The organism is Streptomyces sp. NPDC005492 (assembly GCF_040605995.1).
Classification (GTDB): Bacteria; Actinomycetota; Actinomycetes; order Streptomycetales; family Streptomycetaceae; genus Streptomyces.
On sequence record NZ_JBEXDX010000001.1, the window covers coordinates 447,577 to 561,766 of the forward strand.

Here is a 114,190-nt window from a genome sequence, read left to right on the forward strand (position 1 = left end):
CCCCGCCCGAAGACGGCGAAGGTGGGCGGGAAGCCGTTGGTCGGGCGGGAGTTGCTGGGGTGGGTGGGGGAGTTCCTGGCGTCGATCCTGGGGTCGTGACGGGAAGGTACGTCCGGAGCGGTTGCCACGGGCTCGCCTGTCAGTTGCGCCATGGAGAGCCGCGGCAGACCGGGAAGCCGAGGCGCGGCGTCAGCAGGAGCGTGAGCCTGAGGGCGATTCAGGGCCGGAGGATGGGGGCCGCTGTGCTGGAGAGGTCGGAGGGTCAGGCGGAGGAGGCAGAGAAGGCGGAGAGTCTGTGACCGACGGCCTCTCAACAAACTCCGGAAGGGCCGGCCTCGTCGTGGTCGTCTCCGGCGTCCGGTGTTCAGCGCGGGCCCGGGGCGCAGCTGTGCGTGGGCCGGATACCGAGGGTGAAGTCGGACTGGTACCTCGGCCCTCAGACAAGAGCGACACCTGCGGCCTGTGCCTGGGCGGTGGTTGGAGGGAACGAGGTGACTCGGAGACCGGGGCCGGCGCCGAGGGCGCCCACCCACTCGATGACGTGTCGGATGTGTCCGGAGTCGAGACCGAGGCCGTGATCGGCATAGCGGGCGGCTGCGGTACCTGAGGTGAGGGCGCCCGCGAAGCCGGTTGCGACTCTGAACTCGGAGGCGGCGGCGTCGACGGGACCGACGAGTCCGCAGACGGAGTCGGTGTGCGTAGCGTCGACGGCTGAGACACGGATGGGCGCGAGTCCGGCGGCAGTTCGTGCGCCGCCTGCTCCTGCTGGCTCTGCGACGGCGTCTTCGCTGTGCGCAACCTCGGACTCGCGTCCGGCTGCCGTGATGAGGACGGGTGCGGTTCTGCGTGTGGTGGAGTCGGCGCTGCTCCTGCGCGTGGTGGTGGGAAATGACCTTGTCCTGCGCGTGACGATGAAGAGGGATTCGGCGTCACTGACGGACGGGACGAGGCCCCGGTTTGGTGCGGACCGGGTCGCGGAGCCGATTCACGAGTCGGCGTCGATGCGGAATTCCGACGCCGCCTTGGGCCCTGATTCGAGCCGGGCGTCGCGGGTGCGGCAGGGAACGCTTCCACGTCCGAGGGCGCACGGCCGTGCGAAGCCGACGCCGAATGCGTGGAGTGCGGCGCACCCGAAGGCGAGGCATCCGCCCGCGGCCGACCAGGAACCCGACGCCGTCCCGGGGTCGAGTCCGTGTTCGAGTCCAGGCGGGGACCGGAGCTCGGAGCCGAATACGACGGGTCGACCTGCGACATCGGCACAGAATGTACAAGTGTCCCCGGGAGGGCGACTGTTGAAGACGCCTCAGGATCAGCGGTCGCAGCAAAGGGCGGGATCGAGGCCGTGTCACCCCCGCCTGAACAGCCACGAAGGGCACTGGCGAGCAGCTTGATGATCATCATGATCACCGAGAGCGGGGATACCACGATCAACACGAAGGTGACCGCGAACAACCCGCAGCGGGCCAGCACCCCTTCCCGTGTGTCAAGACGATCGCGGACGCTTTGAAGACCCGCGGCAAGCCAGTGCCCATGAGCTGCCGCCATGAAGATCAACGACAGATCCGCGACGGCTTTCAGGGACTGCGGGACCATGTACACCAGCGGCCCTTGACCAGTTATCTGAAACCTGACGTCAGGGGTCTCGGGTTTCTGCTCTTCGTGCCGCATCAGCGCCTCCAGGTGGCACGCACGCGCTCGATACGACTGTCCTCCCGGACCGTCACCCGCACAACCGCGGTCCACCAGGCGCTTCGGACGTGTGCACTTCCCCAGTCCCTCGCGTCGCGGAAGCCCCACTCCCCTGAGCCCCCTCACTCCGCCGCGCGGAACAACATCGCCGCCAGCCCCCGAAACACCTCCTCCGGATCCCGCTCACCCACCGCGCCGTCCAGATTGTGGCCGAGCAGCAGCGTCGCGAAGCCATGCGCCAGGGACCACGCGGCGACGCCGGCGAGGCGGGCGTCCGGGCCGCGACCCTCCGGCGGTACGGCCGAGACGGCGTGGCGCAGGGCGTCGGTGGCGAGGGCGCGGGCCGTGGTGAGTTCGAGGTCGCCCTCGCGCAGCAGCTCGGGCGCGAACATCACCTGGAAGTGCGCCGGATGCTCGCGCGCGAAGCGCACATACCGCACGCCGGCGTCCTTCAGATCCGCCGCCTCCCCGACCGCCCCCGCCAGCAGCCCGAACCCCTCCGCCGCGATCGCCGTCAACAGCCCGGTGCGGTCCTTGAAGTGATGGGCAGGCGCCGCGTGCGAGACACCGGCGCGGCGGGCGAGGTCACGCAGGCTCAGTGCGGAGGGGCCGTCGGCGGCGATGACGTCGAGCGCGGCGGTGAGGACGGCGCGGCGCAGATCACCGTGGTGGTAGGGGCTCTTGGTGGACTTGGTCGTACTCATGCCCAGCAGCCTACGCGGAATCTAGGCATTGACAAGTTGGAGTCGGTCGGGCAATCTTGTCAGTGTCAAGTTGTGCAACGGCCGGGATGCGAACGGGAGTCTGCTCATGTCGGAAAAGGTTCGTGGAGTCGGGACGCCGATCGAAGCGGGGGCGATCGAACCGGGGGAAGCAATGGAGCTGAGCCGCGTGCGCCAGCTCTGGCATCTGCTGGAACCCCTGCACGCGCTGCTGTATTACGCGCCGGAGGTCTTCGAGGAGGCCGCCGCACTCGGATACGGCACCGAGGACCGCTGGCCGAGCTACTTCCCGCTGCGCGCCGCTCCGTTGGGCCCGGTCGGCGCCGAGCGTGTGACCTCCGCGTTCTACAGCTTCAGTCCCCGCATGGTCGCCGAGCACATCGACCCGGCGTGGAGTATCGCGAGCCCGGACGCCGTGCTGAAGGCGAGGCTGCGCGGAATGGACCGGGCCTACCGCGCGATATTCGGCGACCGCGTCGACAGTCCCGAGCTGGCGGAGGCCGCCGCCCTCGCCCGCCGCGCCGCCGAGGCGGCCACTACCGCGGGCCGCCCCCTCGCCGCGGCCAACGCCGAGTTGGACTGGCCCGCGGAGCCCCACCTCCAGTTGTGGCAGGCGGCGACGATCCTGCGCGAACACCGCGGGGACGGCCACCTCGCAGCCCTTCTCGTCGCCGGCCTCGACCCCGTCGAGACCCTGGTCTCCTTCGCTGCGATCGGCGCCGCCTCGGTCCAGCGCTTCGAGAGCCGGGGCTGGAGCCCGGCGGAGTGGACGGCGGCACGCCGACGCCTCGTCGTCAGGGGAGTGATAGACGACACCGGCACAGCGACCAGGGTGGGCCGCGCCCTGCGCCAGGAGGTCGAGCGCCACACCGACCAACTTGCCGCCGCGCCCTGGCAGTTGCTCGGCAAGACCGGCACCGACCGACTCGCCGACCTGCTGGGCGAGTTCTGGGTCGCCGCGCTCGGGTCCGGGCTGCTGCCCTCGGAGTCGACACTGGGCATCGGGAAAGTCTGACGAGGAGTCCGGGGGAGTCCGAGGGGAGGAGCGGGGGAGAAGGGGGGCGCGGAGAGGAGGTGTCTCCCCCGGCCCGGCAGCGAGGATGCGCCCCGGTTGCATGTCATGCGCCCTATAGGCCCCATATGGTCATGACATCTCCGTCGCTAACGTGGGCACCAGGTCACTGTCCGCCCGCGCAGGGGCGGGGCCGGGTGAGCAAGGGGAGGGGCGCACGTGACGCGTCTGAGGGGTGCGGCGGCCATAGCCGCTTTGGTCATGTTGTCCGTCGCCGGATGCAAGCAGGACACCACGGGAAGCTCCGGTCCCGAGGCGCCGGCCACCACAGGATCCGGCGGGGGCGCGGCCCTGACCGCCGCCGAGTCGCTGACCGTGAAGGGCCGGGCGCCGAAGACCGGTTACTCCCGCGAGCGGTTCGGCACCGCCTGGGCGGACACGGACTCCAACAGTTGCGACACCAGGGACGACATCCTCAAACGGGACCTGAAGCAGGTGAAGTTCACCGACGGCGACTGCAAGGTGTCGTACGGCGTCCTCCAGTCCGACCCGTACTCCGGCAAGGAGGTCACCTACCGCCGCGGCCGCAGCCTCGTGGACATCGACCACCTCGTCGCCCTCTCCGACGCCTGGCAGAAGGGCGCCAAGTACTGGGACGCCAGCAAGCGGATAGCCCTCGCCAACGACCCCCTCAACCTCCTCACCGTCGACGCGAGTGCCAACCGCAGCAAGGGGGACGGCGACACGGCGACCTGGGTGCCGCCCAACAAGGCGTACCGGTGCACCTATGTCGCCGCGCAGGTCGCCGTGAAGAAGAAGTACGGGCTGTGGGTCACCTCGGCGGAGAAGGCCGCGATGGTGAAGGTGCTCTCCACCTGCTCCAAGCAGGCACTCCCGACCGGCGGCAACCCGACGAACGCGCCGGCGAGGTTCCACGCGGGGTGATCGCCCGGCGAGTCCCGGTGAATACCACGTACGGGATGTGAAGTTCTTCCCTGCCCAAGTCGATGTGTCAGCAAAGGAATACACAAGCGGCAAACGGATATGTGCGGCAACTCGGGTGGGTTTACCGGGTAGTGGTCAAGATCGAACCATGATCGCTCCTTGGGTCTGTTCGATCTCTGTGCGTGATGGGCAAGATCTGTGCGTTTCTGTGACTCCTCTGTCAGGGCCTGGTCAAACGGCAACTGACGGCGAGGTCCGCCCAGTTGTGCCCTCGCCCACCGACCGTTGGAGTCCCCGCCGTGCGCATTCGGCCTGCTCGCCGTGTCCGCTCACCCCGTCGTGCACGGCGCGCCCGTCGCGGTGTCGCCGTGCTGGTGCTGACCGCGCTCGCCCTGATGCTGACCACGCAGCAGGCGCTGGCCGCGGGGGTCGAACTGCACGCCGTGGACATCTCGTTGCCGAGCCTGTCCTCGGTCACGGCCTGGCTGAAGGACCCGCACTGGGGCAGGCTGCCAGGGGAGAAGTCGGGCACGGCGGCGGGGAAGCGGCACCATGTCCCCGCCTCGGTCACCGAGGCGCACCAGGGCGCGGGCCGTAAACCCGGAAAGGGCAAGGGCGAACTCGCCGCGTACCACGCGCACCAGGCGTCGGTGAAGCGGGGGAAGAGCGCCGCGGGAGGCGCCGGTTTCAACGCGAAGACGAGCAAGCGGGACGCGGGCAAGTCCTCGCGGACGGACACCGTGTTCGACAACGCCGACGGCTCCGTCACCAGACAGATCTCGCCGACGCCTGTCAACTACCAGGTGGGCAAGGGCAAGTGGGCGCCCATCGACGTGGAGGTGCGGGCCGGACCCGACGGGCGCTGGCAGGAGAAGGCCAACTCCGTCGACGTCGACTTCGCCGCCAAGGCCGACGACTCCACGCTTGTCTCGCTCGCCCCGGACGCACAGCACTCCGTCTCCTACGCGCTGAAGGGCGCCCAGGCCGTCAAGGGCACCGCCGACGGTTCGCGCCTCACCTACGCCGGCGTCCTCACCGGCACCGATCTCCAGGTCGCCCCCACCGCCACCGGCGTGAAGGAAGCGGTCGTCCTGCACTCCGCGGACGCCGGTAACTCCTGGACCTTTCCGCTCCACCTCAAGGGACTCACCCCCGTCCAGAACGAGGACGGCTCGATCGTCCTGCGCGACGCCGCGGGCAAGACCGTAGAGCGCATCCCTTCGTCGTACGCCTACGACTCGAAGGTCGATCCGCGCTCCGGTGACCCGACCACCACGCACGACGTCACGACGACCCTCGTGCGGGACGGCGGCGACTACGCGCTCAGGATCACGCTCGACGACGCCTGGCTGAAGGACGCGCACCGCGTCTTCCCGGTGACCGTCGACCCGACCGTCACCGACGGCTGGACCACCACCTACGCCGAGTCGGGCTCGGACGCGACGGGCGACCACTCCTACGAGCAGACGGTCAAGGTCGGTTCGTACGACTCGGGCACGCACTCCGCGGTGAGCTACGTCAACCACTGGGACACCGCCTGGGACGACAGCGGTGTGACGGTCACCGCGGCGAAGCTGGAGCTGTTCGACACCTGGGCCGCGACCTGCACCGCCGAGCGTTTCGACGTCGCCCTCATCACCCATGACTGGACGCCCGAGGGCGTCACCAGCTACCCCGGACCGACCTACGGTTCCTCCATCGGCAACCTGACCCCGAGCGTGCCGACCGCCTGCGCGAACACCGCCGCCGACCGGACCGTGGGCGACACGGTGGACGTGACGCTGTCGACCTCGGCGATCCAGGGCTGGTTCAGCGGGACGACGGCCGACTACGGCCTCGCGCTCTACGCGTCCACCACCGACGCCCTGCACTGGAAGCAGTTCGGCTCCTTCAACGACCCCTCGCGGGGCCCGAAGCTCATCGTCACCTACACCGGCAACACCGCCCCGCAGCTCTACGAGCAGTTCCCCGCCGACAACGCGGTCGTCGGTACGACGACTCCGGAACTCACCGCGTGGGCGGGCGGCGCCAACTCCACGAGCGGCAGCACGAACAAGTACCAGTTCAAGGTCTACGACGCGAACAACGCCCTCGTCGCCGACTCGGGCCTGGTCGCCACCGGCGACTGGACCGTGCCGGCCGGGAAGCTCGCCTGGGGCAAGAGCTACAACTGGGAAGTACAGGCGTACGACGCGACGACCGGGCTCTATTCGCCCGCCGATCCCTACGAGTTGTCCGTCCAGGTCCCCCAACCCGCCATCACCTCGGGGCTGTCGCAGAACAGCAGCGACCACGGCTTCGACGCGTCCATCGGCAACTACACGACCTCCGACACGGACGCCTCGATCTCGACCGTCGGCCCGTCCCTGGACGTCGAGCGCGACTACAACTCCCGTGACCCGCGCTGGAGTGGAGCCTTCGGCGCCGGCTGGTCGTCCATCTTCGACGCGCGCGCCACCGAGCAGTACAGCGCGTCCGGCGCGGTCACCAGCGTCAACGTCACCTATCCGGACGGCTCGCAGGTCGGCTACGGCAAGAACAGCGACGGCACGTTCGCGCCGGGGACCGGCCGCTGGGCCACGTTCGCCACGGTCAGCGGCGGCGGTTACAGGCTGACCGACAAGGACGACACGGTCTACGTCTTCACCACGCTGTTGAGTACGGGCAGTTACGGCCTCACCTCCGTCACGGACGCCAACGGGCGTGCCGTCACGCTCACTTGGACCAGCGGCCACGTCACGAAGATGCAGTCCGCCGTCTCCCAGCGCTCCCTGAACCTCACCTGGTCCACCCCGAGCGGCGCCCTCGCCGCGCACGTCGCGACCGTCACCACCGACGCGGTCACCAAGGGCGACTCCACGACCGTACTGACCTGGAACTACGGTTACACGGGCGACCAGTTGACGACCGTGTGCGCCCCGCTGTCGACGACGAAGTGCACGACATACGGCTACACGACCGGCTCGCAGTACCAGAACGCCTCCCTCGACCTCGACCCGAGCGAGGTGTGGCCGCTGAACGAGAGCTCGGGCACCACCGCGAAGGACGCGGTCCTCGCCAACGAGGGCACCAAGAACGCCACGTACGAGAACGTGACGCTCGGCGCGGCCGGCCCGCTCACCGGCTCCTCCTCCACCGCGGCCTCCTTCAACGGCACCACCTCCGACGTCGCCCTGCCGAAGAACACCGGCAACGACACCGACTCGGGCGCACTGTCCCTGTGGTTCAAGACCTCGGCCGGACCCGGCGTGCTCTACTCCTACGCCTCCCAGCCGATCGGCTCGGGCAAGGCCGCTGGCTTCTATACCCCGTCGGTCTACGTCGGTACGGACGGCAAGCTGAACGCCGAGTTCTGGTACAGCGGCGGCATCAACCCCATCGTGTCCTCGGCGTCCGTCGCCGACGGCAAGTGGCACCACGTGGTGCTGAGCGCGGCCGGCAACTCGCAGACCCTGTTCCTGGACAACGCGAAGGTCGGCTCGCGCACCGGCACCGTCTCCATCAAGAGCGCGGTGGCCTTCGGCAAGAACCAGGTCTTCAACTACCTCGGCACCGGCTTCCTCGGCGGCAGTTGGCCCGACGAGGCGCACAGCAGCACCACCGACGCCACCGGGTACGCGACGTACTTCAACGGCTCGATCGCCGACGCGGCCTGGTACGGACGGCCGTTGGTCGCCGCCGACGTCAACTCCCTCTACCAGTACGGCACTCACGCCACGAGCCTGCTCACCTCGGTCAAGCGCCCGTCGGGCAAGTCCTTCGCCACGATGACGTACGACCCGGCCACCACCACGCTGACCCAGCTCACCGACGAGAACGGCGGCGTCTGGAAGCTCGCCGCGCCCACCGTCGCCGGCTCCAGCCAGACCTACCGGGGCGCGGTGCTCGGGGCCGCCCCGGCCGGCTACTACCGGCTCGGCGAGGCGGCGGGCGCGACCGCGGCCCTCAACGAGGTGCACGGCGGCAACGGCACGTACAGCGCGGTGACGCTCGGGGCGACCGGTCCGTTCAGCGACGCCAAGGCGACGACGTTCAACGGCAGCACCTCGTACGTCGAAGTGCCCGCCTCCGTGCTGCACGGCACCAACGACCGCAGCTACGAGATGTGGTTCAAGACCGCCGCCCAGGGCGTCATCCTCGGCGACCAGTCGGTGGCGATCTCCGGAGCGACGGCCGCCTCCGGCAGTTGGACCCCCCTCCTCTACGTCGGCACCGACAACAAACTGCACGGCCACTTCTGGGCCGGCAGCGGAAGCGGCTCCGCCGCGTTCGGCTCCACCGGCACGGTCACCGACAACGCCTGGCACCATGTGGCGCTCAGCGTCTCCGGATCCACCCAGACCCTGTACGTCGACGGTGTCTCCCAGGGCACCTACTCCGGTGCCCCCAACGACCAGTCGAACAGCCACCTCTACCTCGGCGCCGGCTTCGCCAAGAGCTGGCTCGACTCCCCGGCGGACGTCAGCCACTTCACCGGTTCGATCGCCGACGCGGCCTTCTACCACTCGGCGCTCACCGCGGCCGACGTGGCCGCACACGTCGAGGCCGCCAAGAACTCCAGCGGCCTGCTCCCGGTCGAGACGGTCAAGGTGACCTCGCCGACGACGTCCACGCTGACCTACACCTACGACGTCACCAACGGCGACCGCGCGCTGACCGAGACCGACGGCCTCGGCAACAAGACCAGCTTCGGCTACGACACGGCCGGCTTCGAGCACACGGTCACCGACCCCAACGGCGCGGTCACCACCACCGGCCACGACGTCCGCGGCAACATCGTCTCCTCCACGTCCTGCCAGGACCAGGTCGCGAACAAGTGCGACACCGAGTACTACACGTACTACCCGGACGACACGACCGCCCAGTTGACCACCGCGGACCCGCGCAACGACCAGCTCCTGACGGAGCGCGACGGCCGCTCGGCGTCCGCGACCGACAGCACCTATCTGACGTCGTACACCTACGACTCGGCAGGCAACCAGACCGTCGTCACCGGCCCGGCCGTGCCCGGCTCACCGGGCGGCCGCGCCACGACCACCGTGTACAGCGACGGCACGAGCACCTATCCGTCCGCCGACGGCGGGGTCGTGCCCAAGGGCCTGCCGGTGAAGACGGTCAGCCCGGGCGGCGCGGTCAACTCCGTGTCCTACTTCGCCAACGGCGACGTCGCCTCCACCACGGACGCCATCGGCCTCGTCACGTCGTACACCTACGACGGTGTGGGCCAGGTCCTGAGCCAGAACGTGGTCTCCGACACCTACCCGGACGGCCTGACCACCTCCTACACGTACGACAAGAACGGCCAGGTCGTCACCGAGCGGGATCCGCGGATCACCGACCGCGTGCACGGCGCCGACCACGCCGCCGTCTCCAGCACGGTCTACGACGACGACGGCGACGTCCTCTCCCAGACCGTCGCCGACGCGCAGGGCGGCGACGCCTCCCGCACCGAGACGCAGACCTACGACGCCTACGACCGGCTGTTCACCGAGTCCGACGCCAACGTCGCGGCGGGCACGTCGTACGGCAACACGACGACGTACACCTACGACACCTCCGGCAACAAGACGAAGGAGGTGACGAGCGCCGGCAACGAGACCGACTACACCTACGACGACAACGGCAACCTGCTCACCCAGGGCCTGATGTACATCGGTGACCCGGTCGCCCCGCAGACGGCCGCGCTCCTCGTCGAGTCCTCACGGGCCTACGACCCGGCCGGACGGCTGGCCTCGATCACGGACGCGATGGGCAACAAGACGTCGTACACCTACACCGACGACGGCCTCACCGCGACGGTGAAGAAGACCAGCTCGGACGCCACCAGCACCTACGTCCTGGAGTCGGACACCTACGACGCGGCCGGCAATCTGCTGACGCAGACCACCGACAACGGCGAGAACGTCACGCAGTACACGGTCGACGCCTCTGACCGCACCACGTCGACGACCGTCGACCCGACCGGTGTCGACCGCGTGTCGACCGTGTCGTACACCCCGGACGACCAGGTCGCGTCGGAGAACGATCACGACGCGACCGGTTACGACCGCACCACCACCGACACGTACGACGACATGGGCAACCTGCTCAGCGAGACCCTGTACGGCGACGCCTCCGGGCACCCGGCCGGCTGGTGGAAGCTGAACCAGACCTCCGGCCGGTCGGTCACCGACTCCTCCGGCACCGGCAACACGGCCACCGCGGGCAGCGGTGTGACCTGGTCGGACGACGCGGCCCAGTTCAACGGCGACACCTCCGGCAACGGCGACATCGTCGCCACCAACGGCCCGGTCCTGGACACCAGCGCCTCCTACTCCGTCTCGGCGTGGGTGAAGCTGTCCGACACCTCCACCTTCCGCACCTTCGTCGCCCAGGGCGGCACCAACCGGTCCTCCTTCTACCTCCAATACGCCTCCTCCCAGGGCGTCTTCCGCCTCATCTCACCCAACTCGGACGCCTCCGGGACCCCGACGTACGCCAACGCCTACGCGTCCAGCGCCCCGGCGCTGAACACCTGGACCCACCTGGTCGGTGTCTTCGACGCGTCCACCGGCACCATGAACCTGTACGTCAACGGCGCCCTCGCGGGCACCGCCAACAACCCCTCCCCGTGGACCGGTTCGGGTCCGCTGTCCATCGGCGGCGCGAAGACCGCGGGCGGTGCCGTCAGTAACGTCGTCAACGGAGCGACCGGCGACGTCCAGACCTACCAGCGGGCCCTGTCCTCCTCCGAGGTGTCCTCGCTCTACGGCAAGGGCCGCACCGGCGGCACGGTCGGCTCCTCGGACCAGCAGACCACGAAGTACACATACGACAAGCGCGGCCTGCCCACGTCCATGACGGACCCGGAGCAGAACACCACCAACTACGAGTACGACCAGGCCGGCAACCTCGCGGTCACCACGGCACCGGCGGTCCAGGCCGAGCAGGACGGCATCGCCGCCGACGCGACGACCGTCCGCCCGGCCACCACCAGCGGCTTCAACACCTTCGGCGAGTCCGTCGGGGAGAAGGACCCGACCGGCCTGGTCACCGACACGGCCTACGACGCGGTCGGCAACAAGGTCAGCGAGACCCTGCCGTCGTACACCCCGGCGGGAGCCTCAACTCCCAACGCGGGCACGACAGTCTGGACGTACGACAGCGAGGGCAACCAGACCAGCGAGACCACACCCGGCGGCAAGACGACGTCGTACCTCTACGACCAGACCGGCGACCTGGCCCAGATCACCGAGCCAGACGGCACCAAGACCCACGCCACGTACGACACGAACGGCGAGCAGCGCACGGCCACGGACGGCACGGGCGCGCAAACCCAGGCGACGTACGACTACTTGGGCCGCCAGGCCACGTCGACGACGCTGGAGCGCTACCCGTCCACCCGCACCCTGACGACGCAGTACCTCTACGACGTCACGAGCGGCAACCCGTACGGCGCGCACGTGTCTTCGGTGAAGACCCCGGGCGGTGTTTCGAACTCGTACGCCTACAACCGCGCGGGCGACGTCACCTCCACGACCGACGGCGCGGGCAACTCCACGTCCTACGCCTACGACTTCGCGGACAACAACACCAAGACGACGCTGTCGGACGGCAGTTACACCACCACCGACTACGACGCGAACGACAACCCGACGGCGACCCGCAGCTACGACCCCATCGGCACGTACCTGTACGGCACTTCGCAGCAGTACGACGGCAACGGCAACCTGACCTCGGCCACCGACGCCAACCAGCACACGACGCGCTGGACCTACGACGCGGCGGGCACGATCACCCAGCAGGTGGAGCCGGTCGACGCGACGACGTCGATCACCACGTCCTTCGGCTACGACGCGGCGGGCAACCGCACCCGCTTCACGGACGGCCGCGGCAACTCCTGGCGCTACGGCTACACGCCCTGGGGCCAGCAGGAGAAGGTGATCGAGCCGACCACGTCCCAGTACACGTCGGCCGCCGACTCGACGACGACCTTCGCCTACGACGCCGACGGCAACGTCACCTCGGCCACCGCGCCCGGCGGTGTCACGACGTCGATGACGTACGACGACAACGGCCAGTTGAAGACGATGTCCGGCACGGGCGCGGAAGCGGCCACGGCGAAACACAGCTTCAACTACGACGCCGACGGCCGCGTCACCTCGGCGGACACGGACGAAGCGGGTACCGCGGGCGCCGTCGACCACCAGGCCTCCACCCACGACGCGTTCACCTACGACGACCGCGGCGACGTCCTGACCGCCTCGGGTTCGGCGGGCTCGTCCAACTTCACCTACAACGACGACGGTTCGATGCTGAGCCGCACGGACGCGGCGGGCACCCAGTCGTACGGCTACGACACGGCGGGCCGCCTGTCCTCCCTGGACGACGCGGGAAGCGGCACGCATCTCACGTACACCTACGACCAGTTGAACGACATCAAGACCATCAAGTACGGCAGCACCGGCCAGACCCGCACGTTCAGCTACAACAGCGCCCACGAGCTGTCGAACGACGTCCTGGCACAGGGCACCTCGACCCTGTCGAGCTTCGCCTACGGCTACGACAACAACGGCAACCTGACGTCGAAGACGACGACGGGCGTGACGGGCGCGTCCGCGAACACATACGCGTACGACTGGTCGGACCGCCTCACCTCGTGGAACAACGGCACCACCACGACGGCGTACGCCTACGACGCCTCGGGCAACCGGGTGCGGTCCGGAGCGGACGTCTACACGTACGACGCCCGGGACCAGTTGACCTCGGACGGCACGAACTCGTACACATACTCGGCGCGGGGCACGATGACCCAGGAGTCATCGACGTCCGGCGCGGGTGCCTTCAAGGCGGACGCGTTCGGCGACCAGATCGTGGCGGGCACCCAGTCGTACACGCTGGACGCGCTGGGCCGGAACATCACGGACACGGACACCGGCACGACGTCGACCCGTACGTTCGCCTACTCGGGCGCGGACAACACGATCGCGACGGACGGGGACGCGGCGTACACGTACGACCCGGGCGGCGGCCTGGTGGGCATCAAACAAACGGGCTCGTCGTCGGGTGCCTTGGCCCTGACGGACCTGCACGACGACGTGGTGGGAACCTTCACGTCCGGCGCGACCTCGCTCTCGGGCTCGGCGACGTACGACCCCCTGGGCAAGGTGACGGCGATCGCGTCGTTGATCGGCCACCTGGGCTTCCAGTCGGGCTGGACGGAACCGGGCACGGGCGACGTCGGCACGGCATCCCGCTGGTACAACCCGGACACGGGCCAATTCCTGAACAAGGACAGCTCCTCGCAGGACGCGACTCCGGACTCGGTGGCGGCGAACCCCTTCGCCTACGTCGACGACAACCCGCTGGTGGGCAACGACCCGTCGGGCCACTGCTCCTGGTGGACCGGTTCGTGCGAGGCGAAGGCCGTCAAGCATGTGGCCAAGAAGGTCAAGCACGCGGTCCACAAGGTCTACCACGCGGCCAAGAAGGTGGCCCGCAAGGTCGTCCACGCGGTGAAGCACGCGGCCCACAAGGTCGTGCACCAGGTGCACGACGTGTACCGGGCGACGGTGCGAGTAACGAGGCGGGTCTACCACTACACGGTCAGACACGTAAAACGCGTCTATCACGCGGCAGTTCATGCGGTGCATACGGCGTACCACAAGGTCTCGAAGGTGGCGCACCGCGTGGTCCACGCGGTGAAGAAGGCGGCCCACAAGGTCGCCCACACAGTGAAGAAGGCAGCAAAGGCGGTCGCTCATGCGACCCGAACCGCCTACCACGCAACGGTGAAGGCGGTGAAGACCACCGCGAAGTTCGTGAAGAACCACGCGGCGGCGATCACGTCGATCGTGGTGTCGACGGCGGTCTTCGCAGGCTGCGAGGCGGCAACGTGGGGCGTAGGCACGATCGGCTGCGCGGCACTGGCGGGCGCGGCCGGCTCCTTGGTGGAGCAGGGCTTCAAGTGCGCCCAGAACGGCGGCGGGGACTGCAGCGCGGGGGCGTTCGCGGGCTCGGCGGTCGAGGGTGCGGTCACTGGCGCCCTGGGCGGTGCGCTCGGTTCGCTGGGCGGCAAGCTGCTGGCGAAGGCTGCTCCGAAGGCGATGGAGGTCGTCGGGGGGCTGTTCGGCAAGGGGGCGACCGAGGCTGGGGAGTCCGGGGCGGCGGATGCTACGGATGAGGCGGCTTCTGCGGCGGAGTCTGAGGGGGCGGGGTCACATTCCCAGTCCCAGTCGGAGGAGGCCGGCGAGAGCGAGTCGGGGTCGTCCTGCAAGATCGGCAAGCCCCGGACACACAGTTTCACCGGCTCGACGAGAGTGCTGATGGCTGACGGTTCGACGAAGGCGATCGACCAGGTGCGGGTGGGCGACACGATCGCCAACTCGGTGCCGGGGGTTACCGGTACGGAGGCGCACGCGGTCACCGCGGTGATCGTGACGCACACGGACCACGACTTCGTGGACTTGACGATCAAGGCAACGGCTGAGGCAGCCGCGAAGCAGGGAGTGAAGGCGAGCGCGAAGGCGGGGACGAAGTCCCTGGCCAAGAAGGCCGTCCGCAAGGCGGCGTTCGGGCTGGCGGCCTCGGCGGCGGTGCTGGGCGCGCTGGGAGCGAGCCACGGTCACGGTTCCGACCCGGCGCCGGTGGCCAAGACGGTCGCGGCGGTCTCCTCGGCGGTAGCCGGACAGGATGCCAAGGCGACTGCTGGGGACCCGCAGGGCGCACACCTGACGACGACCTTCCACCACCCCTTCTACGACGAGACCCAGTCGGCCTTCGTCGAGGGCAAGGACCTGAAGGCCGGCGACGTCCTCCAGACCCCGACCGGCACGGCCGAGGTCACCGGGGTTCGGCTGTTCCACGCGAACACCACTACCTACGACCTGACCATTGGCACACTCCACACCTACTATGTGCAGGCTGGCACCACATCGGTCCTCGTTCACAACATTGATTGTGGGCAGGTCGACTACGGCTCGACCAAGTTGAGTCAGGCTGTCCAAAGGGCGCGAGTTACTCAAGGAAACACAGGGAATAATTATGCCGCCGCCCAACTGACTCACCCGGAAACCGGCGAAGATATGGGAATTGTCGTAGCGCGATCCGTGGGTAAGACTCACGCGGAACAGGGAATAGTGCAGGCGCTCCGAGGTGGTATGCTCCCCGGAATTGATGAGAGCTACATAACGGAGATGTACTCAGAATTTAAACCCTGCGCATCTCGGTGCTCTAAGATTCTCGATGGTTTGCCGAATCTTCAGGGAAGGTCATGGAGTTGGGACTGGGATAAGTCCGGAACGCCATTGGGCATAGCTTCAACCGCAGCCAGGGATGCGGCCGTAAGAGATCTTTTCAGATGAGGACACGTGGATATGGTCGAGACGATTCGATGGGATGAAGATCGAGCGCAGGCAGTCACGAACAGTGAAGTCAGGTCATATCTCATGAATCAGGGTCTCCCTGTGGAGACCCTGCTATTCGAGGCTGACTTGGCGGGAGCGGAACCATTCGTGACTAATTCCGGCCAGAGTCTGATTTTGATCGGTGCGTTCGATGAAGATTTCCACTTCTTCGTTGATATCGACACGGGATCGGTGTTTTTTGGGCTTGATTCTGACGAGAATCCAGTTTTTTCGAACGAGGGTCTAGGGTCTTTTTCCGCCTGCATCTTGCGGGTTCAGGAGAGGTATCCATTCTATTATTTTGATGACACGCTTGAGGTGAAGCGTCAAGCTGGCCAGGCGCTTGCCGATTCAATCAGGAGGATCGATCCCGTATGTCTAGATTTCCCGGACGGATTCTGGCCCTCATTCATTCATGATGTGTCGATTGGCGACTACTACGAAGGGTCGCTATAGGCTACCTGGGTATGGGCAAGAGAGTTGTGGGCGTGGGTGATATCGAGGAGGCAGTCGAGCGCGCAATGCGTCTCGAAGAGGACGGTCGTGTGAAGGTAGGTGCGCTCCTTCTAGTGCGGTACTGCGGGTTCCATCAGGACCACAGGTTCTCTCCGTGGTTCGAGAGCGAGCGGGTTGTTCTTGCTCGGGTGACACAGGCCGGTGCGGAACTCTTGCGTGGGAGTGGTGCTGCAACCAACCTCTCGGAACTGAGGATCGCCATCCGCGAGGTACTTGAAGAGAATGACCCTGACGGTCCGCCGTTTGGTGCCGAGGTCTCTGATCATCTGGTTTTTGCGGATGAGGTCTTGGATTTCATTGGCTCGCCTGACGACCTCGATCTACTTAGTTGTGCTTTTGAGCGTGCTGAGGAGTTGGCGGAAGGTCATGAAGAGACGGGGAGAGATGACTGGCCCATGGGTGACTGGGAACCTGTGGAGTTCGCGCGGCTGGAAGCCGAAGCTCGTGACCTGGACGTGCAGGGCGGCCTGGACTATTCAGCCGCGTTGCTCAGGAGTGAGGAGTTCAGTCGCCTGTACGCGAATTTCATCGCGGGCTACTACAGAGATGACGACGCGGGAGTAGCCCCTGATTTGTAGTTCAGTAGATGCTTGCCCAGCGTTCAGGAGAGTCGTCAGTAGGCTTTCTCAACTGCGCATCGCTGGCGCTGGCCTGAGTCTGGGCGAGTCACTGCGGCCGGAGACCGGTTCTATATCACGCATCCCAGTCCGCGTAGTCCCCGATCGCCACGTCGTCACAGAAGGTGTCCCAGAACCCGTTGTGCACGAGAGCCGTGTCATCGATGCTGGCTACGAGATCGCGCAGTTCTTCCGCCGCTTCCTCGTACCTTCCCTCGTCGCCCTCCGCATAGAACGGGAAGCGTGCAATCACGGCCGCGACGCATCGGTTGAAGGAGGCGAGGTCCCTGTTCACGTGGCTGGCCGTCGGTGACTCGACCTTGGGTATCTGCACTACGTGACCACGGGCCACGTTGATGGCGATGCGTCCGAACAGGCCACTCGTCGCAATGGCGATCAGTCCCTGCTCACCGATCCACCCGAAGTACGTCGGCTCGCTCAGCGGTCGGTACTCGTATCCGATCAACCCGCCTGGGATGCCTGTTCTCTCAAGGTCGACAGCGATCTGGGTGGATGCCTCGGGCGGCGCCTCGACGGGGATCAACAGGAACTCGGGCTTTGGCAACTGCGGCAGGGGCTGACTCACGAGAGGATTCTTTCCCTACGTCACCCAGTGAGGTTTAGCAGCCCCAGGAGACGTGGCGGCAATCGCTTCGGAACGACTCTTCGACACCTGCCCAGTCCTCCACCCACTCGTCTGTCGACGCGAACATATCGGCCCGCGTCCTTGCCCGAGGCGATGCGTCCTGCGATCCCGTAGTAGCGCGTTGCATCGGCATGCGCGGCGATGATCTCTGAGCGGTCCTGAGTCGCTGTCACTCGTAGTTCACTCGATGAGTCTGTGGAGGCGAGTTCAACCCGGACTTGGCTCCCGAACAGGTCGATCACACCCCTGGCTTTTTGTGAGGGGATCTCGATTCCTGTGATCGTCGCCCGGAACGTTGCGAACGGGCCGTCGGTGATGACGACAGAGGATCCGATGGCGAAGCCCGCGTTCGGCATGACGGTGTGTCTCCTGTCGTCTCGGGTTGAGCGGCTCGCCTACATCGCAGTGCGCCGCTGTTCTGAGTCTGTTTTGAGGGTCACGATGAAGGCGCCGAACGCTCCGCTCGGAAAGCTGAGCATGGCCCCGGCCGGCGCCTTCGAGTCGCGTATGGATACGCGTGCGTGTGCGGGGGAGTTCGCGATCTCCACGCAGTTGTTGCCGTCGTCCGGGCCCGAGTAGGACGACTTCCTCCAGTTGTTCATGAGGTGCCTCACAGCTCTTTCGCCAGTCGGTTGATGAAGTCGCGCGACCGTTCGGGGTCGAGTGACGCGGCTTCCACCTTACGGAAGCGTGTTCGAAAGGCGCTGAGCTGTGCTTCGGAGTCGATGAGGGCCGAGCCATGGGGTACGTCGCGCACCACGGTGTCCAGTTTGGGAACAGGACCCCCGACGTACGTCATGCTGCTGGCGGCTCGGGCGAAGTCGTCCAGGTCGAACGGGATGACGCGGACGGTGATGGTGTCCGCTTCGGAGAGTTCGACGAGCTTGGTGAGTTGGGCGCGGGAAGCGGCGCGGTCGCTGACTCTGATGCGTAGGGCCGACTCGTGGATCACCAACTCGTACGGGATTCCGATCTGTTGGCGCCTCATTCGGTGCCGGACGCGCAACTCAAGCTCTTCGGAGGTGAGTTCGGGGACTCTGGCGGAGAAGACGGCGCGGGCGTAGCCCTCTGTCTGGAGCAGGCCCGGTACGTACAGGATCGAGACCTCGTGCAGGAACGCGGCGTGGTGGTCCAGTTCGGCGAGGTCCAGGAACGATGTCGGCAACAGGCCCCGGTACTCCTCCCACCACCCCCGTGTCCGGTCCGTGGCCATCCCGACCAAGGCGTCGATGAACTCATCGTCCGTGCAGGCGTAGTGGGATGCGAGACGGCGTACTCGTTCCTCGCTCACGCCCACGAGCCCCGCTTCGATGTGGCTCATCTGGACGCGGTTGGCCCCCAGCAGTGCCGCTGCGTCGACAGCGGTGAGTCCTGCCGCCTCGCGGAGCCTGCGGAGTTCGGTGCCCAGGCGCATTTGTCGTGCGGTTGGTTCGCGCCTCTGGACCATCACTTGCTCCTCGTTCGGGGGTGATTACGAGATCGGCTTGCGCGGGGTTACATGTTACCCCTACCGTCAGTGATGCACCGTACACGCAGCGGAAGTGCACCACTCCGTCACCCCGTGACGGCAGAGGCAGAGCCACCGCGCGAACTCCCCTTCACCTGAACGGAGTTGACCTATGTCCGAAACCGCAGAACCCCCCGCCCCCTGGGAGTACTCCCTCTCCATCCCCAACGACCCCCGAGCCGTCACCGTAAGTCGCCGCACCCTCCGCCTCGTCCTCACCCTGCACGGACTCATCGGTCTGGTCGACAACGCCGAACTCATCGCGGCCGAGCTGGTCTCCAACGCCGTACGGCATACCGAGGGACCCGCCGTCCTCCGCGTGAGCTGGTCGGCGGGTGTGGTGCGGATCGGAGTGTGGGACGCCGACCCCGAACCTCCGCCCCCGTCACGGCCGTTGCTTCAGATCGCGGAGTCCGAGGACGGGCGCGGGCTCGCGTTGGTCCGGGCATGCTCCGACCTCTGGGGCTGGCAACCCTTGGCCAGGAACGGCGTGCGCGGCAAGTACGTCTGGTGTGAACTCGCCGCCGAGATGCCCGGCCCCGCCCCCGCCCCTGCACAGGTCCCGCCCCCTCGCCTCACCGCGTAACCGGCAACGCCCCCACAAACCGCGGCCCATCCCCCCGATGCTGCACCGGAAACGTCACCTTCAGCCCCTGCTCCTGCCCCGCCACAGACAACCGCGTCGTGAACTGCAGCCCCAGGAACGCCTTCTTCGAACCGCCCGCCGAGACATACGGACGCGGCAGGTTCAGCATCAACTTGCCCGGTCTGCCACCCCGGTTACCGTCGAAGAACAGCACTCTCTGGTCGGTCAGGGCTATGTACATGGGCCGTGGAGTGACCGTGGCCATCACCGTGCCGGCGCTGAGGACGCCGACCACGGCCGCCGTCAGGGCCTGCTTGCGGACGGAGACCGAGCCGATCGCGGCCAGGGAAGTGAACTCGACCCGCTCGCCCTGGAGGAGCAACGGGGCCGCTGCTTCGAGGAGTTGGCGGCTGCGACGGGCGTTCAGGGACATGAGGGGCACTCCAAGGGGGCGCGCGTAGAGGAGACGTACGGAAAAGCGGAGACGCTATGAGGTTCCGGTGAACGGGAGTTGGACGGAAGGTCCGCCGACAGTCAAGCCCAGGTATCGCTCACCCCATGCCTGACCTGCACATCCCTCACTCCTGGCGATTTCACAGCTCTCGCCTATGATCCGCCGCATGTCACCCGACCCCAACCCGAATCCCACCCCCTATCCCGAGCCCGACTTCGAACTCGCCTCCGCCCACCCGGAGGTCACCTGGCTGCGCCAGACCGCCGCCGTGGCGGACTGGGCCGCGATTCGGCAGTACCTCGACAGCTTCCCGCCCGGCAGCGACCGGGCCTTCGTCGTACGGGTGTTGGCCGAGGTCGACGGTGTCGAGCACGCGCTGCGGCAGCAGGTGGATGCCGTACCGCACGACGTTCTCGCGCTCACCGTGTTCGGGGCCAGGCTTGTCCAGATCGGGTGGGGGATACGGACCTCGGCGCGGGCCAAGGACGTCAGCAGGGAGCAATTCACCGCATTCCACGCGCACTTGAGGGACGCGGAGCAACTGCTCATCCGGGCCACGGCCATCGACCCGTCGTACGACGCCGCCTGGGCCGAACGGCTCAACACCGCCCGCGGGTTGTCGCTCGGCAAGAACGAGGCCCGGCGGCGCTATGACCGGCTCGCCCGCTACCACCCGCATCACTTCACCGGGCAGGCCCGGCTCCTCCAGAAGCTCTGCCCAAAATGGAGCGGCACTTGGGAAGAGGCCCACGGCTTCGCCCGCGAGTGTCTACTGGCCGCCTCCGAGGGGTCGTTGAGCGGTGGGCTGGTCGCCGAGGCGCACATGGAGCACTGGCTCGACCTCGGCGCCGACGACAAGCGTGCCGAGTACCTGCGCCAGCCGCACGTCCACGCCGAACTCGTCGAGGCCGCCCAACGGTCGGTGTTCCACCCGGAGTTCAGGCGGCCGTACGGCTGGGTCACCGTGCAGGGCAGTTTCGCCGCGCTGTTCTCCCTGATCGGCGACACCGCCCAGGCCGCCGCGCACTTCCGCGCCCTCGGCAACCTCGCCTCCGAATATCCGTGGGGTTACCTGGGCGATCCCGCCGAGATGTACGTCCAGCACCGCGACACCGCCCTGAGAGGCCGAAGATGAATCCCCAGGACGGTCAGTCCCACTTCACCGCCGCCGCGCCCACCATCCACCTCACCGAAGTCGCCGGCATACCCACCCTCTTCGCACCCGCCCCCGGCCAGACGCGTGCCGGACTCGTCTTCCGTGTCGGCACCGCCGACGAGACCCTCGCCCGGTCCGGTGTCACGCATCTCGTCGAGCATCTCGCCCTCTTCCGCCACGGCCTCGCCGACTACCACTACAACGGTGCGACCAAGGCCGCCTTCACCCACTTCCACGTGGAGGGCGCCGAACACGAGATCGTCGCCTACCTCCACGGCGTGTGCGCCTCCCTCGCCGACCTCCCCATGGAGCGCCTGGAGACGGAGAAGGAGATCCTGCGCACCGAGGAGTCCCGCCGCGAACCCGGCCAACTCCCGCTCTGGCGCTACGGCGCCCAGGGCTACGGCCTGGTCAGTTACCCGGAGTGGGGTGTCCGGGGCCTGCGCCCGGAGGACGTACGGCAGTGGGCGCAGACCTGGTTCACGGCCGGCAACGTGGTGTTGTGGATCGCTGGTGAGCACATACCGGCCGGGCTCGCGCCCAAGCTGCCCCAGGGGCACCGCCACCCGCTCCCGGCCGTCACCTCCGCCCTCCCCGCCACGCCCGCCCACTTCTCCGACGGCCAGGGCGGTGTCCTGCTCGACGCCGTCGTCACCGACACGACCGCCGCGCGGCTGTACGCGGGGGTCCTGGAGCGCGAACTCTCCCGCGCCCTGCGCCAGGAGGGCGGCTACTCCTACACCGCCGCCACCGACTACACCTCCCGCCGCGACGGCCACGGCCTGCTCACCGCCTTCGCCGACGCCCTGCCCGCCAAGCAGGACGCGGTGCTCGGCGGCTTCGTCGACGTCCTCGCCGCGCTCCAGGCCGGCCACATCGAGCAGGCCGGTCTGGACGCCGTACGCGCGCGTGCCGACGCGGGACTCACGGCGGCCGACGCTGCCGTACGACGGCTGCCGGGCGCGGCGGAGGACCTGCTCGCGGGGCGGATGCCCAGCAGTTTCGACGAGTTGCGCCACGAGCTGTGGTCGGTGACGCCCCGCCATCTGCACGCGGTGGCCCTGGAGGCCGCCGGTACCGCGCTGCTCCAGGTGCCCGCGGGGCACAGCGCCGACTGGGCCGGGTACGCGGAGGCGCCGACCCGGTCGACGTACGCCGTCACCGGGCGGCGCTTCGAGGCGGTGACCAAGGACGGGTCCGCACTGGTGGTGGGCGACGACGGGGTCAGCGTGACGGCACGCGGACGGGACGGCGGCGACCTCGCGGTGACCGTGCCGTACCGCGCCTGCGCCGCGGTGCTGAGCTGGCCCGACGGCGGCCGCCGGCTCATCGGCACCGACGGGCTCGCCGTCGCCGTGGAACCGGGGCTCTACGGAGTCGACGCGCACACCATGGCGATGCTCGACGCGGCCGTACCGCCGCACGCGCGCGTGGAGTTGCCGCCCCGGCAGAGCACCCCGCGCGCGGACGCGCCGACGGCTCCCGTCGCCCAGGGCGGCGGCACCGCGCCCGCCCGGCGCACCGGCGGGCAGACCGCCGGGCTGGTCGTACTCGGCCTCTTCGGTGCGCTGTTCGCCTTCTGCGCGCTCGCGGTGACCGTCTTCGGCGGCAGCGACCCCGAGACCAGTACCGGCGAATGGATCGGCCTCTCGGGCTTCCTGTGGGCCGTCACCGGGCTGCTGGTCTGGCCCGCGGTGCGGATCGTGCGGCGCACCCGGCGGGCGTGATCCACCTCTACCGCAGGTACGGGTTTCCCTGCGGCTGCGGTTGCGCGGGGAACGGCATGGCGCCGTAGCGCGGCTGCTTCGGGGTCGGGCGGTCGAACAGCGCGAACAGCAGCAGTCCGGCGGCCACGAGCATGGTCAGTGCGACGGTCAGGCCCAGGAGAGGGTCGCCGTCCCCGTCGCTGGTGACGATCGCCCACGGCAGGCTGATGCACTCGTAGAGCGCGAAGGCGGCGAAGGCGCCCCAGTCGGAGCCCCGGCGGCGGCGGATCGCCACGTACAGGAAGGGCACCCATATCAGCATCCCGAACGATCCCACGGCGAGGACCGTCCAGGCGATCCGCTGCCACCAGCCGGCTTCCAGCCGTCTTTCCATGTCGACCCCCAAAGTCGGGGCAAGGCTAGGGCAACGGCCGCCGCGTGGGGGAGCCATGCGGAATCCCGGGCGGCCGGCCGTCGTGCCCGGGTACGGCGTTCGGCCGGTCCGCGTTCCCCGGGGCAGGAGTTTTTGCCGTGCCATGAGGGAATCTTGTGGCGTTCGAGGGACTGTGTTTCCCGGACGCCAAGACGCCGTCGGTTACGGTGCGATGCGATCAGGGCGCCCAAGTCCCGCGCGCGCACGAACAGTTCCGTCAGTTTCATAGAAAAACGGACAGTTCGGAAGAAGGTCGTACGGCGAGATTCCGTACGGCGTCGCCGCGCCGGATCCGCGCCGCTCCAAGGGGGCCTTCGGGGCTCGGCAACTTCCGGCGGACGTCGTTGACGTCCGCTTGTCATGAACAGGGGTGGGGATGTCAGACCATCGGCAGTCGAAGAAGCGCAGATACATCGCGTGGGGCGTGGCCGGCGCGGCCGTCGTCGCGGGCGGCGGGATCTTCGCGACGAACTCGATGGCGGCCACGACCTGGCCCGCGCAGAAGACCTACACCGGTCGCGCCTTCGACACGTGTGCCGCACCCTCCCTCGCCGCGATGAAGGCCTGGCACACCGACGGGGCCTACGGCGCCGCCGCCGTCTACATCGGCGGCAAGAACCGCGGCTGCAGCCAGCCCAACCTCACCGCGTCCTGGGTCAAGTCCCTCAGCACGGTGGGCTGGAAGTTCATCCCGCTCTACGTCGGCTCGCAGCCGTCCTGCGGTTCCGGCGGCTCGGTGAAGATCAGCGCCTCCACCGCCGCGGCCGTCGGCAAGAGCGAGGCGGACGACGCGGTGGCCAAGGCCTCGGCGCTCGGCATGAAGGCCGGCAGTCCGATCTACCTGGACATGGAGTCGTACGACATCACGAACACGGCCTGCAACAACGCCGTGCTCACGTATGTCCGCGCCTTCGACAAGGAACTGCACGTCAAGATCTACCGCACCGGCTACTACGGCTTCAGCAGCTCCAGCGCCAAGGCGATCGCCACGGCGACCGACAAGACGGATCTGCCGGGCAACCTCTGGTACGCGCTGTGGGACAAGGTCTACACGACGACCTCGGACTGGCCGTGGGGCTCCACCCAGTTCACCAACCACAGCCGCGCGCACCAGTACATGGTCAACAGCAAGGAGACCCGCGGCGGTTACACGATCACCGTGGACCGTGACACGTGGGACGCGCCTGTCGCCATCACGGGCTGAGCGGTATCGGGACCTGCCGGGGGACTGTTCCACGGGAGTTCCGGCGGACTGTTTCACGGGAGTCGAGGGGTGAGGGCGATGAAGACGCTGCGGCGGCTGTTGAGGGTGTCCGCCACACCGGCGCTGCGGCTGCCCGCCGTACGGGCGGGGTTCGCCGTCCTGCCCCTCGTCACCCTGGGGTTGCTGTGCCCCGTCCCCTCCCTGGTCCTCGCCCTGCGTCGCCGCACCCGCGCCGACTGGCTGGTCTTCGCCGGTTTCAGCGCGGTCCTGGTGGCCTGGATCACCGAGCTCGCGCTGACGCCGGACGACACGCACGGTGTGCTGTTCGGGACGGACCTGCTGCTGATCGCGCTGTCGATGGCGGGCGCCTCCGCGCACGCGTGGGCGGCATGGCCCCGGCCGGCGGGGCGCCGCGAGTGGCGGTGGATCGGCGCACGGTCCGGGGGCGGGGGCCTCGCGGTCGGGCGGGCGGCGGAGCGGTCGGGGGACCTGGTGACCGATGAGACGGGCGACCCGGTGGTCGAGCGGGCGGAGGAGTAGCAGTACATGGTCAAGCAGGTCCGGCAGGTCACGCGGACACGTCCGGTCCGGGCCGAGGGCGAGGGGCGGCTCACCGCTGTGGGACGCGCCGCGGTGACCGGGCTGCGTTCGCTCGGCGGACGCACCCTCGCCATGATCGCGGGGGCGGCCGCCGTGTCCCTCGCGCTGATCGTGACCGGGATCGTCCTCTCCCGGCACGACACCAGCCGTCCGCCGATCCCCGCCACCCGGGCCCGGCACTACACGGAGACCGACGCCTGTCTGCTCACCGACCGGCACGGCATCACCGGCAGGACCACCGCCGCCACGGTGTGGCAGGGAATGCAGGATGCCTCCCTCACGACGCACGCGCGCGTGACGTACACCTCCGTGGTCGGCGAGCAGAGCACGGCGGGTGCCCGCCCCTTCCTCAATGCCATGCTCCAGGGCTCCTGCGAGATCGTCCTCGCGGTGGGCGGCCCCGAGGTGACGGCGGCGCGGGAGGCGACGGGGAGCCACGCGAAACTGGGGTTCGTGCTCGTGGGCGACGGCAGCGCGTCCAAGGCCGCCACGAACGTGGCCTGGGTGCCGGTCGGCGACGGACTGCGCGCGGGTGTCGCCGCCGCGGTGAAGCGGGCGGTGGACGCGCAGGGCTGAGCCCGGGGGAGCCGGCCGAGCCGCACGCGTGCGTGCCGGTGCCCGAAGTCCCGGTGAATCGTTGGTCGAATGGGTTGGCCACAGCCGACCCACTGCCTAACATCGATCACCGCAAGACTTTGTGCGCCCGCCCGTCGCCCGACCACCGCCCCTGGGGGAGGCGCTGCGCGCCGCACCTGTTATTGCAATCTCCAACGGGAGGCTCCCTTGCACCGCCGCCGTCGCACCGCGCTCGTCCTCACCGCCGTGATCGCCGCCGCGGCCCCCGCCCTGACCGCCTGCGGCAACGACGCGCACCCTGGCGCCGCGGCCGTCGTCGGCGGGCAGCGCATCACCGTCGCGCAACTGCAGAGCAGGGTCAACGAGGTGCGCACGGCCCAGCGGGGGGCCGTACAGAACGAGGCGCAGTACGAGCGGGCCATCGCCACCACCGGCGGTCTGACCCGCGAGACGCTCTACGGCATGGTCTTCGACCGGGTCGTGCACCGCGCCGCGCAGGACGCCGGAGTCACGGTCACCCGCAAGGACATCCAGGACCTGCGGGCCGGCCTCGCCCAGCAGGCGGGCGGCTCCAAGGCGCTGGAGGCGACCTGGCTGGCGCAGTACGGCGTCCCGCCGAAGCGCCTCGACGACAACCTCCGGCTCCAGGTCGAGGGCCGCAAACTCGCCGCCGAACTGGGCACCGACACCACTCAGCCCGCCTTCTGGAAGGCCCTCTCGCAGGCGTCGAAGGAACTCCACGTCGACCTCAACCCGCGCTACGGCACCTGGGACGTGGAGAAGAGCAGCCGGGTCGACGCCAAGACACCGTGGGTGCGCGAGGTCACCGCGACGCAGACCCAGCAGTCGGCGTAACGGTACGGCGCCCGCACCTGGGCGGCCGGCCTGTGGATAACTCGCGGGGCTGTCGGTGCCGTGAGTTACGTTCGGAGGGTGAACGCACCCAGCTCCGTCCCCAGCTCCAGCTCTGAGGACGCACCCGCCCCCGGCCGCATCGTCCTGCTCACCACCAGCCACCGCGTCGCCCCCGGCCTGCTGTCCTGGCCCGCCTGGGAGGCGCTGCGCACCGCCGACCGCGTGCTGTGCGCGGACGGTACGCATCCGCAGGTGCCGTATCTGAGCGAGGCCGGGATTCGGGTGGACGAGGCAGCCCCGACTGCCGAGGAACTGGTCGCCGCCTGCGCCGGTGGACACACCGTGGTCGTGATCGCGTCCGGCGAGGGCGAACCGACGCTGACCGACGGCCTGGCCCGCCTCGCCGGCTCCGGCCGCGTCCGGATGCCCGAGTTGGAACTGCTCCCCGCCTCCTACGACCTCCCGGGCGCCCGCCTCCTCGACCTCGTCCAGGTCATGGACCGCATCCGCGCCGAGTGCCCGTGGTCCTCCCAGCAGACCCACCAGGGCCTGGCGAAGTACGGCATCGAGGAGGCGTACGAACTCGTCGAGGCGATCGAGGAGGGCGACCGCGACGAACTGCGCGAGGAGTTGGGGGACGTCCTGCTCCAGGTCGTCTTCCACGCCCGTATCGCCGAGGAGGACCCCGACACCCCCTTCTCCATCGACGACGTGGCCGGCGGCATCGTCACCAAGCTGATCCACCGCCACCCGCACGTCTTCGGCGACGAGACGGCATCGACACCGGAGGAGGTCAAGGAACACTGGCTGCGCACCAAGGCGATAGAGAAACAGCGCACCTCGGTCACCGAGGGCATCCCGATGGGCCAGCCCGGCCTGGCCCTTGCCGCGAAACTGGCATCACGCGTGCGCACGGCGGGACTTGAGGTACCGCTGCCGAAGGGGGACGACGGCATCGGCTACGAGCTCTTGGCATTGGCCGTGCGGGCCGAGGCGGAGGGCGTGGATCCGGAGGCGGCGTTGCGGGCGGCGGGGCGGGCTTATCGGGATGCGATCAGGGGGGTGGAGGGAGGAGCGGGCTGATCCTGGGCCGAGGGGCGGAAGTGGGGGCGTGGGCTCAGTACCGTTGGGGCAGGGACGGTTTCGGGTGTGGGGGAGCGCGTGGACGACGGGGAGTTGCAGCGGCTGGCCGACGAGGCGGCCGAGACCTTGGCGGCGGGGATGAGCTCGGACAACTGGGGGGCGGTGCGAGAGGATTTCCTGGCCTGGTTGGGTCGGCACGCAGCGGGTGATAGCGGCCGTGCGCTCGCCATTCTGGCCGCGGGGTCGTGGTCGCCCAACGACGAGGCACTGACGCCGCATTGGCGTCACCAGTTGCGGGACGGTCTGCTGAGGAATCCGAGCCCGGAGGCGGCCGACGAACTCCGCGCCCTCGTCGACAGGTGGGGGGAGCCCCCGATACGCCTGCCCAAGGACGCAGACCTCTTCGACTTCCGTAGCTCCACCTTCAACGGTCAGGTCATCGGCGTCCAGAACGTACGCAACTCCTACGGCACTCGCCCCAACGACGCCCAACAGAGCCCCGCTGACTGGCCGTTGGCGAAGGACATCGAACCGCTCACGCACGGGGTGCGGCCGACCCGGCGGACCAAGGGGCTGCCCGCACTGCCGCCGTATGTGCGACGGGACCAAGGCGACGCGGTCAACTCGGCGGTGGGACAGGCCCGTTCGGAAGGCGGCCTGGCACTCGTCCTCGGCGAACCGTACGCCGGGAAATCGCGCACGGCGCTGGCCGCACTTGCCGACGTCCTCCCCGACCACCGGGTGTTCGCCCCAGCCCGGCACGAGGATCTGCGGGAGCTGCCCGCGCTGCTGCGAGGCCGGTCGGAGCGCTGTGCCGTCTGGCTCGACGATCTCGACGGCCATCTCGGCGACCGGGGGCTTGAGCCACGGCTGCTGGCCCAACTGACCGGGCTGGAGGCGGTCGTGCTCGCCACCATGCGCGAGGACTCCTACGACGAGTACCGGCTGACCTCACACGGACGGCTTCTCGATCTGGCCCACGTGGTCGAACTGTCCTCGGAGTGGAGCGACGCCGAACGGGAGCGCGCGCGGGAGACCGGCGACCCCCGCCTGCGGGAGGCCGCCGCGACGCCCCGCACCGACAGTGCCGGGGCCTATCTCGCCGTAGGGCCATCGCTCTGGGAGGAGTGGCAGCGGGCCCGGCGGGCCGACCGGCACCCTCGCGGGCACGCGCTGGTGCGGGCGGCGATCGACCTGGCACGGTGCGGGCTCACCGGGCCGCTCCCGCTGGACCTGCTCGTCTCGGTCCACGAGAGCTACGGCGTGCCCGGTGTCGAGCGCGAGTCCGTGGACGCGGCGCTGGAGTGGGCGGTAGAGAAGCGGTACGGGGTGCTGCCGATGCTGAGCGGGGGCGGGGCGGGGGCGTGGGAGGTGTCGCCGTATCTCCTCAACACGGCCATCGGGGACAGCAGTTACCCGGAGGTGGACCGTCAGCTCTGGAACCAGGTGCTGCTACTGGCGAAGGAGGACCCGGCTTACGACTTCGGGGCCGTCGCCGCCGAGGCGCGGATCGCGTTCCAGCGGGCGGCTGGGAAGGGGCAGTCCTGGGTCATGCACGACCTGGGTCTGCTCGCCGAAGAGTTGGAGGAGTGGACGGACGCCGAGACCTGGTTCCGCCGGGCGGCCGAGGCGGGGCAGACCGAGTCCGCCGGGCGTCTAGGGCGACTCCTCGTCAAGCGCGGTGACACCAGGGGTGCCGAGCCCTATTTGGAGACGGCTGCTGAGGCCGGGGATGCCGGGGCCGCCACCCTGCTGGGCACGCTGCTCAGGGAGCGGGCGGCCAAGTGGTTCACTGCGGCGGCCCGGGTGGGCAATCCGGAGGCGCAGCATCGGCTGGGGGATCTACTGCTCGCCGACGGTGATTTTGAGGGGGCAGGCGACTGGTATGTGGAGGCGGAGCGGAGCGGATACGCCGAAGTCGCCAGGAGTACTGGAGTGCTCCACCTCCTGGCGAACGAGACGGGAACGGCTCGCGTGTGGTTGACCCGAGCCGCAGAGGCGGGCGATGAGCCGGCCGGCACGCTCTTGGCGTACATGCGGAACGATCCGCCGACCTCCAAGGCGGTCGGGGAGTATTTCGCGCCCGCCGCCGCCTACCCCTTGGACAACGCCCACCACGGCGTCCTGATGGAAGAGGAGGGACACGCGCAGGAGGCCCGTAAGGACTACGAGAAGGGCTACGAGGCAGGCGACTCCTACGCCGCCTACCGCCTCGCCCTCCTCCTCGAAAAACAGGGCAACTCCGAAGAAGCCAAGTCCTGGTACCGCAAGGCAGCCGACATGAGGCACCCCGCCACCCCAGATACCGTCAAGGAGTGACAGACCAGCAGCCCCCCACCCCCCACCCCGCCCCCGAACTCTTCACCTGGGAGTTCGCCACCAATCCCTACCCCGCCTACGCCTGGCTCCGCGAGCACGCCCCCGTGCACCGGACGCGGCTTCCCAGCGGAGTGGAAGCCTGGCTGGTCACCCGTTACGTCGATGCCAAGCAGGCCCTCGCCGAGCCGCGGCTCTCCAAGAATCCCGCGCATCATGACGAACCGGCCCACGCCAAGGGCAAGACCGGTATCCCGGGTGAGCGCAAGGCCGAGTTGATGACGCATCTGCTCAACATCGACCCGCCGGACCACACCCGCCTGCGCCGACTGGTCAGCAAGGCGTTCACCCCGCGCCGAGTGGCCGAATTCGCGCCCCGGGTGCAGGAGTTGACGGACCAACTCATCGACAGGTTCGCGCGGAGCGGCTCCGCCGACCTCATCCACGACTTCGCCTTCCCGCTCCCCATCTACGCCATCTGCGACCTGCTCGGCGTCCCCCGCGAGGACCAGGACGACTTCCGCGACTGGGCGGGCATGATGATTCGGCACGGGGGAGGCCCGAGGGGCGGAGTCGCCCGGTCCGTCAAGAAGATGCGCGGTTATCTCGCCGACCTCATCCACCGCAAGCGCGAGGCCCTCCCCGACACCCCGGACCCCCTCCCCGGCGAGGACCTCATCTCCGGCCTCATTCGCGCCTCCGACCACGGCGAGCACCTCACCGAGAACGAGGCCGCGGCGATGGCCTTCATCCTGTTGTTCGCCGGCTTCGAGACGACCGTGAACCTCATCGGCAACGGCACCTACGCCCTCCTCACCCACCCCGACCAGCGCACCCGCCTGGAGAAGTCCCTGGCCGCGGGCGAACACGGGCTCCTCGAAACCGGCGTCGAGGAACTCCTGCGCTACGACGGTCCGGTGGAGCTGGCTACCTGGCGCTTCGCCACCGGGCCCCTCACCCTCGGCGGGCAGGACATCGCGGCAGGCGACCCCGTGCTCGTCGTCCTGGCCGCCGCGGACCGCGATCCGGAACGGTTCGCCGATCCCGACGTCCTCGATCTCGGACGGCGTGACAATCAACACCTCGGTTACGGCCACGGCATTCATTACTGCCTTGGTGCCCCGCTCGCCCGCCTGGAGGGCCAGACCGCGCTGGCCACCCTCCTCACCCGCCTCCCGGACCTGCAACTCGCGGCGGACCCCGCCGACTTGCGCTGGCGCGGCGGGCTCATCATGCGCGGACTGCGCACCCTGCCCGTGGAGTTCACCCCGGAACGGGTGATTCGGGCCGCCAAACCCGAAGATGACACTTCTTCAACTCTGTGATCTTCACGTGATCTGCGTGGCATTAACTTGTGACAAGTGATCGACTGCGGCTACGTTCACGTACCAGCGCGGCGCCCCGCACCACCCGCCGCGCGCTCCCCCGCTGTCACGCGAAAGGCCTCCGCATGCTCTCCGGGAACGGTCGTCACCGTCGCCCCCGTCAGGCTCCGGCTCTGCTCGTCGCGGCCGGGGTGACCGGCTCCGCCATCGCCATCCCGCTCCTCGGCGCCGCCGCCGCGAACGCCGCCGACGGCACCACCTGGGACAAGGTGGCCGAGTGCGAGAGCGGCGGCTCCTGGAGCGAGAACAGCGGCAACGGCTACTACGGCGGGCTCCAGATCACCCAGGACGACTGGGACAAGTACGGGGGTCTCGAGTACGCCCCGAGCGCCGACCTGGCCAGCCGCTCCCAGCAGATAGCCGTCGCCGAGAAGATCCTCGACGCCAAGGGCACCTCCGCGTGGACCACCTGCGCGCTGCTCTCCGGCCTCACCACGACCTCGGGTTCGACGAACGTCGACACGGGCGTCGCGAGCGACTCGCCGTCGGCCGACGCGACGGACTCCTCGGGCTCCACCGACTCCTCCGGTACATCGGGCTCGTCCGGCCTGTCCGACTCCGGCAGTACGGACTCGAATTCATCGGATTCGTCCGACTCCTCCGCCGCCGACCCGTCGAGCAGCCCCTCGTCCTCCGCGACGCACAACTCCACCAAGTCCGACAAGTCCACCACTCCTTCGGCGAGTGGCGCCTCGGCCTCCGCATCTCCGAAACTCGACGAATCGGACAACTCGGAGCAGGCGGTGGGGAAGTGGAGCCTCGTCGACACCGGTGCGCTCGGTGATGCGACCGATGAGGGAAGCAGCGACCAGGGAAGCACCGGAAAGCATCGCGGGGCGAGCGCCGAGGAGAGTGTGACGGCGAAGACGTACACCGTCCGTGCCGGCGACTCCCTCGCGTCGATCGCCGACTCCCTTGGCTTCGACGGCGGATGGCGCGCGCTGTACGCCGAGAATAAAAAGGTGATAGGCGCCGATCCGACCCGGATCGCCGCCGGTCAGACCTTGGACGTGAGCGCTGAAACGGGCGGAAAGTAGCAGGAAAACAGCGGGAGTTCACGTCACGCTTCGCGCTGAATGTCCGGTTTGGTGAAAGTGTGGGATGAGTCTCAGAAGCCCTGATCGTCTTTGAAATTCCGCCGATTCCCTGTCTACGGTCAAGGCCGCTCGTCACCACGAGCCCCGGCTGCCGCACACGCCGAGTCCTGCCAGCGGCTTCCGGGAACAGTCGTCGCGTCAAGCGCCGTAGGCAGGAGCGGGGGACCCAAGGTAAGTGCTGGGCCCGGCAGTTGAGGCTGCTGGATCCGGCTTGGGGTTAAGTCGCGCACCGCGAGGTGCGCGGCCGGGCAACTCACACGGCCCGAACCCGACAGCTCACCTCGCAGGCGTCGGTGAGGGGATCTTCCATGCTGTTTTCCGGCAAGGGCAAGCACCGCCGTCCGTCCAAGGCCACCCGCGTCGCCACGCTCGCCAGCGTGACCGGTGTCGCCATCGCCGCCCCGCTCATGGCGGCCGGCAACGCCTCCGCCGCCACCGCCTCTGAGTGGGACACGGTCGCCCAGTGCGAGTCCGGCGGCAACTGGTCCATCAACACCGGCAACGGCTACTACGGCGGTCTCCAGTTCTCCGCCTCGACGTGGGCCGCGTACGGCGGCACCGCCTACGCCTCCACCGCGAACCAGGCCTCCAAGGCCCAGCAGATCGCCGTGGCGGAGAAGGTTCTCGCCGCCCAGGGCAAGGGTGCCTGGCCCGTCTGCGGCACCGGCCTGTCGAGCGCCACCTACTCCGGCGGCAGCTCCAGCTCCTCCAGCAGCAGCTCGTCGAGCAGCAGCACCAGCGAGCGCTCCACCTCCGACACGACGGCCTCCCGCTCCGCCGAGCGCCCGGCCGCCAAGAAGACCGTCACCACCCCGACCGGCAAGAAGGTCAAGAAGGGGGACGGCGAGTACAAGGTCGTCAAGGGTGACACCCTCAGCTCCATCGCCGAGAAGCACAAGGTGAAGGGCGGCTGGCAGAAGCTGTTCAAGCTGAACAAGGACATCATCGACGACGCCGACTTCATCTACCCGGGTCAGCAGCTCCACCTTAAGTAGTACTCAGCTGAACCACAGCGCCCTCACATCCGTGGACTGCACCATGGAGACCTCGTGAGGGTCACCCCCGTCCCCCACGGGCTCCCCGCTCCGGTGCGTGTTCCCCCGTACGCACCGGGGCGGGGCTTTTTTGCGCACGCTTCCGGAGCGGTTTTTGTTCCGTTCGGAAACAATTTACTCTCGGTTCTGCTCAAGGGATGGTCGACAGACTGGCCGATCGCCCGGAGCCGGTTAGGCTCGTCTCGCAGAGCCCACCGCGGTACTGCGTAGCCGCGTCACATTGAAGAAGGAGATGCTCGTGCCGTCCATCGACGTCGTCGTAGCCCGGGAAATCCTGGACTCCCGAGGCAACCCCACGGTCGAGGTCGAGGTCGGCCTCGACGACGGCAGCACGGGTCGTGCCGCCGTTCCGTCCGGCGCCTCCACGGGTGCCTTCGAGGCCATCGAGCTGCGTGACGGTGACCCCAACCGCTACGGCGGCAAGGGTGTCGAGAAGGCCGTCCTCGCCGTCATCGAGCAGATCGGCCCGGAGCTCGTCGGCTACGACGCCACCGAGCAGCGCCTGATCGACCAGGCGATGTTCGACCTGGACGCCACCGACAACAAGGGCTCGCTCGGCGCCAACGCCATCCTCGGCGTCTCCCTCGCCGTCGCCCACGCCGCGTCCGAGGCCAGCGACCTCCCGCTCTTCCGCTACCTGGGCGGCCCGAACGCGCACCTGCTGCCCGTCCCGATGATGAACATCCTGAACGGCGGCTCGCACGCCGACTCGAACGTGGACATCCAGGAGTTCATGATCGCCCCGATCGGCGCGGAGTCCTTCTCCGAGGCGCTGCGCTGGGGCGCCGAGGTCTACCACACCCTCAAGAAGGTGCTGAAGACCAAGGGCCTGTCCACCGGCCTCGGCGACGAGGGCGGCTTCGCCCCGAACCTGGAGTCCAACCGCGCCGCCCTCGACCTCATCATCGAGGCCATCAAGCAGGCCGGTTACATCCCCGGCGAGCAGATTGCCCTGGCGCTTGATGTAGCCGCCTCCGAGTTCTACAAGGACGGCAAGTACGAGTTCGAGGGCAAGTCCCGCTCGGCCGCCGAGATGACCGAGTACTACGAGGAGCTGGTCTCCGCGTACCCGCTCGTCTCCATCGAGGACCCGCTGTTCGAGGACGACTGGGCCGGCTGGAAGGTCATCACCGACAAGCTGGGCGAGAAGGTCCAGATCGTCGGCGACGACCTCTTCGTCACCAACCCCGAGCGCCTCGCCCGCGGCATCGAGGAGGGCATCGCCAACGCCCTGCTCGTCAAGGTGAACCAGATCGGCTCGCTGACCGAGACCCTGGACGCCGTCGAGATGGCCCAGCGCAACGGCTTCAAGTGCATGATGTCCCACCGCTCCGGCGAGACCGAGGACGTCACCATCGCCGACCTCGCCGTCGCGGTGAACTGCGGCCAGATCAAGACCGGCGCCCCGGCCCGCTCGGACCGCGTCGCCAAGTACAACCAGCTCCTGCGCATCGAGGAGATCCTCGACGACGCGGCGGAGTACGCGGGCCGTTCGGCCTTCCCTCGCTTCAAGGGCTGACTGACCCCACCAGGGTCAATCCTTAGCCAGTCGTACGTACGTCCCCGTACCGGTCCCGTACCGTGTGCGGGGACGTACGCGCGTGTGAACGGGAGGCGGGGAAGATGGCCGTGAAGGACCGGGACCGGTTCTCCACCGCGACCAGGCTGAAGCTGCTCGGCGAGCAGACGGCGGCCCGGGTCTACCGCTCCCAGACCAAGCGGCAGGCCCGCCGCTCCCGGCTCACCGGCCGGGCGGCCCTTCTCGCCCTGGTGCTGTGCTCGCTGATCGTGGCGCTCGCGTACCCGATAAGGCAGTACGTCTCCCAGCGCGCCGAGGTCTCCGACCTTCAGCGGCAGCAGGCGCAGGCGCGGCAGCGCGTCGAGCAACTGCGCGACCTCAAGGCACGCTGGCAGGACGACTCGTACGCGGAACAGCAGATCAGGCAGCGGCTGCACTATGTGATGCCCGGCGAGACGGGCTACATCGTGATCGACCCGGACGCGGCGAAGCAGTCGCGCGCCGAGCTGGGCGCGGCCGACCGCCCCTGGTACGCGAACGTGTGGGACGGCGTGGACAAGTCCGACGCCTCCGACCAATAACCAGCCAGTAGCCACCAGTGGCCACTGGCGACAGCGAACTGAACTGACAGAGAGACTTTCGTACCCGCATGGAAACGCCCCCGCCGTCCACTCCGCGCACCGAGCCCACCGACGCGGACGTCGAGGCCTTCAAGCAGCAGCTCGGGCGTCCGCCGCGCGGCCTGCGCGCGATCGCGCACCGCTGTCCGTGCGGTCAGCCGGACGTGGTGGAGACGGCCCCGCGCCTGCCCGACGGCACGCCCTTCCCGACGACGTACTACCTGACGTGCCCGCGCGCCGCCTCGGCGATCGGCACCCTTGAGGCGAACGGCGTCATGAAGGAGATGACGGCCAGGCTGGAGACGGACCCCGAGCTGGCCGCCGCGTACCGCGCCGCGCACGAGGACTACATCGCGCGCCGCGACGCCATCGAGGTCCTGGAGGGCTTCCCGAGCGCGGGCGGCATGCCGGACCGCGTGAAGTGCCTGCACGTCCTGGTGGGCCACTCCCTGGCCGCGGGCCCGGGCGTCAACCCGCTGGGCGACGAGGCCCTTGCGATGCTGCCGGAGTGGTGGGCCAAGGGCCCGTGTGTGAGTGTCCCGAAGGAGGACGATCAGTGACCCGCCGTGTCGCCGCCATCGACTGCGGTACGAATTCGATCCGCCTCCTGGTGGCCGACGTGGACCCGGAGACCGGTCAACTCGTCGACCTGGACCGGCGGATGACGATCGTCCGGCTCGGACAGGGCGTCGACCGCACCGGTCGGCTCGCCCCCGAGGCGCTGGAGCGCACCTTCGCGGCCTGCCGCGACTACGCGGCGATCATCAAGGAGCACGGCGCCGAACGCCTGCGCTTCGTGGCCACGTCCGCCTCCCGCGACGCCTCGAACCGCGACGACTTCGTGCGCGGGGTCGTGGACATCCTCGGCGTCGAACCGGAGGTGATCACCGGCGACCAGGAGGCGGAACTCTCCTTCACCGGCGCCACCAAGGAACTGACCGGCAGCGACCACCTCGCCAAGCCCTACCTCGTCGTCGACATCGGCGGCGGCTCGACCGAGTTCGTCGTCGGCGACGACCAGGTCCGCGCGGCCCGCTCCGTGGACATCGGCTGCGTCCGCCTGACCGAGCGCCACCTGGTGCACGACGGCAAGGTGTCCGACCCGCCCACCCCGGACGAGATCACGGCGATGCGCGCGGACATCGAGGCGGCCCTCGACCTCGCCGAGAAGACGGTCCCGCTCCGCGAGGCCCGCACCCTGGTCGGCCTGGCCGGCTCGGTCACCACCATCTCGGCGATCGCCCAGAACCTCCCGGCCTACGACACGGAGGCCATCCACCACTCCCGCGTCTCCCACGACCGCGTCCGCGAGATCACCGACTCCCTCCTCCACTCCACCCACGCGGAACGCGCGACCATCCCCTCCATGCACCCGGGTCGCGTCGACGTCATCGGTGCGGGCGCCCTCGTCCTGCTCTCGATCATGGAGCGGATCGGCGCGGAGGAGGTCGTGGTGAGCGAGCACGACATCCTGGACGGGATCGCGTTCCAGGTGGCGGCGGGCTAAGCGCGCGGCCGGCCGTGCCGGACCCGCACCACGAGCTTGCCCGTGGCCCGGTTGTGCTCCATGTCGTCGTGGGCCCGCCGTACTTGGTCCAGGCCGTCGTAGACGTGGTCCACGGGGAAGGACAGCCGGCCGGCGGCCACCGCGTCGAGGATCTCCTGGAAGGTTTCCCGGGGGAGGTCGGTGGCGTCGCCGAAGTAGCCGGCGAGGCGGACGCCTCGGGGGAGGTACTCGTTCGGGGAGAAGTCCTGGACCGTCCACTGGTTGGAGAGGCTGCCGCTGAAGCAGGCCGTGCCGTGGACGCGTACCGCGCGCAGGGTGTCGGGCAGGGTCGGGGTGCCGACGAGGTCGAGGGCGGCGTCGACGCCGTCCGGGTACAACTCCCGTACGGCGGGCGCGACTTCGCCGGTGTCCAGCAGGGGGTGGTCGACGCCGCGCTCCTTCAGGGAGGCGAGGCGGTCGGGGCGGCGGGTGGTGGACAGCACCGTGGCGCCGCGCCAGCGGGCCAGCGCGGCGGCCGCCAGGCCCACCGAGGAGGTGCCGCCGCGGATCAGCAGGGACTGACCGGGCTTCAGGTCCAGGCCGACGGTGAGCGAGCCGTAGGCGGTCTGCACCATCTCCGGCAGGGCGCCCAGCACCTCCCAGGGCAGCTCGGTGTCGACGGGGATGACCTGGGCCAGCGGCACCGACGTGTACTCGGCATAGCCGCCGTCGTAGGTGCGGCCCATGTCGCCCATCATCGCGACGACCTTCTGGCCGGGGAGCAGTCCGCTGCCGGGCGGGGCCGCGTCGACCGTGCCTACCGCCTCGATGCCCGGCACCCGGGGGAAGCTGACGCCCACGCTCACCCCCAGCCGGAGTTTCAGCTCCGAGCGGTTGAGGCCGAACGCCTCGACGCGGATGCGGACCCATCCGTCGCGCTCGGGCGGGAGGGGGAGCGTGACCGGCCGCAGATTGTCCACGGGGCCCGGGGCGGAGAGTTGGACGGCGCGCATCGTGAGGGTGCTCGGCGAGGACGTCATGCGCGCAGAACATGCGACCGGTCCGGCTTCATTCCCGGTCGATCCGACGGCCGATCCACCTCGTTTATTACCGGCCGGTAGTAAACTCCTGAGCAGCCCGTATAACGTATGAGCGGGTGCAAGGGGGCGCTCGCGACCTCCTCCCGAACGCGTCCGTAAGAAAGTTCGTGAAGTTCTTCACAAGGAATTCTGTCCCGTTGGGCGATCGGACTGCCCCGGTTGGCCCTTCCGGGGGCTCGGCGGGCCCGGAAGCCTGCTCGGCGGGGTCGTACGGGAGTGATTCGGGAGCGTTTCGCGAGGGTGGCGTGGAGGTGTGGTTCAGGGGGTCCGAAAGGTAAGAGGGGCAGCTCACGCGGCCTTGACAACGGGGCGAACCGCACCGTGGTTCCACCCCCGCGACGTGACCTGGATCATGCGAGTCGCGGAGGATAACACAGCCCCTGGTGAAGCTTGTGAAGGGGCGCACGAGCGACCCCCCAGGGGCAGGTGGATACTCGATGGCATGAGCACCACGGAGCGTCCCAGGATCCTCGTAGTAGGCGGTGGGTACGTAGGCCTGTACGCAGCTCGGCGCATTCTCAAGAAGATGCGCTACGGCGAGGCGACCGTCACGGTCGTCGACCCCCGGTCGTACATGACCTACCAGCCCTTCCTCCCCGAAGCCGCCGCCGGCAGCATCTCCCCTCGGCACGTCGTCGTCCCGTTGCGACGCGTGCTGCCGAAGGCGGAGGTCCTCACCGGCCGGGTCACCACCATCGACCAGGACCGCAAGGTCGCCACGATCGCCCCCCTCGTGGGCGAGGCGTACGAGCTGCCCTTCGACTACCTCGTCATCGCGATGGGCGCGGTCTCCCGCACCTTCCCGATCCCCGGCCTCGCCGAGCAGGGCATCGGCATGAAGGGCATCGAGGAGTCCATCGGTCTGCGCAACCACGTCCTTGAGCAACTCGACAAGGCCGACTCCACCACCGACGAGGAGATCCGCCGCAAGGCGCTCACCTTCGTCTTCGTCGGCGGCGGTTTCGCCGGCGCGGAGACCATCGGCGAGGTCGAGGACATGGCCCGGGACGCGGCCAAGTACTACACCAACGTCTCCCGCGAGGACATGCGCTTCGTCCTCGTCGACGCCGCCGACAAGATCCTCCCGGAGGTCGGCCCCAAGCTCGGCCTCTACGGCAAGGAGCACCTGGAGAGCCGCGGGATCGAGATCTACCTCTCGACTTCCATGGACTCCTGCGTCGACGGCCACGTCGTGCTGAAGAACGGCCTCGAGGTCGACTCCAACACGATCGTGTGGACGGCCGGCGTCAAGCCCAACCCGGTCCTCTCCCGCTTCGGCCTCCCGCTCGGCCCGCGCGGTCACGTCGACGCCCAGCCGACCCTCCAGGTCACCGGCACCGACTACATCTGGACCGCCGGCGACAACGCCCAGGTGCCCGACATCGCGGCCCGCAAGGCCGGCGTCGAGAACGCCTGGTGCCCGCCGAACGCCCAGCACGCGCTGCGCCAGGCGAAGGTCCTCGGCGACAACGTGATCTCCGGTATGCGGGGCTTCCCGCAGAAGGAGTACTCGCACGCCAACAAGGGCGCCGTGGCCGGTCTCGGCCTCCACAAGGGCGTCGCGATGATCGTCCTGGGCAAGACGAAGATCAAGGTCAAGGGCCGTCTCGCCTGGTACATGCACCGTGGCTACCACGGTCTGGCGATGCCGACCTGGAACCGCAAGATCCGCGTCTTCGCCGACTGGACGCTCGCGATGTTCCTCAAGCGCGAGGTCGTGTCGCTCGGCGCCATGGAGAACCCCCGCGAGGAGTTCTACGAGGCCGCCAAGCCGGCGCCGGCCCCGGCCACTGCCGCCGAGCCCGCTGCGGGCAAGACCGAAGCGAAGGCCAAGGCCTCCTGACCTCCGGTCGCCTCTGAAACACGCCCGAAGGGGCCGTCCGCCATCCGTGGTGCGGACGGCCCCTTCGGCGTTGTTGGGCATCCGTGTACATGGCGGCTACATCTATTTTGCCTACTTGTAACGCTCGAGCAGGACTGCAACAGAGCTTGGCCGGTGTTTACGTAGTGATGGACAATTCCGGGATCCGCGTCACGGAGGTGTGCGCCATGGCTGATGCCGCGCTGCGGCTCAAATCCCTCTTCGAACAACTACTGGGAACCCCCATCCCGGTGCGCATCCGCGCCTGGGACGGTTCCGAGGCCGGGCCGCCGGACGCCCCGGCCCTGGTCGTACGCAACCGCCGTGCCCTGCGCCGACTCCTGTGGAAACCCGGCGAACTGGGCATGGCGCGTGCGTGGGTCGCCGGGGACCTGACCATCGAGGGCGATCTGTACGCCGCCCTCGACGCGATGTCCTCGCTGGTGTGGGAGCGCGGCGAGGACGCCCGCAGTCTCGCCCAGGCGCTGCGCGACCCCGAGGTGCGGTCCGCCCTGCGCGGACTGGTCAAGCTCGGCGGGCTCCCACTGCCGCCCGCCCCGCCCCCGGAGGAGGTCCGCCGGGGCCGCGCCCACCTCCACACCAAACGCACCGACAAACGCGCCATCAGCCACCACTACGACGTCGGCAACGACTTCTACGAGATCGTCCTCGGCCCGTCCATGGTCTACTCGTGCGCCTACTGGGAGTCCCCGGACGGCACCCTGGAGGACGCCCAGCGCGACAAGCTCGAACTCATCTGCCGCAAGCTGGAGTTGACACCTGGTCAGCGCCTGTTGGACGTCGGCTGCGGCTGGGGTTCGATGGCGATCCACGCGGCCCGCGAGTACGGCGTGAGCGTCGTCGGCGTGACCCTCTCGCAGGAGCAGGCGGCCTACGCCCGCAAGCGCGTCGCCGAGGAGGGGCTCACCGACAAGGTCGAGATCCGCGTCCAGGACTACCGCGATGTCAGCGACGGCCCCTACGACGCCATCTCCTCCATCGGCATGGCCGAACACGTGGGCTCCGCACGGTACTTGGAGTATGCGAGAGTCCTCTTCGCACTGCTCGCACCGGGCGGACGGCTGCTCAACCACCAGATCGCCCGCCGCCCCTGGCAGAACGAATCGGCGTACGACATCGACGAGTTCATCGACGCCTATGTCTTCCCGGACGGTGAACTCGCCCCCATCGGCACCACCGTGACCCAGTTGGAGAGCGCCGGGTTCGAGGTGCGGGACGTCGAGGCGATCCGCGAGCACTACGCGCTCACCCTGCGCCGCTGGGTCGCCAACCTGGAGTCCGAGTGGCGGCGCGCGGTCGGGCTGGTCGGTGCCGGGCGGGCCCGGGTGTGGCGCCTCTACATGGCGGCCTCCGCGCTCGGCTTCGAACGCAACCGCATAGGAGTCAACCAGGTGTTGGCCGTCCGGACCCCCGAACCGGGCGGCTCCGGAATGCCGTTGCGTGCCCGCACCTGGAACTGAGCCTGCCGCCAGGACAACAGAAAGGGGCCCCGTTCCGATCCGGAACGGGGCCCTCGCCCTTTTTCGGTCAACTCCTCTACGGCTACTCGGACTTGATCGCCGACAGCATGTTCAGCTTCGCCGCCCGCCGGGACGGCCACAGCGCCGCCAGGACGCCGACCGTGCCCGCCAGGAGCAGGAAGACCGCCATCCGGGTCCAGGGCAGGACCAGTTCGTAGGTCGCCATCTTCGCGCCGACCAGCTCACCGGCCGCCCAGCCGAAGAACACCCCGAGACCGATGCCGAGCACCCCGCCGAAGAGCGAGATGACCAGGGACTCCAGGCGGACCATCCGCTTGATGCCCTTGCGGTCCAGGCCGATCGCACGCAGCATCCCGATCTCCTGCGAGCGCTCGAAGACCGACATGGCCAGGGTGTTGATGACCCCGAGGACCGCGACGATCACCGCCATGGCGAGCAGGCCGTAGACCATGTTGAGGATCAGGGTGAAGACCTGCGCGATGCTGTCGGAGAGGTCCTTCTTGTCCTGGACCTTGACGGCCGGGTTGGAGCCGAGGGCCTTCTCCAGCTTGTCCTTCGTCGAACTCGAGGCGCCGTCCGCGGTCTTGACCAGGATCTGCATGTCGGCCGGGTCGGTCTGGTGCGGGGAGAGCGTCGAGTTGTCGAGCATGATGCCGTGGATCAGCTCGTTGCCCTCGTAGACCGCGGAGACGGTGAGCTGCTGTGAAGCCTTGCCGTCCTCGTAGTGCGTGGTGAAGGTCGAACCGGCCGTCCAGCCATGGGACTTGGCCGTGTCGTCGTCCACGACGGCCCGGGCGCCGGCGACCTTGAAGCTGCCGCTGTCGACCTTGAGGTCGGTGAGCTTGCCGATGGTGGAGCCGGTGACGCCGGTCAGGTACTCGGTCTTGCCGTCGATGCGCGAAGGGGAGTTGCGCAGCGGGCTGGTGGCGGTGACGCCGGAGGTGGTGGTGAGCGTCTTGTCGACGTTCGCGGAGAGTTCGTTGCCGTTCGCCATGGAGACGATGTAGTCGGCGCTGATCGCCGAACTCGCCATCTTGTCGATCGACTTCTGCAGGCTGCCCGCCATCACCGTCATGCCGGTGATGAGGGTGAGGCCGATCATCAGCGCGGAGGCGGTCGCGGCCGTACGGCGGGGGTTGCGCACCGAGTTCTGGCGGGCCAGCTTGCCGGAGACCCCGAAGATCCGCAGGACCGGGGCCGCCGCCGCGATCAGCGGGCGGGACAGCAGCGGGGTCAGGATGAACACCCCGATGATGAGGAGGACCGCGCCGAAGCCCATGGGGGCCTGGCCGTCCGAACCGCTCATCGTGGTGGCCGCGATGACGACGGCGATGCCCGCGCCGGAGAACAGCGCGCCGAGCGTGTTGCGCAGCACCAGCGACTTGGTGGTGGCCTGCGCGTGCAGGCTGCTCATCGCGGCGACCGGCGGGATCTTCGCGGCCCGGCGGCCGGGCAGCCAGGCGGCGAGCATGGTGATGAGGATGCCGACCGCGAGCGCGCTGAGGACCGTGCCCGAGGTGATGATCAGCGGGCCGTCCGGGACGGTCGCGCCGATCGTGCCCATCAGGGCGCGCAGCCCGGCGCCGATACCGATACCGGCGACCAGACCGGCCACCGCGGCGACCGCGCCGACCACGAACGCCTCGATCAGCACCGACCGCGTGACCTGCCGACGGGAGGCGCCGACCGCGCGCAGCAGGGCCAGTTCCTTGGTGCGCTGGGCGACCAGCATCGTGAAGGTGTTGGCGATGATGAAGGTGCCGACGAAGAGCGCGATGCCGGCGAAGACCAGCAGACCCGACTTCAGCCCGCTCATCGACGAGGAGATCAACTCGGCCTGGTCGTCGGCGAGTTGCTGGGCAGTGGTGGTCTCGGTGAGCCCCTTGGGCAGCGCCTGGTCCAACCGCGCCTTGAGCGCCGCCTGACTCGTCCCGGCCGCCGCCTTCACATCGATCTCGTCGTACGTCCCCGCCTTGCCGAACAGCTTCTGCGCGGTCGCCGTGTCGAAGAGGGCGAGGCTGCCGCCGGCGGCGACATTGCCGTCGTCGGTGGTGAAGATGCCGGTGATCCTCGGAGTCAGCACCGGGCCGTCGACCGAGATGCGCACGGTGTCGCCGACCTTGTACCCGGCGCGCTTCGCGGTCTCGGAGTCGATCGCGACCTCACCCGAACCATGCGGTGCCGCACCGGACTTGAGGGGATAGCGGGCGTCCCTGTCCCCCCAGTAGTTGCCGCCCTCCGACTGGAAGCCGCCGCCGATGAGCTTGCCCTTCTTGTCGGCGATGGCGGTGAAGCCGTTGACGACCCCGGTCGCGGACGCGGCGCCCGGGACCTTGGCGCTGGTGTCCAGCATGGCCTGGGTCAGCTCGGGCGTCTTGCCGACCGTGTCGCCCTTGTCGTCCTGGTTCTTGGCCTGGACGGCGACGTCGACCTGGTCGAAGCCCTTGGCCGAGCTGTTCTGGAAGGCGTTCGAGATGGTGTTGGTGAAGACCAGGGTCCCCGACACGAACGCGACGCCGAGCATCACGGCGAGCACGGTCATGAGGAGCCGGGCCTTGTGCGCGAGTACGTTGCGCAAGGCGGTACGGAACATGGGTCTACTCAGTCCAGGTGTACGAGAGGTGAGGGAGCGTCAGGAGGCTCGGGCTCAGCTGGTGCGGCCCTTGGCGTCGAATTGCTTCATGCGGTCGAGCACCGAGTCCGCCGTCGGCTCGTACACCTCGTCGACGATCCGGCCGTCCGCGAGGAACACCACCCGGTCCGCGTACGCCGCCGCCACCGGGTCGTGGGTCACCATGACCACCGTCTGGCCCAGCTCCCGTACGGAGTTGCGCAGAAAGCCCAGCACCTCGGCGCCGGAGCGCGAGTCGAGGTTTCCGGTCGGCTCGTCGCCGAAGATGATGTCGGGGCGGGAGGCCAACGCCCTTGCCACGGCGACGCGTTGCTGCTGTCCGCCGGAGAGCTGGGAGGGCCGGTGCTTGAGCCGGTCGGCGAGACCGATCATGGTGATCACCGAGTCCAGCCACTGCTTGTCCGGCTTGCGGCCCGCGATGTCCATCGGGAGCGTGATGTTCTCCAGGGCCGTCAGCGTCGGCAGCAGGTTGAACGCCTGGAAGATGAAACCGATCTTGTCCCGGCGCAACCTGGTGAGCTGCTTGTCCTTCAGGGAGCCCAGCTCGGTGTCACCGATGCGCACGGAACCGGACGAGAACGTGTCCAGGCCGGCCACACAGTGCATCAGCGTGGACTTGCCGGACCCCGAGGGGCCCATGATCGCGGTGAACTCGGCCTGCCGGAAGGCGATCGAGACCCGGTCGAGGGCGACCACCTGGGTCTCGCCCTGTCCGTAGATCTTGGAAAGATCCGTGGCGCGCGCGGCCACGGACGTGGTCCGGTCGGCGATGGGGGTGGTGGTCACGGAGGGCGCTCCTGTCGGGACGACGGTGTTGCTGGGGACGCGTCCCATCCTTCCGGCCGTATTCCGCCGTGGAGTCACCCGCTGTTCCGGTTCCGGGGGCAGCCTCCAGTCGGACTGCGCGCGGCGCCGTCATACCTGGGGATGAGGAGCGCCCCCGAGGAACGTCCCCCAGGGTCGCCCCCGAGGCCGATCAAGAGCGCACACGTCAAGAACCGGTGGAGCACCCTCGTTCGGGCGGTGAAATTCCGTCATTCCGCATACGTGCCCCCGGACCGCACGCAAGGCTATTGGCAAGTGCTGATGGCTCTTTCCATGGTCTGATGGACCCTCAGACATCAATAAAATAAGACAACATCGGTCCGCCCGCCCGCTGTTGGGGAGGCGCGCCCCGATAGGCTCGAATCTCGATGCGGAGCCCACGGCCTGCCCGGATGGTGGAATGCAGACACGGCGAGCTTAAACCTCGCTGCCCCTTCGCGGGCGTACCGGTTCAAGTCCGGTTCCGGGCACCTCCGACCCTTTTTCGCGAACGCCCCGACCGTTGACAGGTGGCCCATGCGGCCGGAAACTTAAGCCCTGATGGCAAAGTGAAGGAAATTTCACCACACGAACAAACGGAACAACGGCATTCGCTCCACTTGAAGGGAACGACCGATGCGCACCACCGTCGGCATCATCGGAGCCGGCCCCGCCGGACTCCTCCTCGCCCGGCTGCTGCACAACGCCGGTATCGACTCGGTCGTCCTGGAGAGCCGGGACCGCGCCTATGTCGAGCACCGCCAGCGGGCCGGAATCCTGGAGCAGGGCACGGTCGACGTGCTGCGCGCGGCCGGTGCCGGCGGACGGCTGGACCGCGAGGGGCTGCGGCACGACGGCATCGAGCTGCGCTACGACCGGAAGCGGCACCGGGTCGACTTCCCTGCCCTCACCGGCGGCCGCAGTGTGACGGTCTACGCCCAGACCGAGGTCTGCAAGGACCTCATCGCGCTTCAACTCAAGGGCGGCGGCCCACTGCTGTTCGAGGCCGAGGCGCTGGCGGTGCAGGACGCCGACACCGAAAGCCCGCGCGTCCGCTTCCGGCACCAGGGCCGCGAGGACGTCCTCGACTGCGACTACGTCGTCGGCTGCGACGGCTTCTGGGGCATCGCCCGCACCGCGATCCCCGCCGAACTGGCCCGCGTCTTCGAGCGGTCCTACCCCTACGCCTGGCTCGGCATCCTCGCCGACGTCGCCCCCTCCCACGACGAACTCGTCTACGCCCGCCACGACCGCGGCTTCGCCCTCCTCTCCATGCGCTCCCCGGCCGTCTCCCGGCTCTACCTCCAGGTGCCGGCGGACACGGACGCCGAGAGCTGGAGCGACGAGGCGATCTGGGACGAGCTGGAGCGCCGGTTCGAGGCCGACGACTGGACCCTCCACCGCGGCCCCATCACCCAGAAGTCCGTCACCCCCATGCGCTCCTACGTCCACGAGCCCATGCGGCACGGCCGCCTCTTCCTCGCCGGCGACGCCGCCCACATCGTCCCGCCGACCGGCGCCAAGGGCCTCAACCTCGCCGTCGGCGACGTCGTCACCTTCGCGAGGGCACTGACGTACAACAAGGAGACGGGGAGCGAGGACCGGCTCGACGCGTACTCCGCCACCTGCCTGCGACGGGTCTGGCAGGCCGAGCGGTTCTCCTACGACATGACGAGCCTCCTGCACCGCGCGCCCGACGCGACGCCCTTCGACGGGCGGCTCCAACTGGCCCGGCTGGAGCGGATCGCGTCCTCCCGGGCAGCCGAGACGGACCTCGCGGAGGCGTACACCGGGTTTCCCCTGGATGAGCAGGGATAAGAGGCCTCCAAGAGGGGCGTCACGGGTTGGTACCAGTGTGCTCTGGGCATACGGTCCACCGCGTACCGTGGCGGGACGAGGGGAAGATCCTCCCCAAGGGGTAGGGTCAATCCTTTGCCTACCTATTACTCTTGAGGCCAAGGCCGCGCGAGGCGGCCATGGAGGAGTGAAATGAGGAGCAGAAACCCGGTCTTCTCGCGACGGGGGTTCAGCCGCGACAACGGCTACGCGGGCTTCAACACCGCGCCGCAGGCCGGGGGCCCCGCCGTGGGCACGCAGGGCAACCCCTACGCGGGGGGCAACCCGTACGCGCAGAACCCCTACGCCCAGCAGGGCCTCCAGCAGGGCGCACCGCCCCAGGCCCCGGCCACCACCGGCCGGATGACCATGGACGACGTCGTCCTGCGCACCGGCACCACCCTCGGCACACTGATCGTCACGGCCGCGCTCGCCTGGGCGCTGCTCCCGGTCGACGACGCCAACATCGGCCGTTCGTACGGCATCGGGATCGGCGCCGCGCTGATCGCGATGGTGCTGGGGTTCATCCAGTCCTTCAAGCGCAAGCCCGTCCCCGCGCTGATCCTGTCGTACGCCGCCCTGGAAGGCGTCTTCCTCGGCGTCGTCTCCAGCGTCGTCGACAACCGCATCGCGAGCGGCGCGGCCATGCAGGCCGTGATCGGCACGATGGCCGTCTTCGCCGGCGTGCTCATCGCGTACCGCGCGGGCTGGATCCGCGTCACCCGCCGTTTCTACGGCTTCGTGATGGCGGCCGCGCTCGGCTTCGTGCTGCTGATGGTGGTCAACCTGCTGTTCGCGGCGTTCGGCGGCGGTGACGGCCTCGGCTTCCGCAGCGGCCCGCTCGGCATCTTCTTCGGCGTCGTCGGCATCATCCTCGGCGCGTGCTTCCTCGCCCTCGACTTCAAGCAGGTCGAGGACGGCATCGCGTACGGCGCCCCGAAGGAAGAGGCGTGGCTGGCGGCCTTCGGGCTCACGCTGACGCTGGTGTGGATCTACATGGAGTTCCTGCGGATCCTCGCGATCCTCAACAGCAACGACTAGCGGCTTGGCCGACGCACGTGAAAGGGCCCCGGGTTCGTCCCGGGGCCCTTCGTCGTCTTGTGGTCGTGTCCGCGGTGCGCGCCTAGAGCAGTTTGCGCGCGGCCCTCCTCAGGTCGTACTCGTGAATGATCGCCTTGGCGTGGCCGTACGCGAGGTCGTGCTCGGCGCGGAGCCAGCTGACCTTCTCCTCGAAACGGAAGAGGGCGGGGCCTTCGTCGACGGTGCGCAGCCAGTCGGACACTTCACGACCGGTGCAGTGGGGGATGCGGGCGAGCAGGTTGCGGTGGGTCTCCTGGGAGAACACTTGGGACATCGGCGCCTCCGGACGCATGGGGTGTAAGCCGGTCCTTCAAGTCACCGTGCCTGAGCGTTCGCCCGTTGGCAACAGTCCCGGTGCGGCGCGTAGTCTCGCGGCGTGGTGGATACGACGCGGTTGACGCAAGCGGTGGATCACTTTGCCGACCGGCTTCGGGCCGCGCCGCAGAGCCGGTTGCAACGGGGGGCCGCCGCGGAAGCGCTGGCGCTGGCCAGGGAGATGACCCGGCGGGCGCAGTTGGCGGAGGAGCCCGGGGTGGAGCCTCGGGAGATGCCGGATGCGGGGATGTTCGCCGTCGCCGACCAAATCACCGTGGCCGTGCATGACTTCGCGCTGGTACTGGTGAGCGAGGCGGACGTTTCGGAGGCGCTGGAGTTGGTCGCGGAGGCGCAGAAGCGGGCGGGGGTCTGAGTCAGACCCCCGAAGTAACACCCCTTACAGCGACGCTATGACCCGGTCCGCCAGGATGTAGACGTTCTCCTCGCCGCAGGCGAACGTCAGGGTGTACGCGCCCGAGACTCCGGAGCCGCCCAGGAGGAACGGGGTCTCGCCGGCGCGGAGGGCGGCTGCGAGGCGTTCGGCGGTTTCGCGGTGGCCCGGGGTCATGCAGAGGGTGGTGCCGTCGACGAAGACGTACACGTCGAGGGTGCCGAGGGGGCCGGGGCGGACGTCGGCCAGTTCCACGGCGGACTCGGCCAGCTCCTCCAGCGTCGCCACCGTGCGTTCGTGGTCGTTCGCCACGGGTGACTGGGCCGGTACGAAGTCCGGGTGGGAGGGGTGGCGGCGGCGGGCGGCGGCCAGTTCGGGGGAGTCCCCGGCGAACTCGTCGGCCTCCGCGAACGGCTCGGTCACCGGCTCCAGCGGTTCGAGGCCCACGAAGTCGCTCTGGCGGGGCATGAACAGCTCGCTGTCCGGCAGACCCAGCAGGGTCGGCACCTCGGTGTCGCGGGCTTCCTGGGCGGCCCAGAAGGCCCGCGCCTCGGCCAGTTCCCGCTCCCGCTCCTCGGCCAGGGCCTCGGCCACGGCGGCGCGTATCTCATCCGCGTCGGTGTGGGTGCGGGCGGCCGGCACGAGCGGCCGCAGGGCGGCGGCCCGGCTCTCGGCGAGTTCGGTGTGCAGGGCTGCTACCTGGCGACGGAGCACCAAGAGGGTGCGCAGGACGGCGACGCCCACGGCGCCTGTGGCGGCCGTGGTGAGCAGCAAAGCGATCGGCATGGCGCTCACTGACGTACTCCCGGTTCAAAGTCGACCCCCGACTTCCTACATCAGCTTGAAGGGCGGACTAACCAGCTGTCAGTGCGTAACGTCACGAAACGGGCAGGACTTTGGGCCCGATGTTTGGTGGTGAAACGGTCCTGACCTGGGGAAATCCCTTTTCGAAGGGAGATAGGTCACATCCTGGGGGAGATTGGATCACAAATCGGCCCAGAACCCAGGTGGTTACTGGGTTCCGGGCCTGAGGGTGACGCAAAGTTCCCGTACGGCTACGGGGAGTTGACTAGCTGAGGCGCTCGATGACCATCGCCATGCCCTGGCCGCCGCCCACGCACATCGTCTCCAGGCCGAACTGCTTGTCGTGGAACTGGAGGGAGTTGATCAGCGTGCCCGTGATGCGGGCGCCGGTCATGCCGAAGGGGTGGCCCACGGCGATCGCGCCGCCGTTCACGTTCAGCTTCTCCAGCGGGATGTTCAGGTCGCGGTAGGACGGGATCACCTGGGCGGCGAACGCCTCGTTGATCTCGAACAGGTCGATGTCGTCGACGGTCAGACCGGCGCGGCCCAGCGCCTGCTTCGACGCCTCGACCGGGCCGAGGCCCATGATCTCGGGGGAGAGGCCGGAGACACCGGTCGACACGATCCGGGCCAGCGGGGTCAGGCCCAGCTCGCGGGCCTTGGTGTCGCTCATGATGACGACCGCTGCGGCGCCGTCGTTCAGCGGGCAGCAGTTGCCGGCCGTGACCAGGCCGTCGGGGCGGAAGACCGGCTTGAGGCCGGAGACGCCCTCCAGGGTGACGCCGGCGCGCGGGCCGTCGTCCTTCGAGACGACCGTGCCGTCCGGCAGCGTGACCGGGGTGATCTCGCGCTCCCAGAAGCCGTTCTTGATGGCTTCCTCGGCGAGGTTCTGCGAGCGGACCCCGAACTCGTCCATGTCCTGGCGGGTGACGCCCTTGATCCGGGCCAGGTTCTCGGCGGTCTGGCCCATCGCGATGTACGGGTCGGGGAGCAGGCCGTCCTCGCGCGGGTCGTGCCAGGTGGAGCCCTCGGACGCGGCCGTGGCGGCGGTGCGCTCCTGCGCCTCGGCGAAGATCGGGTTCGTGGTGTCCGGGAGACCGTCCGAGCTGCCCTTGGCGTAACGGGAGACCATCTCGACACCGGCCGAGACGAAGATGTCGCCCTCGCCGGCCTTGATGGCGTGCAGGGCCATGCGGCTGGTCTGCAGGGACGAGGAACAGTAACGGGTGATCGTGCAGCCCGGCAGGTGGTCCATGCCCATCTGTACGGCGACGATCCGGCCGAGGTTGTAGCCCTGCTCGCCGCCGGGGAGGCCGCAGCCGAGCATCAGGTCCTCGATGAGCTTCGGGTCCAGCTCGGGGATCTTCGCGAGGGCGGCCTGGATGATCGTGGCGGTGAGGTCGTCGGGGCGCAGGTCCTTGAGGGAGCCCTTGACGGCGCGGCCGATGGGGGAGCGGGCGGTCGAGACGATGACGGCTTCGGGCATCACGGCTCCATTGGCGTTCGTACGGGGGGACTGACTGGCACGGCTTCTTTGGAAGTTACCCGTACGTATGGCGCAGGTCACGGGGAACGCTGTGTGACCCTGACCGCAATTGTCTAAGCGCTTGCTTGGGCCTCCGGCGGTGGGGCGGATTCCGGGTGCGGGTCGGTGAGGTGCGCGCCTCGGGGGCTGTGCCCCCAGACCCCCCTTCGGCCCTGAAGGGGCCTCGTCCTCAAACGCCGGACGGGCTGGAGGGCGCCCCCTCGGGCTCCGGCACCTGGCGTCGCCGCCGCCTCTTGAGAAGGGCCCAAGGTCCCCTCGGACCCGTCGGCATCGCCGCCGCGACCTCCGTGCCCGCCTCCGAAGCGGCCTCCGCGGCCGCTCGTGCCACCGGGAGGAAGCCCTCGCGGCGGGAGGCGTCCGGGCGGTCCTCTTCGGCCGGCCAGAGGCCCAGGGCCGCGCAGACGGTCGGCAGGACCGCCATCGCCGCGGTCGCGTAGCCCTCCGCCGAGGGGTGGAAGTTGTCGGGGCCGAACAGCTCGCGAGGGTTCGCCGCGAACTCGGGGCCCAGCAGGTCGCCCAGCGACACCGTGCGCCCGCCCTGCTCGACCGTGCCGATCGTCTGGGCCGCCGCCAGTTGCCGCGAGGCCCGGCGGGCCAGCCAGCGCAGCGGCTGCTGGACCTGCTCCACCGTCCCGAGGTCGGGACAGGTGCCGACGACCACCTCGGCGCCGGCCGTGCGCAGCCGTCGTACCGTCGCCGAGAGGTGGCGGACCGATCTGGTCGGGTGCATGCGGTGGGTGACGTCGTTCGCGCCGATCATGATCACGCAGACGTCGGGCACTTGGGAGGTGTCCGCGAGGGCCAGCGCGACCTGGCGGTCCAGGTCGTCGGACTGGGCGCCCGGGAGGGCCACGTTGCGCAGCTCGACCGGGCGCTCCGCGACCGCGGCGAGGCCCGAGGCCAGCAGGGCGCCCGGGGTCTGGGCCGCCCGGTGCACGCCCTGCCCGGCCGCCGTGGAGTCGCCGAGCATGGTCAGCCGGAGCGGGGGTTCACCCGGGGTGTCGTAGACATGGCCGTAGCGGCCATCGGCGCTGGGCACATGGTTGCTGCCCGGGCCATGGCCGTTGCCCACATGTCGCTTCACGAAGCGGACCTCGGCCAGCACCAGGCCGACGGCCGCCGCGCCCACCAGTCCCACCCCGCCGCCGCCGTACGCCGCACCGGCCGCGATCCGTCGGGCCACCCGTGCCCTCGACATCCTCGTCATACGTCGCCGCCACCTCCTCTGAGCCGTCACCCACTCCTTGCCCCGAACAGCACGTCGCCCAATCTCAACAGGCGGTGAACGTCATTTCCGGGCCTTAGGCTGACGGGACCCATCAAGACCACTTCTTTTGCAGCGACCGGAGACAACGGTGCAATTCCACGACTCGATGATCAGCCTCGTCGGCAACACCCCGCTGGTGAGGCTCAACAGCGTGACCGAGGGCATCCAGGCGACCGTTCTGGCCAAGGTGGAGTACTTCAACCCCGGCGGGAGTGTGAAGGACCGCATCGCCCTGCGCATGATCGAGGCGGCCGAGCAGAGCGGCGCGCTCAAGCCCGGCGGCACCATCGTCGAGCCGACCAGCGGCAACACCGGCGTCGGCCTGGCCATCGTCGCCCAGCAGAAGGGGTACCACTGCATCTTCGTGTGCCCCGACAAGGTGTCCACCGACAAGATCAACGTGCTGCGGGCCTACGGCGCCGAGGTGGTCGTGTGCCCCACCGCCGTGGACCCCGAGCACCCCGACTCCTACTACAACGTCTCCGACCGGCTGGTCCGTGAGACGCCGGGTGCCTGGAAGCCCGACCAGTACTCCAACCCGAACAACCCGCTCTCCCACTACCACTCGACCGGCCCCGAGCTGTGGGAGCAGACGGAGGGGCGGATCACCCACTTCGTGGCGGGCGTCGGCACGGGCGGGACCATCTCCGGCACCGGGCGTTACCTGAAGGACGCCAGCGAGGGCCGGGTGCAGGTCGTGGGCGCCGACCCCGAGGGCTCGGTCTACTCCGGTGGCTCCGGGCGGCCGTATCTCGTCGAGGGTGTCGGTGAGGACTTCTGGCCGACCGCCTACGACCGGACCGTCGCGGACGAGATCGTCGCCGTGTCCGACAAGGACTCCTTCCAGATGACCCGGCGGCTGGCGAAGGAGGAGGGGCTGCTCGTCGGCGGCTCCTGCGGGATGGCCGTCGTCGCCGCGCTGCGGGTCGCGGAGCGGCTCGGTCCCGACGACGTGGTGGTCGTGCTGCTGCCCGACAGCGGGCGCGGGTACCTGAGCAAGATCTTCAACGACGAGTGGATGGCGGACTACGGCTTCCTGGAGGACGAGGGCCCCAGCGCCCGCGTCGCCGACGTCCTCAACGACAAGGTGCACGGCGCCATCCCGTCCCTCGTGCACATGCACCCGGACGAGACGGTCGGCGAGGCCATCGACGTGCTGCGTGAGTACGGCGTCTCGCAGATGCCGATCGTGAAGCCGGGCGCCGGTCACCCGGACGTCATGGCGGCCGAGGTCGTCGGCTCGGTCGTCGAACGGGAGCTGCTGGACGCCCTGTTCACCCAGCGGGCGTCCCTCTCCGACTCGCTGGAGAAGCACATGTCGGCTCCGCTGCCGCAGGTCGGTTCCGGTGAGCCGGTGGGCGACCTGATGACCGTGCTGGGCGCGGCCGACGCGGCGATCGTCCTGGTCGAGGGCAAACCGACCGGGGTCATCAGCCGGCAGGACCTGCTGTCCTTCCTCGCCAAGGGCGGGAAGCAGTAGCGAACGTCCGGTGAACGGGCCGTGGCGACGGCAACTTTGCGGTCGCCGGTCCGGATGGTGGACTTCGCGGAAGTGGTACGAGCGCGTCACGTCCACGCAGCACCCGCTTAACACGGGTCGTGCAGATTAGGGGATGTCGGCAGGCGGGAGCGGCTCCCCGCCTCGCCGACACAGAAACGGCGTCACGGACCTCCGGAGCGGCTCCCGGACCTCCACCGACGCCTTGGACGCGCACGCCAGGCCTGACCCGGCACGCGTCCCTCGCGGGGACCGCCGTCGTCCCGCCCTCCCGGCAACGGGGGGTGCGGCGGTCCCCGCGCAAGACTTTCGCCGCGCGGGTTTGGCGGTTCTTATGGCACCCGGTGTTGGTGTCGCTGTCCCGGGGGCTGCGCCCCCAGACCCCCCTTCGGCCTGGACGGCCTCGTCCTCAAACGCCGGACGGGCTGATGGTGCCGACCGGTACCGAGAAATACCCGGAAGTACCGAGAAGTACCTCCCCTCAGCCCTCCCACTCGCTGTTCTGGCCCGACTTCTGATGCCGGCGGCCGCCGAACAGCCCCGGGTTGGTGCGGGCGGCCTGCACGGCGTTGACGCCGACGATGCCTGCCCAGGCCACCAGCAGGCCGGGGAGGTGGGCGAGGCCGCCGCCGATCGCGGAGAGGGGGATCGCCAGGACCATCGAGACGATGCCGAAGCCGAAGCGCTCGCCCCAGGAGTCGGTGGGTTTCGGGCCCCGTGAGCCGCGGGCGACCACCATCTGCTGCTCGGCCATCTGCCGGCGCACCCGGCGCTCCACCGCGCCGTCGATGCGCTGGTCGACCTTCTCCAGGAACGAGTCGACCAGCGCCGACTCGTACTCGTCGCCCAGTTCCCTGCGCGCCTGCAGAGTGGCGTTGAGTTCCTTCTTGAGTTCGGCGTCGTGCGAGTCCATTCCCGTCATGCGACTCAGATTAGGGAGCCGCGGCGCCCGCCGCACTGGGGATAGCCCCCCTGTCGGACGTCGGGTTCAGCGCCGACGGTCACCGCTCACCCCTTGGCCAGCCCGTGCTGCTTCGCGTACGCGTTCGCCACGTCCTCCGGGTCCTTCTTGTCCTTGTCCACCTGGCGGTTCAACTCGGTGAGCTGGGCGGTGGTCAGGACGTTGCCGAGCCGGGCCAGCGCCTTGCGGACCGTGGAGTCGGCCACCCGGTCGGCGATGAGCGGGACGATGTGCTGACTGGGGATCAGGGTCTTGGGGTCGGTCAGCACGACCCAGTCGTTGGCCTTGATGTCGGTGTCGGTGGTGAACAGGTTCGCCACGTCCACATCGCCCTTCTTGAGGGCGCCCTTGACCAACGGCCCGTCGGAATCAAGGGACTTGAACTCCTTGAACTCCACGCCGTACACGTCCTTCAGTCCTACGACGCCCACCTGACGGGTCTTCACCTCGGCCGAGGCGCCGATGACCAGTTGGCCGTTCACCTTCTTCAGGTCGGCCAGCGAGGTCAGACCGTACTTCTTCGCGGTCGCGCGGGTGACGACGAAGCAGTCGGCGTCCTCGGCCACGCCGTAGGGCAGGACCTGGAGGCCGGAGGGGAGGGCGAGGGTGAGGGCGTTCTGCATCGCGCCCGCCTCCGCGACCTTGGACTTGGGCTGGAGGTAGGTGAGCAGCGAGCCCTGGTACTCGGGCAGGAGGTCGATGTCGCCGCTCTTGAGGGCGGGGAAGACGATCTCGCGGGTGCCGAGGTTGGGGCGGACCTTGACCTTCACGCCGGCCGTTTCGAGGACGGCGGCGTAGAGGTAGCCCAGCACCTGGTTCTCGGTGAAGTTGGCGGTGCCGATGGTGACGCCGTTCTTGCTGGAGGCGCTGCCACCGCCGGCCGAGCCCCCGCCGTCGAGCGAGGTGACACCGCTCGCGCAGGCGGAGAGGACGGGGACGGAGGCGACCGCGAAGAGGCCGCCGAGGACGGTACGACGATTCATTTCGGAGTTCCCTACGCGGTGCGGTGGCGGAAGAGGAAGCGCTGGAGGGTGGAGAGGCCCAGGTCCAGGACGATCGCCACGACGGCGACGAGCACCGCCCCGCCGAGCACCTGCACGAGGTCGCGCTGGGCGAGTCCGTCGAAGACGTACCGGCCCAGGCCCCCGAAGGAGACGTAGGCGGCGATCGTGGCGGTGGCGACGACCTGGATGAGGGCGAGGCGCAGGCCGGTCATGATCAGGGGGAGCGCGAGGGGCAACTCGACCTGGAACAGCACCTGGTGGCCGCGCATGCCCTGGCCGCGCGCCGCGTCCTTCACGTCCGGGTCCACGGCCGTCATGCCGGCGTAGGTGTTGGTGACGATGGACGGGACCGCGAGGGCGACCAGCGCGATGTACACCGGCCACATGGACAGGCCGCTGGCCAGGAAGACGAGGACGACCAGGCCCACGGTCGGCAGCGCGCGGCCGAAGGAGGCGAGGTTGATCGCGAGGAACGCGCCCTTGCCGGTGTGCCCGATCAGCAGGCCGAGCGGGAGGCCGATCGCGGCCGCGATGAGGGTCGCGAGCAGCGAGTACTGGAGGTGCTCGGCGAGGCGGTGCGCGATGCCGTCCGCACCGGCCCACTGGGAGCCGCTGGTCAGCCACTTGGCGAGGTTCTTGAAGAGTTCGAACATCAGGCTCGCCGCCTCTTCCACGGGGTGAGTACGTACTGGAGGGCGACCAGGGCCGCGTCCGCGACCACGGCGAGCAGCAGGGTGAGGACCACGCCCACGATCACCGGTGTCGGGAAGTCGCGCTGGAAGCCGTCGGTGAAGAGCTGGCCGAGGCCGCCGTCGCCGATGTAGGTCGCGACCGAGACCAGCGAGATCGACATCACGGTCGCGATGCGGACACCGGCCATGATCACCGGGAGCGCGAGGGGGAGTTCGACGGTGAGGAGCGTGCGCAGGGGGCGCGTGCCCATCGCCTTCGCGGCCTCCTTGGTCTTCGTCGGGACCGAGTCGAGTCCTTCGACCGTGTTCCGCAGCAGCACGACCAGCGTGTAGACCGTCAGCCCGATCACGGTGGTGGTGCGGGTCAGGCCGCTGATCGGGAGGAGGAGCACGAAGATCGCGATCGACGGGATCGTGAACAGCACGTTCGAGAGGCCGAGCAGGAAGCCGCGCAGCGGGCGGACCCGGTGGGCGACCACGGCCAGCGGGAGCGAGATGACGAGGCCGAGGAAGACGGCCGTCATCGCGGCCTGGAGGTGGGAGAGGGTCAGGCTGGTGAGGTCGTCGGTGTGGTCGCCTATCCACGACCAGTCGACGGTCACGCCGCCACCCGGGCTTCCGTGTGCGCCCGGCCCGCGTGCAGGTGGATGTCGTCGCGGGACGAGACGCCGGTGAGGACGCCGGCCGCGTCGACGCGGGCTATCAGGCCGGTGGGGGAGGCGATCGACTCGTCGAGCGCGGCGAGCAGGGAGTCGCCGTCCTGGAGCGGTCGTACGGGGATCTCGGCGTCCTTCGTGTCTTTCGACGTCCAGTGCAGGGGCCTGCGCGCCTCGTCGACTGCGAGAGTCCAGGTGCCGCCCTCGGGGGCCGGAGCCTGCGGGACGTCGGCGAGGGTCTTCAGCGAGAGCAGCTTGAGGCCGCGTTCGGCGCCGAGGAAGTCGGCGACGAAGTCGTCGGCCGGGCGGGCGAGGAGCTCGGCGGGGGCCGCGCACTGGACGAGGTGGCCGCCGGTGCGGAAGATCGCGATGCGGTCGCCGAGCCGTACGGCCTCGTCGACGTCGTGCGTGACGAAGACGATGGTCTTGTTCAACTCCTTCTGCAGGCGCAGGAGTTCGTCCTGGAGCTGGGTGCGCACCACCGGGTCGACGGCGCCGAAGGGCTCGTCCATCAGCAGTACCGGCGGGTCGGCGGCGAGCGCGCGGGCCACGCCGACGCGCTGCTGCTGGCCGCCGGAGAGCTGGTGCGGGTACCGCTTGCCGGCGTCGGCGGCGAGGCCGACGGTTTCCAGCAGCTCGGCCGCGCGGGCCCTGGCCTTCTTCCGGCCGTGCCCCAGCAGGAGCGGCACGGTGGCGATGTTGTCGAGGACCGTGCGGTGCGGGAAGAGCCCCGACTGCTGGATGACGTACCCGATGGAGCGGCGCAGCTCGGCGGCGTCCTGCTGGGTGACGTCCTTGCCGCCGACCTTGATGACGCCCGAGGTCGGTTCGATCATCCGGTTGATCATCCGAAGGGTGGTCGTCTTGCCGCAACCGGAGGAACCGACCAGTACGGTGACCCCGCCTTCCGGCATCTCCAGGGAGAGATCGTGAACCGCTGTCGTGCCGTTGGGGAAGCGCTTGTGGACCGCGTCGAACTGGATCATGAGTTGTCCCTTGCCCGGCTGTATAACGTCATGCAGAGTTCTTGGTGTCTGAATAGTTTGTCAATGTCTCCGCGTTAATCCGAGGTAACGGATGCCCGGCAGGCAAGATCGAGTGTCCTGATTGAGGGGAGTTTGGCGCCTTATGTCGTCTCGGATCGTGGACGCTACTGATGCGATGGTGTCCGGTGGCTCCGGTCTCGTGGTCCTCGACGGGGTCGGGCTCGGGGTCGTCGATGTCGTCCGGCTCGCCGACGGGGACGCCCGGCCGGTCCCCGGCACCGAGGCGATGAAGCGCGCGACCGACTCCTGGGACGCGGCCCGCCGGATCGCCGCGACCGGCCGCGTCTACGGCCGCTCGACCGGCGTCGGCGCCAACCGGAACGAGGACGTGCCCACCGAGGCCGCCGCCGAACACGGCCTACGGCTCCTGCGCAGCCACGCCGGCGCGATCGGCGACGAACTCCCGGCCCGCGAGGTGCGGGCCATGCTTGCCGTCCGCGCCAACCAACTGCTCGCGGGCGGTGCGGGACTGCGGCCCACGGTCGTCGGCGCGCTGTGCGAGGCGTTGGAGAACGGGGTGTACCCGGTCGTCAACGAGTTCGGGTCGGTGGGGACGGGGGACATCGCGGCGCTGGCGCAGGTGGGGCTGGCGTTGGTGGGGGAGCATCCTTGGCGGAGCGTCTCGGGGGAGCACGGTCTCGTGGGCGTCCCCGAACCCCAACCCCTCGACAACAACGACGCGTTGGCGATGATCAGCAGCAACGCGCTCACTCTTGGCCAATCGGCCCTCGCCCTGCACGAGTTGCGCGGCCTCATCGGTGCCACCCAGGTCGTCGGCGCGCTCTCGCTGCTCGCCGTCGACGGTTCGCACGAGCCGTTCGCCGCACCCGTGCACGCCGCCCGGCCGCACCGGGGATCGACCGAAGTCGCCCGGCGGATGCGGGAGTTGATCGGCGCCGCCGACCGGCCCACGCCTCCCCTCGGCCGGATCCAGGACCCGTACGGCTTCCGCTGTCTGCCGCAGATCCACGGGCCCGCGCACGACGCGGCGGACGCGCTGGAGGAGGTCCTCGCGATAGAGATCAACGCCGCCGCCGAGAACCCGTTCATCTCCCCGGAGGACATGGCCGCCTACCACCACGGCGGCTTCTACCAGGCACAACTCGCCCTCGCCCTGGACCACTTCAGGCTCGCGATCACCCAGGTCGCCCGGCTGTCGACGTCCCGGCTGTCCTCGCTCAACGAGCCCGCGTTCACCCGCCTCAAGCCGTTCCTGGCGGACCAGGAACCCGCCTCCTCCGGCATCATGATCCTGGAGTACGCCGCCGCGGCCGCGCTCGGCGATCTGCGCGCGTTCTCGGCCCCCGCCTCGCTCGGGCACGCTGTACTCTCCCGGGGCGTCGAGGAGCAGGCCAGCTTCGCCTCGCTCGCCGCACGTCAGACACTGCGGGCCTGCCGCGCGTACCGTCTCGTCGTGGGCTGCGAACTCGTCGCCGCCGTACGGGCGTTGCGCCAGCGCGACCTGCGGCCCGAACCGGACCTGCCGGTCGGCCGCGCGCTGGAACTCGCCGAGTCGGTGCTCGACGAGGACCCGGCGGACCGGCCGCTCACGGACGATGTGACGGCGGCGGCCGGACTGCTCGACCGGTTCACGGACATCTGGAGGGGAAGCACGGCATGAACGTGAACACGGACGTGGACATGGACGCGGACGGTCCTGTGGACAGGAGCATGGATGTGACCGACAGCCCGGCGGCACGGCTGCAGGCGCTCTTCGAGGGGCACCGGCTCACGCCGACCCAGCGACGCATCGCGCACAGCATGGTGCGGCGCGCCGCCGACGTGCCGTTCCTGTCCAGCGTGGAACTCGCCGAACTCGCCGGCGTCAGCCAGCCCTCCGTGACCCGCTTCGCGGTCGCCCTCGGCTTCGACGGCTACCCGGCGCTGCGCAAACACCTCCGCGAGGTCGCGCCCGCCGAGTCGGCGCCTGACGCGGGGTCGTACAACGAGTACCAGCAGGCCGTGGCGGCCGAGATCGAGAACCTGAAGCACCTCTCCGAGATACTGGCCGACCCCCGCCCGGTCGCCAAGGCGGGCCGCCTCCTCGCCGCCTCACGCCCGCTGCCCGTCCTCGGCCTGCGCGCGGCGGCCTCCCAGGCGTACGGCTTCGCGTACTTCGCCGCGAAGGTCCATCCGGACGTACGGCTGCTCAACGAGGGCGGCACGATGATCCACGACCGCATCGACGCGGCTGTCCGCGCCGGCGCCACCACCCTGCTGTGCTTCGCGCTGCCGCGGCATCCCCGAGAGGTCGTGGACACCCTGACGTACGCGAGGGAGGCGGGCCTGACCGTGGTCACCGTCGCGGATTCGGCGTTCGCCCCGGTCGCCAAGGTCTCGGACCTCCTGATCCCGGCCGCCGTAGGCACCGGCCTCGCCTTCGACACGGCCTGCGCCCCGATGCTGCTCGGCCGGGTGCTGCTGGAAGCGATGTGCGACGACCTTCCGGACGCGCAGGCCCGGTTGGAGGAGTTCGACGGGCGGGCTGCGGCCCGGGGGTTGTTTGTGGAGTGAGGGACGCTGCGCTGGCTGGGGCGGGGGAGGGGAATCGGTGGTGCGGCCGGTGATTGTCGACGGCTGCGGCTGAAGTCATCGGTCGGTGATGGTGGGCGTCCGTTGTTGCCGGTGGCCTTCGGTGAGTGGGAGCCGCGTGCGTGGCCTTGGCTTCTCGGCGGCCGCCGGGGAGTGCCGACACTGGCCGCGGGGCCGTTCGTGGAATGAGGGTCCCTGTCCCATCTGGGGTGTTCTCAGATTCGTCTCACGTTCGCTCACTAGTCTCCCCGCACTACGGAACTGTGCCGGGACGACCAGGAGGCGGGACGTGGCACGCGGAGATCGGAGAGTCCAGGGGCTGGCCCGAGTGGCGGTCGTCGTACGTGCCGGGGCCGCGCCGCTGTGGTGGTTCGGGGTGCTGGCGGCGGGTGTCGGGGTGTTGCCGGAGGGGATCACCGGGCGTCGGATCGGGGTGATGGCCGGGGCCGCGCTGTTCATCGTCGCGGCGGCCGTCGTGTCGTACGCGCGCCGTAAGCGCTACACCACCCTCGCGCGCGGCGCCGCCCGGGCCGGCAAGCACGACGTGCTCCAGGACCGCGCGGTGAGTGTGCGGAACTGGCGCCGCGCCCACCGCTGGTGGATCGTGCTCGCCTTCGTGCTCGCGCTGGGCAGCGCCTTCGCCGTGCCCGCGGCGGGCGGCATGCTGCTCGCCGGCACCGGTGCCGGGCTGCGCCTGAAAGCCGCCTGGCTGGGCCGCCGGGAGCGGGCCGAGGACGTACTGCTGTGGATCCGGGTGGACTGGCTGGACAAGCGCGACGGCGCGCCCGTCGGCAAACCGGTCAAGGGCTTCCGCTCCACCGGCATCGCCGCGGGCGACGCCACCCCGGGCGGGGCGCGCCGCCGCGGCGACGTGTTCGCGTAGCCGACCGGGCCTAGACCTCCAGGTCCGCCTCGATCTTCTTCAACTGGTGGCGGGCCATCGCCAGGTTGCTCCGACTGGAGTCCAGCACCAGGTAGATGAAGAGGCCGTTGCCGCCGCGCCCCTTGAGCAGCCGGATCAGGTGGTACTGGTTCGACAGGGTGATCAGGATGTCCTCGATATCGCCCTTCAGCCCGAGGTGCTCCATGGTGCGCATCTTGGCGCGCACCACGTCGGTGTTCCCGGCGGCGGCGACGCCGAGGTCGAAGGTCTTGCTCCCGCCCATCGTGCCGAGCGCCATACCGCTGGTGTAGTCGACGAGCGCGACTCCGGTCGCGCCCTCGATGGAGGTCAGCGCCTCTTTGAGCGAGGTTTCGGTGTTGGCCATGACAGTGCTCCCTTGGGTCCGTTCAACTTTCCGTGGTGGTGCGCGCGTTGGTCGTTGCGGTGGTGCGTGGTGTGCGCGCCGTTCTCGTTCGTGCGGTGGTGGTTTTGGGTGGTGCCTCGACCGCGGGCGCCGTTCCGGTTTGCTCCGCGGCCGCCGCCTCGGCGTCGACCAGTTCCCCGATCCGGGCCCCCGCCCGGCGGCCCTCCAGCAGCAGTCGGCCGAGGTTGACGCGGTCCTGGGCGAGCACGGTCAGCACGGCGCCCGAGCCCGCCGCGTAGGTCGCGACATAGCCGTAGACCCCGCGTACGAGCAGCTCGCGGAAGTCGCCCTGCCCGGTCGCGTCCGCCATCCGTACGGCCACGCCGAGTGCCGTCACGGTGAGCGCCGCCACGCGCTCCGGCTCGACGCCCGGGGTGTCCTGCGCCAGGACGAGACCGTCGACGCCCGCCGCAAGCGCCCCGGTCAGTTGGGGCACGCGGGCTCTCAACCGGCGCAGTTCGTCAAGGATTTCGGCCTCGGAGGCCATCGGCTCTCTCCTCTCGGCGCGTGCTCGCTGCCGCTCAAAGGGCCTCCAGCGCATCCCTGAGCCTCTTCAGCAAGGTGATGTCGGGATCGGTGACGTCGGCCCGATCGGTTACGGCGGGCGGCGGCGCGGCGGCGGGCGTGGGCGGCCGGGGCGACACGAGGCCCGCCGACACCAGCCGCCGGACATCCAGCAGCGTGGGGTACGCCCGCCGGCCCAGGAGCCGTGCGATGTCCGGGGCCGTACGGACGCCATCGACCCGGTCCAGTACCGCCGCCTGCCGGGAGGTGATCGCCGGGGGCGCGACCGGCTCGGCCCGCACCAGCGGCGCGGCGTCCGTCGCCGCGTCCGGCCAGACACGGTGCAGCAGATCGCGCCGGCGCAGCGTCTCCCGCTCCAACGCGGCCACCGGCACCGGCCGCACCCCACCGAGCGGATGCGTGACCCCGTACCGGAAACGCCCCGGGGTACTGCTCGGCGCGAGCACGAAGTACGCCGCGTCGTACAGCGCCCCCAGATGGCACAACTCCAGCGCGCCCGGGCTCAACAGGCCCCCGTCCAGCAGCAGTCGGGTCGTGGCGTGCCGTTCGTCGGTCGCCTCGGCGGCGGCCTGCCAGGCCTCGGCGCGCAGGGTGCCGCGCGCGGTGAGGAGCAGGTCGAGACTGGGGGCGGACGGGCTCTCGGCGTGCACCACCCGGCCCCCGACCAGATGCAGGCTGCCGCGCTCGCGCACGAGAACCCCGGTGGCCTCCTCGGCGGCGAGCCGCGTCAGCATCGGTGAGACCCCGCCCCAGGCTCGGTCACCGGCGGCCGCCTTGTCCCGCACCGGCAGCCGCGGCGGCGGGGTGGTCGGCGTGGCCTTGAGAGCGGTCATCCCAGCACCAACCGTCCTGCCATCTCGCCGAGCCGGATCCGGGCCAGCGCGAGATTCCCGTCCGCACGGGCCAGCCACAGGTGCAGGAACACACTGCTCTCGAACGACGTCCGCACGAACCGCAGCACGTGATAGCTGTCCCGGTTGCTGACGATCAGATCCTCCACCGGAGGATCGTCCGCCTCCGCGCCCCCCTCCCCGCCGGACGCGAACGCCCGGTGCTCGGCCGCGAGCCGGGCCAGCTCCGCGGCCTCGGCCGCACTGGCCTCCTGGTCACCCCCGGGCGACTCTCCTACGACGCCCAGGGCCAGCCCGCTCGTCCAGTCGACCAGCGCGGCGCCCCGGGCACCGGGCAGTCGCATGGCCTCCAGTAAGCACTCGTCGATTCCGGGCACCGTGGCTCCCCTCCCGCCTGCGGTTCGGCTGAGTGACGACGAAGCTACGCACCGTGTGGCCGAGGGGTGAGGGTTCTGGCATTTTCCAGTGGAACATGCCTGGAGTGACTAAGGTGGGTCAACTGACCCTGTTTCCCCACCAGTTCAACCGCGGGGTCACAGGGGTGCGTCAACGGCGCCCGGGGGCGCGCAGGGTGGTGAGCGCGGCGGCGTGCGCCCCTCCGGATTCGGCCACGATCTCCGCCACCGTCTGCGGCCTCCGCACGGTCGCGAACGCCACACCCCCGGACCCGTCCGGCACGAAGCCGTAAACGCCGGGCCTGGCAAGGGAGTTGTAGGCGTAGTGGGCCCCGAAGTAGTACGCCCCGGTGTCCAGTGCCGCCGCGTGGTCACCCTGCTCCAGCAAGGGCAGCGCCTGTCCTTCGGCCAGCAGATCACCCGCGAAGCAGGCCGGGCCGGCGACGTCCTGCACCACCTCGGGCCCCGATTTGGGCCGACCCTTGGCGTCGTAGGCGGCGATCCGCAGCGGCCAGGACTGCGGCGCGTACACCGTCCGCGTCGCCACCTGCACCCCGGCGTGAGTGATCGCGATCGGCCGCCCGCCGGCGCTCTTCGCGTACTCGACCCGGGCCACCACCGTGCCCTGCTTGGCCAGCATCGACCGCCCGAACTCGGTCACCAGCCCGTACCGCCCGTCGAACAGCCCCGGCACCGTCTCCTTCAGCAGCCGCGCGTACTGCGCGTAGGTCGGAGTCGTCGCGTCCGAGCCGAAGTTCACGCCCAGCCCGCCACCGATGTCGAGCGTGTCGATCTGCCGCCGCCCGATCCGCGCGTTGATCTCCTCCGCCAGTTGGTACGTCTCCGCGACGCCCCGCGCGAGCAGCGCCAGCGGGATGCCCTGCGACCCGACGTGCGCGTGCAGCCGGGACAGCCACGGCCGCTCCGCGTACGCCCGCACCACCCACTCCCGCGCCCCCTCGTCGCGCAGCGCCACCCCGAACTTCGAGGTCGCCGTGGCCGTGGAGAGCGCCGCGATGGAGCCCGCGCCGATCTGCGGATTGACCCGGATCCCGAGCGGCGAACGACTGCTCGCCGACCGCATCAGCCCGTCGATCCGCTCCAGCTCCTGCGGGCTGTCGGCGTTCACCGCGATCCCCAGCGCCAGCGCCTCCCGCAACTCGGCCGGCGTCTTCGCGGGCGCGTCGAGCACGGTCCGCTCCGGCCGTACCCCCGCCGCCCGCGCCAGCGCCAGCTCGCCCGGGCTCGCCACCTCGGCGCCGATGCCCTCCTCGTGCAGCAGCCGCAGCACCGGCACCAGCGGGCTCGCCTTCACCGCGAACGCGTGCAGCACCGGCGTCCCGGGCGCCATCACCGCGTCGAACGCCGCCCGCAGCGCCGCCGCCGACTCCCGTACCCCGGTGACGTCCAGCAACGCCACGATCGGCGCGTCCGGCCCCAGCAGCCCCTGCTCCACCGCGGCCCGCACCGCCTGGTCCCGGCGCGCGGTCCGCTCGGCGCCGTCGTCGGTGCCGTCCGTGTGACCCTGGATTCCGTCGCTCACTGGATCCCCCGTCGTGTCGTAGCCGTGTCCTGCATCCAGCCAAACACCCAGAGCCTGCCCACATCGGCACCACGATGTATTGACTAGTTCTATTCAGAGCGCCAGGATGTGAATAACCACGTGAAGAACGCAGTAGAGACCGCAGTCCGCTAGGAGGCAGACCATGTCAGGACCCCGCCCCGTACGAGCACCGCGCGGTACGGAACTGAGCGCCCTGGGATGGCAGCAGGAAGCCGCCCTGCGGATGCTGCAGAACAACCTGGACCCCGAGGTCGCCGAACACCCCGACAAGCTCGTCGTCTACGGCGGCACCGGCAAGGCCGCCCGCGACTGGCGCTCCTTCGACGCCATGGTCCGTACCCTGCGCACCCTCAAGCAGGACGAGACGATGCTCGTCCAGTCCGGCCGCCCCGTCGGCGTGATGCAGACCCACGAATGGGCGCCCCGCGTGCTCATCGCCAACTCCAACCTGGTCGGCGACTGGGCCAACTGGGAGGAGTTCCGCCGCCTCGAGGCCCTCGGCCTCACCATGTACGGCCAGATGACCGCCGGTTCGTGGATCTACATCGGCACCCAGGGCATCCTCCAGGGCACCTACGAGACCTTCGCCGCCGTCGCCGCCAAGAAGTTCGGCGGCACCCTCGCCGGAACCATCACCCTCACCGCAGGACTCGGCGGCATGGGCGGCGCCCAGCCGCTGGCCGTGACCATGAACGACGGCGTCGCGATCTGTATCGACGTCGACCCGCGCGCCATCGAGCGCCGCATCGAGCACCGCTACCTCGACGTCCGCGCCGACTCCCTCGCGCACGCCCTCCAACTCGCCGTCGAGGCCCGTGACGCCCGCCGCCCGCTCTCCATCGGCCTGCTGGGCAACGCGGCCGAACTGCTCCCGCGGATGCTCGCCGAGGGCGCCCCCATCGACATCGTGACCGACCAGACCTCGGCGCACGACCCGCTGTCGTACCTCCCCGTCGGCGTCGAGTTCGACGACATGGCGGACTACGCCGCCAAGGACCCGGCCGGTTTCACCGCCCGCGCCCGCGAGTCCATGGCCAAGCACGTCGAGGCGATGGTCGGCTTCATGGACGCCGGCGCCGAGGTCTTCGACTACGGCAACTCGATCCGCGGCGAGGCCCAACTCGCCGGATACGAGCGGGCGTTCGCCTTCCCCGGCTTCGTCCCCGCCTACATCCGCCCGCTCTTCTCCGAGGGCAAGGGCCCCTTCCGCTGGGCCGCTCTCTCCGGCGAGGCCTCCGACATCCACAAGACGGACAAGGCGATCCTCGACCTCTTCCCCGAGAACGAATCCCTGCACCGCTGGATCAAGATGGCCGGCGAGCGCGTCCAGTTCCAGGGCCTGCCCGCCCGTATCTGCTGGCTCGGCTACGGCGAGCGCGACAAGGCGGGCGAGCGCTTCAACGACATGGTGGCGTCCGGCGAACTGGCCGCCCCCCTGGTCATCGGCCGCGACCACCTCGACTCCGGCTCCGTCGCCTCCCCGTACCGCGAGACCGAGGCCATGCTCGACGGCTCCGACGCGATCGCCGACTGGCCGCTGCTGAACGCGATGGTGAACGTCGCCTCCGGCGCCTCCTGGGTCTCCATCCACCACGGCGGCGGCGTCGGCATGGGCCGCTCCATCCACGCGGGCCAGGTCTCCGTCGCCGACGGCACCAAGCTCGCCGGCGAGAAGATCCGCCGCGTGCTGACCAACGACCCCGGCATGGGCGTCATCCGGCACGTCGACGCCGGATACGACATCGCGGAGAGGGTCGCGGCCGAGCGCGGTGTGCGGGTGCCGATGCGCGAGGGTGACGAGGCGTGACCCTTCCGGGAGACGAGCGGGGCGGCAACTCCTCGGTGAGGGATTCGCCGCAGGGTGAGTTCGCCGGCGGTTCCTTCCACGAGATGTGGCGTGACCTGCTCCCCATCGGACGGCATCCAGACTCTGGCGGCTACCGTCGCTTCGCCTGGACGGCCGCCGACGCCGACTGCCGGGCCTGGTTCGAGGAGCAGGCCCGGGTCCGCGGTCTGGTCTACGAACTCGACCGCAACGGCAACCAGTGGGCCTGGCTGGGTGACCCCGAGGCCGGGGACGCCGTCGTCACCGGGTCGCATCTCGACTCGGTGCCGGACGGCGGGGCCTTCGACGGACCCCTCGGAGTCGTGTCGTCCTTCGCCGCGCTCGACGAACTGCGCCGCAGGGGAGCGCGGTTCACCAAGCCGCTCGCGCTCGTCAACTTCGGTGACGAGGAGGGCGCCCGCTTCGGACTCGCCTGCGTCGGCTCGCGACTGACCGCCGGACAGCTCACCGTCGAGCAGGCACACCGGCTGACCGACGGTGACGGGGTCACCCTGCCGCAGGCCATGGCGGCCGCCGGCTACGACGCCGACGCCATCGGCCCCGACCCCGAACGGCTCGCCCGCATCGGCGCGTTCGTCGAACTCCACGTCGAACAGGGCCGCGCGCTGGACCTCTCCGGCGACCGGGTCGGCATCGCCAGCGCCATCTGGCCGCACGGACGCTGGCGGTTCGACTTCCGGGGCGAGGCCAACCACGCCGGCACCACCCGCCTGGTGGACCGCCGCGACCCGATGCTGTCGTACGCCGAGACCGTGCTCGCCGCCCGCCGCGAGGCCCAACTCGCCGGTGCCGTGGCCACGTTCGGGAAGATCGCCGTGGAACCGAACGGCGTCAACGCCATCCCCTCCCTGGTGCGCGGCTGGCTCGACTCCCGCGCCGCCGACCAGGACACCCTGGACACGGTGGTCACCGGCGTCGAGAAGGCGGCCCGCGAGTACGCGGAGGCCCACGGCGTCGACCTCGACATCGTCCGTGAATCCTTCACCCCGGTCGTCGAGTTCGACCACGCCCTGCGCGACGAACTCGCCCGCGTCCTGGGCACCGGATCGGAACTGACCGTCCCCGTCCTGGGCACCGGCGCCGGACACGACGCCGGAATCCTCTCCGGGAGCATCCCGACCGCCATGCTGTTCGTGCGCAACCCCACGGGCGTCTCGCACTCCCCGGCCGAGTTCGCGGCCGAGGACGACTGCGTGGCCGGGGTGACCGCACTCGCCGACGTACTGGAAGGGCTGGCCTGCAAGTGACGCACCCCCTCACACGGACGTACTGGCTGGAACACGCCTGGCTCGACACCCACGTCGAGCCGGGCGTCGCCCTGACTGTGTCGATCAGCGGCTCCGCCGCGGGGTCCGAGGGACGGATCACGGCCGTCCGCACCGAGGTCGACACCCCGCCCCCCGGCGCCGAGATCCTGCGCGGACTCACCCTCCCCGGGCTCGCCAACGCCCACAGCCACGCCTTCCACCGCGCCCTGCGCGGCACCGTCCAGGTCGGCTCCGGCACCTTCTGGACCTGGCGGGAGCTGATGTACTCCTTCGCCGACCGGCTCACCCCGGACACCTACCACGCACTGGCCCGCGCGGTGTACGCGGAGATGGCGCTGGCCGGGATCACGGCGGTCGGCGAGTTCCATTACGTGCACCACGCGCACGGCGGCACCCCCTACGCCGACCCCAACGCCATGGGCGAGGCCCTCATCGCCGCCGCCTCCGAAGCCGGTATCCGCATCACCCTCCTCGACACCGCCTACTTCTCCTCCGGCTTCGGACAGCCCCCCAACCACCACCAGCTCCGCTTCTCCGACGGAAACGCGGACGCCTGGGCGGAACGCTCTTCACTTCTCAAGGAACGGGATCACGCGAGGATCGGCGCCGCCATCCACTCCGTACGGGCCGTGCCCGCGCGGGAGTTGGCGACCGTGGCCCGCTGGGCCGAGGACCGGCGGGCCCCGCTCCATGTGCACCTGTCCGAGCAGACCGCCGAGAACGACGCCTGCCGCCAGGCCCACGACCGCACCCCCACCCAACTCCTTGCCGACCACGGGGTGCTGGGCCCGCGCACCACGGGCGTCCACAACACCCACCTCACCGACGAGGACATTGCGTTGCTGGGACGCTCGGGCACCGGCACCTGCATGTGCCCGACGACGGAACGCGACCTGGCCGACGGCATCGGCCCGGCGGTCGCCCTCCAACGAGCCGGCTCGCCCCTCTCCCTCGGCTCCGACAGCCACGCGGTCATCGACCTGCTCGAAGAGGCCCGCGCGATGGAGCTGAACGAGCGCCTGCGCACTCGCACCCGGGGCCACTGGACGGCCGCGGCCCTGCTCCGCGCGGCCTCCGCCGACGGTCACGCGGCCCTGGGCTGGGACGACGCGGGCACCCTCGAACCGGGCGCGCTCGCCGACTTCACGACGATCGCGCTCGACTCGGTCAGGACGGCGGGGCCGCTGCCCAGGCTCGGCGCCGAGACGGCCGTATTCGCGGCGACGGCGGCGGACGTACGGCACACCGTCGTGGGCGGGCGGCACGTCGTACGCGACGGGGCGCACGCGCTCGTACCGGACGTGCCCGGAGCGCTCGCGCGGGCCGTCGAAGCCCTGCGCGCCTGACGACCACCCACGAGGACGCCATGAGCAACACAGCCAGCACTGTCATCACCAACATCGCCACACTCGTCACCAACGACCCCTCCCTGGGCGACGGATCCCCCCTCGGTCTGATCCAGGACGCGGCCGTCGTCATCGAAGGCGACCGCGTCGTCTGGACCGGTGATTCAAGCAAAGCACCCGCCACTGACAATCGGGTCGACGCAGCCGGCCGAGCGGTCCTGCCGGGCTTCGTCGACTCCCACTCCCACCTCGTCTTCGCGGGCGACCGCACGCAGGAGTTCAACGCCCGCATGTCCGGGCGGGCGTACAGCGCGGGCGGCATCCGTACGACGGTGGCGGCGACGCGCGCGGCGAGCGACGGGGAACTGGAGGCGAACCTCACCCGTTACCTGTCCGAGGCCCTCCGCCAGGGCACCACCACCTTCGAGACGAAGTCCGGCTACGGCCTGACGGTCGCCGACGAGGCGCGCGCCCTCCGCATCGCCGCCGCGCACACGGACGAGGTGACGTACCTCGGCGCGCACATCGTCTCCCCGGACTACGCCGACGACCCCGCCGCGTACGTAGCCCTGGTCACCGGCGAGATGCTCGACGCCTGTGCCCCGCACGCCCGTTGGATCGACGTCTTCTGCGAGAAGGGCGCCTTCGACGGCGACCAGGCCCGCGCGATCCTGACCGCAGGCAAGGCGAAGGGCCTCCACCCCCGCATCCACGCCAACCAGCTCTCCTACGGCCCCGGCGTCCAACTCGCCGTAGAACTGGACGCGGCGAGCGCCGACCACTGCACCCACCTCACGGACGCGGACGTGGACGCCCTGGCGAGCGGCCGTACGGTCGCGACGCTGCTCCCCGGCGCGGAGTTCTCGACGCGCGCCCAATGGCCCGACGCGCGCCGCCTGTTGGACGCGGGCGTCACGGTCGCCCTGTCGACGGACTGCAACCCGGGCTCGTCCTTCACGTCCTCCGTCCCCTTCTGCATCGCGCTGGCGGTAAGGGACATGGGGATGACGCCGGACGAGGCGGTGTGGTCGGCGACGGCGGGCGGTGCGGCGGCGCTACGACGCGACGACGTGGGGCGGGTCGCGGCGGGCGCGCGCGCCGACCTGATCCTGCTGGACGCGCCGAGCCATGTGCACTTGGCCTACCGGCCCGGGGTGCCGCTGGTGTCGGAGGTATGGCGGCGAGGAAGGCGCACGGCCTGACGGCCGCCGCCTGCTCAACCTGCTGCTTTCAGTGAGTGCCGTGTTCTGCCCGCCCGCTGAAAGCGCGCTGAGGCCGCCGTGAAACCGGGCGGGCGCAGGCTCTGCTCCAGAAGGAAGGCGAAGCGAGCCCCGACCGGGGGTCGCGCCGGATCCCAAGGAGCACACCACGATGCCCATCACCCTCACCGACCAGGACAAGAACACCCTGCGCACCGCCGCGTACGGCGCCGTCACCCTCCTGTCGGCCGCCGGCGCGGTCACCGGCTCCCCCCACCGGATCGCCACCCAGGGCAGCCTCGCCCTCAGCTCGGCGACCGGCCCGGTGGGCTACGTCCTCGCCGAGAACTCCAAGATCCCGAACCTGAACGGCAAGTCCGTGGCCGAGATCGCCGACCACGTCCTGCCGGCCCTGACCGAGGCCATGGCCCTCCTCAAGAAGCAGGACCCGACCGAGGCCGACAACTTCCGCAGCACGGTCCTGGTCGCCGTCGAGGCGGCGGTCCGCCCGAAGAAGGGCGAGCCGGGCCCCGTCATGGAGGAGATGGTCCGCAAGATCACTGGGGCGCTCGACGGTGCGTGAGCCGGGCGGATCCCTCGCTGTGTACGGGGTGGGTAACGTGCTCATCGAGTGCGGCGCTTCCGGCGGCTTTCATCGAGGGACCCTGAGTCAGATCAGTTCGCCCGCTCCATCGCACTGTCCAGATGCCCGATGACCGCCCCCGCATCATCGCTCTCCGTATGCCGGATCAGCTCCAGCGCAGGCCGGACCAGCGCGCCCGGCCGGGCTATCAGGCGGGCGAGTACGGCGGCGCGGATGTCGAGGCGTTCGATGGTGGCCGTCTGTTGCTGTTCGGTCTGGGCGGCCAGGACCACGGCGTTGTGCCAGGCCTCCGCGCGGGACTGGACGATGCTGAAGTCGAGGATCTGTTCGTCGGTGCGGCCGCCGACCCGGTCGAGCAGGGACAGGAGCGGGGACAGGGCGTCGACCGAGTCCTGTACCGCCAGCACCACCCGCGCCAGGATGTCGTTGATGAGTAGGAAGTCGTGCCGTAGGGCCTGGATGTCCTCGCCGGGGCTGGTCCGGGCGGTGGCGACGGCCAGGTCGAGGTTGATGTGGGCGTTCACGCCGAGTATCAGGTGCTGGACGATGACGGTGTCGGAGTCGTCCAGCAGTCCGAAGGTCTCGCGCCAGCAGCGCGGCCCGCTCCGGTCGCGGCGCCAGGCGTCGTGCGCCTCGAAGTAGCGGTTGCCGAAGAGGGTGTCGAAACGGTCCATACGGGGGCCGTCCTCGAACCGGCCCTCGTGGATGGCCTTACGGATCTCGACGGTCACCTGCCGGTACAACGCCGCGAAGTACCCGATCCGGTCACCGGTCCGGGCCGCCTCCCGCACGATGTCGGCCAGCCCGTCCACGACCTCGTCGATGTTCTGTGCCGTCATGCCCAACTCCCTTGTGAATAGCGGGAGTCGAATGTCACCCCGCCCGTCGTCGCTGCTTCACATCCCCCCTTGGAGGCGCTGGCGAAACCCCCTCAGGGGCGCTGGGTGAACTCGTTGCGCAGGTCGGTGATCAGGCCGTCCCCGTCGAGCGTCGCGTGCTCCACCCCCGCGACCGTCATGAGCTGGTCGTCCGCCGTACGTGCCGCGCATACCCACTCGGCCCGCAGGGTGCCGTCGTCCAACACCGTGGTGTTCCAGTAGTGCTTGGTGTCGGCGAACGAGTCGAAGTGTGCGCGGTAGAAGGCGGTGACCGCCTCATGGCCGTGGACCGGGTCCGAGCCCAGCCTCACGGTCGCGTCGGGGGCGAACAGTGCCAGGAGTTCGGCGAGCGCCGACTCGTCGTGCACCGCCTCGTCGGCCAGCGCGATGTAGCGGTCGATCACGGTGTCGATCACGGTGTCGGTCACTTGGCCTCGGCGCCCTCGTTGGCGGCTACCGCCTTCGCCAGCAGGGTCGGGTCGGCCAGCGTCGCGGGGTGGCGCAGCATGTAGGAGACGTAGCGGAACGCGCGGGTGACCTCGCCGTCCGCGAGGGTGGCGGCCGCGATCTGGGCCATGGCCCAGCGCTGCTGCCGTACGTCGTCCGGCACCTCGGTGCCGTTCTGCGCGTCCAGGCGGGCGGCGTCGCTGCCGGCGGAGACTCCCCAGGCGGCGTCCACGACCACCTGCTGGAGGCGGAAGAACTCCCGTGCGGGCGCGCCGAGTTCGGGGGCGTCGGCGAGGTACGAGGCGAGGCAGGAGGCGTGCAGACTGGCGGAGCTCATGCCCTGGCCGTGGATGGGGTTGAAGGACGCCACGGCGTCGCCCACGCTGACCAGGCGGGCGGGGAAGTGGTTCAGGCTCTCCTCTGTGAAGTGGCGCCTCCGGCTCTCGGCCTGGTGGTAGGTCACCACGTCGCCGATCGGGGCGCCGGCCGTGGCCTCGGTGAAGATCGGGGGGAGCTTGGCGCAGGCCTCGCGGAACTCGGCGAGGGTCCGGCCGGGTCGGCTGTCGCCGTACCCCATGAGCATGACGAGCCACTGCCCGTCCTCGATCGCGTTCGCCGCCGCGACGGACACCCCGCCCGAGGGGTGGTCCGGCGTGAACAGCCCCAGCGCGCAGGCCGTCTCCAGGTCGGCGAACTTCTCCGGTCGCTCGAACAACGCCGTGGCGTAGTTGATCGGGGCCGGCAGCCGCTCCAGCCGGGGGTGGTCGTAGCCGCTCTCCTTGAGCCAGTTGGACAGCCTGCTGGAGCGGCCCATGGCGTCCACGACGAAGTCCGCGTCCAGCGACTTCGCGCTCCTGTCGGCCTGGTCGACGCCGACGTAGCGGACGGCGCTGACGGCGTCGTCGCGGTAGTCCAGTCCGGTCGCCTGCGCACGCAGGACGGACACGTTGGGGAGGGCCGTGACCCGGTCGCGGATCAGGGCCTCCAGCAGGGGGCGGCCGATCGCGAGCAGGTGGTGGTCCACGCCGTCCGATGCCATCGGTATGCCGTTGACGGTGGTGACCGCCTTGTCGGACCCGGCGTAGGAGGCGCCGCGGGCCTGCGCTTCCTCCGTGATGCCCGGAAGCCACCGCTCCACCCACTGCTGACCGCCGGGGAGCAGCGTGTGCACCTGCCGGTTCTGGGGCACGCCGGGGCGCGCACCAGCCTCCGTCGAGAGGTCGTCGGACTCGATGACGACGACCCGGCGCGCACGGTCGGACAGCACCCGTGCCGCCAGCAGCCCCGCGACGCTGCCGCCGAGCACGCATGCCGTGTCGAACAGCACGGGTGCGTCGGCGGGCGGCTCGGCCTGGACGAGCTTCTCGAAGAGGGAGACCACGGACTCGGTCATGAACTTGCTCCGGTTGGTGGAGGAGGAACGCGCGGTGAGAACGCGCGGAGACGAATGCGCGATGACGGACCCACAGCGAGGGGTCGTTACGGCCACTCTCGCCCGCCCCGGTCGTCCGGGTCTTGTCCCTCTCGGCCGCCCGTCTTGTACTTCTCTGCCATCCCGACGGCCCCGATGTACACGGGCGCGCCCCTTCCCGCGGTGGTGGTCCGCGCTCCTACCCTGTCCCCGTGGACACCAACGACGGCATAGCCGCCTGGCGGGTGGGCGGTGACGCGCCTCCCGTGGTCGACATCGGCGTGCCCTACGCCGACGAGAACCGCAACCATGTGCTGCTCAGCGCGTGGCGCCACCAGGGCGGCGAGTCGGTGCCGGCCCCGCCGCTGATGCTGCCGCGGCACAGCGAAGGCGCGTACCGGGTCCGCATCCGGGCCCAGAAGATGCTCGATCTCCATGTCGAGGACCAGTACAGCCACGCCGTCTCCGGAAGCACCGGCGGCCCGGTCGGGCACCACGGGGACGGGATCGTCACGCACATCACGTTCAGCGGCGAGTGGCGGTTCGCCTCGCGGAACCGGCGGTCCAGGGCGACCGCCGGGACCCTGTGCGTCCGTAGGAACGAGGGACCCTGGGACTTCGAGGTCTCCCGGGGCACCCACGCGCTCGCTGTGCACATGCCCGCGAGTGCGCTCCGTTTCCCCGCGAACACCCTCTCCGTCATCGCCGAACAGACGTCCCCCGCCGCACGGTTGCTGCTCGCCCATCTCCGTCTCTTCGGCGAGACGGCGGACCAGCTCGGCCCCACGGCCGCCGCGGCGGCACGCAGCGCGACGGTCGAGCTGTTCCAGGGGCTGCTGAACGACCAGGTCATCGACGACGCGTACGTCATGCCGACGCTGCTCGCGGCGGCGAAGGAGTACATCGAGAACCGGCTGCTCTACGACGCCGATCTGAATCCCCGGGACATCGCGGACGCGCTCCATGTGTCGGTCCGCACGCTCTACCGCGTGTTCGACCAGCAGGCCACGCCGTCGGTCATGGCGTACGTCCGCGAACGGCGCCTCGAACGGGCCCGGGCGGAGCTGGTCGCCACCCGCCTGACCGTGTCCGAACTGGCCGCCCGCTGGCACTTCGCCGACGGCAGCCACTTCGTCAAGGCGTACCGGAAGCGGTTCGGCGAGACACCGACCGCCGGTCGGCGACGGGGCTGGGAGTCCGGGAACGCCTGAGCGCGGCGCACACACGCGCGCCGCGCTCAGCACAGGCAGGGGACCGGCGGGAGGAGGAGGGGGTCACTCCTCGACCGTGAGTCCCTTTCGCAGGCGTACCAGTGTTCGCGACAGCAGTCGCGACACATGCATCTGCGAGATGCCCAGTTCGTCGCCGATCTCCGACTGCGTCATGTTGGCGACGAAGCGCAGGGAGAGGATCTGCCGGTCCCGGGACGGGAGTTCGGCGATCAGCGGCTTCAACGACTCGACGTACTCGATGCCTTCGAGTCCGTGGTCCTCGTAGCCGATACGGTCCGCGAGCGCGCCCTCGGAGTCGTCCTCCTCGGGCTGTGCGTCGAGTGAGCTCGCCGTGTAGGCGTTCGACGCCGCCATGCCTTCCACGACCTCTTCGCGGGAGAGCTTCAGGCGTTCCGCGAGCTCGGCCACGGTGGGGGCGCGGTCGAGTTGCTGGGCCAGTTCGTCGCCGGCCTTGGCCAGGTCGAGCCGGAGTTCCTGCAGCCGGCGCGGGACGCGCACGGACCACGAGGTGTCGCGGAAGAAGCGCTTGATCTCACCGACGATGGTTGGCATCGCGAAGGTGGGGAACTCGACACCGCGGCTGAGTTCGAAGCGGTCGATCGCCTTGATCAGGCCGATGGTGCCGACCTGGATGATGTCCTCCATCGGCTCGCTGCGTGAGCGGAAGCGGGAGGCGGCGAACTTGACCAGCGCGAGGTTGAGTTCGACGAGCGTGTTGCGGACGTACGAGTATTCGTGCGTCCCTTCTTCGAGCGACTCCAGTCGCGCGAAGAGCGTCTTGGACAGAGCGCGTGCGTCGACGGCTCCGACCTCGTCGTACGGGGGGATCTCGGGGAGCCCCTCGATGGGATTGGGATCCAGTTGTGCCGGTGGGGGTGTCGACGTCGCTGTCGGGGTAGGCGATGCGTCGAGCCGGGGTGACATGGCGTCCTCCATCGTTCTCGGCATATGGCTGCCGAAGCCGGTGCGTGCACTGCGGAGTGCGGCGCCTCCAAAGCCGGTCGTGTCGGTCGGTCGGGCTGTCGGACAGTTGTGTGGGTCGTATCGATAGCCGGTCTAATCGGGCGTATCGAATGTTCAAATATTTGTCTCTACTAGCCCTACCCGGTTTCCGGAGCCCGCCGCAAGTGCGCTGTGCGGGCATATGTCCGTTTATGGGCGCTTGTTCGGGTGTTGGAGAGTGTGAGGAAGGCGTAGTGTTCCAGGGCGAACGTCAACAGCCACGACCTCGGGAGAGAGAGACGGCATGGACCGCGGGACGGTCGGCAGCGCACAGTCTGGCCGGCTTCTGGTCGAGGTGCGGAAAGAGGGCCCCAGCGCCGTTGTGACACCGGCGGGTGAGTTGGATCACCACACCGCCGATTTGTTGCGCGAGCCGCTGGAGGATCTGCTCGCCCATGGATACGCACGGCTCGTCGTGGACTGCTCACGGCTGGAGTTCTGCGACTCCACGGGCTTGAACGTACTTCTCGGCGCACGACTGAAGGCGGATGCCGCAGGCGGCGGAGTGCATCTCGCGGGGATGACTCCCGCGGTGGCACGTGTGTTCGAGATCACCGGGGCGGATGCGGTCTTCACCGTCCATGACACCCTCGGGGCCGCCCTCGCCGACGAGTCCGACTGAGCCCCCCTCGCCCCTGTGCGACCGGCAGTTTCACCGAGCCTCGGCTTCCGTGCCGAGTAAGGGGTGTTTTGCCGGTTCGCTCGGGCAGGAGAACATCTGAACCTGTCGGGAACCAGAGCGACCAAAATGCTCGTGATCCGCGTAATGACTGTTGAACACGTATGACCCCGTACTGATCTCGAACCTGTACTGAGCTGACTCTTGAACACGTACCGACTCTTGAATCGTGAACCGGTGAATCGGTGAGGTGAAGCGCTGATGAGCACCACCCGGCCCTACCCGCCGGGCGACCGCCCGGAGCCCGGTGGCGATTCGGCGCCGCCCGCCAGGGACGACGCCGAACCCTCCACGGGCCGGGACGCCCGCAGGCTCGGGTTCGCGGGCGAGAGCGGAGTCGTCCCGCTCGCCCGCGACTTCGCCCGCCAGGCCCTCTATGCCTGGGGCTGGCTGCCCGCCGACGGCGCCGACCGGCGCGCCGCCGCCGAGGACGTGCTCCTCGTCGTCTCCGAACTGGTCACCAACGCCTGCCTGCACGCCGAGGGGCCGGACGAGATGCTGATCAGCTGCGACAGAAAGATGATCCGCGTCGAGGTCTCCGACCGAGGCACAGGCCAGCCGGCCCCCAGAACCCCCCACCGCGCGGGCCGCCCAGGCGGCCACGGCATGTTCATCGTGCAGCGCCTGTGCCTGGACTGGGGCGTGGTACGCACACCGGGGGTCACGGGCAAGACGGTATGGGCGGAGTTGGGGGCGCCGGCTTAGGGGTTTTCGGGGGCTGGGCCGCTGGGGGTGGGGGCTGACACGCGTTCTCGAGTGCCCTACGGAGTGCCTGGCGCTTTCTTGTGCGGAGGCGGGCGCACCCGCCCGGTCTGTCGCGGGCCGGGCCGTAGCAGCGGGGCTTGGCCGCGCTCCCGACTGCTACGGGCGTGGGGCCCCGGCGCCCCCTCGTGTCGCCCACGGCGGCAGCCTCTGATGTCCAACACCTTTTCCGCCTTGCTCTCGCCTCGCCGCTAACGTCAGCCGCTGTTGCCAACGCCCCCTCCACCTCGCCGCCGCACGCGTCAGTCCCGCTCCCCGGTCCCGCTCAGCCACCGCCGATCCCCTGCGACCTGCCCCCGCCGGACACGCCCGCCCACGAAATTCGCTTCCCCGCACCCCCACCCACCCCTACGCTCATCCCCAACGCGCTGACGGAGACAAATACCCCGGGTCCCGCGAGCAGAGAGAGCCGTCGTTGCTGTGAAGGCGGTCTTGTGGGCCGGGGGAATCCACTCCTGAGTGCGGGGAGGAACGGCTCGTCGTGCGGACGGGTCCCATGCCCCGCCGGCCGGCCCCCGTCATCGGGCTCGAACGAGACCGTTCCACGGCTGTGGGACGGTGAAGGCGTGGTGGCACCGCGAGCACCCTCTCGCCCACGCCCCGAGGGATCACCCCCGGGGCGATCGGTTTGCCCCGGCCGACCGGACGGAGCACACGCCATGCTCGACGTCACCCTCATCCGACAGCACCCCGAACGGGTCCGCGACGCGCTGCGCAAGCGTGCCGTGGACGCCGACCTGCCGGGCTTCCTGGCGCTGGACACCCGCTTCCGTGAGACCCGCACCGCCGTGGAGCGGCTGCGGGGAGAGCGCAGGCGGGTGTCGGCCGAGATCGCCGTACGGCTTCGGGCGGGTACCGCCGCCGACGACCTCCGCGCCGTCGCCGCGGCCCTCGCCGACGAGGTCACCGAGGCCGAGGCCGAACTCGCTCGACTCGCCCGCGAACACCAGCGGTTCCTCGACGCCCTGCCCAACCTCCCCGACGAGGACGTGGTCGCGGGCGGCAAGGAGCACAACGAGGTCGTACGGGTCGTAGGTACCCCGCAGCACGACTTCACGGGGCGGGATCACGTCCAACTCGCCCAGGATCTCGGGCTCGTGGACCACCGGCGCGGCACCGCCCTCGCCGGCAACGGGCACTGGATCTACCGGGGCGACGGCGCCGCGCTGGAATGGGCCCTGCTCAACCACTTCCTGGACAGCCACCGCCGGGCGGGCTACGAGTTCGTGCTGCCGCCGCATCTGCTCACCTACGAAGCCGGGTATACGGCGGGCCAGTTCCCGAAGTTCGCCGACGAGGTGTTCGTCGTGGAGACGGGCGAGGACGGGCGCCCGGAGCGGTTCCTGCTGCCCACCGCCGAGACCGCCCTGGCCAACCTGCACCGCGGCGAGACCCTCGACGAGAGCGAGCTGCCGCTCAAGTACGTGGCGTACACGCCCTGTTACCGCAAGGAGAGCGGCAGCCACCGCACCGCCGATCGCGGCACCTTGCGCGGCCACCAGTTCAACAAGGTCGAGCTGTTCCAGTTCGCCCGTCCCGAGGACTCGGACGCCGCCCAGCTCGAACTGCTCGCCCGCGCCGAGGACTTGGTCGCGGGGCTCGGACTGCACAACCGGGTCACCAAACTCGCCGCCGGCGACACCAGCCCCGCCCAGGCCAAGACGTACGACGTGGAGGTCTGGCTGCCCAGCCTCGGTGCGTACGCGGAGGTCAGCTCGGTGTCGAACGCCCGCGAGTACCAGGCCCGGCGCGGCGCCATCCGCTACCGTCCGGAGGGCGGCGGCAAGGCGGCGTACGTCCACACCCTCAACGCCTCTGGCCTCGCCACCAGCCGCCTCCTGCCCGCGATCCTCGAACAGCACCAACGCCCGGACGGCACGGTCGTGGTGCCCGAGGTGCTGCGTCGCTGGGGTGTCCCCGACCTGCTCGGCTGACGCCCACCTCGGGTTACCTCCGGTCACCCCGTCCACTCGACCCTCCCCTCGCGCACGCCGGATCGTCACAACTCCGGCGTGCGCCTTGTCTTCCCTCCTTACGACCCCGGGCGTACCTTGACGGCCGATCTGATGTGCCGTCAGGAATGGCGGTCGGGAATGAGGGGACCGTGTCGTACCAGAAACGAACCGCAGCGCTCGCGTCCGTCGCGGCCCTGGCCGGCTCGGCGGTATTCATGGCCGCCCCCGCAGCCCGGGCCGATGTGGTCGACGTCAACTACAAGTGCCAGACGCCGATCGGCGTCAAGACGGCCGTCTCGCCGATCGACATCAAGGGCGTCAAGAGCGGCAGCGGCTACAAGCTCACCATGTCCTGGCAGAAGGGTGTCTCCTCCAGCCCCGTCGAACTCGGCAAGGGCGCGATGAGCCCGAGCGCCACCATCAAGGTGGGCGGCGCCGACAGCGGCACGGTCTCGGTCTCGGGCCCCGCGAACCAGGCCGCGATTCCCGCCAACACCCCCATCAAAATCAACGACTTGACGGGCACCTACACTCCGAAGGCCAGCGGCAAGGTCACCTTCACGGCGGCCATCCTCACCATCAAGGCCCTCGGTACGACGACGACGTGCACGCCGACCAACAGCCCAGGGCCGTCCCTCACGTTGGACGTCACGGCGGCGAGCGGATCGTCCGGCGGCTCCACCGGTTCCAGTGGCGACACCGGCACGGGTACGGACTCCAGCGGCACGCTCCCGAAGACCGGTCCCGACGACTCGGTCATCGCCCTCGGCACCCTCGGCGGCACGGTGCTGCTCGCGGGCGCAGCGGGCACCCTGTGGCTGACCCGCCGCAACCAGACGGCCCACGCCCGCCGTTGACAGCCCCGTAGCACCGCCGTGGAGCCGCCCATGCTGTCGACCGCCCGCGTCCTGTGCCTGTCCCTCCTCGCCCTCCTGGCGGCCACGCCGACCGCGACGGCCGCCGAGGGATGGTCCCTCACGCCCGCGGGCGGCGGCCGCCCGACGTTCTACGCCGAGGGCGAGCCCGGCACGACCCTCCAGGACACCGTGTCCGTGACCAACCCCACCGGACACCCGGTCACCGTACGGCTGCGCGGCACCGGCATCCCGATCACCTTCGCCGACACGGGAGTTCGGGTCCCGGCCCGCACCCGCGCCGACATCCCGTTCACGGCGACCGTCCCGGCGACCGCGCCCCCCGGCGACCGCACCGGCACACTCGTGGCCCGCGACACCGAGGGCCGGGAGACGACGGTACGGCTCCGACTACGCGTCGGCGGACCGGAGTTGTCGGCCTTGACCGTCGAGCACATCGCCGTCCACGGCGACCGCATCACCTACGAACTGGTCAACCGCGGCACCACACCCCTCACCCCGAGACTCACCGTCCACGCCACCGGCGTCCTCGGCGGCACCCTCCTCGACCGCACCCCGCGCACCCTCCCCGTCCAACTCCCGCCCGGCCAACGCCTGAAGCTCACCGAGCCCTGGCCCGACCGGCCCGCCTTCGACGCGGTCGACGTCCACCTGACAGTCACGGCGACCGGCGGCGCGCACGACACGGCGAGCATGTCGGCACGGTTCGTGCCGTGGGGTGCGGTGGCGGGAGTGGGCGGTGCGCTGGCTGCCGGAGGCGCGCTGCTTCTCGTACGCGTGCGAAGTCGTCGGCGTCGAGCGGGTGACGAGGGCAGCGCGATGGCCGAACACCCGTGTACGGAAGCCGAGTTGACGGGAGCGGTGTCGTGAGCGGCAAGGTGCGGATTTCGGCGCTGGTGGCGGTGCTCGCGTTGCTGCTGCTGCCGTTGGCGGGGGCGGTGCCAGCGGTGGCGGCGGATGGGCCGACGGTGAAGCTCTCCAAGTCCCAGGCGGGGACCGGGGGTTCGATCACGGTGTCCGGCAGCGGCTGGCGGGCGCACGCCCTGCTGATGATGCTGATCTGCGGACGGGCCACGCCCGCGCGCGGGGTGATCGGCGGGACCAACTCCTGTGCCAATGCGGACGGTCGGGCCGTCACGACCGACGCCAAGGGTGTCTTCAGCAAGAAGCTGCCGGTGGCCGAACCGCCGGTGCCGTGCCCGTGCGTGGTGCATGTGGCGACCGTGACGGGGGTGAGCGCGGACGCGGACGCGGTGTTCCAGGTGGCAGGGCACGCGGTCGAGCCGTTGCCCGCGGAGTCGTCCGCCGGACGCCTGTCGGTCCTGTCCGACACCCGGCTGGACGGTTCGAGCGGGCTGCTGACCTGGTTCGGGGCACCGCCGTCCCGCACGCTGGTCTTCACCGTCGGCAACGCCGGTTCGTCCCCCGTCAAGAACCCCGTGTTCCAAGTGGGCACCTCCCACGGGGTGTTCGCGCCGCAGTGGGACGACCAGCAGTTCAGCGGCACGATCGCGCCCGGCGGAAAGGCGGAGATCAAACTCCCGGTCGAACTGTCGGCCGGGGCGCACGGCGACTACACCGTCTCGATGAAGTACGGCGGCCGGGTGCTCGCCGAGCAGCCGTGGGGCGTGGGCCGCCCCTGGGGCGTGACCCTGTTCTGGATCCTGGTCTGCGTGGTGGTACCGGCGGCGGTGTTCCGCGTCGGGATGGCCGTGGTGGACCGGATGCGCCCGCGCAGGGCGGCCCGCAGCACGGGCCCGCCCCGTCACCGGAACCTGCCCACCCAACTCACCCTGCGCATGCCGAAGTTCGGCTCGACGGCCGCCCAGGAGGAGGCCCCCGCGACTTCGACCCTGCCGTGGTTCACCCCGGACTCCGATCCGGGCACGGCCGGTCGGCTCTCCGCACCGCACGACGACAGCCCGACGAGTCCGACGACTCATACCAGGAAGGGATCCACGTGAGCATGCGAAGGAGAGTCATACCGGCCGGTGGAGGCGGTGTACGGAGAGCGGGCGCGGCGACGTTCGCGCTGGTCCTCGGCGGTGCCGGCCTCGCGCTCGGCCTGACCGCCGGGACCGCGCAGGCCGCCGAGGTGTCCTACGCCACCCACTGCGTGCCGCCCGCGGGCATCGATCCGGTCGACGGCACGACGAAGGTCGAGATCACCGCGCCCGCCACGGCGAAGGTCGGCGACACGGTCGACGTGGTCTGGAAGTTCACGCAGGCCGCGTCCAAGAACCCGGACATCATCGACCTGCCCGCCAACTCGGTTCAGCCGTCGGGGACGTTGAAGGCGGGCGGCGCGCAGACCGCCGACATCGCGATGGTCGGCCCGCGCGAGAACCCGGCGATCCCCAAGGGCGGCGCGATGACGCTGTCCGACATGAAGGGCACGCTGAAGCTGACGACGCCGGGGTCGGTGACGCTGACACCGGACGGGTACAAGGTCAACGCGTTCTCGACCGACACCGTGTGCACTCCGACGCAGACGGTGCAGCCGTCGGCGACGATCGAGGTGACGGCGGGGGACGGCGGCTCGTCGAGCACGTCACCCAGCACATCGCCCACCACGTCGGACTCGGCGTCAGCATCGGCGTCGGAGTCGAGCACCCCCAGCAGCTCGGCATCCGCGTCGGCGTCAGCGTCCGCGAGTGACGGCACCGGAACCGGCCAGACGGACTTCACCGGCAAGGAGGTCTCGGTCCCCTACGCGTGCAAGACGCCGATCGGTGACAAGAGCGCGACCTCGCCCGTGCAGATCAACGCCAAGAAGAACGGCGGGAGTTACGACCTCACCGTGCAGTTCAACGGCTCGGTGATGGACAGCCCCGCCGACATCCCGGCGAACTCCGTCAGCCCGTCGATGGAGGTGGTCCTCGGCGGCGCCGACAAGGGCACGGTCCACGTGGAGGGCCCGACGAACTCGTCCGCGATCAAGTCCGGCGACCCGATAGAGATCCCGGACCTGACGGGCACGTACAAGCCAGGAGCGAGCGGCACATCGACGTTGGCTCCCGGCGTCCTGACGGTCAAGGCCCTCGGCACGACGACGACGTGCACCCCGACCAAGTCCCTGGTCTCCCTGACCCTGGACACCACGGAACAGGCGAGCGGCGCGTCCGGCGGCTCGTCCACATCCGGCGGCGACACGTCATCGTCGTCGACCTCCGGAGGCCTGGCGGAGACAGGCTCCAGCAGCCACGGCGGCCTGAAGGCCCTCGGCCTGGTCTCCGGCACGGCGATCCTGCTGGGCGTGGCGGTGTTCACGTTCATGCCGGGGCGGCGACGCCTGAGGTAGACCCAGGCCGGGTAGGACCCCGCTCCAGACAGTCACGTCGAGCGGGGTCCGCCGTCCTCTCCGGGTTCTCGTCCCGGCCCGTCCTCATACTCCCCGCCCCGCCTGGGCAGCTTTCATCACTGCCGTACGCCGCGACGAACTGCCCGGCGTCTCTTCCTCTGCCGGGGTCACAGGTCCCGCAGCGCTTCCAACGTGATGTCCACATCCACGTTGAACGGCACCGGCAGCTTGAGTGCGGTGCGGTGGATGCCGGTCACGGTGTACGTCTTGGACAGCGGGTCGAGTTCGTAGACGCGCACGACCGGGTGCTGGTCGGCGCCCGCCATCTCGACCAGCCAGAAGTGCGGGATGCCGGCCGCCGCGTACTTGCGCGGCTTGGTGTCGCGGTCGCGGGCCTCGGAGTCGGGGGACACCACTTCCACGGCGAGCAGCACGTCAGATGCCTGGAACCGAGTCTGATCGAGGCCGGTGACGGCGTCCGCGCGGACCACGGAGATGTCCGGTTCCGGGCCGTTGCGGCTGTCGAGGATCACGGTCATCTCCCGGCGCACCTTCAACTCCGGCGGCACCGTACGGCGGACCCCACCGACCAGCAGGTCGGTCATGTTGCTGTGGAAGAGACTCTGCGGACTCCTGAAGACAAGGCTCCCGTCGATCAGTTCGGTATGCGAATCCGACGGGCGTCATCACAACGAGTGATCGACTCGCGGCGCCCCCGACCCTCAAATCCTCCTCAGAACCCCGCCCCCCGCTTGCCCGCTTGATCAACGCTGACATAACGTCCCTCTGTTCGCGGAAGCAAGCGGGCAATTGTGTTGCTGTTCGGGTATTCATCCAGTTGAAGGATTGACCGTCCTTCGTGGTGCCCGGAAGTGGAAAGAGGAGCAAATGATCTGGGGGAAGAAGGTGGCGGGCGGCGCGCTCGCCGCTGTTCTCGTGGCGACCGGTACCGGTCTGGCGACCGCCGTGCCTGCCGAGGCCGCCGTGGCGAAGTACAAGTGCAAGGCCGAGGTTCATCTGGACCTGGGGCGGCCCAAGGCCACGTCCTCGTGCAAGAAGTCCGGTTCGGGCAAGAAGGTCTCCAAGCAGCGCGTCAAGCTGGTGTGTGATGTCGTGCGCGGGCGGGGCAACCCGCACGAGATCCCGTGGGTGCTGTTCGGCCCGTGGAAGAAGCCGGGGGAGAAGTCGACCGTGATGTGCGGGTTCAGCAGCTTCACGCGGTCCTGGTCGGTCGAGACGAAGGCCTGACGCCGGTAGCCGAAGTCGTAGACGAAGGGGCCGTCGAACTCACGCGAGTTCGACGGCCCCTTCCAGTTTCCAGACGTTACGTCAGTTGACGTCGCCCATAAGCGACTTGACCTTCCGGCGGTACATCCACACCGCGTATCCCGCGAGCGCGGCCAGTGCGGCCTCGCCGAAGACCGCAGGTGTCCCGCTGAGGTCCACGCCTGCGATCGCCGGGTTGGAGAGGAGGCCCGTGATCGAGTCGCCCGCGGTGACCGCGAGGAACCACACGCCCATCATCTGGCTGGCGTACTTGGCCGGGGCCATCTTCGTCGTCACCGACAGGCCGACCGGGGACAGGCACAGCTCGCCGACGGTCTGGATGAAGTAGATGCCGACCAGCCACATCGGGCTGACCGCCGTGCCGTTCGCCGCCATGGCGAGCGGGACGAGGAAGAAGAAGAACGAGACGCCGACCAGCACCAGGCCCATCGAGAACTTCACGACGGTGCTGGGCTCCTTGCCCCGGCGGTTCAGCCACACCCAGACCCAGGCGAAGACCGGGGCCAGCGCCATGATGAACAGCGGGTTCAGCGACTGGTACCAGGACGTCGGGAACTCGAAGCCGAACAGCGAGGTCGCCGCCTTGCCCTCGCCGAACGCCTGGACCGTGGACGCGCCCTGGTCGTAGATCATCCAGAACACGGCCGCCGCGACGAAGAACCAGATGTAGCCGGTCATCTTCGACTGCTCGGTGGCCGACAGTTCCTTGTCGCGCTTGATGCGAAGGAGGACGCCCGCCGGGACGACCAGGCCGATCACGGTGAGCGGGATCATCGCCCAGTTCAGGGTGAAGTGGCCGGTGACGCCGACGACGCCGTAGAAGACGGTCGCGGCGATCACCCAGAGCAGGCCCTTGCGCAGCCAGGCCGCGCGCTCCTCGGCCGCGAGCGGCTTGGGGACGACGATGCTCTTCGGGCTCAGGTTGCGGGTGCCGAGCAGGAACGCGGCCAGGCCGATCGCCATACCGACCGCGGCCATGCCGAAGCCGAGGTGCCAACTGACCTTCTGGCCCACGGTGCCGATGGCCAGCGGGGCGAAGAACGCGCCCACGTTGATGCCCATGTAGAAGATCGTGAAGCCGCCGTCGCGACGCGGGTCGTCCGGGCCGTCGTAGAGGTGGCCCACCATCGTGGAGATGTTGGCCTTCAGGAGACCGGAACCGGCCGCGACCAGCGCGAGGCCCGCGAAGAACGGGGCCTGGCCGCCGGGCAGGGCCAGCGTGAGGTGGCCCGCCATGATCGTGACGGCCGCGATGGCCACCGTCTTGCGGGGGCCCCAGACGCGGTCGCCGAGCCAGCCGCCGGGCATGGCGAGCAGGTACACCATCGCCGAGTAGACGGAGACGATCACCGTGGTGGTGGCCACGTCCATCGCCAGGCCGCCGCCCATGCTTCCCTTGCCCGCGCCGGGGCCTCCGGACAGCAGGTAGACGGTGAGCAGGGCTTTCATGCCGTAGAAGGAGAATCGCTCCCACATCTCGGTCATGAAGAGTGTGGCCAGTCCGCGGGGGTGGCCGAAGAAGGTCTTCTCGGAACCGGGGGTGCCCGGAGTCACCGAGTCCTTCGTCAGGCTGGACGCCATGGTTGTTCCTTGCTGGTCGGGACGCGCGTGCGAGAGCGGTCGCGCGCCCGGTGGGGGGCGGCCGGCACCGGCGGGATCGGGGTCCTTCCCCACGCCCTCGGGGAGTCCGCCCCGGGTCACGGGACGGTGGACGGCGACCGCCGGACTTCACGCCAGGCCATTCCTTCAGGGGCTGGCGGCGGCCAGCCCGCACACAAAAGAGACCCTCAGTGTCAAATGCTCACTAAAGGTCCCCGGTGTCACTACAGGCGTTCACGTCACCATACGGCAGGACACCACCGGATATGGAAGAGATTGAGATATGGATCACAGGGAACAGTGGAACCATAGGCACCTTTTCTAAGGTGAATTTCAGGATCGCACCCCACAGTCACAGGTTCGCGCCAAGATCTTCACTTCGGTGCACCCGGCTTGCCCCAGGGTAAGAAATCGTCGGTGACGATCACACCTCTGGCGCTGTCCGAGGCGGACTACCATCACCCCATGACCCGTGTACTGCTCGCCGAGGACGACGCGTCCATCTCGGAGCCGCTGGCCCGCGCTTTGCGACGGGAAGGTTACGAGGTCGAGGTGCGCGAGGACGGACCGACAGCGCTCGACGCCGGCATCCAGGGCGGCATCGACCTGTGTGTCCTGGACCTGGGCCTGCCCGGCATGGACGGCCTGGAAGTGGCCCGCCGACTGCGCGCCGAGGGCCACACCGTCCCGATCCTCATCCTGACCGCGCGCGCCGACGAGGTGGACACCGTCGTCGGCCTCGACGCGGGCGCCGACGACTACGTCACCAAGCCCTTCCGGCTCGCCGAACTGCTCGCCCGCGTCCGGGCCCTGCTGCGGCGCGGCGCCGCCGAGCCCGCGCAGCCGCCCGCCACGCACGGCGTCCGGATCGACGTCGAGTCGCACCGCGCGTGGATGGGCGAGGAGGAACTCCAGCTCACCGCCAAGGAGTTCGACCTGCTGCGGGTGCTGGTGCGGGACGCCGGACGGGTCGTCACCCGCGACCAGTTGATGCGCGAGGTCTGGGACACCACCTGGTGGTCGTCGACCAAGACCCTCGACATGCACATCTCCTGGCTGCGGAAGAAGCTCGGCGACGACGCCGCCAACCCTCGGTACATCGCTACCGTGCGCGGTGTGGGCTTCCGCTTCGAGAAGAGCTAACACCCCGTGCGTCGTCGGCTCATCCAGTCCACGCTCGCCGTGGTGCTCGTGGTCATCGCCGTGTTCGGTGTGTCCCTCGTCATCGTCGAGACACGCACGATCAGCAACAGCGCCCAGGAGCGCGTCGACTCCGAGGCGCTGCGGCTGGCCAGCATCGTGGACAGCCGCATCAGCGGCGCGGAGATCGTCGACTCGGAGGTGCTGCACACCCAGGTCACCGACGATCGCTACGCCATCATCCGCATCCCCGGCGACCCGGTGATCGAGGTCGGCACCAAGTCGACGGGCGACGTCATCCGCTCCACCGCCAAGGGCGAGCAGGGCGAGATCGTCACCGTGGAGGAGCCGCGCTCGACCGTCACCCGTGAGGTCGGACGGACCCTGCTCATCATCGGCGCCGTGGCGCTGCTCGCCGTGGTGGCCGCCGTACTGCTCGCGGTACGGCAGGCCAACCGGCTCGCCTCGCCGCTCACCGACCTCGCGGAGACCGCCGAGCGGCTCGGCTCCGGCGACCCGCGCCCCCGGCACAAGCGGTACTCCGTGCCGGAGCTGGACCGGGTCGCCGATGTCCTGGACTCCTCCGCCGAGCGCATCGCCCGCATGCTCACCGCCGAGCGCAGACTCGCCGCCGACGCCTCCCACCAACTGCGGACACCCCTCACCGCGCTGTCCATGCGCCTTGAGGAGATCACCCTCACGGATGACCCGGACACGGTGAAGGAGGAGGCGACGATCGCGCTGACGCAGGTCGAGCGGCTCACCGACGTCGTGGAGCGGCTGCTGACGAACGCGCGAGACCCCCGTACCGGCTCCGCCGTCTCCTTCGACCTCGACGAGGTCATCCAGCAGCAGCTCGCCGAGTGGCGGCCCGCCTACCGCAGCGCCGGCCGGGCGATCGTCAGCTCCGGCAAGCGGCATCTCCAGGCCGTCGGCACCCCGGGCGCGGTCGCCCAGGTGCTGGCCGCGCTGATCGAGAACTCCCTGATGCACGGCGGCGGCACGGTCGCCCTGCGCACCCGCGTCACCGGCAACCAGTCCGTCGTAGAGGTCACGGACGAAGGTCCGGGGGTTCCCACCGACCTCGGCGCCCGGATCTTCGAGCGCACCATCAGCGGGCGCAACTCCACGGGGATCGGCCTGGCGGTCGCGCGTGACCTCGCCGAGGCGGACGGCGGCCGGCTGGAGATGCTTCAGGCGCAGCCGCCGGTGTTCGGCCTGTTCCTGTCCCGTACGCCGCCGGCGAAGCGGCCGCCGGTGGACGAGGACGAGCCCACGGTCCGCTGAGCCGGGACGTCGGGTGAGAGAGGCCGGTCAGCTCACGTGCTGCTTGGGGCGCGGCTGCGGCTTCGGCTGCGGGGCCAGGACGGCCTCCGGGGCAGTGCCCGGTTCCACGGCCTCCTCGACCGGCAGGGCCTTGAAGACCCAGGTGCGGTACGACCAGAAGCGGAACAGCGTCGCGATACCGATGCCGAGGACCTTGAAGACGTTGCGCTCCAGCGAGCTGTCCCAGCCGAAGCCGTAGATCGCCGCGAACAGGACGCCGTTCTCGATCACCAGGCCGACCAGGCTGAACGCCAGGAACAGGGTGAGTTCCTTGGTGCGGGCGCTCTTGTCGCGGTCACGGTAGGTGAAGTAGCGGAAGCCGACGTAGTTGCACGCGATGGCGACGATGGTGGCGATCACGTTGGCGCGCACGGCCTGGATGCTGGTCAGATGCCACAGCAGGTTGGAGACCGCGAAGTTCACCACGGTGCCGACCACGCCCACCGCGCCGAACTTGGCGATCTCGCGCGCGAGCCGTTTGAAAGGCCCTTCGGAACCACGTTCCATGGGTGTGCAGGCCCCTGTCATCTCGGACGTCATCACGGATAAGTCGACCCAGCCATGCTAACCATCGCTTTCCCTCGCCGCCCATGAAGCCGCTCACAGCTTGGGAAGAGACCAGGAATAGAACGGTAAGAGGCACGGAAATCGGGCCCCCTCGGCGCGACCGATACCCTGGGGGAGTGACGTTCCCGGTAGTCGGCATGGTCGGCGGGGGGCAGCTCGCTCGTATGACACACGAGGCGGGCATCCCGCTCGGCATCAGATTCAAGCTCCTCAGTGACACCCCTCAGGATTCCGCGGCGCAGGTCGTCGGCGATGTCGTCATCGGCGACTACCGCGACCTCGACACGCTGCGTGACTTCGCGCGGGGCTGCGATGTGATCACCTTCGATCACGAACACGTACCCACCGAGCATCTACGGGCGCTGGAGGCGGACGGCATCCCCGTGCGCCCCGGCCCGGACGCGCTGGTGCACGCCCAGGACAAGGGCGTGATGCGGGCGAAGCTCGTCGGGATCGGCGTGCCGTGCCCGAGGCACCGCATCGTGACCGACCCGGCGGACGTCGCCGCGTTCGCGGCCGAGGGTGAGGGAGGCTTCCCGGTCGTCCTCAAGACGGTCCGCGGCGGCTACGACGGCAAGGGCGTGTGGGTCGTCGACTCGGTGGCCGAGGCAGCCGACCCCTTCCGCGCGGGCGTCCCCGTCCTCGCCGAGGAGAAGGTCGACTTCGTCCGGGAGCTGGCGGCGAACGTCGTCCGCTCCCCGCACGGCCAGGCCGTCGCCTACCCGGTCGTCGAGTCCCAGCAGGTGAACGGCGTCTGCGACACGGTGATCGCCCCCGCCCCCGACCTGGACGAGTCCCTCGCCCTCCAGGCCGAGGAGATGGCACTGCGCATCGCCAAGGAACTCGGCGTCGTCGGTCACCTCGCCGTCGAGCTGTTCCAGACCCGCGACGGCCGCATCCTCGTCAACGAACTCGCCATGCGCCCGCACAACTCCGGTCACTGGACCCAGGACGGCGCGATCACCAGCCAGTTCGCCAACCACCTCCGCGCGGTCCTCGACCTCCCGTTGGGCGACCCCCGGGCCCGCGCCCCCTGGACCGTCATGTGCAACGTCCTGGGCGGCGACTACCCGGACATGTACTCCGCGTACCTGCACTGCATGGCCCGCGACCCCCAACTGAAGATCCACATGTATGGCAAGGACGTGAAACCCGGCCGCAAGGTGGGCCACGTCAACACCTACGGCACCGACCTGCCCGACGTCCTGGACCGGGCTCGCCACGCGGCCGGCTATCTGAGAGGCACGATCACCGAATGAGCTCCGCCACAGGACCCGTCGTAGGAATCGTCATGGGGTCGGACTCCGACTGGCCCGTCATGGAGGCCGCCGCGCAGGCCCTCGACGAGTTCGAGATCCGGTACGAGGTCGATGTCGTCTCCGCGCACCGGATGCCGCGCGAGATGATCACGTACGGCGAGCAGGCCGACGGCCGCGGGCTCAAGGTGATCATCGCCGGTGCGGGGGGTGCCGCTCATCTCCCCGGCATGCTCGCCTCGGTCACGCCTCTCCCCGTCATCGGCGTTCCCGTACCCCTGAAGTACCTCGACGGTATGGACTCCCTCCTCTCCATCGTGCAGATGCCGGCCGGTGTCCCCGTCGCCACCGTCTCGGTCGCCGGCGCGCGCAACGCCGGGCTGCTCGCGGCCCGCATCCTCGCCGCCCACGACGACGAACTCCGGGCCCGTATGCGGGAGTTCCAGCGCGAGCTGAACGACCAGGCCACGGAGAAGGGCAGGCGGCTGCGCGCCAAGACCGAGGGCGCCAGCGGCTTCGGCTTCGGGAAGTGACCCCCATGACCTCTCTGGAGCAAGCCCGGGACCTGCTCCGCGAGTTCCCGGTCGTCGACGGTCACAACGACCTGCCGTGGGCGCTGCGCGAGCAGGTCCGCTACGACCTCGGCGCCCGCGACATCGCCGTCCACCAGAACGCCCATCTGCACACCGACATCCCGCGCCTGCGCGAGGGCGGCGTCGGCGCGCAGTACTGGTCGGTGTTCGTCCGCTCGGACCTGCCCGACCCGGTGCCGACGACGCTCGAACAGATCGACTGCGTACGGCAGTTGCTGGCCCGCTACCCGCAGGACCTGGCGCCCGCGTTGACCGCCGCGGACATGGAGTCGGCGCGCGCGGAGGGTCGTATCGCCTCCCTCATGGGTGCGGAGGGCGGGCACTCGATCGCCAACTCCCTCGGCACGCTACGGCAGTTGTACGCCCTCGGCGTCCGCTACATGACGCTCACCCACAACGACAACGTGGCGTGGGCGGACTCGGCGACCGACGAACCGGCGGTCGGCGGACTGTCGGCGTTCGGCCGGGAGGTCGTGCGGGAGATGAACCGCGAGGGCATGCTGGTCGACCTCTCGCACGTGGCGGCGACGACGATGCGCGACGCGCTCGACACGTCGACGGCCCCGGTGATCTTCTCCCACTCGTCGTCGCGGGCGGTCTGCGACCACCCGCGCAACATCCCCGACGACGTACTGGAACGGCTCCCGGCCAACGGCGGCATGGCGATGGTGACGTTCGTACCGAAGTTCGTGCTCCAGGCCGCCGTGGACTGGACGGCCGCGGCCGACGACAACATGAGGGCCCACGGTTTCCATCACCTGGCCACCACTCCGGACGCGATGAAGGTCCACCGCGCCTTCGAGGAGGAGCGTCCGCGCCCGGTCGCCACGGTCTCGACGGTGGCGGATCACCTGGACCACATGCGTGAGGTGGCCGGGGTGGACCACCTCGGCATCGGCGGCGACTACGACGGCACGGCCTTCACCCCCGACGGCCTGAACGACGTCTCCGGCTACCCGAACCTGATCGCGGAACTGCTGGACCGCGGCTGGTCCAAGTCCGATCTGTCCAAGGTGACTTGGGGGAACGCGGTGCGGGTGCTGGGCGCGGCGGAGGACGTGGCGCGGGAGCTTCGGGCGACGCGGGGGCCGTCGAACGCGACCATCGGGTCGCTGGACGGCTGACGGGACGGTGGATCCGGGGCGTGGCGGTCCGTGCGACCGGTCGCCCGCCCAGGTCACCGGCCCGGCGCGCGAGCGCTGCCCCGTCCCCGTACCCCGAACGCCCCGCCCACCAGGAAGCCCCCTCGTCAGCGTGCGACGGTGACCGTACTGCCATAACGACGTACGGAGCCGCCATGGCCGACCTCCAGGACCACCCGCACGCGACGACCGAGGTCGGCGAGCTCGACGACGTGGTCCGTGAGCCCTTTCCCGCCGGGTCCTTCCCGGCGGACACCGCGGAACCGTACGAGCCCGTCTCCGATCCGGCCGCGGCCCCGCTGGAGCGCGCCCACGCCATCCTCGCCGCGCACCCGGTCGCCGACGGCTACAGCGGGCTGCCGTGGGCGCTGCGGCATCTGCCGTGGTTCGACCTGGAGCTGGGGGAGAACTCCGTGGACACCGATGTGCCGCGGCTGCGGGAGGGGCATGTCGGCGCGCTGTTCTGGTCCCTGCACCTGCCCAAGGGGCTCGCCGGGGACCGGGCGGTCAGCGCCACCCTGGAGCAGCTCGACCTGGTGAACACGGTGGTCCGCGCCCACCCCGAGGGCCTGCGCCTGGCGTACACCGCCGACCAGACCACCGACGTGCGCAACCGCGGCCGTATCGCCGTGCTCCTCGGCCCCGCCGGAGCCCCCGCGCTCGGCGACTCCCTGGGCATCCTGCGCTCCCTGCACGCGCTGGGGCTGCGGATCCTCACACTGTCCGGGGTGTCCTGGGCGAGCGAGGCCGGGCTGACCCGGTTCGGGGAGGAGGTCATCCGCGAGATGAACCGGCTCGGCGTGCTCGCCGACCTCTCCGGCGCCTCCGAGGAGACGATCCGGCGCGCGCTCGCGGCCTCGAAGGCACCGGTCCTGTTCACCCGCTCCGCGGCCCGCACCCTGCGCCCGCACCCGGCCAACCTCTCCGACGAACTCCTCGCCGCGGTCGGCGCCGCCAGGGGCCTGTGCATGGTGCCGCTCACCGCCGAGCAGACCGGCCCGTCCGTCCGGGACGTCGCCGACCACCTCGACCATGTGCGCAAGGTCGCGGGCCCGGAGTGCGTCGCCCTCTCCGGTACGTACGACGCCGGCACCGCCCACCCGCGGGACCTCGCCGACGCCTCCTGCTTCCCGAACCTCGTCGCCGAACTCCTCCACCGCGGCTGGCCCGAGCCCGACCTCGCCCTGCTGAGCTGGGGCAACGCCCAACGCGTCCTGCGCAGCGCCGACTTCACGGCCCGCGCCGCCCAGCAGCGCCGCGAGCCGTCGACGGCGAGTATCGCCGAGCTGGACGGGTAACCGCCCCGGCTACGGGTGGTCGATCCGGCAGAGGCAGAAAGGATGCCCCGCCGGATCGGCGTACACCCGGAAGTCCTCCTTGTCCTCCCGGTGCAGCTCCCGCGCGCCGAGCGCCAGCACCTTCTGTTCGGCCGCCTCGATCTCCTCCCACGTCGATCCGGCGTCGAAGTCGAGGTGGAACTGCTGCGGGTTCCGGTCCGCGCGCGGCCACTCCGGCGGGGTGTACTCCGCCACCCGCTGGAAGGCGATCCGGGGCCCGTCAGGGATTTCCAGTACGACCCACTCGTCGTCGGCGGCCTGGGGCGTGCCGCCCAGGATCCCGGCGTAGAACGCGGCGAGCGCGTGCGGGTCCGGGCAGTCGATCACGGTCGAGCGGAAACGTGCGACGGCGGACATGGGCTCCTCCAAGATCGGTCAGCAGGCACAGAGGCAGAACGGGTGCCCCGCCGGGTCGGCGTACACACGCCAGGTGCGGGCGCGGTCTTCGGTCTCCAGCGGTCGCGCGCCCAGCGCCAGGACGTCCTTCTCGGCCGCGTCCAGGTCCTCGACGGTCAGGTCGAGATGGAACTGCTGCGAGTCGCCGGGCGCCGGCCACTTCGGCGGTACGTGCCCCGGGGCCTTCTGGAAGCCGAGTGACTGTCCGCCGGGGATGTTCAGGTCGACCCAGCCGTCCTCGCTGTCTTCTTCCACTGTGCCGCCCAGGATCCCGGCGTAGAAGTCGGCGAGCGCGCGCGGGTCGGGACAGTCCAGGACGACCTGCCCCAGCTTGGCGATGGCCATGACGAACTCCCTCCTGTTACCCGTAGATGCGATGAAGGGGTAACGGTTACTGCATGCTCCCGCATTGGGGGTAACGTCGCAAGCATGAGTGAGAGAGTTCCCGCGCCCGGCGACCTGGCCCTGATCGAGGCCCTGGTGAACACGCTGGACATCGAGTCGGGCGCCGACGAACTCGACACGGCGGACGGCCGGGCGCGCTTCGGACTCACGGCACACCAGGTCCCGCAGGTCCGCGAACTCCGCGAGTCCCTGCGCGCCGCCCTCCTCGCCCACGCGGGCCACCCCGCGCACCGGGAGACCACCCCGCTCGGCCAACTGCTCTCGCGGGCACCGCTGTTGGTCACGGTCGACGCCCACGACGGTGCCGCGCACCTCACGCCCGCCGACGGGGAACCGCTGCTCTCCCGCGTCGCGATGGCGGTGGCCGGGTCCCTCGTCCAAGGCACCTGGCCCCGCCTCAAGGCCTGCGAGGCCCCGACCTGCCACTGGGCGTACTACGACCGCAGCCCGGCGGGCCGGGGCCGCTGGTGCTCGATGGCGGTGTGCGGGGCGCGCGCCAAGATGCGGACGTACCGCGCCCGACAGGCCGGAGAAACGGCCTAGCCCCTCGTCTCGCCCCCGCTTGCCTGGGCCCGTGACCCCACCAGCAACAGACACAGCACGGCCACTCCCGCCACCAGCCCGGCCAGCACCAGCAGCGGATCCAGCGGACGGGACGTCGACGCGGCCTGCTGGACCTGCCCGGTCTGCGGTGCGGCTGTGGGCGACGCCGGTGCGGCCGCCGCGGCGGCGGGGGTCGGCGAGGAGGCGGGCATCGACATCGTGGGAGGGGGAGGCGAGGAGGAGGTGTGCGAGGGCGTCCTGACCGTGGCGGTCCGGCTCGGTGCGGTCGTGTGCTGTTGCTCGTGCTTCGTGGGGGCCACCGAGGTGGGCGCTGCCACCGGCTTCACCGCCACCTGGGCCGTCATGCCCGGATGGACGGTGCAGACATAGCCGTACGACCCGGCCGTCGTGAACGTGAAGCTCCAGCTCTGGCCCTTGCTCAGCATGGGGGAGTGGATCGCGACCGGACCCGAGGTGGTCTTCACGTCGTGCGGGGCGGTGTCCTCGTTGGTCCAGGTCACCGTGGTGCCCGCGGTGATCGTCAGAGCCGCGGGCGAGAAGGCGTACCCCTTCATCAGCACGTGGTAGGACGCGGCCGACGCCTGCCCGGCGGGCAGCACCAGCAGAGCCGACAGGCCGAGGAGGGCAAGGGGGGCGAGTACGGCGGCGAGCGTCGCCCGCCCGGCCGCCCTCACGCGAACTCCGCGGCGACCAGCAGCCGTAGCCGTGTGGCGGGGCGGGCGGCCCGGAAACCCGTGGCGCGCCGCAGCAGCCGGTACGGCAGCCCGGCCGTACCCACGACGAGGAGCCGGTCGTCCGCGTGCTCGACGACGCGCAGCCGCAGCAGTACGGGGAAGGCGGTCCCGTCGATGACGAGGTCACCGGAGAGTTGCAGCCGGCGACCGCCCGCGAGGGACTCCACCTGCTCGGAGACAAGCGTGGCCGTGAGCCGTGGATCGTCGAACTCGAAGTGGAACAAAGGGGGTTCGGCGGAGTCGGGCACGGTGAGGGACGCGTCGGCGAGGGCGATGCGGCGGCGCAGGGTGGGCAACGGGCCGTACCAGGCGGTGAGTTCGACGAGCGAGCGGTCGGGCGCCACGGTGTAGTCGCCGGGCAGGGGCAGTCGGCGGGCCCCGGCGCGCGCCTCGGGCGGGGGCGGGACGGCGGGGAGGGTGACGGTTGTCATCCTGGTCTCCTTGGAAAGCGGTTCCGGAGCGGAGGAGAAAGCGTGGAGAATGAGCGGGCGCCGGTCCGGCCGACTGAGCCTCGGCCGGACCGGCGTCCTTGTCCTGTCGCGGACCGCGTCAGCAGTTGCCGGTGACGAAGTCCTCGGTGGGCGTGAGCAGTTGCTCGGCCCAGACCGTGTGCATCTTCACGTAGCCGTCGACGTCGAGCAGATCGGTGATCTGCTGTCCGAGCGACTCCTCCAGATGCGCCTTGTTGATGTGGTTGAGCAGCACGCTGAGCGTGTTGTCGAGGACTGTTCCCCCGCCGTCGGTGGCGGGCTTGAGGATGGTCTCGACCCACACCGTGTGCATCTTGATGTAGGAGTCGAGCGCGAGCGCGTCCTGCACCTGCTGGGCCGGAGACCGTTCCAGGTGCGCCGTGTTGATGTGCTGGAGGATCGGCAGCAGCACGTCCTGGACGCTGGTGCACTGCGTGTCGCCGCCACTGGACCCGGTCGACGTGGCGGTGGGGGTGGGGCTGGAGGTCGCCGTGTCGGTGGGCATCGGCATACCGGTCGGCGAGGCCGTGGGGGTGGCCGTGGGAGTGCCGCTCGGTGCCGTGGTCGGCGTGGCGGTGGGCGTCGTACCGCCGCCCGTGCCGCCGCTGTCGTCGGCGACGACCTTCACGGAGGCCACCATGTCCGGGTGCACGGCGCAGTAGTACTCGTACGTCCCGGCCTTGGTGAACGTGTACGACCACGAGTCGCCCTGGTTCAGGGTGCCGGAGTCGAACTTCACCGGGGCCTTGGTCGTGGTGACCGTGTGCGGCGCGCTGTCCTTGTTGGTCCACCGGACCGTGTCGCCGACCTTGACGACGAGCTGCTTGCCGTCGCCGAACTGGTAGTTGGAGATGTTCACCTGGTAGTCCGGCGTGGCGGCCGCCGCGTTCTGCACCTCGGCCGCCGCGGGCGCCTGAGCCGCGCCCGCCGCCGTGTCCGAGGTGGTGGTGCTGCCGGTGGCCGCCTGCAGCAGCCCCAGGCTGAGTACGGCCGCGAGGGCCGCGCCGAGCCCGGCGACCAGCAGGGCCCGGTTGCCGACCGGCCGGCTGCGCCGCCGGTTACCGGTCTCTTCGGTGCGTTTCAATGCAACTCCTTTGTTCTTTACGAGAGTTCAGCGGCCAGGGTTGGCCGTGACCAGCAGACTCGTGACGGCCAGCACGACGAGGACGAGCCCCGTCTCGGCCGCGACCGAGTAACCGAAGGGCCGCACGGTGGCGGCGTCGCCGCGCAGCAGCACGGCGAGATCGAGACGCGTCCGCGTCCACTGGCGGCTGCACCAGGCAGCCACGAGCACGACGGCGAGGACGCCCGTCTTGAGCAGCAGCAGATGCCCGTACGAGGTGTGCAGCAGGGCGTCGTAGGAGCCCACGATCTGCCAGGCGAGCACCAGACCTGCGGCCACGATCGCCGTCACGCTCACGGCGGCCAGTTTCGAGTAGCCGGGCACCACGGCCGCCAGTTCGCCGGGCTCCCGGCGCGGCAGCACGGCCACCGTGAGCATGACCAGACTGCCGATCCAGAGGGAGACACCGAGCAGGTGGACGAGGTCGGCGACGGCGCCCCAACTGGGCGAGCTGCCCTCCGAGTCGTGTCCCGCCATACCGGTCGCCCGCAGCAGCCCGAGGGCCACCGCACCGGCACCGACCCGCCAGCCGGGCGAACGAGCGGTAGGCGCACCGCCCTGCAACAGCGCCGCCAGCACCACGGCCGCGAGGACCCACAGCAGGCCTCGGGCCGCGAGCGCCAGACCGGGCTCGGTGGTGAGGACGTCGGCGTACGTCGCCGCGCGCAGCGCGTCCCGCAGGCCGCCGAGCGCGGTGTACGCGCCCTGGAGCCCGAGGCTCGCCACGGTCGACAGCAGCCCGCACGTCCAGGCAAGGCCGAGCAGCACCCGCGCCCGCGACTCGCCCGCGCCGCGCGGCCACAGCAGCGCGACGAAGGCGAGCCCGCCCACGAACAGGGCCAGCGACAGATAACCGGTCCAGCGAGCGGCGACGAGGCCCCTGCGCACCGAGGGGGAAGGTGCGGGAGCGGCCGTGGCCTCGTCGCCGCGGTCCTGGGTGGCCAGCCCGCCGATACCGAAGGAGAGCCGGCCGGAGGTGGCGTGGCCGTCCTCCTCGTCGATCACGGACCAGGTGACGGAGAGGGTGTCCCCGGTGGCGCGGGGGAGGGCGACGCGCACCGTGGCGCTTCCCCTGCCCGGCACCCGGCTCACGGGGAGCCGATCGCCGTCGGGGGTCATGACGCGTACGTCGGCCAGGTCGACGGGCTCGTCGAAGACGAGGGTGAGACGGTCCGGGGCCTTCGCCGACCGGGCGCCGTCCTTCGGCGTGGAGCCGACCAGTTCGGTGTGGGCGGCGGCCGGGGTCGTGCCGAGGAGGCCGAGGAGGAGGGTGGAGAGGAGGACCAGCAGGGAGCGGCGGACGGTCGTCATGGGGTGGCCTCCGGCGACGGGGACGCGGTGGCGGAGGCGGATCCGCCCAGGAGGCCGCTGAGCGGGGCGAGTCCGACACACGGTGAGGGCTGAGCGGTGGGCTCTTCGGCGTCCGCGCCGTCGAGGACGCCGAAGAGGGACTGGGTGAGCCCGTTCAGGAGCGGTGCCACGAGACGCACCTCACCGTCCTCGCAGCCGTCACCGTCGGCGGGCGGCGCGGAGGTCGAGGAACCGGACGGGGAAGGGGTGGGGGACGCGGAGGTCGGGGAGGGCGCGGGCATGGAGGTGGGCGAGGTGCCCTGGCCGTTGCCGGCGCCCGACTGCCCGGTACCGAGGCCGGTGCCGCCGGAACCGTCGGACACCGGGAACACCCCTGTGCCGCCCGGGACTTGGGCTCCCGAGCCCGCCGCGCCGGAGTCGCCCGGGATCTGCGTCGTGGCCGGGGTCGTGGCCGGTGGTGCCGTGGCGGCGGGGGGAGTGGCGGCGGGAGCGCCGGCCGCGTCGGCGGTGGTGGGGGCGCCGATGCCCGACGCGTAGCCGAGCACGATCACCACGGCTCCGACCAGCGCGCCCGCGACCAGCTCGTCACGGTGGTCTCTCGGCCACTCCGCCCGACGGAAGAAGGGCATGATGACACACTCCTGGCATGCTCAGGTCAATCCGACCGCGAGGTGCGGCGGATGCGACTCAGTGCAGTGGAGTGCGAATTCCCGGTGACTACGGGTCAGTTAACCGCCTGTTGCCTGGCTCTCTTTCGGGGGTCACCCGACTGTGAGAACGGCCGACACCGACGCTATTCCGCACAATGCGCCTGTGAAGAAATCAGGTAGGCGGCAGAGCGATTCCCACACATTACTCGAATTGAATTCGAACCCGGTCCACGGAATTTCGAAGTTGGCATATGCCAGTTGGTGTGCCCGCTGTAGGGCAAGCCCTGGGCGGGCTGCACGACGGGGCGCGACGGGCTGCGCGAAGGGGTGCGACGGGTCGCACAGCCCCCGGGGGGAAGCCCAGCCGGGTCCGTATCGACTCCCCGAATTCCGACGAGGCCCGCCGCGCCGGAATTCCGAAACCCTCGCTCCCGGATTTGTCGATAACGCGTTACGCGGTCGGTCGGCCCATCGCGCGGAACGTCCAGCCGGCCTTCCGCCACAGCGCCGGGTCGAGCGCGTTGCGCCCGTCCAGGACGACCCGGGCGCGGACGGCCTCGCCGAGCGTCGCCGGGTCCAGCTCGCGGAACTCCCGCCACTCGGTCAGGTGCAGGACGACATCGGCGCCCCGTACGGCCGCCACGGCGGTGTCGGCGTACCCGAGCGTCGGGAAGAGCCGCCGGGCGTTGTCCATGCCCTTCGGGTCGTAGACCGTGACCTGGCCGCCCTGGAGGTGTATCTGACCGGCCACGTTCAGCGCGGGGGAGTCGCGGACGTCGTCCGAGTCCGGCTTGAAGGTCGCGCCGAGCACGGCGACCCGCTTGCCCAGGAAGGACCCGCCGCCGAGCGCCTCGCGCGCCATCTCCACCATCTGACCGCGCCGCCGCATGTTGATGGAGTCGATCTCGCGCAGGAAGGTGAGGGCCTGGTCGGCGCCCAGCTCACCGGCGCGCGCCATGAACGCCCGGATGTCCTTGGGGAGGCAGCCGCCGCCGAAGCCGATCCCGGCCCGCAGGAACTTCTTCCCGATCCGTTCGTCATGCCCGATCGCCTCGGCCAGCTTCACGACATCGCCGTCCGCGGCCTCGCAGACCTCGGCCATGGCGTTGATGAAGGAGATCTTGGTGGCGAGGAAGGAGTTCGCGGCCGTCTTCACCAGCTCGGCGGTCGGGAAGTCCGTCACGACGAACGGTGACCCGGCCTCGACCGGCACGGCGTAGACCTCGCGCAGCAGCTTCTCGGCCCGCTCGCTCCGCACACCGACCACGATCCGGTCCGGCCGCAGCGTGTCCTCCACGGCGAAGCCCTCGCGCAGGAACTCCGGGTTCCAGGCCAGCTCGGCGTCCGCGCCGGCGGGCGCGTGCGCGGCGAGGTAGTCGGCCAGCCGGTCCGCCGAACCGACGGGCACGGTGGACTTGCCGACGACGAGGGCGGGGCGGGTGAGGTGGGGGGCGAGCAGCTCGAAGGCGCGGTCGACGTACGACATGTCGCAGGCGTACTCGCCGTGCTTCTGCGGGGTGTTGGTGCACATGAAGTGGACGTCGCCGAACTCCGCGACCTCGGCCCAGTCCATGGTGAAGCGCAGCCGCCCGGTGGACCCCTCGATCCCGGCGACATGCTTGCGCAGCAGCTCTTCGAGTCCCGGCTCGTACATCGGGACCTCGCCCCGCTGGAGCATCGCGATCTTCTCGGGGACGATGTCCAGACCCAGCACCTCGTAGCCGAGCTCGGCCATGGCCGCGGCGTGCGTGGCGCCGAGATAGCCGGTGCCGATCACGGTGATCTTGAGGGCCATGAATGCTCCAGAAGGTGTACGCGGGCGATGCGCGCCCGAGCATAGTCGGAGGTCCTGACGGGCACCTTTCCCCCTGTCGCCAAGCTCACGTATCACTCCTGTGGGCAGGCCCCTAAAATTTGGGTTACTTAACAGTAATTAGCACTGTGATCACAGCGTCCTTGGAGCGTGAGAGACCTTGGCCGGATCGGCTGACTTCGACCTGTACCGCCCGTCCGAGGAGCACGACATGCTCCGCGACGCGATCCGCTCGCTGGCCGAGGCGAAGATCGCGCCGTACGCCGCAGCGGTGGACGAGGAGTCCCGCTTCCCGCAGGAGGCCCTCGACGCCCTCGTCGCGAACGACCTGCACGCCGTCCACGTACCCGAGGAGTACGGCGGCACCGGTGCCGACGCCCTGGCCACGGTGATCGTGATCGAGGAGGTGGCCCGCGTCTGCGCCTCCTCCTCCCTCATCCCCGCGGTGAACAAACTGGGCTCGCTCCCCGTGATCCTCTCGGGCTCCGAGGACCTGAAGAAGCGGTACATGACGCCGCTCGCCAAGGGCGACGCGATGTTCTCGTACGCCCTCTCCGAGCCGGACGCGGGCTCGGACGCGGCGGGCATGAAGACGAAGGCGGTCCGCGACGGCGATTACTACATCCTGAACGGCGTGAAGCGCTGGATCACCAACGCGGGCGTCAGCGAGTACTACACGGTGATGGCGGTGACGGACCCGGAGAAGCGCAGCAAGGGCATCTCGGCGTTCGTGGTCGAGAAGTCCGACCCCGGGGTCTCCTTCGGCGCCCCGGAGAAGAAGCTCGGCATCAAGGGGTCCCCGACCCGCGAGGTCTACCTCGACAACGTCCGCATCCCGGCCGACCGCATGATCGGCGCGGAGGGCACCGGCTTCGCCACGGCGATGAAGACCCTGGACCACACCCGCATCACCATCGCGGCCCAGGCCCTCGGCATCGCCCAGGGCGCCCTCGACTACGCCAAGGGCTACGTCAAGGAGCGCAAGCAGTTCGGCAAGCCGATCGCCGACTTCCAGGGCATCCAGTTCATGCTCGCCGACATGGCCATGAAGATCGAGGCCGCCCGCGCCCTGACCTACCAGGCCGCGGCCGCATCGGAACGCGGCGACAAGAACCTCACCTTCCAGGGCGCGGCCGCCAAGTGCTACGCCTCGGACGTGGCGATGGAGGTCACCGTCGACGCGGTCCAACTCCTCGGCGGCTACGGCTACACCCGCGACTACCCGGTCGAGCGGATGATGCGGGACGCCAAGATCACCCAGATCTACGAGGGGACGAATCAGGTTCAGCGGATTGTCATGGCGCGGAACCTGCCGTAGCGGCGAGGCAATTGCCGCGGGGAGTGCACCAGCACTCCCCGTGTGCGTTGCTGACCTCACCCTTCCCCCTCCAATACCGTCCCCGCCCGTGCCACCGCGATCCTGTTGCTGTGGTCCAGCGTCGCGAGCAACGCCAGGTCGGTGGGCGGGAGTTGGGTGACGTGGGATCGGCGGGCGCGGAGCAGGGTGGCCGGTAGGTGGTTTCGGGTGGCGCAACTGCCGTCCGTCACCGCGACGTTGATCTCGTACCGTCTGAGCCGCTCGGTCACGCCCTCCTTCGTGTACCGCTCGCGCAGCGCGGTGACGGCCGCGGTGGGGGAGGCGTAGGGGAGGCCGTGCGCGGTCATGCACGATCGCCAGTTGTCCAGCGCGCGTAGGTAGCGGGGGTCCCGCGCGGCCTCCTGGGTCAGGCGTTCGTCCAGTTGTTCCGGGATGTAGGTGAGGCGGGCCCAGGTCTTCACGTCGCCGGCCAGCCGTGCCCTGCTCTCGGCCACGCAGCCTTCCGTCGGCACGGATGCCGTCGCCCTGCCGTACAGCCGCACGGTGGTGTGCGGGGCGCCCGTGCCCACGTCGGCGTCCTGGTACCGCTTCTTGCCTGCGGTGGAGAGTGCTTCGTAGGACTGGTCCACGGGCTCGCGGGCGTCGGTGTCGTTCCGCACGGCCAGGCCGTACCCCTGGGTCCTGCGCTTGGTGAGTCCGATCGCCGCCGACTCGTCCTCCGGGACCGGGAGCCGTGCCGCCGGGCGGGCGGGGAAGGCGAACCCCGCGGCCTTCATACAGCTTCGTTCGAGCACGTCGGTGGCCGTCTGCAGCGCGCCCGCCCCCGCGGGCCAGCCGCCGGAGCGGGTGGCCAGGTCGGTCATCGACACGGTCGGCGCGGCAGGTGCCGTCGTGGGGCCGGACCCGGCCGGCCGGGAGGTGCAGCCGGCCGGGCCCGCCATGACCACGAGCCCGGTGAGGAGCCCGCAGAGGAGTCGTCTTACATCGGTCACGAAGCCGTGCACCAGTGGTTGGAGCTGATCGTGTCGTTGAACGCGGCGTCGCCGTAGTCCACGCCGAAGTCGTACACGGAGTCGTAGCGCGCCACGCTGTGCCAGTTGCCGGTGTAGCCGGCGGCGCTCCAGAAGTAGACCGTGCACTGGGTGCCCTGGTTCTCCAGGGAGCTGATGCAGTCGTTCCAGGTGCCGGGGTACTTGGTGCAGCCGCTGCTGTTGGTGAGGTTCATGTAGTTCGTGTTGTTGCCGGCGACCTTCCCCATGGTGCCGCCCTTGTAGTTGTCGACCCAGAAGCACGCGTACCCGGTCTGGTACGGACAGTACTGAGTCTGCGCGGCCGGAGCCGCCGCCGAGTCGGTCGCCGCGTGCGCCGTGGTGCCGGCCCCGGCCGCCACGGCGAGCGCGAAGGCGGACGCCACCGCGAACTTGGTCATCCCGGTCCCGCGTAGTGCTGGCATTTCTTCCCCCTTGCGTCGGTGACCCCGGTCCGGTGGGCCGGGGCGCCACTGATATGGCGTGGGCATGTCATTTCATGCCGACATGCCCGCGTGCCGTTGTGCGTGAGAAGCGTGCCAGGGGCGTGTGCCACGGCTATTGGAAAAAAGTGCGTGTGGGGCGATACCGGCCGAGAATCGACCTCGGTCACAGCGCCCCGGCCAGCACGCTGGTGACCTTCCCCCGCGAGCGGTCCTCGACCGGCGGGCCGGTCGAAGCCGCGCGCCGGGCGACGAGGAAGTCGCCCGGTGTGCAGCCCACCATCCGCTGGAACTCCTGGGCCAGATGCGGCTGGTCGTAGAACCCGCACTCGGCGGCGACCCGGGCCGGCGCGACCCCCGAGGTCAACAGACGCAGCGAGTGCTGGAGCCGGACCACCCGTCCCAACGCCTTGGGCGTCAGCCCGAGTTGCTCCTTGAACGCGTCGGACAGCCTGCGTCTGCTCCAGCCGACCTCGGCGGCGAGAACGGACACCGGTGTCGTCCCGCCGGACCCGAGCAGCAGCCGCCAGGCGCGCAGGGCCTGCGGCGCGCACCCGCCCCCCGCCACCAGCCTGTGCGTCAACTCCCGGTCGAGCAGGGCGAACCGGGCCGCCCAGCCGGGAGTCTCGGCGAGGGCGTCGACCAGCGGCCGCAGTGAGCGGCCCGGCAGGGCGAACGGGTCGGTGTGGGTGAAGGCGAGTTCGTGCATGTCGACACCGAACATCGTGAAGGCCGCCCAGGGGGACATCACGATCTCGACCCCGCTCACCCGGCCGTCGTGCCGGCCGATGACGGTGTCGGTGCGCAGCCCGGTCAGCAGAGAGCAGTGCCGGGTCGGCTCGGCCGGGCCGCGGTCCGGGCTCCAGATCCGCAGCTCTCCGGTGAAGCCGAGGACAAGGGTCACCTCGCCGTGCGGAACCTCACGCCGCGAGCGCGGGTGATCCGTCGCGATCCGGAACCCGCGGTAGTGCCTGACCGACGAGCGAAGTGCGGGGTGGGGCAACGCCAGGGCGGTCTCCCACGTTCCCTGAGGGCATTGTCGTAACAACATGCCGCCATGGAAGCGGGGGACCGCACCACACGTCATCGCGGCTTCCGGCCGTTTACGGGTCGGAAGCCGCGATGGTCGATCGGTGGGTGCTCAGTTGCCCGAGACCGTGACCTTCTGGTCGTTGTTCAGCTCGTTCACCAGGGTCTTGACCTTCGCCTTGTCCCAGACGAGGTTGCCGCCGGTGGAGCCCGAGATCGGCATGTTCATCGATGTGCCGTCGCCGCCGCTGACGCCCTTCATCGCCCAGAACATCGACGCCAGGTCCCAGAGCGACATGTCCTTGTCGACGGACAGGGAGTCCAGGCCGGCGCCGAGGGTCGGGTAGAGCTTGAAGGGGTTCATGAGGGTGCCGGGGGTGGCCACCTGGTGGGCCAGGGCCGACAGGAACTTCTGCTGGTTCTTCGTGCGCTGGAGGTCGGAGGCGGCGAACGCGTGGCGCGTGCGGACGAAGGCCAGGGCCTCCTCGCCGTTCAGCGTCTGCTTGCCCGCCTTGAAGTCGGCGCCCGAGTAGGAGTCCTTGAAGCCCTTGTCGATGTCGATCGTGACCCCGCCGACCGCGTCCACGATGTCCGCGAAGCCGTTGAAGCCGATCTCCACGTAGTGGTCGATGTGCAGGCCCATGTTGTACTCGACGGTGCGCACCAGCAGCGTCGGCCCGTCCTCCGCGTACGCCGCGTTGAGCTTCGTCTGGCGGCCCGTGTTCTGGTACGTCTTGCCCGAGGTGGAGCCCACGTACGACGGGATCGTGACGTTCGAGTCGCGCGGCAGCGAGATCAGGGTGTCGCCGCTGTCGCCCACGTGCAGGATCATCATCGAGTCCGTGCGCTTGCCCTCGGCCGAGCCGGTGTGCAGCTTCTTCTTCTCGGCGGCGGTCAGCCCCTCGCGGCTGTCGGAACCGACGATCAGGTAGTTCGTGCCGTCGCCCGCCTCAGGCCGGTCGATCACCTTCGACAGGTCGACGTCGCGGTTCAGCTTGGAGTCGGCCCAGAAGTAGGTCGCCACGGACGTCACGACGAACAGGGTGACCAGGGTGATCGCGGTCCACTTGATACGACGGCGCCAGTTGGGCGCGCGCCGGGGACCCCGGCCGTCGTCCGGCCCCTCCGGTCCGCCGGGCCCGCCACCGCCGTAGACCTGGCCGGTGTTGTAGCCGCTGTCGTATCCGTTGCCGTAGCCGCCCTGGCCGTAGCCGTTCTGGCCGTCGTCATAGCCCTGGCCGCCCGTGTACGACGGCTGCGGCGGGACCCCGGCGCCGTACGGCGGGGCCTGCGGGCCGCGTCGTACCTGGCGCATCACACGTGCGCTCTCCGGCTGTGCGTTCGCGCTGCCGCGTCCGTACTGGTTCCCGCCGCGGTTGTCGCCGGACCATCCCTCGGGCCAATCGTTCATGGGCCCCAGTGTGCAGGTTGCGACCATGTCCTTTACAAGGGTCGTAGGAAAATCAGGGCACTGCTGTTGCGAAGCCAACACAAAGTCCGCAGATGTCCGCCCGGCATAAGGTGAAGTCCATGACAGACCTGCCGGGCAAGCCGGTGTCCGCCTCCCGGACCACGCTCAGCCACATCATGACCCACAACGACACGAACCTTCTGGGCACGGTGCACGGCGGTGTGATCATGAAACTGGTCGACGACGCGGCGGGTGCCGTCGCCGGGCGGCACAGCGGCGGACCGGCCGTCACCGCGTCCATGGACGAGATGGCGTTCCTGGAACCGGTCCGCGTCGGCGACCTCGTCCATGTGAAGGCCCAGGTCAACTGGACCGGGCGGACCTCCATGGAGGTCGGCGTACGGGTCCTGGCCGAGCGGTGGAACGAGTCGACCCCGGCGACCCAGGTCGGCTCGGCGTACCTCGTCTTCGCCGCCGTCGACGCCGACGGCAAGCCGCGCGCGGTGCCGCCGGTGATCCCGGAGACCGAGCGCGACGAGCGCCGCTACCAGGAGGCCCAGATCCGCCGCACCCACCGGCTGTCCCGCCGCCGCGCCATCATGGAGCTGCGCGAGAAGCGGGCGGCGGAGGGCCTGGACGACTGATCCGGGCCCGCCCTGTTACGAACACCCCACCTTGTCGCCCGTCACCACCCCGAACTCCCCCTGCTGCACATCCGTCGCCCGCACCCGCGCGACCTGCTTGAAGTCGCTTCCGGCGATCACCTTCAGCACTGGGCCCTGCCCCTTCACCGCCCGTAGCTCGCTCCCGGGCAGCGCCGCCGCGAGCGACTTCGCGGAGCGGTCCCAGCGCGGGTCGTAGGCGACGACCGTCCGTCGTACGGAGTGGTTCGCCGCGCTCACCGGCAGGTGTGTCGTGCGGAAGCCGGTCGTCGCCAGGGCCGCGTCCACGCGCTTGCCGAGGCCGCCCGTCGACGTGCCGTTCTCCACCTGGACCTGGATCTGCTGCGGGGCCACGTCCACCACCTTGACGGCGTTGGCGCGCGGCGCCCGGTGCACGGTCAGGGGCTTGTCGTCGCGCAGGGTCTGGAAGAGCTTGGCCGCCTTCGCCTGGTCCCACTTCAGGGTGGAACCGATGTCCTTGACGACGTATCCCATCTGCCCGATCGGCACCGTGGTGAACTCGGAGGAGGACGGGGAGAAGGTGCGCATCGCCCGCCCCAGGTCGAGGAGTTCCTCGGTGCCGAAGCCCTTGTCCGCGCGGACCGAGCCGAGCACGGCCCGGGTCACGTCACGGAACTTCAGCGGGTTCAGCAGCACCCCGGAGGAGGTCGCCTGGTCGATCAGGGCCGCGAGGAAGCGCTGCTGGCGTTTCATCCGGCCGAGGTCGGAGGCGCCGTCGACGTGCCGGGAGCGGACGTACTGCAACGCCTGCCCGCCCATCAGCGTGTGCGTGCCGGCCGGCAGGTCGAGGCCGGTGTACGTGTCCTTCAGCGGTTCGGCGGTGCAGATCTTCACGCCGCCCAGGACGTCGACCGTGTGCATGAAGCTGGTGAAGTCGACCTCCAGGTAGTGGTCGATCTTCACGTGGGTCATGTTCTCGACGGTCCGGACCGTGAGGTTGGGGCCGCCCTCCGCGTACGCCGCGTTGATCTTGATGGGGTGCGCGGGACGGCCCGCCATCCCCGGCACCTCGGCGTACGAGTCGCGCGGCAGGCTGACCACGCTGGCCCGCTCCCGGTCCTCCGAGATGTGCACGATCATGATCGTGTCGGTGCAGTGGCAGGGCGCGCCGCCCAGGTGGTACTTGTGCCGCTCCGCCTCGGTGATCTGGTCCCGGCCGTCGGTGCCGACGAGCAGGACGTTCATGCCGTTGCCCCCTCGCGGCCGGTTCTTCATGTCCTTGAAGGGGTCGACGCGGGCGATGTCCGCGTCGAGGCTGGTGACCACCGCGTGCCCGATCCCGGCGGCGGCGAGGACGACCACGGAGAGCGTGGTCGCCGCCCGCATGGCCCAACGCGGCTTCTTCGGCCGTACGGGGGGCCGTGGGCGGTGCTGAGGGGGGCGGGCGGTGGGGGAGCGGCGGGGCGGCGTGGGCATGGGGGACACCTCCGCGAGGGCCGAACGTGGGATCTTGAGCACCGTAGGCCCATACGATCTGCGACCACGGCCGCCGCCCCGGGCGGGCGCGGCGGTGTCCCCCGTTCGCGGTAACGTGAGCCCCCTATGAACGCCAAGCCCGACGTGCGACTCCCCGCCGTATCTGTGATCATGCCCGTCCTCGACGAGGAGCGGCATCTGCGCGGAGCCGTCCAAGCGATCCTCGCGCAGGAGTACGCCGGCGAGATGGAGGTCGTGCTCGCCCTCGGTCCCTCGAAGGACCGCACGGACGAGATCGCGGCCGAGCTCGTCCAGGAAGACCCGCGCGTGCACACCGTCCCGAACCCGGCCGGCCGCACGCCCGCCGCCCTCAATGCCGCGATCAAGGCCTCGCGCCATCCGATCGTCGTCCGCGTCGACGGCCACGGCATGCTCTCGCCGAACTACATCGCCACCGCCGTACGGCTCCTGGAGGAGACCGGCGCGCAGAACGTCGGCGGCATCATGCACGCCGAGGGCGAGAACGCCTGGGAGGACGCGGTCGCCGCCGCGATGACCTCGAAGATCGGCGTGGGCAACGCGGCCTTCCACACCGGCGGCGAGGCCGGGCCCGCCGACACGGTCTACCTCGGGGTGTTCCGCCGCGAGGCCCTTGAGCAACAGGGCGGCTACAACGAGGAGTTCATCCGCGCCCAGGACTGGGAGCTGAACTTCCGCATCCGGGAGGCGGGCGGCCTCATCTGGTTCTCGCCCGAACTGCGGGTGTCCTACCGCCCGAGGCCGAGCGTGAAGGCGCTGGCCAAGCAGTACAAGGACTACGGCCGCTGGCGGCACGTCGTCGCCCGCTACCACGAGGGCTCCATCAACCTGCGCTACCTCGCCCCGCCGACCGCCGTGTGCGCGATCGCGGCCGGCATCGTGGTCGGCGCGGCACTGACACCCTGGGGTTTCCTGATCCCCGGCGGCTACCTCGCGGCGATCGCGCTCGGCTCACTGCCGGCGGGCAGGGGACTGTCCCTGAAGGCCCGCCTACAGATCCCGGTCGCCCTCGCCACCATGCACATGTCGTGGGGCTACGGCTTCCTCACCAGCCCCAAGTCCCTTGCCCGGCGCGTCATCGCGTCCCGGCGACCCGCGGTACTCAGCCCCACCAGTAGCTGAGTACCGCTCGCTCCGCGGCCGACCCGGACTACCAGACGTAGTTCGGGTCGACGTGCATGCAGGCCGTGGTGTCCGAGCCGTTGAGGGCGTCGGCCGACGTCGGGGTCGTGTCGTCCTCGGCCGGTGCCTTGTACTTCGTGCCGGTGCTCCAGTCCGCGCCGACGACCAGGGTGACTCCGGAGACGCTCGTCGACTTCTTCACCGCGCTCGTCGGGATGCCGAGGGCCTTGGCGACCCGCTGGGCGTCGCCCTCCAGGTCGGCGCTCGGATAGCGGACGACCGTCGTGGCCTGGCTCAGGATCGCCGACGAGTCGGCCACCGCCTCCTTGAACCCCTTGCCGACGAGGAGCTCGGCCACCGCGGTCGCCCGTCCCCGTACCGCGCCCGTCGTGTCGGTGCGGGTGCCGTTCTCCACCTGTACGGCGATCTTGTCGTCGGCGGCGGCCGGATCGGTGGACGCCGTCGCCGCGGCCGTCGCGGTCGTCTTCTTCTTGTCCTTGCCGTCCAGCGCGATGTCCTCGCGGACCAGCCGGAACAGCTTCGCCGCGTCGGTCGGCTTGGGAACCACCCGGCCGCTGCTGGTCGCCGAGTACTGCCACGGCATCGTCGTCATGGTGATGCGGCTGGTCGGGACCTTCTTCAGTTCCTTGCTCAGGTCGTAGAGCTTGGCCACGGTCCCGAGACCATTGTCGACCGTGAGCGCCTTGGTGGCCGTCTCGGCGAGGCTGCGCAGCCTGGTCGGATTGCTCAGCGTGGCGTTCTCGCGCAGCTGGCGGACCATCGAGTTCATGTACTGGTGCTGCGCCTTGGTCCGGGCGATGTCCGTGTCGTCCTCGAAGCCGTAGCGCGTACGCAGCCACTGCAGGGCCTGCTTGCCCTTCACCGACGTCGTGCCCTTCTTCAGCTTCAGGCCGGAGCCCTTGCCGGAGGAGGTGTGCGAGTAGATGTTGGCGTCCACACAGACCGGCACCCCGCCGATCGCGTCCGCCATCGACACCACACCCGCGAAATCGACCATCATGAAGTGGTCGATGTGGATGTCGGTCAGCTTCTCCCAGGTCGCCACCGTGCAGCCGGGGCCGCCGCGGCCCAGCGAGTCGTTCGTGATGACGTCCGTCTCGGCCGCGTACGTCTTGCCGGTGTCCGGGTCCGTGCACTTGGGGATGTCCGTCAGGGTGTCGCGCGGCATGCTCACCACCGACATGTTGGTGCGGTCCGCCGAGACGTGCAGCAGCATCTGTACGTCGGCCCGGGGCGCTGTGTTGAAGGTGTCCTTCGCGCCGCCGAGCTTCTGGTTCTCCGCGGAGTCCCGCGCGTCCGAACCGATCAGCAGGATGTTCAACGGCTTCTGCCCGGCCGCGTTGGCCTTGGACTCGGCCGCCCTGTCCTTCTCGTCCCCGATGTTCAGGGGGTCTTTCTTGATGTTGTGGTTGAGGTGCTCGTAGTACAGGTATCCGGCGCCGGCCGTCCCGGTTATGACCACCGCGAGGACGATCGCCGACCAGCGCAAAGCCCGGCGTCTGCGGCCCTTGCGTCTGCCCTCCGCATCGCCCGGCGGTCTCTTCCCGTCGGCCGGCGTGAGCGACATCGTGTCCTCAACCGCCGGCACCTCCCCACGCACGCTCTGAGTCAAGTCCCCACCCCTCCCACACCGCGCCCTGCTGACACACGGGTCCGCCCCGCGCCCTGTTAGACGCGGAACGGACCCGTGTGGTCACCTACTTGGCGCACTCAACCTTGTCCGCGGTGGACTTCTGGACGCCGGCGGGCGTCGACCCCGCGGTCGAGGTGAGCGGGACGCCGGCTCCCTTGAAGTCCTTGCCCAGGGTCAGCGTCATCGCCGGCAGCCCCTGGGAGTTCTCCACACTCTTGCCCGGCTTCATCGCGGACCCCGAGAGGCCCATGATGGCGGCGAGCCTGCGAGCCTGGTCCGCCTGGTCGGGTGCGTACTCGAGGGTCGTCTTCGCGAGCGCCGCCGGAGCGTTGCCCGCGTTCTCGGACTTGAGCACGCCCTCATCATTCTGCAGCCACGTAAGAGTTTCCTGTGCGCTGCCGGCGACGGCCCCTCCATTGAGGATCCGCACCCGCACCGCGGAGGCGGCGGACTTGGTGCCCTTGAGCCGGGCGGCGACTGCGGCCTTCTCCTTGGCGGCCTTCTGCTTGACCGCGGTGAAGGAGGTGTCGCTCTTGATCAACGAGAAGACCTGTGGGGCGGTCGTGTTGTTGAGGACGACGGTCACCGGGGTCTTCTCCGCCGGGTTGTCGACGACCGGCACGGTGGTGAAGGTCAGGTTCTTCGGGTTGAGCTTGCCCAGCTCGAGACCGAGGTCCTTCAGCTTGCCGATGGAGTCGAGGTTGTCGTCGACGGTCAGCGCCTTGGTGCCGGCCTCGGCCAGCTTCAGCATCTTCGAGGGGCTGGTGAGCGTGGAGTTGGACTTCAGCTTCCGCATCAGCGCGCTGAGGAACTGCTGTTGGAGCGTGATCCGGCTCAGGTCACCGCCGAAGCCCACCGAGTGCCGGGTCCGCACGAAGGCCAGCGCCTGCTCGCCCGAGAGGTTGTGCGTGCCCTTGGACAGCTTCAGATGCGAGTCCGAGTCGTCGATGTCCTTGGCCAGACAGACCTGGACCCCGCCGACCGCGTCGGTCAGCGTCTTCACGGCGTTGAAGTCGGCCACCATGAAGTCGTCGGCCTGGATCCCGGTCAGCTCGGTGACCGTCCGCACGGTGCAGCTTGCGGTACGGCCGTCCTGGCCGAGGCTGGTGTTGAAGCGGACGCTCGTCGTGCCCGGGATGACCTTGGACGTGCCGTCCGACTGGGCCGTCTGGCAGTCCGGGACGTCGGTGATCAGGTCACGGGGGATGCTGAGCGCGGTCGCGTTCGAGCGGTCCTTGGACACGTGCAGCAGGATCGTGGTGTCCGCGTGGCCGACGCTGCCGGCGTCGCCGTAGCCCTCGTTGCCCGCGCCGGTGCGCTTGTCGGTGCCGATCACCAGCAGGTTGATGGCCTTGCCCTTGCTGAAGCCACCGGTGCTGGCGCCGTCGTCGGAGACGGCCGTGATGTTGTCGTTGAGGTGCTTGATGTACAGGTAGCCGCATCCGGCCACGGCGACCAGCGTGAAGGCCAGCCCGCCCCCGGTCCACATCAGGACCTTCTTGCCCTTGGCCTTCTTCTTCACCGGCCGGCGCCCGCGCCGCCCGGGCGGCTCCTCGGGCGCGCCCCGCCGTCTGCGCGGCCCCGGAACCTCCGGCTCCGGGATCCGGGGTGTCGTCTCCCGCCCCGGCGCCACACTGCGGTTGTACGCGGTGGGTCTACGGGGCCCCGGCACCGCTGACTGCGGTGTGGAAGGAGTCAGTCGCAGTTCGTATTCGCCAGTGTTCGGATTGAGTACCCACTGGTCTGCGGGGTCGATGTTGTCCGCCCGCCCACGGCCTTGCGCGTCCACGGTTTACCGAATCCTCCGTCGGGGCCACGCGGCGCCTTCCCCCTCCAGGCGCTCGGGTCTCGTTCATCCGGTGCGCAAGCACACCGGATCGCTCACACTATCCGGCCAGTTGAGCGTGAAGTGACTGCGGTGACAAATTGCACGTCCCTACAACCGGTCAATCCGTCCTATTTTTCGGAACAGAAGTTCGTCGACTTGGTGCGCGCTTCACCCGCAGGTGTCCTCGGCGGCGGTGTTCCCGTGGAACGTCGGCGCGGGCGTGGCCCCCGAACCGGACGTCGTATTACGGGTGTTTGTGCCGTAATCCGGTGGAACTTCCCGCGTCACCGCGACCGGCGCGTCCTCCCGCAGTCGGGCGAACAGCTTTTCGGCCTCGGGCTCCACGAGCTGGTCGCGATTCGC

At 69.8% G+C, this 114,190-nt stretch carries 101 protein-coding genes, 1 tRNA gene, 1 pseudogene and 1 riboswitch (2 of these 104 running past the window's edge); of the genes and pseudogenes, 56 read left to right on the forward strand and 47 right to left on the reverse strand.

What is annotated here, in order from left to right; all coding sequences use genetic code 11:
* Positions 1-99, forward strand: partial view of a transcription-repair coupling factor gene (gene mfd / locus ABZT04_RS02105; RefSeq protein WP_356051811.1) — the final stretch only. Its footprint begins 3,432 nt before the window's first position; the window shows 99 of its 3,531 coding nt (coding positions 3,433-3,531); its start codon lies beyond the left edge, outside the window; it ends in the stop codon at positions 97-99.
* 1,712 nt (positions 100-1,811) lie between these two features.
* Here mfd and ABZT04_RS02110 read toward each other — a convergent pair.
* Positions 1,812-2,393, reverse strand: a complete 582-nt coding sequence (locus tag ABZT04_RS02110; RefSeq protein ID WP_356051813.1) for a TetR/AcrR family transcriptional regulator — start codon at positions 2,391-2,393, stop codon at positions 1,812-1,814.
* A 172-nt stretch (positions 2,394-2,565) separates the two neighbouring features.
* On the opposite strand from ABZT04_RS02110, the gene ABZT04_RS02115 reads away from it, so the two are divergent.
* The 5 genes from ABZT04_RS02115 (at position 2,566) to ABZT04_RS02135 (ending at position 16,846) form a co-directional block, all read left to right on the forward strand.
* On the forward strand, positions 2,566-3,426 hold the full coding sequence (locus ABZT04_RS02115; protein WP_356051814.1) for a hypothetical protein: 861 nt from the start codon (positions 2,566-2,568) through the stop codon (positions 3,424-3,426).
* A 216-nt stretch (positions 3,427-3,642) separates the two neighbouring features.
* On the forward strand, positions 3,643-4,368 hold the full coding sequence (locus ABZT04_RS02120; RefSeq protein ID WP_356051815.1) for an HNH endonuclease family protein: 726 nt from the start codon (positions 3,643-3,645) through the stop codon (positions 4,366-4,368).
* A 368-nt stretch (positions 4,369-4,736) separates the two neighbouring features.
* A complete protein-coding gene (locus ABZT04_RS02125; protein WP_356051848.1) occupies positions 4,737-15,710 on the forward strand; it encodes a LamG-like jellyroll fold domain-containing protein in 10,974 nt (3,657 codons plus the stop codon).
* 12 nt (positions 15,711-15,722) lie between these two features.
* The gene (locus tag ABZT04_RS02130) at positions 15,723-16,208 is read left to right on the forward strand and encodes an SUKH-4 family immunity protein (RefSeq protein ID WP_356052128.1); all 486 of its coding nucleotides are present in this window, start codon (positions 15,723-15,725) and stop codon (positions 16,206-16,208) included.
* An 11-nt stretch (positions 16,209-16,219) separates the two neighbouring features.
* Positions 16,220-16,846, forward strand: a complete 627-nt coding sequence (locus tag ABZT04_RS02135; RefSeq protein ID WP_356051851.1) for a hypothetical protein — start codon at positions 16,220-16,222, stop codon at positions 16,844-16,846.
* Positions 16,847-16,961: 115 nt separating this feature from the next.
* On the opposite strand, the gene ABZT04_RS02140 is transcribed toward ABZT04_RS02135, so the two are convergent.
* Genes ABZT04_RS02140 through ABZT04_RS02155 form a run of 4 tightly spaced genes read right to left on the reverse strand, consistent with a single transcriptional unit; the run spans position 16,962 to position 18,978 of the window.
* Entirely contained in the window at positions 16,962-17,471 is a 510-nt protein-coding gene (locus ABZT04_RS02140) for an SUKH-4 family immunity protein (protein WP_356051856.1), read from the reverse strand.
* Positions 17,472-17,491: 20 nt separating this feature from the next.
* Positions 17,492-17,887: a hypothetical protein gene (locus ABZT04_RS02145; RefSeq protein ID WP_356051863.1), complete on the reverse strand. Its 396-nt coding sequence runs from the start codon at positions 17,885-17,887 to the stop codon at positions 17,492-17,494.
* Positions 17,888-17,926: 39 nt separating this feature from the next.
* On the reverse strand, positions 17,927-18,133 hold the full coding sequence (locus ABZT04_RS02150; RefSeq protein WP_356051875.1) for a DUF397 domain-containing protein: 207 nt from the start codon (positions 18,131-18,133) through the stop codon (positions 17,927-17,929).
* 8 nt (positions 18,134-18,141) lie between these two features.
* On the reverse strand, positions 18,142-18,978 hold the full coding sequence (locus tag ABZT04_RS02155; RefSeq protein ID WP_356051884.1) for a helix-turn-helix transcriptional regulator: 837 nt from the start codon (positions 18,976-18,978) through the stop codon (positions 18,142-18,144).
* 172 nt (positions 18,979-19,150) lie between these two features.
* On the opposite strand from ABZT04_RS02155, the gene ABZT04_RS02160 reads away from it, so the two are divergent.
* On the forward strand, positions 19,151-19,624 hold the full coding sequence (locus tag ABZT04_RS02160) for an ATP-binding protein (RefSeq protein WP_356051886.1): 474 nt from the start codon (positions 19,151-19,153) through the stop codon (positions 19,622-19,624).
* Here ABZT04_RS02160 and ABZT04_RS02165 read toward each other — a convergent pair.
* A complete protein-coding gene (locus ABZT04_RS02165; protein ID WP_356051888.1) occupies positions 19,614-20,057 on the reverse strand; it encodes a hypothetical protein in 444 nt (147 codons plus the stop codon). The genes ABZT04_RS02160 and ABZT04_RS02165 overlap by 11 nt on opposite strands.
* Before the next feature lie 187 nt (positions 20,058-20,244).
* On the opposite strand from ABZT04_RS02165, the gene ABZT04_RS02170 reads away from it, so the two are divergent.
* Positions 20,245-21,213, forward strand: a complete 969-nt coding sequence (locus tag ABZT04_RS02170; RefSeq protein ID WP_356051890.1) for a hypothetical protein — start codon at positions 20,245-20,247, stop codon at positions 21,211-21,213.
* Positions 21,210-22,961, forward strand: a complete 1,752-nt coding sequence (locus tag ABZT04_RS02175; protein ID WP_356051892.1) for an insulinase family protein — start codon at positions 21,210-21,212, stop codon at positions 22,959-22,961. Before ABZT04_RS02170 ends, ABZT04_RS02175 begins: the two co-directional genes overlap by 4 nt.
* Positions 22,962-22,968: 7 nt before the next feature.
* On the opposite strand, the gene ABZT04_RS02180 is transcribed toward ABZT04_RS02175, so the two are convergent.
* On the reverse strand, positions 22,969-23,334 hold the full coding sequence (locus ABZT04_RS02180; RefSeq protein WP_356051894.1) for a hypothetical protein: 366 nt from the start codon (positions 23,332-23,334) through the stop codon (positions 22,969-22,971).
* Between the two features lie 415 nt (positions 23,335-23,749).
* Between ABZT04_RS02180 and ABZT04_RS02185 the strand changes: the two genes are divergently transcribed.
* The 13 genes from ABZT04_RS02185 to ABZT04_RS02245 all read left to right on the forward strand — a co-directional run bounded on the left by ABZT04_RS02185 (position 23,750) and on the right by ABZT04_RS02245 (position 37,190).
* Positions 23,750-24,577 carry a glycoside hydrolase domain-containing protein gene (locus ABZT04_RS02185; protein ID WP_355908371.1) on the forward strand — a complete coding sequence of 276 codons (828 nt, stop codon included), beginning with the start codon at positions 23,750-23,752 and terminating at the stop codon, positions 24,575-24,577.
* A gap of 78 nt (positions 24,578-24,655) precedes the next feature.
* A complete protein-coding gene (locus ABZT04_RS02190) occupies positions 24,656-25,117 on the forward strand; it encodes a hypothetical protein (RefSeq protein WP_356051896.1) in 462 nt (153 codons plus the stop codon).
* Positions 25,118-25,123: 6 nt separating this feature from the next.
* Positions 25,124-25,753, forward strand: coding sequence for a hypothetical protein (locus ABZT04_RS02195; RefSeq protein ID WP_356051899.1), 630 nt, complete (start codon positions 25,124-25,126; stop codon positions 25,751-25,753).
* Between the two features lie 207 nt (positions 25,754-25,960).
* Positions 25,961-26,608 (forward strand): SurA N-terminal domain-containing protein, encoded by a 648-nt coding sequence (locus ABZT04_RS02200; protein WP_356051901.1) that lies wholly within the window; start codon positions 25,961-25,963, stop codon positions 26,606-26,608.
* Between the two features lie 78 nt (positions 26,609-26,686).
* Positions 26,687-27,691, forward strand: a complete 1,005-nt coding sequence (locus tag ABZT04_RS02205) for a nucleoside triphosphate pyrophosphohydrolase (protein ID WP_356051903.1) — start codon at positions 26,687-26,689, stop codon at positions 27,689-27,691.
* Positions 27,692-27,757: 66 nt separating this feature from the next.
* Positions 27,758-30,010 carry a hypothetical protein gene (locus tag ABZT04_RS02210; RefSeq protein WP_356051905.1) on the forward strand — a complete coding sequence of 751 codons (2,253 nt, stop codon included), beginning with the start codon at positions 27,758-27,760 and terminating at the stop codon, positions 30,008-30,010.
* On the forward strand, positions 30,007-31,332 hold the full coding sequence (locus ABZT04_RS02215) for a cytochrome P450 (RefSeq protein ID WP_356051907.1): 1,326 nt from the start codon (positions 30,007-30,009) through the stop codon (positions 31,330-31,332). The genes ABZT04_RS02210 and ABZT04_RS02215 overlap by 4 nt, the downstream gene beginning before the upstream one ends.
* A gap of 125 nt (positions 31,333-31,457) precedes the next feature.
* Positions 31,458-32,429: a transglycosylase family protein gene (locus ABZT04_RS02220; RefSeq protein WP_356051910.1), complete on the forward strand. Its 972-nt coding sequence runs from the start codon at positions 31,458-31,460 to the stop codon at positions 32,427-32,429.
* Positions 32,430-32,622: 193 nt separating this feature from the next.
* A riboswitch (cyclic di-AMP (ydaO/yuaA leader) is annotated at positions 32,623-32,794 on the forward strand.
* A gap of 3 nt (positions 32,795-32,797) precedes the next feature.
* Positions 32,798-33,484: a transglycosylase family protein gene (locus ABZT04_RS02225; protein ID WP_356051912.1), complete on the forward strand. Its 687-nt coding sequence runs from the start codon at positions 32,798-32,800 to the stop codon at positions 33,482-33,484.
* 292 nt (positions 33,485-33,776) lie between these two features.
* The gene (eno, locus tag ABZT04_RS02230; protein ID WP_356051914.1) at positions 33,777-35,063 is read left to right on the forward strand and encodes a phosphopyruvate hydratase; all 1,287 of its coding nucleotides are present in this window, start codon (positions 33,777-33,779) and stop codon (positions 35,061-35,063) included.
* Positions 35,064-35,167: 104 nt separating this feature from the next.
* Positions 35,168-35,644, forward strand: coding sequence for a septum formation initiator family protein (locus ABZT04_RS02235; protein ID WP_356051916.1), 477 nt, complete (start codon positions 35,168-35,170; stop codon positions 35,642-35,644).
* 68 nt (positions 35,645-35,712) lie between these two features.
* Complete coding sequence (locus ABZT04_RS02240) at positions 35,713-36,243, forward strand: DUF501 domain-containing protein (protein WP_356051918.1); 531 nt, start codon at positions 35,713-35,715, stop codon at positions 36,241-36,243.
* Positions 36,240-37,190 (forward strand): Ppx/GppA phosphatase family protein, encoded by a 951-nt coding sequence (locus ABZT04_RS02245; protein WP_356051920.1) that lies wholly within the window; start codon positions 36,240-36,242, stop codon positions 37,188-37,190. Before ABZT04_RS02240 ends, ABZT04_RS02245 begins: the two co-directional genes overlap by 4 nt.
* On the opposite strand, the gene ABZT04_RS02250 is transcribed toward ABZT04_RS02245, so the two are convergent.
* Positions 37,187-38,209, reverse strand: a complete 1,023-nt coding sequence (locus ABZT04_RS02250) for a zinc-binding dehydrogenase (protein ID WP_356051922.1) — start codon at positions 38,207-38,209, stop codon at positions 37,187-37,189. The genes ABZT04_RS02245 and ABZT04_RS02250 overlap by 4 nt on opposite strands.
* A 502-nt stretch (positions 38,210-38,711) precedes the next feature.
* Between ABZT04_RS02250 and ABZT04_RS02255 the strand changes: the two genes are divergently transcribed.
* Entirely contained in the window at positions 38,712-40,112 is a 1,401-nt protein-coding gene (locus ABZT04_RS02255) for an NAD(P)/FAD-dependent oxidoreductase (RefSeq protein ID WP_356051924.1), read from the forward strand.
* A gap of 206 nt (positions 40,113-40,318) precedes the next feature.
* Positions 40,319-41,611: a cyclopropane-fatty-acyl-phospholipid synthase family protein gene (locus ABZT04_RS02260; RefSeq protein ID WP_356051926.1), complete on the forward strand. Its 1,293-nt coding sequence runs from the start codon at positions 40,319-40,321 to the stop codon at positions 41,609-41,611.
* 82 nt (positions 41,612-41,693) lie between these two features.
* Here the strand turns inward: ABZT04_RS02260 and ABZT04_RS02265 are convergent, their stop codons facing one another.
* The gene (locus tag ABZT04_RS02265; RefSeq protein WP_356051928.1) at positions 41,694-44,225 is read right to left on the reverse strand and encodes an ABC transporter permease; all 2,532 of its coding nucleotides are present in this window, start codon (positions 44,223-44,225) and stop codon (positions 41,694-41,696) included.
* 54 nt (positions 44,226-44,279) lie between these two features.
* Positions 44,280-45,050, reverse strand: coding sequence for an ABC transporter ATP-binding protein (locus ABZT04_RS02270; RefSeq protein ID WP_356051930.1), 771 nt, complete (start codon positions 45,048-45,050; stop codon positions 44,280-44,282).
* A 425-nt stretch (positions 45,051-45,475) separates the two neighbouring features.
* On the opposite strand from ABZT04_RS02270, the gene ABZT04_RS02275 reads away from it, so the two are divergent.
* From ABZT04_RS02275 to ABZT04_RS02285, 3 genes are all read left to right on the forward strand, one after another.
* Positions 45,476-45,559, forward strand: a tRNA-Leu gene (locus tag ABZT04_RS02275).
* A gap of 145 nt (positions 45,560-45,704) precedes the next feature.
* Positions 45,705-46,886 (forward strand): 4-hydroxybenzoate 3-monooxygenase, encoded by a 1,182-nt coding sequence (locus ABZT04_RS02280; protein ID WP_356051932.1) that lies wholly within the window; start codon positions 45,705-45,707, stop codon positions 46,884-46,886.
* Positions 46,887-47,057: 171 nt separating this feature from the next.
* A complete protein-coding gene (locus tag ABZT04_RS02285; RefSeq protein WP_356051934.1) occupies positions 47,058-47,945 on the forward strand; it encodes a Bax inhibitor-1/YccA family protein in 888 nt (295 codons plus the stop codon).
* 82 nt (positions 47,946-48,027) lie between these two features.
* Here ABZT04_RS02285 and ABZT04_RS02290 read toward each other — a convergent pair whose 3' ends face one another.
* Positions 48,028-48,258 carry a DUF4287 domain-containing protein gene (locus ABZT04_RS02290; protein ID WP_026178224.1) on the reverse strand — a complete coding sequence of 77 codons (231 nt, stop codon included), beginning with the start codon at positions 48,256-48,258 and terminating at the stop codon, positions 48,028-48,030.
* A gap of 102 nt (positions 48,259-48,360) precedes the next feature.
* Between ABZT04_RS02290 and ABZT04_RS02295 the strand changes: the two genes are divergently transcribed.
* Entirely contained in the window at positions 48,361-48,672 is a 312-nt protein-coding gene (locus tag ABZT04_RS02295) for a hypothetical protein (protein ID WP_356051936.1), read from the forward strand.
* A 24-nt stretch (positions 48,673-48,696) separates the two neighbouring features.
* Here the strand turns inward: ABZT04_RS02295 and ABZT04_RS02300 are convergent, their stop codons facing one another.
* The 3 genes from ABZT04_RS02300 to ABZT04_RS02310 all read right to left on the reverse strand — a co-directional run bounded on the left by ABZT04_RS02300 (position 48,697) and on the right by ABZT04_RS02310 (position 52,247).
* Complete coding sequence (locus tag ABZT04_RS02300) at positions 48,697-49,476, reverse strand: hypothetical protein (RefSeq protein WP_356052130.1); 780 nt, start codon at positions 49,474-49,476, stop codon at positions 48,697-48,699.
* A gap of 283 nt (positions 49,477-49,759) precedes the next feature.
* Complete coding sequence (locus ABZT04_RS02305) at positions 49,760-50,980, reverse strand: acetyl-CoA C-acetyltransferase (RefSeq protein ID WP_356051938.1); 1,221 nt, start codon at positions 50,978-50,980, stop codon at positions 49,760-49,762.
* 229 nt (positions 50,981-51,209) lie between these two features.
* Positions 51,210-52,247: an SGNH/GDSL hydrolase family protein gene (locus tag ABZT04_RS02310; RefSeq protein ID WP_356051940.1), complete on the reverse strand. Its 1,038-nt coding sequence runs from the start codon at positions 52,245-52,247 to the stop codon at positions 51,210-51,212.
* A 148-nt stretch (positions 52,248-52,395) separates the two neighbouring features.
* On the opposite strand from ABZT04_RS02310, the gene ABZT04_RS02315 reads away from it, so the two are divergent.
* Positions 52,396-53,787: a cystathionine beta-synthase gene (locus ABZT04_RS02315; RefSeq protein ID WP_356051942.1), complete on the forward strand. Its 1,392-nt coding sequence runs from the start codon at positions 52,396-52,398 to the stop codon at positions 53,785-53,787.
* Positions 53,788-54,286: 499 nt separating this feature from the next.
* On the opposite strand, the gene ABZT04_RS02320 is transcribed toward ABZT04_RS02315, so the two are convergent.
* The 5 genes from ABZT04_RS02320 to ABZT04_RS02340 form a co-directional block, all read right to left on the reverse strand.
* Complete coding sequence (locus tag ABZT04_RS02320; protein ID WP_356052132.1) at positions 54,287-54,718, reverse strand: hypothetical protein; 432 nt, start codon at positions 54,716-54,718, stop codon at positions 54,287-54,289.
* 95 nt (positions 54,719-54,813) lie between these two features.
* Entirely contained in the window at positions 54,814-55,749 is a 936-nt protein-coding gene (locus ABZT04_RS02325; RefSeq protein WP_356051944.1) for an ABC transporter substrate-binding protein, read from the reverse strand.
* 11 nt (positions 55,750-55,760) lie between these two features.
* Positions 55,761-56,423: an ABC transporter permease gene (locus tag ABZT04_RS02330; RefSeq protein WP_356051946.1), complete on the reverse strand. Its 663-nt coding sequence runs from the start codon at positions 56,421-56,423 to the stop codon at positions 55,761-55,763.
* Positions 56,423-57,064 carry an ABC transporter permease gene (locus ABZT04_RS02335; RefSeq protein ID WP_356051950.1) on the reverse strand — a complete coding sequence of 214 codons (642 nt, stop codon included), beginning with the start codon at positions 57,062-57,064 and terminating at the stop codon, positions 56,423-56,425. Before ABZT04_RS02335 ends, ABZT04_RS02330 begins: the two co-directional genes overlap by 1 nt.
* Positions 57,061-58,104, reverse strand: a complete 1,044-nt coding sequence (locus ABZT04_RS02340; RefSeq protein WP_356051952.1) for an ATP-binding cassette domain-containing protein — start codon at positions 58,102-58,104, stop codon at positions 57,061-57,063. The genes ABZT04_RS02335 and ABZT04_RS02340 overlap by 4 nt, the downstream gene beginning before the upstream one ends.
* A gap of 142 nt (positions 58,105-58,246) precedes the next feature.
* Here ABZT04_RS02340 and ABZT04_RS02345 point away from each other — a divergent pair, with 142 nt between their 5' ends.
* From ABZT04_RS02345 to ABZT04_RS02355, 3 genes are all read left to right on the forward strand, one after another.
* A complete protein-coding gene (locus tag ABZT04_RS02345; protein WP_356051954.1) occupies positions 58,247-59,785 on the forward strand; it encodes an aromatic amino acid ammonia-lyase in 1,539 nt (512 codons plus the stop codon).
* A gap of 20 nt (positions 59,786-59,805) precedes the next feature.
* The gene (locus tag ABZT04_RS02350) at positions 59,806-60,678 is read left to right on the forward strand and encodes a MurR/RpiR family transcriptional regulator (RefSeq protein WP_356052134.1); all 873 of its coding nucleotides are present in this window, start codon (positions 59,806-59,808) and stop codon (positions 60,676-60,678) included.
* 307 nt (positions 60,679-60,985) lie between these two features.
* Entirely contained in the window at positions 60,986-61,579 is a 594-nt protein-coding gene (locus tag ABZT04_RS02355) for a hypothetical protein (protein WP_356051956.1), read from the forward strand.
* 10 nt (positions 61,580-61,589) lie between these two features.
* Here the strand turns inward: ABZT04_RS02355 and ABZT04_RS02360 are convergent, their stop codons facing one another.
* The 5 genes from ABZT04_RS02360 to ABZT04_RS02380 form a co-directional block, all read right to left on the reverse strand.
* On the reverse strand, positions 61,590-61,964 hold the full coding sequence (locus tag ABZT04_RS02360) for a hypothetical protein (protein WP_356051958.1): 375 nt from the start codon (positions 61,962-61,964) through the stop codon (positions 61,590-61,592).
* 22 nt (positions 61,965-61,986) lie between these two features.
* Positions 61,987-62,490, reverse strand: a complete 504-nt coding sequence (locus tag ABZT04_RS02365) for a roadblock/LC7 domain-containing protein (protein ID WP_356051960.1) — start codon at positions 62,488-62,490, stop codon at positions 61,987-61,989.
* 34 nt (positions 62,491-62,524) lie between these two features.
* Positions 62,525-63,361, reverse strand: a complete 837-nt coding sequence (locus tag ABZT04_RS02370) for a transcriptional regulator (protein WP_356051961.1) — start codon at positions 63,359-63,361, stop codon at positions 62,525-62,527.
* Entirely contained in the window at positions 63,358-63,756 is a 399-nt protein-coding gene (locus ABZT04_RS02375) for a hypothetical protein (protein ID WP_356051962.1), read from the reverse strand. The genes ABZT04_RS02370 and ABZT04_RS02375 overlap by 4 nt, the downstream gene beginning before the upstream one ends.
* Before the next feature lie 169 nt (positions 63,757-63,925).
* Positions 63,926-65,317, reverse strand: coding sequence for a diaminopimelate decarboxylase (locus ABZT04_RS02380; protein ID WP_356051963.1), 1,392 nt, complete (start codon positions 65,315-65,317; stop codon positions 63,926-63,928).
* A 163-nt stretch (positions 65,318-65,480) separates the two neighbouring features.
* Here ABZT04_RS02380 and hutU point away from each other — a divergent pair, with 163 nt between their 5' ends.
* The 5 genes from hutU to ABZT04_RS02405 all read left to right on the forward strand — a co-directional run bounded on the left by hutU (position 65,481) and on the right by ABZT04_RS02405 (position 71,580).
* A complete protein-coding gene (gene hutU / locus ABZT04_RS02385) occupies positions 65,481-67,145 on the forward strand; it encodes a urocanate hydratase (protein ID WP_356051965.1) in 1,665 nt (554 codons plus the stop codon).
* An 83-nt stretch (positions 67,146-67,228) separates the two neighbouring features.
* Positions 67,229-68,431, forward strand: coding sequence for an allantoate amidohydrolase (locus ABZT04_RS02390; protein ID WP_356052136.1), 1,203 nt, complete (start codon positions 67,229-67,231; stop codon positions 68,429-68,431).
* Positions 68,428-69,798, forward strand: coding sequence for a formimidoylglutamate deiminase (locus ABZT04_RS02395; protein ID WP_356051967.1), 1,371 nt, complete (start codon positions 68,428-68,430; stop codon positions 69,796-69,798). Before ABZT04_RS02390 ends, ABZT04_RS02395 begins: the two co-directional genes overlap by 4 nt.
* 20 nt (positions 69,799-69,818) lie before the next feature.
* Positions 69,819-71,000: an imidazolonepropionase gene (gene hutI, locus ABZT04_RS02400; protein ID WP_356051969.1), complete on the forward strand. Its 1,182-nt coding sequence runs from the start codon at positions 69,819-69,821 to the stop codon at positions 70,998-71,000.
* A 169-nt stretch (positions 71,001-71,169) separates the two neighbouring features.
* Positions 71,170-71,580, forward strand: a complete 411-nt coding sequence (locus ABZT04_RS02405) for a hypothetical protein (protein WP_356051971.1) — start codon at positions 71,170-71,172, stop codon at positions 71,578-71,580.
* A gap of 92 nt (positions 71,581-71,672) precedes the next feature.
* Here ABZT04_RS02405 and ABZT04_RS02410 read toward each other — a convergent pair whose 3' ends face one another.
* The 3 genes from ABZT04_RS02410 to ABZT04_RS02420 form a co-directional block, all read right to left on the reverse strand.
* Positions 71,673-72,440 (reverse strand): DUF5995 family protein, encoded by a 768-nt coding sequence (locus tag ABZT04_RS02410; protein WP_356051973.1) that lies wholly within the window; start codon positions 72,438-72,440, stop codon positions 71,673-71,675.
* A gap of 92 nt (positions 72,441-72,532) precedes the next feature.
* A complete protein-coding gene (locus tag ABZT04_RS02415; protein WP_356051975.1) occupies positions 72,533-72,907 on the reverse strand; it encodes a nuclear transport factor 2 family protein in 375 nt (124 codons plus the stop codon).
* The gene (locus ABZT04_RS02420; protein WP_356051977.1) at positions 72,904-74,319 is read right to left on the reverse strand and encodes an FAD-dependent monooxygenase; all 1,416 of its coding nucleotides are present in this window, start codon (positions 74,317-74,319) and stop codon (positions 72,904-72,906) included. Before ABZT04_RS02420 ends, ABZT04_RS02415 begins: the two co-directional genes overlap by 4 nt.
* A gap of 230 nt (positions 74,320-74,549) precedes the next feature.
* On the opposite strand from ABZT04_RS02420, the gene ABZT04_RS02425 reads away from it, so the two are divergent.
* Positions 74,550-75,548 (forward strand): helix-turn-helix transcriptional regulator, encoded by a 999-nt coding sequence (locus ABZT04_RS02425; RefSeq protein ID WP_356051979.1) that lies wholly within the window; start codon positions 74,550-74,552, stop codon positions 75,546-75,548.
* Between the two features lie 63 nt (positions 75,549-75,611).
* On the opposite strand, the gene ABZT04_RS02430 is transcribed toward ABZT04_RS02425, so the two are convergent.
* A complete protein-coding gene (locus tag ABZT04_RS02430) occupies positions 75,612-76,493 on the reverse strand; it encodes an RNA polymerase sigma factor SigF (RefSeq protein ID WP_356051981.1) in 882 nt (293 codons plus the stop codon).
* Positions 76,494-76,815: 322 nt separating this feature from the next.
* Between ABZT04_RS02430 and ABZT04_RS02435 the strand changes: the two genes are divergently transcribed.
* The 7 genes from ABZT04_RS02435 to ABZT04_RS02465 all read left to right on the forward strand — a co-directional run bounded on the left by ABZT04_RS02435 (position 76,816) and on the right by ABZT04_RS02465 (position 84,143).
* A complete protein-coding gene (locus tag ABZT04_RS02435; protein ID WP_355908515.1) occupies positions 76,816-77,193 on the forward strand; it encodes an STAS domain-containing protein in 378 nt (125 codons plus the stop codon).
* A 258-nt stretch (positions 77,194-77,451) separates the two neighbouring features.
* On the forward strand, positions 77,452-77,955 hold the full coding sequence (locus tag ABZT04_RS02440) for an ATP-binding protein (protein WP_356051983.1): 504 nt from the start codon (positions 77,452-77,454) through the stop codon (positions 77,953-77,955).
* Between the two features lie 716 nt (positions 77,956-78,671).
* Entirely contained in the window at positions 78,672-79,946 is a 1,275-nt protein-coding gene (gene serS, locus ABZT04_RS02445; RefSeq protein ID WP_356051985.1) for a serine--tRNA ligase, read from the forward strand.
* Between the two features lie 170 nt (positions 79,947-80,116).
* On the forward strand, positions 80,117-80,824 hold the full coding sequence (locus tag ABZT04_RS02450; RefSeq protein ID WP_356051987.1) for an LPXTG cell wall anchor domain-containing protein: 708 nt from the start codon (positions 80,117-80,119) through the stop codon (positions 80,822-80,824).
* A gap of 30 nt (positions 80,825-80,854) precedes the next feature.
* Complete coding sequence (locus ABZT04_RS02455) at positions 80,855-81,712, forward strand: hypothetical protein (protein WP_356051989.1); 858 nt, start codon at positions 80,855-80,857, stop codon at positions 81,710-81,712.
* A complete protein-coding gene (locus ABZT04_RS02460) occupies positions 81,709-82,806 on the forward strand; it encodes a hypothetical protein (RefSeq protein WP_356051991.1) in 1,098 nt (365 codons plus the stop codon). Before ABZT04_RS02455 ends, ABZT04_RS02460 begins: the two co-directional genes overlap by 4 nt.
* Entirely contained in the window at positions 82,803-84,143 is a 1,341-nt protein-coding gene (locus ABZT04_RS02465; protein ID WP_356051993.1) for a hypothetical protein, read from the forward strand. The genes ABZT04_RS02460 and ABZT04_RS02465 overlap by 4 nt, the downstream gene beginning before the upstream one ends.
* A gap of 167 nt (positions 84,144-84,310) precedes the next feature.
* On the opposite strand, the pseudogene ABZT04_RS02470 reads toward ABZT04_RS02465, so the two are convergent.
* Positions 84,311-84,811: pseudogene (locus ABZT04_RS02470) on the reverse strand (Uma2 family endonuclease); the annotation flags it as partial.
* Between the two features lie 220 nt (positions 84,812-85,031).
* On the opposite strand from ABZT04_RS02470, the gene ABZT04_RS02475 reads away from it, so the two are divergent.
* A complete protein-coding gene (locus ABZT04_RS02475; protein ID WP_356051995.1) occupies positions 85,032-85,391 on the forward strand; it encodes a hypothetical protein in 360 nt (119 codons plus the stop codon).
* Positions 85,392-85,472: 81 nt separating this feature from the next.
* Here the strand turns inward: ABZT04_RS02475 and ABZT04_RS02480 are convergent, their stop codons facing one another.
* Entirely contained in the window at positions 85,473-87,011 is a 1,539-nt protein-coding gene (locus tag ABZT04_RS02480; RefSeq protein ID WP_356051997.1) for an oligopeptide:H+ symporter, read from the reverse strand.
* A gap of 483 nt (positions 87,012-87,494) precedes the next feature.
* Here ABZT04_RS02480 and ABZT04_RS02485 point away from each other — a divergent pair, with 483 nt between their 5' ends.
* Both ABZT04_RS02485 and ABZT04_RS02490 read left to right on the forward strand, forming a co-directional pair.
* On the forward strand, positions 87,495-88,172 hold the full coding sequence (locus ABZT04_RS02485; protein ID WP_356051999.1) for a response regulator transcription factor: 678 nt from the start codon (positions 87,495-87,497) through the stop codon (positions 88,170-88,172).
* Positions 88,173-88,178: 6 nt separating this feature from the next.
* Positions 88,179-89,456 (forward strand): ATP-binding protein, encoded by a 1,278-nt coding sequence (locus tag ABZT04_RS02490; protein WP_356052001.1) that lies wholly within the window; start codon positions 88,179-88,181, stop codon positions 89,454-89,456.
* A 27-nt stretch (positions 89,457-89,483) separates the two neighbouring features.
* On the opposite strand, the gene ABZT04_RS02495 is transcribed toward ABZT04_RS02490, so the two are convergent.
* Positions 89,484-90,002: a GtrA family protein gene (locus tag ABZT04_RS02495; protein ID WP_356052003.1), complete on the reverse strand. Its 519-nt coding sequence runs from the start codon at positions 90,000-90,002 to the stop codon at positions 89,484-89,486.
* A gap of 176 nt (positions 90,003-90,178) precedes the next feature.
* Between ABZT04_RS02495 and ABZT04_RS02500 the strand changes: the two genes are divergently transcribed.
* The 4 genes from ABZT04_RS02500 to ABZT04_RS02515 all read left to right on the forward strand — a co-directional run bounded on the left by ABZT04_RS02500 (position 90,179) and on the right by ABZT04_RS02515 (position 94,351).
* A complete protein-coding gene (locus tag ABZT04_RS02500; RefSeq protein WP_356052005.1) occupies positions 90,179-91,321 on the forward strand; it encodes a 5-(carboxyamino)imidazole ribonucleotide synthase in 1,143 nt (380 codons plus the stop codon).
* Positions 91,318-91,851, forward strand: a complete 534-nt coding sequence (gene purE / locus ABZT04_RS02505) for a 5-(carboxyamino)imidazole ribonucleotide mutase (protein WP_356052007.1) — start codon at positions 91,318-91,320, stop codon at positions 91,849-91,851. The genes ABZT04_RS02500 and purE overlap by 4 nt, the downstream gene beginning before the upstream one ends.
* Before the next feature lie 5 nt (positions 91,852-91,856).
* Positions 91,857-93,035 (forward strand): dipeptidase, encoded by a 1,179-nt coding sequence (locus ABZT04_RS02510; protein ID WP_356052009.1) that lies wholly within the window; start codon positions 91,857-91,859, stop codon positions 93,033-93,035.
* Positions 93,036-93,208: 173 nt separating this feature from the next.
* Entirely contained in the window at positions 93,209-94,351 is a 1,143-nt protein-coding gene (locus ABZT04_RS02515) for a dipeptidase (protein ID WP_356052011.1), read from the forward strand.
* 9 nt (positions 94,352-94,360) lie between these two features.
* Here ABZT04_RS02515 and ABZT04_RS02520 read toward each other — a convergent pair whose 3' ends face one another.
* Together ABZT04_RS02520 and ABZT04_RS02525 are read right to left on the reverse strand one after the other, a co-directional pair.
* A complete protein-coding gene (locus ABZT04_RS02520; RefSeq protein ID WP_356052013.1) occupies positions 94,361-94,747 on the reverse strand; it encodes a VOC family protein in 387 nt (128 codons plus the stop codon).
* 18 nt (positions 94,748-94,765) lie between these two features.
* A complete protein-coding gene (locus ABZT04_RS02525; protein ID WP_356052015.1) occupies positions 94,766-95,131 on the reverse strand; it encodes a VOC family protein in 366 nt (121 codons plus the stop codon).
* Positions 95,132-95,215: 84 nt separating this feature from the next.
* On the opposite strand from ABZT04_RS02525, the gene ABZT04_RS02530 reads away from it, so the two are divergent.
* Positions 95,216-95,734, forward strand: coding sequence for a CGNR zinc finger domain-containing protein (locus tag ABZT04_RS02530; RefSeq protein WP_356052018.1), 519 nt, complete (start codon positions 95,216-95,218; stop codon positions 95,732-95,734).
* Here the strand turns inward: ABZT04_RS02530 and ABZT04_RS02535 are convergent.
* The 6 genes from ABZT04_RS02535 to ABZT04_RS02560 form a co-directional block, all read right to left on the reverse strand.
* Positions 95,731-96,429, reverse strand: coding sequence for a plastocyanin/azurin family copper-binding protein (locus ABZT04_RS02535; RefSeq protein ID WP_356052020.1), 699 nt, complete (start codon positions 96,427-96,429; stop codon positions 95,731-95,733). The two genes, ABZT04_RS02530 and ABZT04_RS02535, sit on opposite strands and share 4 nt — an antisense overlap.
* The gene (locus tag ABZT04_RS02540) at positions 96,426-96,920 is read right to left on the reverse strand and encodes a hypothetical protein (RefSeq protein ID WP_356052022.1); all 495 of its coding nucleotides are present in this window, start codon (positions 96,918-96,920) and stop codon (positions 96,426-96,428) included. The genes ABZT04_RS02535 and ABZT04_RS02540 overlap by 4 nt, the downstream gene beginning before the upstream one ends.
* A gap of 118 nt (positions 96,921-97,038) precedes the next feature.
* Positions 97,039-98,043 carry a plastocyanin/azurin family copper-binding protein gene (locus ABZT04_RS02545; protein ID WP_356052024.1) on the reverse strand — a complete coding sequence of 335 codons (1,005 nt, stop codon included), beginning with the start codon at positions 98,041-98,043 and terminating at the stop codon, positions 97,039-97,041.
* A 27-nt stretch (positions 98,044-98,070) separates the two neighbouring features.
* Positions 98,071-99,393, reverse strand: a complete 1,323-nt coding sequence (locus ABZT04_RS02550; protein WP_356052026.1) for a copper resistance protein CopC — start codon at positions 99,391-99,393, stop codon at positions 98,071-98,073.
* A complete protein-coding gene (locus tag ABZT04_RS02555) occupies positions 99,390-100,022 on the reverse strand; it encodes a hypothetical protein (RefSeq protein ID WP_356052029.1) in 633 nt (210 codons plus the stop codon). Before ABZT04_RS02555 ends, ABZT04_RS02550 begins: the two co-directional genes overlap by 4 nt.
* A gap of 472 nt (positions 100,023-100,494) precedes the next feature.
* Positions 100,495-101,838 (reverse strand): UDP-glucose/GDP-mannose dehydrogenase family protein, encoded by a 1,344-nt coding sequence (locus tag ABZT04_RS02560; protein WP_356052031.1) that lies wholly within the window; start codon positions 101,836-101,838, stop codon positions 100,495-100,497.
* A gap of 178 nt (positions 101,839-102,016) precedes the next feature.
* Between ABZT04_RS02560 and ABZT04_RS02565 the strand changes: the two genes are divergently transcribed.
* Positions 102,017-103,174, forward strand: coding sequence for an acyl-CoA dehydrogenase (locus ABZT04_RS02565; RefSeq protein WP_356052033.1), 1,158 nt, complete (start codon positions 102,017-102,019; stop codon positions 103,172-103,174).
* 56 nt (positions 103,175-103,230) lie between these two features.
* Here the strand turns inward: ABZT04_RS02565 and ABZT04_RS02570 are convergent, their stop codons facing one another.
* The 4 genes from ABZT04_RS02570 to ABZT04_RS02585 all read right to left on the reverse strand — a co-directional run bounded on the left by ABZT04_RS02570 (position 103,231) and on the right by ABZT04_RS02585 (position 107,085).
* Positions 103,231-104,166, reverse strand: coding sequence for a hypothetical protein (locus tag ABZT04_RS02570; protein ID WP_356052035.1), 936 nt, complete (start codon positions 104,164-104,166; stop codon positions 103,231-103,233).
* A complete protein-coding gene (locus ABZT04_RS02575) occupies positions 104,163-104,627 on the reverse strand; it encodes a peptidase inhibitor family I36 protein (RefSeq protein ID WP_356052037.1) in 465 nt (154 codons plus the stop codon). Before ABZT04_RS02575 ends, ABZT04_RS02570 begins: the two co-directional genes overlap by 4 nt.
* 184 nt (positions 104,628-104,811) lie before the next feature.
* The gene (locus ABZT04_RS02580; protein ID WP_356052040.1) at positions 104,812-105,732 is read right to left on the reverse strand and encodes a helix-turn-helix transcriptional regulator; all 921 of its coding nucleotides are present in this window, start codon (positions 105,730-105,732) and stop codon (positions 104,812-104,814) included.
* Positions 105,733-105,786: 54 nt separating this feature from the next.
* Positions 105,787-107,085 (reverse strand): LCP family protein, encoded by a 1,299-nt coding sequence (locus ABZT04_RS02585; protein WP_356052043.1) that lies wholly within the window; start codon positions 107,083-107,085, stop codon positions 105,787-105,789.
* A 92-nt stretch (positions 107,086-107,177) separates the two neighbouring features.
* Here ABZT04_RS02585 and ABZT04_RS02590 point away from each other — a divergent pair, with 92 nt between their 5' ends.
* Positions 107,178-107,729, forward strand: coding sequence for an acyl-CoA thioesterase (locus tag ABZT04_RS02590; RefSeq protein WP_355908632.1), 552 nt, complete (start codon positions 107,178-107,180; stop codon positions 107,727-107,729).
* Positions 107,730-107,744: 15 nt separating this feature from the next.
* On the opposite strand, the gene ABZT04_RS02595 is transcribed toward ABZT04_RS02590, so the two are convergent.
* Positions 107,745-109,094, reverse strand: coding sequence for an LCP family protein (locus tag ABZT04_RS02595; RefSeq protein WP_356052139.1), 1,350 nt, complete (start codon positions 109,092-109,094; stop codon positions 107,745-107,747).
* 216 nt (positions 109,095-109,310) lie between these two features.
* On the opposite strand from ABZT04_RS02595, the gene ABZT04_RS02600 reads away from it, so the two are divergent.
* Entirely contained in the window at positions 109,311-110,345 is a 1,035-nt protein-coding gene (locus ABZT04_RS02600; protein WP_356052045.1) for a glycosyltransferase family 2 protein, read from the forward strand.
* Between the two features lie 28 nt (positions 110,346-110,373).
* Here ABZT04_RS02600 and ABZT04_RS02605 read toward each other — a convergent pair whose 3' ends face one another.
* From ABZT04_RS02605 to ABZT04_RS02615, 3 genes are all read right to left on the reverse strand, one after another.
* Entirely contained in the window at positions 110,374-111,933 is a 1,560-nt protein-coding gene (locus ABZT04_RS02605; protein ID WP_356052047.1) for an LCP family protein, read from the reverse strand.
* 130 nt (positions 111,934-112,063) lie between these two features.
* On the reverse strand, positions 112,064-113,788 hold the full coding sequence (locus ABZT04_RS02610) for an LCP family protein (protein ID WP_356052050.1): 1,725 nt from the start codon (positions 113,786-113,788) through the stop codon (positions 112,064-112,066).
* A 207-nt stretch (positions 113,789-113,995) separates the two neighbouring features.
* Positions 113,996-114,190 carry the end of an LCP family protein gene (locus ABZT04_RS02615; protein ID WP_356052052.1) on the reverse strand. The gene runs 1,008 nt beyond the window's last position, so the window shows 195 of its 1,203 coding nt (coding positions 1,009-1,203); the start codon falls outside the window, past its right edge — the gene reads right to left on this strand; the stop codon is at positions 113,996-113,998.

What these genes read in the sequence shown, in the direction of transcription:
- ABZT04_RS02110 (WP_356051813.1), bottom strand. Translation starts at nt 2,393, where the DNA reads ATGAGTACGACCAAGTCCACCAAGAGCCCCTACCACCACGGTGATCTG.
- ABZT04_RS02115 (WP_356051814.1), top strand. Translation starts at nt 2,566, where the DNA reads ATGGAGCTGAGCCGCGTGCGCCAGCTCTGGCATCTGCTGGAACCCCTG.
- ABZT04_RS02130 (WP_356052128.1), top strand. Translation starts at nt 15,723, where the DNA reads ATGGTCGAGACGATTCGATGGGATGAAGATCGAGCGCAGGCAGTCACG.
- ABZT04_RS02135 (WP_356051851.1), top strand. Translation starts at nt 16,220, where the DNA reads ATGGGCAAGAGAGTTGTGGGCGTGGGTGATATCGAGGAGGCAGTCGAG.
- ABZT04_RS02145 (WP_356051863.1), bottom strand. Translation starts at nt 17,887, where the DNA reads ATGCCGAACGCGGGCTTCGCCATCGGATCCTCTGTCGTCATCACCGAC.
- ABZT04_RS02150 (WP_356051875.1), bottom strand. Translation starts at nt 18,133, where the DNA reads ATGAACAACTGGAGGAAGTCGTCCTACTCGGGCCCGGACGACGGCAAC.
- ABZT04_RS02155 (WP_356051884.1), bottom strand. Translation starts at nt 18,978, where the DNA reads ATGGTCCAGAGGCGCGAACCAACCGCACGACAAATGCGCCTGGGCACC.
- ABZT04_RS02160 (WP_356051886.1), top strand. Translation starts at nt 19,151, where the DNA reads ATGTCCGAAACCGCAGAACCCCCCGCCCCCTGGGAGTACTCCCTCTCC.
- ABZT04_RS02165 (WP_356051888.1), bottom strand. Translation starts at nt 20,057, where the DNA reads ATGTCCCTGAACGCCCGTCGCAGCCGCCAACTCCTCGAAGCAGCGGCC.
- ABZT04_RS02170 (WP_356051890.1), top strand. Translation starts at nt 20,245, where the DNA reads ATGTCACCCGACCCCAACCCGAATCCCACCCCCTATCCCGAGCCCGAC.
- ABZT04_RS02175 (WP_356051892.1), top strand. Translation starts at nt 21,210, where the DNA reads ATGAATCCCCAGGACGGTCAGTCCCACTTCACCGCCGCCGCGCCCACC.
- ABZT04_RS02180 (WP_356051894.1), bottom strand. Translation starts at nt 23,334, where the DNA reads ATGGAAAGACGGCTGGAAGCCGGCTGGTGGCAGCGGATCGCCTGGACG.
- ABZT04_RS02185 (WP_355908371.1), top strand. Translation starts at nt 23,750, where the DNA reads ATGTCAGACCATCGGCAGTCGAAGAAGCGCAGATACATCGCGTGGGGC.
- ABZT04_RS02190 (WP_356051896.1), top strand. Translation starts at nt 24,656, where the DNA reads ATGAAGACGCTGCGGCGGCTGTTGAGGGTGTCCGCCACACCGGCGCTG.
- ABZT04_RS02195 (WP_356051899.1), top strand. Translation starts at nt 25,124, where the DNA reads ATGGTCAAGCAGGTCCGGCAGGTCACGCGGACACGTCCGGTCCGGGCC.
- ABZT04_RS02220 (WP_356051910.1), top strand. Translation starts at nt 31,458, where the DNA reads ATGCTCTCCGGGAACGGTCGTCACCGTCGCCCCCGTCAGGCTCCGGCT.
- ABZT04_RS02225 (WP_356051912.1), top strand. Translation starts at nt 32,798, where the DNA reads ATGCTGTTTTCCGGCAAGGGCAAGCACCGCCGTCCGTCCAAGGCCACC.
- eno (WP_356051914.1), top strand. Translation starts at nt 33,777, where the DNA reads ATGCTCGTGCCGTCCATCGACGTCGTCGTAGCCCGGGAAATCCTGGAC.
- ABZT04_RS02235 (WP_356051916.1), top strand. Translation starts at nt 35,168, where the DNA reads ATGGCCGTGAAGGACCGGGACCGGTTCTCCACCGCGACCAGGCTGAAG.
- ABZT04_RS02240 (WP_356051918.1), top strand. Translation starts at nt 35,713, where the DNA reads ATGGAAACGCCCCCGCCGTCCACTCCGCGCACCGAGCCCACCGACGCG.
- ABZT04_RS02250 (WP_356051922.1), bottom strand. Translation starts at nt 38,209, where the DNA reads ATGACGTCCTCGCCGAGCACCCTCACGATGCGCGCCGTCCAACTCTCC.
- ABZT04_RS02255 (WP_356051924.1), top strand. Translation starts at nt 38,712, where the DNA reads ATGAGCACCACGGAGCGTCCCAGGATCCTCGTAGTAGGCGGTGGGTAC.
- ABZT04_RS02260 (WP_356051926.1), top strand. Translation starts at nt 40,319, where the DNA reads ATGGCTGATGCCGCGCTGCGGCTCAAATCCCTCTTCGAACAACTACTG.
- ABZT04_RS02265 (WP_356051928.1), bottom strand. Translation starts at nt 44,225, where the DNA reads ATGTTCCGTACCGCCTTGCGCAACGTACTCGCGCACAAGGCCCGGCTC.
- ABZT04_RS02280 (WP_356051932.1), top strand. Translation starts at nt 45,705, where the DNA reads ATGCGCACCACCGTCGGCATCATCGGAGCCGGCCCCGCCGGACTCCTC.
- ABZT04_RS02285 (WP_356051934.1), top strand. Translation starts at nt 47,058, where the DNA reads ATGAGGAGCAGAAACCCGGTCTTCTCGCGACGGGGGTTCAGCCGCGAC.
- ABZT04_RS02290 (WP_026178224.1), bottom strand. Translation starts at nt 48,258, where the DNA reads ATGTCCCAAGTGTTCTCCCAGGAGACCCACCGCAACCTGCTCGCCCGC.
- ABZT04_RS02300 (WP_356052130.1), bottom strand. Translation starts at nt 49,476, where the DNA reads ATGCCGATCGCTTTGCTGCTCACCACGGCCGCCACAGGCGCCGTGGGC.
- ABZT04_RS02305 (WP_356051938.1), bottom strand. Translation starts at nt 50,980, where the DNA reads ATGCCCGAAGCCGTCATCGTCTCGACCGCCCGCTCCCCCATCGGCCGC.
- ABZT04_RS02310 (WP_356051940.1), bottom strand. Translation starts at nt 52,247, where the DNA reads ATGACGAGGATGTCGAGGGCACGGGTGGCCCGACGGATCGCGGCCGGT.
- ABZT04_RS02320 (WP_356052132.1), bottom strand. Translation starts at nt 54,718, where the DNA reads ATGGACTCGCACGACGCCGAACTCAAGAAGGAACTCAACGCCACTCTG.
- ABZT04_RS02325 (WP_356051944.1), bottom strand. Translation starts at nt 55,749, where the DNA reads ATGAATCGTCGTACCGTCCTCGGCGGCCTCTTCGCGGTCGCCTCCGTC.
- ABZT04_RS02330 (WP_356051946.1), bottom strand. Translation starts at nt 56,423, where the DNA reads ATGTTCGAACTCTTCAAGAACCTCGCCAAGTGGCTGACCAGCGGCTCC.
- ABZT04_RS02340 (WP_356051952.1), bottom strand. Translation starts at nt 58,104, where the DNA reads ATGATCCAGTTCGACGCGGTCCACAAGCGCTTCCCCAACGGCACGACA.
- ABZT04_RS02345 (WP_356051954.1), top strand. Translation starts at nt 58,247, where the DNA reads ATGTCGTCTCGGATCGTGGACGCTACTGATGCGATGGTGTCCGGTGGC.
- ABZT04_RS02350 (WP_356052134.1), top strand. Translation starts at nt 59,806, where the DNA reads ATGGACGCGGACGGTCCTGTGGACAGGAGCATGGATGTGACCGACAGC.
- ABZT04_RS02360 (WP_356051958.1), bottom strand. Translation starts at nt 61,964, where the DNA reads ATGGCCAACACCGAAACCTCGCTCAAAGAGGCGCTGACCTCCATCGAG.
- ABZT04_RS02365 (WP_356051960.1), bottom strand. Translation starts at nt 62,490, where the DNA reads ATGGCCTCCGAGGCCGAAATCCTTGACGAACTGCGCCGGTTGAGAGCC.
- ABZT04_RS02370 (WP_356051961.1), bottom strand. Translation starts at nt 63,361, where the DNA reads ATGACCGCTCTCAAGGCCACGCCGACCACCCCGCCGCCGCGGCTGCCG.
- hutU (WP_356051965.1), top strand. Translation starts at nt 65,481, where the DNA reads ATGTCAGGACCCCGCCCCGTACGAGCACCGCGCGGTACGGAACTGAGC.
- ABZT04_RS02390 (WP_356052136.1), top strand. Translation starts at nt 67,229, where the DNA reads ATGTGGCGTGACCTGCTCCCCATCGGACGGCATCCAGACTCTGGCGGC.
- hutI (WP_356051969.1), top strand. Translation starts at nt 69,819, where the DNA reads ATGAGCAACACAGCCAGCACTGTCATCACCAACATCGCCACACTCGTC.
- ABZT04_RS02405 (WP_356051971.1), top strand. Translation starts at nt 71,170, where the DNA reads ATGCCCATCACCCTCACCGACCAGGACAAGAACACCCTGCGCACCGCC.
- ABZT04_RS02410 (WP_356051973.1), bottom strand. Translation starts at nt 72,440, where the DNA reads ATGACGGCACAGAACATCGACGAGGTCGTGGACGGGCTGGCCGACATC.
- ABZT04_RS02420 (WP_356051977.1), bottom strand. Translation starts at nt 74,319, where the DNA reads ATGACCGAGTCCGTGGTCTCCCTCTTCGAGAAGCTCGTCCAGGCCGAG.
- ABZT04_RS02430 (WP_356051981.1), bottom strand. Translation starts at nt 76,493, where the DNA reads ATGTCACCCCGGCTCGACGCATCGCCTACCCCGACAGCGACGTCGACA.
- ABZT04_RS02435 (WP_355908515.1), top strand. Translation starts at nt 76,816, where the DNA reads ATGGACCGCGGGACGGTCGGCAGCGCACAGTCTGGCCGGCTTCTGGTC.
- ABZT04_RS02440 (WP_356051983.1), top strand. Translation starts at nt 77,452, where the DNA reads ATGAGCACCACCCGGCCCTACCCGCCGGGCGACCGCCCGGAGCCCGGT.
- serS (WP_356051985.1), top strand. Translation starts at nt 78,672, where the DNA reads ATGCTCGACGTCACCCTCATCCGACAGCACCCCGAACGGGTCCGCGAC.
- ABZT04_RS02455 (WP_356051989.1), top strand. Translation starts at nt 80,855, where the DNA reads ATGCTGTCGACCGCCCGCGTCCTGTGCCTGTCCCTCCTCGCCCTCCTG.
- ABZT04_RS02475 (WP_356051995.1), top strand. Translation starts at nt 85,032, where the DNA reads ATGATCTGGGGGAAGAAGGTGGCGGGCGGCGCGCTCGCCGCTGTTCTC.
- ABZT04_RS02480 (WP_356051997.1), bottom strand. Translation starts at nt 87,011, where the DNA reads ATGGCGTCCAGCCTGACGAAGGACTCGGTGACTCCGGGCACCCCCGGT.
- ABZT04_RS02485 (WP_356051999.1), top strand. Translation starts at nt 87,495, where the DNA reads ATGACCCGTGTACTGCTCGCCGAGGACGACGCGTCCATCTCGGAGCCG.
- ABZT04_RS02495 (WP_356052003.1), bottom strand. Translation starts at nt 90,002, where the DNA reads ATGGAACGTGGTTCCGAAGGGCCTTTCAAACGGCTCGCGCGCGAGATC.
- purE (WP_356052007.1), top strand. Translation starts at nt 91,318, where the DNA reads ATGAGCTCCGCCACAGGACCCGTCGTAGGAATCGTCATGGGGTCGGAC.
- ABZT04_RS02510 (WP_356052009.1), top strand. Translation starts at nt 91,857, where the DNA reads ATGACCTCTCTGGAGCAAGCCCGGGACCTGCTCCGCGAGTTCCCGGTC.
- ABZT04_RS02515 (WP_356052011.1), top strand. Translation starts at nt 93,209, where the DNA reads ATGGCCGACCTCCAGGACCACCCGCACGCGACGACCGAGGTCGGCGAG.
- ABZT04_RS02520 (WP_356052013.1), bottom strand. Translation starts at nt 94,747, where the DNA reads ATGTCCGCCGTCGCACGTTTCCGCTCGACCGTGATCGACTGCCCGGAC.
- ABZT04_RS02525 (WP_356052015.1), bottom strand. Translation starts at nt 95,131, where the DNA reads ATGGCCATCGCCAAGCTGGGGCAGGTCGTCCTGGACTGTCCCGACCCG.
- ABZT04_RS02530 (WP_356052018.1), top strand. Translation starts at nt 95,216, where the DNA reads ATGAGTGAGAGAGTTCCCGCGCCCGGCGACCTGGCCCTGATCGAGGCC.
- ABZT04_RS02540 (WP_356052022.1), bottom strand. Translation starts at nt 96,920, where the DNA reads ATGACAACCGTCACCCTCCCCGCCGTCCCGCCCCCGCCCGAGGCGCGC.
- ABZT04_RS02550 (WP_356052026.1), bottom strand. Translation starts at nt 99,393, where the DNA reads ATGACGACCGTCCGCCGCTCCCTGCTGGTCCTCCTCTCCACCCTCCTC.
- ABZT04_RS02555 (WP_356052029.1), bottom strand. Translation starts at nt 100,022, where the DNA reads ATGCCCTTCTTCCGTCGGGCGGAGTGGCCGAGAGACCACCGTGACGAG.
- ABZT04_RS02560 (WP_356052031.1), bottom strand. Translation starts at nt 101,838, where the DNA reads ATGGCCCTCAAGATCACCGTGATCGGCACCGGCTATCTCGGCGCCACG.
- ABZT04_RS02575 (WP_356052037.1), bottom strand. Translation starts at nt 104,627, where the DNA reads ATGCCAGCACTACGCGGGACCGGGATGACCAAGTTCGCGGTGGCGTCC.
- ABZT04_RS02580 (WP_356052040.1), bottom strand. Translation starts at nt 105,732, where the DNA reads ATGACGTGTGGTGCGGTCCCCCGCTTCCATGGCGGCATGTTGTTACGA.
- ABZT04_RS02585 (WP_356052043.1), bottom strand. Translation starts at nt 107,085, where the DNA reads ATGAACGATTGGCCCGAGGGATGGTCCGGCGACAACCGCGGCGGGAAC.
- ABZT04_RS02590 (WP_355908632.1), top strand. Translation starts at nt 107,178, where the DNA reads ATGTCCGCCCGGCATAAGGTGAAGTCCATGACAGACCTGCCGGGCAAG.
- ABZT04_RS02595 (WP_356052139.1), bottom strand. Translation starts at nt 109,094, where the DNA reads ATGCGGGCGGCGACCACGCTCTCCGTGGTCGTCCTCGCCGCCGCCGGG.
- ABZT04_RS02600 (WP_356052045.1), top strand. Translation starts at nt 109,311, where the DNA reads ATGAACGCCAAGCCCGACGTGCGACTCCCCGCCGTATCTGTGATCATG.
- ABZT04_RS02605 (WP_356052047.1), bottom strand. Translation starts at nt 111,933, where the DNA reads ATGTCGCTCACGCCGGCCGACGGGAAGAGACCGCCGGGCGATGCGGAG.